Origin of the sequence: Rhizobium sp. BT04 (genome assembly GCF_030053135.1) — a bacterium.
GTDB lineage: Bacteria > Pseudomonadota > Alphaproteobacteria > Rhizobiales > Rhizobiaceae > Rhizobium > Rhizobium binxianense.
Window position 1 is genome coordinate 402,040 of sequence record NZ_CP125653.1, and the last position, 113,199, is coordinate 515,238.

Genomic DNA, 113,199 nt, shown 5'->3' on the forward strand with positions numbered 1-113,199 from the left:
CCGTTTCCGGCAGAATCTCGGCGAGATCAAGCGCCTGCAGCCGTTCGGCGCGCACCGTCTGTTCGGTCTCGCCGCCGGCGACGAAGGGGATGAGGATCGCCCGGCATTCGCTGCGCAGGAGATCGCCGACCGTGTTGTAGCCGGCCTGCGAGATCGAGACCTTGGCAGCGCGCAGCAGCGAGGGAAAATCCTTGCGGAAGCGCACCAGCGTCACATTTGGGGGGGCGTCTTGCGACAGGGCGGTAAAATCCGCCTCCGGCAGGTTCGGGCCCGATATCAGCAGCCAGCTGAGATCGGCGGCCAGCAGCGCTGCCGCCTCTTTCGCCGCGCCGATCAGCGCGGCGCCGACGGCACCGCCGCCCGCCGATGCGATGACGTCGAAGGTCTCGGCCGGTTCCGGCGCCGGCGGCGCTGCGACGAGGCCGGTGTAACGCACCCTGTCTGAGATTTCTGCTGTCAGCGGGAAGGTGTCTTCAAGCCTGACGAAGCCGGGATCGCCGTGGACGAGCACCGCATCGAAATGCTCCTTGACCAGCGCGGCGGTTTCCGCGTCGCGGCCGGCCTTGCGGTTTTCCTGCAGGATGTCGCGCACCGAGCTTAACAGTTTCGGCCGCGGTTCGGTCTTGTCGATCGCCGCAAGCAACGGCAGCAGTTCGAAGCGCATCTGCCGCCGGCCGAAGGGGAAGGCTTCGATGATGACGACATCGGGCCTTACGGCATGAAAGGCGTCGAGCAGCAGATCGCGGCGGGCATGCAGGAAATCCTCGCCCACTGGCCGGCCATCGGCATCGGCGAGGCCGGAGAAACCGGCATTGCTGGCAACGACAGCCGGCAGGGCGACGGTCTTCACACCCTCGCCGGGAAAGCCCGGCACCGGCAGGCCGCCGGTCACGACAGTCACGTCGAAACCGTCCTTGACAAGCGCATTGGCGATGCGGCTGGCGCGGGCGATATGGCCGATGCCGAGCAGGTGCTGGACATAGAAGAAGATACGCGGTGCCGTCATGACGCCTTCTGCCATTCGGCCTCGAACAGGCCGGTGAGCTGTCTGATGCTGGAGTGATAGTCGAAATGTGCGCGCACCTGGCTTTCGGCGGCGTCGCCGAGCCGCTTGCGCAGCGCCGGGTCGCGGATCGCCGTTTCCAGCGCTTGGGCAAGCCGCACCGGCTCCTCCGGCGGCACGACGAGACCGTTTTCACCGTCCTTCAACAGCTCCGGCACGCCGGATACTTCGGTCGAGAGGCAGACGAGCCGCTGGCTCGAGGCTTCCACAAGCACGTTCGGCAACCCATCTCGGTCGCCGTTGGCGGCGATGCGGCAGGCCAGCGCGAAGAGGTCGGCGCGGCGGTAATGATCGAGCACATCCTCCTGCGCCAAGGCGCCCTTCCAGACGATGCGGTCGGAGATGCCGAGTTCGGTGGCCAGGACTTTCAGTTTCGCAAGCTCCTCGCCGCCGCCGATATGGTCCATCCGCCAGTGGAGGTCGGCGGGCAGCAGGGCGAGTGCCCGCAGCAGCACGTCATAGCCCTTCTTCTCGACGGCGCGGCCGACGCTGAGGATGAAGGCCGGGTCATCGGGGTCGTTGCCGGTGCGGTCCGAGCGCTCGCCGGAGAAATGGCCGAAGCGGGCGAGATCGAGACCGTGATAACTCAGATGCACCGCGTCCTTGCGCGAGGTCAGCGTCCGCATGTGCTCGTAGCCGGTCCTGGTGCAGGTAACCGCCCAGCGGGCGCTGCCGAGCTTCTCGTGCAGATCCCAGTCGGGCGATGTCCAGATGTCCTTGGCATGTGCCGAACAGGTCCAGGGCGTGCCGGTGAGGATGCTCGCATATTCCGTCACCGAGGCCGGCGTGTGGATGAAATGGGCATGCAGCCATTGCCCGCCATCCGGCCATTCGCGCCCCAGCACCAGCGCCTGGCCGAGACGGCGGAAGCGGTTGCGCGAGAGGTCGCGCTTGAGGTCGGCGAGGAAGCGTTTGATCAGCGCCTTGAAGCCGGGTTTGGAGAAACCGGCAACCAGGCCTTTCAGCACGCGGATCGGCTCCTCGTGCAGATATTCCGGCAGGTAGACGACGCGCGCCCTGATCTCGTCATGCACGGGATGGCGCTTCTTGTCGGTCGGTCGGCGCATCGAAATCAGCGTGAGGTCGAAGCCGGCCTTCTCGAGACCGAGCAGTTCCTGAGCAATGAAGGTCTCCGAAAGGCGGGGATAGCCTTTCAGCACGACGAGGATCTTGCGGCGTGGCGGCAAGGCTGTGCCCTATTCCGCGCCGACGAGGGAGAGGTGGCTGCCGCGGCCGTCGATCCATCGGCCGACGGTCTGCGAAATGTGGTCCAGCCCTTCGAGATGCATATTGCTGCCGCTCTTCGACGGCGGCAGGCGGGAGGGCAGGCGCTTCAGCGCCTCGGCCATAACAGTCGGATCGGCCGATTGGTCCGGCAGCAGCATATCGACAAGGCCGAGCGCGCTTGCCCGCTGGGCGCGCAGCAGTTGTTCCTCGCGCGGCTTGACGCGCGGCACGATGAGCGCCGGCTTGTCGAAAGAGAGGATTTCGCAATAGGTGTTGTAGCCGCCCATGGCGACGACGCCGGTGGCGCCGTCGATCAGCTCTTCCATGTGGTTGTCGAACTCGATCACCTCGATATAGGGAATGGCGTCGCCCTTCTGCACCAGCTTGGCGCGCTCGGCGGCCGGCATATAGGGCCCGAGCACGACGAGCGCCTTCTGCGTCAGCGTCGGATCGGCCTCGTAGGCATTCATCACGTCGTGGACGAGATCGGAGCCGTCGCCGCCGCCGCCTGTCGTGACCAGCAGGTAATTATCCTTGCGGGCGTTGATCGAGGTCTTGCCCTTGGAGACGCTGCGCTGCAGGAAGCCGACGAAATCCATCTTCCGGCGCAGGCTGGCCGGCACGTCGAGACCGATAAGCGGGTCGTAGAAGTCAGGCGGACCATAGACCCAGACGCTGTCGTAATATTGGTCGATCTTCTGCATGATGCCGTTCTTTTTCCACTCGGCCTCGAGCAGATGCGGCGCGTCCATGATCTCGCGCAGGCCGAGCACCAGCACGGTGCCGCGGGCCTTGAGATAAGCCAGCGTATCCTCGACCTCGCCCTTCAGTCCCATCGGCTCCTTGTCGACGATGAAAATATCGGGCTGGAAGGTCTCGGCCGTGTGGCGGATGCTCGATTCGCGCATCTTCAGCGTCTCGTGCAGGTCGATGTGGCTGGCGAGCGACGTATATTCGCCGTTGCGCAGCTTGATGACGCTCGGGATCTTCACGAAGTCGACGCGGGCGCGGTAGTCGAAGGCGCCGGCGATCGTGGCGCCCGAAATGATCAGGATGTTGAGGCCGCGATAGTCCTCGACCAGCGCATGGGCGATGGCGCGACAGCGGCGCAGGTGGCCGAGACCGAAGGTGTCGTGACTGTACATGAGGATGCGTGCATCTTCGAGACGTCTGGACATGGGTGTTCCTTCTGGGGTGAGCAACATAGTTAGTACCCCCACCGTCCGGAGGCCAAGACGTGGGGGCGGTGCCGCAAGGCGCCGCCGAACTTCCTGCTATTTGTAGGGATCTGCCGCATCACGCAAGCCGTCTCCCAGAAAGTTGAACGCCAAAATGACAAGAACAACAGGAATGATCGGATAGAGCAGCCAAGGATAAAAGGCGATGACGCTGACGCTTTTTGCTTCGGTCAGCAGAATGCCCCAGCTGGTGATCGGCGGGCGAAGGCCGAGGCCGAGGAAGGAGAGCGCGGTCTCGCCGAGGATCATGCCGGGGATCGAAATCGTCGCCGAAGCAATGAGATGCGACATGAAACCCGGCACCAGATGCCGGCCGATGATGCGCGGCGTGCTGGCGCCCATCAGCTGTGCGGCCTGGACGTAATCTTCCTCGCGCAGCGCCAGCAGCTTGGAGCGCACGGCACGTGCCAGCCCCGTCCAGTCGATGATGCCGAGGATGACGGTGATGCCGAAATAAATGACGATCGGGCTCCAGGTCACCGGCATGATGGCGGCGAGCGCCATCCACAGCGGCAGGCTGGGCAGCGATTGCAGCACTTCGATCAGGCGCTGGACGATGAGATCGAAAACACCGCCCCGATAACCGGCAAGGCCGCCGATGACGATGCCGAGCACGAAGCTGATCGAAATGCCGATCAGACCGATCGTTAGCGATATCCGCGCACCATAGAGGATGCGCGAGAGCACGTCGCGGCCGAGCCGGTCGGTGCCGAGCAGGAACATCTGGCCGCCGATCGCCGGGCAGACGAGATGGTAGTTCGAGGCGGCAAAGCCCCAGAATTTATAGGCATCGCCGCGGCAGAAGAAACGGATCGGCTGGACATCGTTCGGCCTGTCGGCATAGACGCGGTGCAGCGTGTCGAGATCGAGCGTCATGCTGCGGCCGTAGACGAACGGACCGACGAAATTGCCCTTGTCGAAGAAATGGATGCTCTGCGGCGGCGCATGGATGAAATCGACGTTGCGTGTGTGCAGGCCGTAGGGCGCCAGGAATTCGACGATCAGGATCATCAGATAGACGGCGGCGAGAAAGATGCCGGAGATCAAGGCCAGCCTGTGCTGCTTGAACTTCCACCACATCAGCTGCTTCTGCGAGGCGAGATGGATGCGCGATTGCGCTGCCGTCATGGTTTCGGTCGCGAGCGGATCGAAAGGAGCGGTGGAGACGTAATGCGGCAGCGGCGCGCCAGGTGCGGGAAGGGGCGACATTATTTGGTGCTCCTGCCTTGCAGACGGATGCGGGGATCGAGGAAGCCGAGCGCGATGTCGGAGATCAGCACGCCGATGACGTTGAGGAAGGCCAGAAACATCAGGAAGGAACCGGCGAGATACATGTCCTGGCTCTGCAGCGCCTTGATAAGCATCGGCCCCGTCGTTTCCAGCGACAGCACGATCGCGACGATCTCGGCGCCTGATATGATCGACGGCAGGATCGAGCCGATATCGGCGACGAAGAAGTTGAGCGCCATGCGCAGCGGATATTTGAGCAGGGCCCGCATCGGATGCAGGCCCTTGGCGCGGGCGGTCGTCACATATTGCTTCTGCATCTCGTCGAGCAGGTTGGCGCGCAGCCGCCGGATCATGCCGGCTGTGCCGGCCGTGCCGACGATGATCACCGGGATCCACAGGTGAGAGAGGATCGACCGCGCCTTCTCCCAGCTCATCGGCGCCGAGATATATTGCTGGTCCATCAGATGGCCGATCGAGATGCCGAACCAGATATTGGCGAAATACATCAGGATCAGCGCCAGCATGAAGTTCGGAATGGCGATGCCCATCAGGCCGAGGAAGGTTAGCCCGTAATCGCTCCAGCTATACTGGTGCGTGGCCGAATAGATGCCGATCGGAAAGGCGATCAGCCAGGTGAGCAGGATGGTCGTGAAGGAGACGAGGATCGTCAGCCACAGGCGCTCGCCAACCACGTCGGAAACCGGCAGCTGGTATTCGAAGGAATAGCCGAAATCGCCGTGCAGCATGCCGCCGACCCAATAGAAATAGCGCACGATCTCCGGCTTGTCGAAGCCGTATTGCTGGCGCATCTCCTCGATTTCCTGGAGGTTGGCGGTTTCGCCCGAGGCGCGCAGCTCGGCGATCTGGCTCTCGAAGAAGTCGCCCGGCGGCAGCTCGATGATGGTGAAAACCAGCGCCGAAATGACGAAGAGCGTCGGCACCATGGCGGCGATGCGCCAGAGAATGTATCTGAGCACGCCTCAGGCCTCCTTGTACCAGAATGCATCCGGCATGTAGATGCCGAGATAGGAGGTGGGATCGAAGCCGTAGAGGGCTTTCTCCGGCAGGTTCTGCAGCTTGGCGGCGCGAAGGATCGGCTGCAGCGTGCTGTTGATCAGGCCGATCGAGAACACCTGCTGCGTATAGAGCGACAGCATCTTGTGCCAGATTACCTGGCGCTCCTCGAATTTCGCCGTCGAGCCCCATTGGCTAAGCAGGTCGACCAGTTCGGCGGCTTCCGGCAGGTCGGGCGCGGTGCCCTCCTGGCCGGCGGAGAGGTAGTGCATGCCCCAGAGCGGCCATTGCAGTTGATCGTCGAGCGTCGGCGCCAGTCCTGCCGGCGACATGTCGGCCGTCGGCACGCCATTATCGAGGCCGTACCAGATCGACATCATGATCGAGCCACTCATGGCGCGGTTGCGGAAGACATCGCGCTGCGAGGTGCGGGTATAGAGCGCAAGGCCGATATTGGCCCAGTGGTCGTGCACCAGCTCCAGCACGTCGGTATCCAGATTGCTCTCGCCGGCGGTTTCGACGGTGATCTCGGCGCGTCGCCCGTCCGGCAGCAGGCGGATTCCGTCACTGCCGCGCTTCACCAAGCCGAGTTCGTCGAGCAGGCGGTTGGCCTCGTCGGCATCGAACTTGACGAAGGCATCGGCATATTCCTGCTTGAACAGGGGGCTGTCGGGCAGGACGGTATCGGCGCTCGGCGTGCCCAAGCCGTAGAAGGCGACCATGTTGATCTCGTGCCGGTCGATCGCCAGTGACAAGGCGCGGCGCAGGCGCACGTCGCGGAAAAGGCCGCGCCACACCTCGTCGGCGCAGTTGAGGTTCGGCAAGAGGGTGATGCGCGAGCCGCGCGCGACCTTCCAGAGATTGACCTTCACCGGAAAGCGCTTCTCGGCCTCCTTCAGGAAGGTATAGTCGTTGAAATCGATGCCGGTCGCCTGCAGGTCGGCCTCGCCGGCACCCGCCTTGGCGGCGATGATCGACGAGGAGGAGACGTTGAGGATGAACCGGTCGAGATAGGGCAGCTGCCTGCCGGCCTCGTCGACGCGGTGGAAGAACGGGTTGCGCTCGAAGACGAACTGTTCGGCCGGCAGCGCCGTCGTGTTGCGCCAGGGATCGAGCGTCGGCAGGTTGGGGTTTTCCGGCCGGTAGGAGCGGGCCATCTTGATGTGCAGATCCTGCCATTTCTTGACGCGGTTGGCCTGCATCATCTGTTCCATCTTCGCCTGGTCGGGCTGGAACTTCTTATGGAACTGCTTGAGATAATGCGCCGGCCCGACGATGACGAGAGGGATGGGTCCGGCCAGCGTCGGCAGGAACATCGGGTTGGGTTTTTCCCAGGTGTAGCGCACCGTGAGCGGATCGAGCATCTCGAAGCGCGGCAGGCTGCCGTGCGGGCGAAGCTCCAGCGCGCCGCCGCCCGGCGTCAGCTTGTCGTTCAGGATGACGTCTTCCCACCAGTAGCGGAAATCGTCGGCCGTGAACGGCTGACCGTCGGACCATTTGTGGCCCTCGCGCAGCGTGAATGTGAAGACCGTGTCGTCCTCGGACTGGAAACCGGCCAGGATGTCCGGCTGGAACTGCAGATGCTTGTCGTAGCCGACCAGGCGGGCATAACCGTAGATCGTCATGAAGCGGATGTCGCGCTGGCTGCCGATGATGGTGCGCACCGTGCCGCCGTAGCTGCCGGGTTCGAGCCCCATCTCCTTCAGGTTGATGATGCGCGGGCGCAGCGGAATGCGCTCGGCCATCGGCGGCAGGCTGCCTGAGGCCAGCCGCTCCTTCAGGAATTCGGGCTCGGCGGCCGGTTCGGCCCGAAGCACCGCCGGCGCGATCGCCGCGCCGACGAGGCCGCCGAGGAAAGTGCGACGCGTCACCATCAGCGCAACTCCTTGGCATCGGCGCCCTTGCGGGCGCGCACCAGATGGCCGTCGCCGAGGTCGGCATAGGCAAGCTCGGAAGCGTCGTCATGTTCGGCGGTGAAAGTCTTGCCCCAGTTCTGCTTGTCGGCGGCGCCGTTTTCCCTGAGCGCCTTGAAATCCAGCGGCCGGTCGAGATCGGGGAAGGGGACGGCGGCGAGCAGCGATTTCGTATAGGGATGCACCGGATCACGCAGGATGATCTCGCGCGGCGCGATCTCGACGATGCGGCCCTTGCACATGACCGCGATGCGGTCGGCCATGTAATCGACGACGGCGAGATTGTGCGAGATGAAGAGGTAGGTAAGCCCCAGCTCCTTCTGCAGGTCCTTCAACAGGTTGAGGATCTGCGCCTGGACGGAGACGTCGAGAGCCGAGACCGGCTCGTCGAGGATGACGAGCTTCGGACCGAGCGCGAGGGCGCGCGCAATACCGATGCGCTGGCGCTGGCCGCCCGAAAAACTGTGCGGATAACGGCTGAGATAACGCTTGTCGAGGCCGATTGCCGCCATCAGCCCTTCGACCTTGCGCTTGCGCTCGTCGCTGTCGCCGCGGTCATGGATCTCTAGAGGTTCACTCAGGATGTTGCGGACCGTCATGCGCGGCGAGAGCGAGGAGACCGGGTCCTGGAACACCATCTGGATCTTCGTCCGCATGTCCTGCAGCTCGGAGCCTTTGACGGAGAGAACGTCGACGACCTCCTTGCCGTCGTTGAACACCACCGCGCCGCTGTCCGGCGTGATGGCGCGCATCAGGATCTTGCTGAGCGTGGTCTTGCCGCAGCCGGACTCCCCGACCAGGCCGAGACATTCGCCGCGCCGGATGTCGAAGCTGACGTCGTCGACGGCGCGCAAGACGGCGGCTTCATGCTTGCCGAGGAAACTGCGCTTGCGCGTCTTGTAGGTCTTCGAGAGATTGGCGACCGAAAGCAGGATGCCCGGCGCTTCCGCCTGGAGGGGTTTCTTCTTGCCGACGAGGGTCTCGAGATTGACCGGCACGTCACGCAGCGCCTTCAGCCGCTCGCCGGGTTTCATGTCGAAATGCGGAACGGCGGCCATCAGGGCCTTGAGATAGGGATGCTGCGGATTGCGGAAGATATCCTCGACCGGCCCAGCTTCCATGATCTCGCCATGATAGATGACGACCACCTCGTCGGCCATGTTGGCGACGATGCCGAGATCGTGGGTGATGAGCAGCATCGCCATGCCGAGCTTGGCCTGCAGATCGCGCAGCAATTCCAGGATCTGTGCCTGGATCGTCACATCGAGCGCCGTCGTCGGCTCGTCGGCGATCAACAGCGCCGGCTTGCAGATCAGCGCCATGGCGATCATCGCGCGCTGGCGCATGCCGCCGGACAGTTCGAACGGATACATGTCGTAAGTGCGGTGTGGATTGGTAAAGCCGACGAGGCCGAGCATCTCCTCGGTCTTTTCGCGGGCTTCCTGCTTGTCGGCTTCGGTATGGATCCGCAAGGCTTCGCTGATCTGGTTGCCGACCGTATGCAGCGGCGACAGCGAGGTCATCGGCTCCTGGAAGATCGTCGCCATGCGCTTGCCGCGCAGATCGCGCATTTCCTCGCTGTCGCGCGGAAAGGACAGGATATCGGTCGTGCTGCCGTCGAGCGGATCGGTGAAAAGGATGCTGCCCGAGGCCTTGGCCGGATTGGGCAGAATGCCCATGATCGACTGGCTGATCACCGATTTTCCCGAGCCGGATTCACCGACGAGAGCGGTGACCTTGCCCGGAAGAATGCGAAGATTGGCTTCCTTTACGACGCGTAGCCGGTCACCGAAAACCGAAAAGGAGACGTCGAGATTTTCAATACGCAACAGATCCGCTGCAGACGCCATACCAATGAAATTCCCCAGTCTTCTATGTTCCCGTTAAGGCACACTATCGTACCGCAAACGGGGTGTCCAGTTGATGACAATCATAGAAAAACCCCCACGTCCCGCCGAAGTTCCCCGGGCGAGACGCGCAGATTATGACAGCGGTTGTAAGCTCTTACTGGATGAATTTCTCCATGCTGGTGCGCTTGACCTGATTCTTGGCGTCGCGATGCAGGAGAATGACCTGCTCGGCTTCGGAAAGTCCGTTCTGCACGGCCTCGCGGAAGCTCTCGTCGACGTTGATCGCCGGCGCGGGCGCGCGCGGCTGCAGCACGGTCACCTTCTGGCGGATGCCACGCAGCTTCTCTTCGCCGAGCGTCGTCCATTCGCCGCCGCAATAGCCGGCGAAGGCCTGGCTGGCGACGACCTCGCGGCCGTATTTCTTGGTCAGGATCTGCAAACGCTGAACCTCGTTGACCGCCGAGCCGAAGGCGGAGAAAGTCAGGCGGTCCTTGAGGCCGACATTGCCGAACATGACGTTGCCGACATGCAGGCCGATGCCGTAGCCGATCCTGGTCAGGCCCTTCTGCTCGCGGTCCCTGTTGAGTTCGGCCACCCGCGCCTGCGCCTGATGGACGGCCGAAAGAGCCGCCTCGCAGGCAATTTTCGATGGGTCCTTGTGACGTCCGCAAGGATAGACGGCGAGGAAGCCGTCGCCGAGGAAACTCAGGATCTCGCCGCCGTTGCGGTTGAAAGGGGCGGCGATCGCGTCGAAGAACTGGTTCAGCGTGTCGATATAGGCCTGCCGGCCTTCCTTTTCGGCATACATGGTGGATTCACGCATGTCGCCCATGACGAGTGCTGCCCGGATCGTCTCACCGTCGCCGCGGCGGATCTGGCCGTTCAACACCCGCTTGCCGGCGTCGCCGCCGAGATAGGTGGTCAGCATGTTGTTGGCGAGCTTGCCGAGCACCGCCATCTTGGCGGCAACCGCCAGATGGTTCTGCATCCTGAGCAGCGCATCGATCATGTCGTCGGAAAAGCCGTTGTGATGGTCGGTCGACCAGGAGCCCATCATGCCCTGCACCGAGCCGTCGCCGAAGGGCTGCACGAAGGCCAGGTAATCGGTGATGCTGTCTTTGCGCAGGTCCTCGAAAATCGGGAATTCGTTCGGCCCTTCCTGCATCAGCCGGCGGCGGATGTGCTGCAGATTGTTGTCGAGCAGGTAATAATAGGGGCTCTGCAGGAAGCGATCCGGCTTCTGCCCGGCCGGCATGCGGAAGCCCTCGATGGTGACGCCGCTGGCGCGCCGCCAGGTGAAGCTCAGCGCATCGTAGAGCGGATGCAGCATCGAGAAGGAAAGATGCACGCGCGCCAGCGGCAGGCCGGCGGCGGTGAGCCTTTCGCAGAAACCGCGCACGATGTTTTCAAGCTCGTCTCCGGCCAGCGAAGAGTTCGTCAGCCATTCAGCGACCCGGTCCAACAGGATGGAGGACACGCTGGATTCGATCGTGCTCATTCTCGGTATGATCCTCATAAAGCACGCCATCCCCAAGAGAAAAAGTCCCTCGGCCGGCACATCGTCATGCGCAGGTCGAAAGGAAATCAGGATGTACGAGCGGTATTATTTGTCAACGATTTGCCGAGAGCCCGGCAGCGGCGCCCCTCATCTCCCCGGCTGGGGGATCGGACGGGAAGTCCTTTCGCGGTTCATTATCAAAAGTCAAAATAGGGATGCTGCAAATGCGAAACAATGGGATGTGGAATTTTTTGTGCGCTCAAGTTGCAGCGAAGGGCACGGCCTGAGTCATTTCCGCCACACCCCGGGTAAGGGGTTTTATCCGGCCAGGAGATCGGCGAGATCAGCCCCTTATCCGCTTGCCGCTAGCCCCTCCCACTTGTGGGGAGGGGTCTTCGCCGCCAACGGGCGATATTGCCACCAGGGAGAAGAGGGCCTCGGGTTTAATTCCACGCGATCATGCATTAGATCAGCTTCCCCTGTTCCGTTTGAAAGATCCCGCCTTGGCCACCTCCACCTTCGACACGCTTTTGCAGAAGATCGAAACCCGCGCGGCGCGCGCCGGCGTCATCGGGCTTGGCTATGTCGGCCTGCCGCTGGCGATTGCGGTGGCGCGCAGCGGTTTTGCGGTTACCGGCTTCGATATCGATCCCGGGAAGATGGTGGCGCTCGATGCCCGCCGCTCCTATATCGATGCCGTCAGCGATGCGGCGCTGGCCGCCGAGATCGATGCGGGTCGCTTCCATTCGACGACCGATTTCGCCGGTCTTGCCGCCTGCGACGTCATCATCATCTGCGTGCCGACGCCGCTCACCAAACATCGCGATCCCGATCTTTCCTTCGTCGAGGCGACGTCGCGCTCGATCGCCGCGCATTTGCGCCCCGGTCAGCTCGTCGTGCTGGAATCGACCACCTATCCCGGCACGACCGATGATATCGTCAAGGTCATCCTCGAAGGCACCGGGTTGAAATCCGGCGCGGATTTCTTCGTCGGCTTCTCGCCGGAGCGCGAGGATCCCGGCAACCAGCATTATCACACAGCCACCATTCCCAAGGTCGTCGCCGGCGACGGCGCCGAGGCGCTGGCGCTGATGAAGAGTTTTTACGGTGCCGCAGTGTCGACCGTCGTGCCGGTCTCCTCGAATGCGACGGCCGAGGCGGTGAAGCTCACCGAAAACATCTTCCGGTCGGTCAATATCGCCTTGGTCAACGAGCTGAAGACCGTCTATGCGGCTATGGGCATCGACGTCTGGGAAGTCATAGATGCGGCCAAGACCAAGCCCTTCGGCTACATGCCCTTCTATCCCGGCCCGGGGCTCGGCGGCCACTGCATCCCGATCGATCCTTTCTACCTCACCTGGAAATCGCGCGAATATGAGCTGCCGACCCGCTTCATCGAGCTGGCCGGCGAGATCAATTCGGCGATGCCGCGTTATGTCGTCGGCAAGCTTGCCGAGGCGCTCGACATCCGCGCCGGCAAGGCGCTGAGCCGCAGCCGCGTGCTGGTGCTCGGGCTCGCTTACAAAAAGAACGTCGCCGATATAAGAGAGAGCCCGTCGCTGCGGCTGATCGAGCTCATCGAGGAGCGTGGTGGACGGGCCGATTACCACGACCCCTTCGTCGCCGAGATCCCGCCGACGCGCGAATACCAAGCGCTGAAGGGTCGCAAGTCGGTGGCGCTGACGCCGGAGGCGGTGGCCGGCTACGATGCCGTGCTGGTCGCGACCGATCATGACAGGGTCGATTATCCGGCATTGGCAAGAAGCGCGGCGCTGATCATCGATACTCGCAACGTCTTCAACCGGCTCGGCCTGTCGGCCAGTCACATCGTCAAGGCCTGATGGAAACGCAACTGCGTATTTGACTTTCAAGGAATCTGTACGTATATCTGTACGCTCGATAGCGGAGAAAGGATGCTCGATGGCACATGTTCGTTTGACCGAATTCCGGCAGAACATCGCAACCTATTTCGATCAGGTCCTGTCTTCGCGGGCTCCTCTGCTCGTGACCCGTCAAGGTTCGGAAGCGATGGTCTTGATCGCCGAAAGCGAGTACGAGAGCATGCAAGAGACATTGCACCTGCTCTCGACGCCTGCCAATTCTGCCCGGTTACGCGAGAGCATCGGGCAGCTTCGTAATGGGCAGACGATAGAGAACGATCCAACTCTCTGACATGAAGTTGCTCTGGACCCCGAATTCTTGGGAAGAATACGAATACTGGCAGAAAACGGACCAGAAGATGGTCGAGAAAATCAACGAGCTGCTCAGGGATACAAAAAGGTCGCCGTTCAAAGGTCTCGGCAAGCCAGAGCCGCTCAAGGGCGATCTCTCCGGTTTTTGGTCACGGCGCATTCTGGGAGAGCATCGGCTCGTGTATTGCGTCACAGGCAAGGGTTCCAACCAGCAGTTGGAAATCATCCAGTGCCGATTTCATTATGAAAAATAGGTATACCGCCGCTCGTCTCTGCGCCTAAAGCACAGACGCTGTCGAAAGCGACTTGCCGGTCATCTGGCTGGCGGCCACCGCATAACCGCCTGATGCGCCATCAATGAAATGCATGTGGTCGCGCGAGACCGGCGTCGGCACGAAGCAGGTCATCAGCGCCGAGGCCTGGCGATGCAGACCGTAGCGGGCAATGCCTCCGGCCTGTGCGCGCTCCAGCAGCGTCTCGATCCGTTTCAGGTGTTCGGCATCGACATCGACCGTCATCTTCAGCCCGTCGTCGAACTTGCGGAAATCGGAATTGCCGGCGACGTCGCGCTTGTAGCGGCGGGCATCGAAGCGGCCGAGCGGAATGCCGAGCTTGTAGCAGAGAACGGTGATGGCGAGCTGCAGGAAGATGATGAGCTTCTGCCGCAGCCGCCTTCCGGCCGGCGCGGTGGCCTTGGCCTCGCGATTGATGCCGCGCATCGAGAAGGCGAATTGCGGGCCGTCGGCCGGTACCGGGTGGCTGCCCCGGTTCTGCTCGGAGGTGATGGCGACGATGCCATTGACGAGATCGCGGAAGTCTTCGCCCGGCCGGCCTTCGCCGGGCACGGCGATGATCGAGACGATCTCGCCGTTCTGAGCCGCAATCGGGCTCCAGCGGCAGGAGAGGCCGGTGAGATCCGGCCGCGTGCCTGGTGAGGCGCGCTCGACGCCGTAATGGCCGAGCTTCATCTGCCGTTCCGCCCAGCTCGTGCCGCCGCCCCAGAACATCGCATAGGTGACATGAGGGCTTGCCGCGTAACGGGCAACGCGCACGTCCAGCCCTTGAGCTCGGGTGTCGGCGACCGGCACGATGGCGATGCGCAGCATCAGGCCGAGATCCTCCTCGACCCAGACCTGCACGGCGGCGAGCGCATCCCGCGCCGCCTTTTCCAGTGAGCCGGGAAGCGCGATCAGCGCGCCGTCGCCGCCGAAGACGAAGGGGTAGTCGCCCTTGCCGACGGCATTCAACACCGCTGAAATGACGCTGGCGCCCGCCATGTTGACGTCCTTGTAACGGCCGGCGCCGATCGCCTGCGTCGAGCCGACGATATCGGCGAGCGCCAGCACCCATCCCACAGGCAGCGGCCGGTAGTTGGCGGCATCGGTCACGCCCTCGAACGCGCTGAAGAGCGGCACTTCGGCAAAGAAATCTTCGTCGGTCACGGTTTCCATCTCCTCAGCTTAGCACAGACCCATGTTGCCACTGCAACGCCAATTCCCATTTACGGCAATCGACTTGGCAAGGTTTCATGTGTTAGCACCCGATCACGATTTTCATCACGGATACGGATTTCGATGAGCCGCCTCGACAGCTTCATTCGCCGGTTGACGGCTCAACGCGACATTCTGAATTCGATCATCGATCTGGTGGGCGAAATCGAAGGCCCGGTGCTGGAATTCGGCCTCGGCAACGGCCGCACCTATGACCATCTGCGCGAGAATTTCCCCGGCCGGCGCATCGTCGCCTTCGACTGGGAGGTCCGTTCCTATTCGGCCTCGACACCAGAGGCAGAAGACATGGTGACCGGCAATATTCGCGAGTCCGGCCAGGCCTTTATCGGCATCGGCGCAGCCCTTGCCCATGCCGATATCGGCACCGGCCATGACGAGATCGACGCGGTGACGCTGACTTGGCTGCCGCAACTGATGGCCGGCGTGCTCGCCCCAAACGGCATCGCCGTCAGCGGCCTGCCGCTGGAGCATCCGGAACTGGTGGCGTTGCCGCTGCCTGACGGGATTAAGGAAGGCCGTTATTTCCTCTATCGCAGGACGTAATACGCCAGAGCATCAGCCCTGGCGTATTCCCGTTCACGCCACCAGACCCTTGGTCAGTTCCAGCGCCTGCCGTTCGAACAGCCGGCGATAGATGCCGTTGTTAAGCCGGATCAGCGCCTGGTGGTCGCCTTCTTCGACAATGTTTCCCTTGTCGAAGACCAGCAGCCGGTCCAGCGCCCTGACCGTCGACAGCCGGTGCGCGATGACAAGCGTGGTGCGGCCGGTCATCAGGCGTTCCATCGCCTGCTGGATCTGAACTTCGCTCTCGCTGTCGAGGCTCGACGTCGCCTCGTCGAGGATCAGCACCGGCGCATCGGCGAGGAACGCCCGGGCAATGGCGACACGCTGCCGCTCGCCGCCCGACAGTTTGACGCCGCGCTCTCCCACCATCGTCTCATAGCCCTTGGGAAGGTCCATGATGAAATCGTGAGCGCTCGCCTGTTTCGCCGCCTGCTCGATCTCGCGGCGCGAGGCGTTCGGCCTGCCATAGGCGATGTTCTCCGCCAGCGTGCGGTGGAACAGGATGGGCTCCTGCTGCACGATGGCGATCTGGCCGCGCAGGCTTGATTGCCTGACCCCCGCAATATCCTGCCCGTCGATGCGAATCGAGCCCGACGTCACGTCGTGGAGGCGCTGGATGAGCTTGACGAAAGTCGTCTTGCCCGAGCCCGAATGCCCCACCAGCCCCACGCGCTCGCCCGGCTTGATGGTGACGGAGAAGTCCTCATAAAGCGGGGTGGGATGCGCGCCATATTGGAAGGTGACGCGATCGAAGACGATCTCGCCCTCATCAATCCTGATCGGCGTGGCGTTCGGCCTGTCCTCGATGCCGAGCGGCATCTTGTCGAGCAGCACCAGTTCTTCCATGTCGTTGACGGCCCGCTGCAGATTGCGGATGTCCTGGCCGACATTGCGCAGATAGCCCTGCAGAACGAAGAACATGGCCAGCACGAAGGTGATGTCGCCAGCCGTCGCCAGACCCTGCCGCCACATGACCAGGCCCGTTCCCAGAATGCCGGCCTGCATGGAAACCATCATGAAGCCCTGGATCGTGCCGCTCGCTGTGCCGCGCTTCCATGTCCGTCGCGTGCGGCTGTCCCATTTGGCCAGCACGTGGCGCAAGCGTGCCTCTTCGCGGTTTTCGGCGCCGAAGGCTTTGACCACCGCATTGCAGCTGATGGCATCCGCCAGCGCACCGCCGAGCTTGGTGTCCCAGGCATTGGCAAGCCGTGCCGCCGGCGACACGAAACCCATGGAAAGCGCCACGGTCACGCCGATATAGATCAGCGACCCCAGCGCCACGATCAGGCCCATGACCGGCCAGTAGCTGCCGAGCACGATACTGGCGCCGACCAGCATGACGATGGAGGGCAAAAGGGCGACCAGCAGCAGGTCGTTCAGCGAGTCCAGCGCCCACATGCCGCGGGTGATCTTGCGCACCGTCGAACCGGCAAAGCTGTTGGCGTGCCAGTCGGTCGAGAACCGCTGCACCTTGTGGAAGCCGTTATTGACCACATCCGCCATGGTGCGCAGCGTCAGCCGGATAATGCCGTTGAAGATGAACCAGCGCAGCGCGACGCTGGTCATGCCCAGAGCCACGACGACGACAAAGGCACTGAGCGCATCATCAGCCGCATTGCCGCCGGCGATGGCATCGACGATCCGGCCTGAGAACACCGGCACCATGACTTCGGCGAGCGTGCTTGATATCACCAGCACGACGATCAGGCCCACCAAACCAGGCCGGTGGCGCCAATGTTGAAAAACAAAGCCGAGCACGTTGCGATAGGCATCGGCGCGGAAATCGAGCTTCTTGCGAGTCATTTTAACCAGCCCGGCCCGTCTTTCGGCAACCGGTCCTCAAAATCGAGAGTTAGACGGCACAGCCCGAGCGGGAGACGAAATGATCCCGTCGGATTAATCCGGGCTATGAAGGAAGAGAAAACCGCATGTGGCGCCCCGCGTCGGGCCGCGAATGGCAATGACCTAGCGTCGGGACATGCCACATGGGAAGGTTTCGATGAATGCTGGTGTCATGCAACGCCTCCCTTGTTCGATCTATAGCGGTGAGTGTTTTCTACCGAACCAATTCGCTGTTGCCAAGCGGATATTTGCAACCTGACGGAAAGTGATGCGGAAACGACACACCTTGTGCGGTTGCGGGTCAATGGTTCAGCGGACTTGCTTGCCTCGCCGCCAGCGGCCATTCTTTGCTCTCACCATATCTTCCAGTCAGATACCGGCCCGATGACTCCCGCCTCGATGGGGCGCGGCCTGAAAAGTCACAACAAGCGTTGCTTTTAAAGTGAGCCCAAACGACTGACTTATTGCAATTTCTACGTTTGAATTGTAGCTGTTTTCATTCGAAATAATTATCGCGGCAAGACGGCGTGAGACATGATCCCGCCCGCAGCAAGCAGACATGGGGCATTTCAAATGGGGTTTACTGAAGCTGTTCGGGCGGATCCACTGCGTCCGGAGATAAGAGCAGAGGTCTTTGCCTAGAGCATGACCATCCGCAATGTCGGCCTGCTGGCGGCTCTGTTGCTCGCCGCCTCGGCTCAGTTTCCGCCCGCGCAGGCGCAGGACAGCGACAGTCAGCAGGTTGGGGGCGGCGATCATCAAAGGAGCGCCGCCGGAGCCGAATATGCCGCGCAGTGCCAGCAGAATGGAGTGCGTTGCACGCTCGTCTATGGCGACGCCTCTGCAAAAGACGAACCGGTATCGAATACGACAACATCGTCACCACAACGCCAGCCGTTGATCATGCCACGGGAGCCGGTCGTCAGCGGTCCTCTGGCGGTTGCCGCCGTGCTTGTCGGTCTCGTCGGGGTCATCGGCTTGTGGATCCGCTTCGGAAATGGCGGCGTCTTGCTCTCATCTGCTCCGCGCGACGTGAAGCGGCAGGGAGAGGCGCCGGAAAGCTGGCGCACGTCGGCAGCCGAGGCTGAGGAAAAGCCGAACGACTTCCTGCAGCGCATTGCCGCCATGGCGGATCGCCGGCAGGCGCTGGTCCTGCTGCTCAGGCACTGCCTGCTGCACGCGGCCGATATCACGGGAACGCGGCTTTTCCGTTCGGATACGGAGCGTGCGGTTTTCGCCCGCCTGCCGCGAGATATGCCCGAGCGCGAACGCCTGGAAAATTTTCTGACGGCGGTGGAGCTCGTTCACTATGGCGGCCGCACGCTTGCGGAAAGCCATTTCGGCGTCCTTCTGACGACCGCGCGCGGCTTGTTGTCATCAGGCAGAGTGGCCCCCAATGCGTAACTCGGGACCTCTTCTGTTTCTGGGGCTGTTGCTGGCGCTGGCGGCGGCGGCAATCTTTGTGCTGTCGCGCGGCAGCGATTTCGACCGCTCGCCCCTCGGCAACAAGGGATTGGAATTGTGGCTGCAGGCCAAGGGTATCCCTGTCGTTCGATCCGATCCTCATATCGCCCGCGCGCGTTCGGAAATCTCGCTGCGCATTATTCCTTTGTCGATCCGCCAAGGCGAGGCTGCCGCATCTCAGGCAAACGAGGATGCGGATGACGCAGGCCCGGAAAACCCGGTCCGGGAATCGAATCGCTATGCGCTGCCGACGCTGATCATTTTACCGAAATGGCGCGGCAGCGTGTCAACGGAGGGGGTTGCCGACAAATCGGCACTGGTCGATTTCGCCGATATCGGCGGCGAACTCGACAAGATCGGCTATTCCGATTTTGGCTTTGCCCGCAGCAAGACGGGCTTTGAAGCGGCGCAGCCGCAGCTGAAAACGGGCCAGCCGATCGAGATCGCCCTCTATCAGGCACAAACCTTCGAGCGGTCGAGCCTGCCGAGCGGCTGCCGGGAGCTCGCCGGCACGCCGCTGGGGGCGCTGCTCCTGCGTTGCACAGACGCCCCCAACGTCTACCTGCTGTCGGATCCGGACCTGATGAACAATCATGGCCTGGCTCTCGCCGACAACGCCTCCTTTGCCGTGTCGCTCGTTACGCTGTTGCGCAGAGTGGGCGAAACGCGGCCGGTCTATCTGGATACAGCAGGCCTGCCTCTGGATAGGAAGAAACCGGTCGACGAGGGCCGCTCCTATGAGCGCTCAGCCAGCGATCTCAAGCGGTTTTTCGTCTATCCGCTGTCCCTCATCTGGGGAACGCTGCTCGTCGTTGCAGCTGTTTGTTTCTGGCGCGGCGCCTATCGTTTCGGGCCGGCTTTGCCCGAGGCATCCGCAAACACCGAGCTGTCGAAGACCGCCGCGATCGAAGCGATGGCGCGTCTGCTCCGCCTGTCGGGCAATGATGGCCGGATGACCGGACAGTTCGTGCTGCATCTGCTTGCGGACAAGGCGCAGCAGCTCTTCGGCCCCGGAGCCGGAAACGAGGCCGGCATAGCGCGGCTGTTTCAACGCCTGGCGCGCCGCGATCCGGCGGCGGCGAAGGCATTGCATTCGTCGGCGCAGGCGCTCATCGATCGTGGACATCTGATGACGCGGGCGAGCCTGCACCGCAATCTCGAGACATTCAGAAAATCGCTGGAGCAGGATGATTTCAGGCCGGTCGGCCTGAAATCTGAATCCTCTTCCAAATCAAAGAATTAGAGCATGATGCCGAAGAGCGCCTACGCTTTTCGGCATCATGCTCCAGGGAGCATTGACCTTGGATCTAGGTGAATTTCGCGATCTTATCGCCGCGGTTCGTGGCGAAATCGGCAAAGCGGTGCAGGGGCAGGATGCGATCATCGATCTCGTCCTGATCTCGATCTTTGCCGGTGGGCACTGCCTGGTCGAAGGGCCGCCCGGCACGGCCAAAACGCTGCTTGCCCGGTCGGTCTCCGCCGCCATGGCGCTGCAATATCGGCGCATCCAGTTCACGCCCGACCTGATGCCCGGCGATGTCCTGGGCGTCAATCTCTTCAATTTCCAGACGAACCAGTTCCACCTGACCAAAGGCCCGGTCTTTACCGACATTCTGCTCGCCGATGAGATCAATCGCGCGCCGCCGAAGACGCAATCGGCCCTGCTGCAGGCGATGAACGAGCGGATGGTCACGCTTGACGGAACCGATTATTCCCTGGGGCCGGATTTCTTCGTGCTTGCCACGCAGAACCCGATCGAACAGCAGGGCACCTATCCCTTGCCCGAAGCCCAGCTCGATCGTTTCCTGTTCAAGCTCATCGTCGATTTTCCCGATCGCGATACGGAGATTGCCATCCTCTCCAAACACGCGAGCCAGGCGCTGAAATCGGACCTGCGCAATGCCGGCATTCGCCCGCTTGTCACCAGTGCCGCACTCGCCGAGGGCCGCGCGCTGATCGATGCGATCCATCTCGACAACACGATCCTGACCTATGTCGTCGACCTGGTGCGCGCCACGCGCTCGGATCCCGACATTCTCTATGGCGCATCGACGCGCGCGGCTGACGCGCTTGCCGCGGCCGTGCGGGTGCGTGCCGCCTTCGAGGGCCGGGATTACGGCTTGCCCGATGATGTCCAGGCCTTGCTGGTGCCGGCATTGCGCCATCGCATCATTCTTTCGCCCTCGGCGGAAATCGATGGGCGCACGCCTGACGAGGTGCTGCGCAACATCAAGAACCGCGTGGATGCGCCCCGTTAAATGCGGCCATCGCCCACTCTGATCGCGCTCGTTCTGCTATTCGCCGCGGTGACGGTGTTCACCAGCGTGTGGTGGCGCGACATGAGTTCTCTCTTGCTCCTCATGTGGCTTGCGCTCGCAGCCCTCACGGTCGCCGATCTGGTTCTCTCCAACCTGTCGGGCAGGATGACGATCGATGTCGATCTGCCGCCGCAAGGCTTTGTCGGCCACACCGCCGAATTCACCGTCGGCATCCGGCCGCAGCAGAAAGCGCTGCCTGGGAAAATCGAAATCCGGCTCGATCTCGCCTCCGAACTGGTCGTCTCAGAAACCAGATGGATCGCCCCTGCATCGGGCGCTGGAGAAGGGGAGGTCAAGGCCACTCTCGACCTTCGTCTGACCCGGCGCGGACGATACGCGGTCAACGCGCTGTGGCTGAAGTGGCCATCGCGATTAAAGCTGCTCGAGATGATCGCCCGCATGCCGGTCGGCAAAGAGATCGCCGTCCAGCCGGACATATCGCCGGTGCTGTCCGGGGCGATCAAGACCCAGATCCTGCCGCTGGAAGCCGGCCAGAAGGATTTGCGGCTGCGCGGCGAGGGATCGGAGTTCCATCAGCTGCGGGAGTTTGCAAGTGGCATGGATCCGCGCAGCATCGATTGGAAGCGGTCGGCGCGTATGCGCAGTCTCGTCGTGCGTGAGATGCGGGCCGAACGGAATCACCAGATCATCCTCTGCGTCGATTCCGGGCGGCTGATGGCCGAGCAGCTTGCCGGCTTCACCAAGCTCGATCGCGCCATCAATGCCGCGCTTGCCATGTGCTGGGGCGCAGGGCTCGCCGGCGATCTCGTCGGCTTCTACAGTTTCGACAGCCGTCCGCGTCTCTTCGTGCCGGCCTTGCCCGGGCGCGCAGCCTTTCCGCGGCTGCAGACGGTCTGCGCCGGGCTGCGCTACGAAACCCAGGAGACCAACCATACGCTGGGACTGACGCATCTGTCCGGGCGCCTGAAGCGACGGTCGCTGATTGTGATATTCTCCGATTTCGTCGACACCATCACGGCGGAGCTGATGATCGAGAACATACAGGTGCTCGCCCGGCATCACTTCGTCGTCTATGTCGCCTTGCGTGATCCGATGCTGGCCAAGCTCATCGAGCCCGAGGAAATGACGCTCGATGCCGTCGCCCGCTCGGTCGCGGCGCGCCAGATTCTGCAGGAGCGGCGCGCCGTCATGGAAAAGCTGACGCGTCTCGGCGTACTCTGCCTCGACAGCACGCCGGAGGCGCTGACCTCGGATCTCATTGCGCGCTACATCGAAATCAAATCCCGTGAGATGATATGATGGATATCGGTATCGACGGCAGGATGGATAGTGGCGGGGCGGTCAATGCCGGCGCTGTTCAGAACGATACGCTTCGCTCGGCCCGCTTCCGGCTGGAGCGCGAGGCACACTGGCGTCAACTGGACGAACTGGTGACGCGTGCCGAGAAGGGCGGTACCGCCGCGCTCGGTTATGACGAGGTCCGCAATCTCGCCAGCGGCTACAGGCAGGCGATGAACTCGTTGAGCGTGGCGCGCGACATCTCTCTCGATCGTGCGCTGATCGCCTATCTGGAAAGCCTCTGCGCCCGGGCCTATCTCGTCGTCTACGCCCCGCAGGAAAGCCTGGGCGGCCTGATCAGCCGGTTGCTTTCGCAGGGCATCCCGCAGGCCGTGCGCCGCTCGGCCCTGCCTTTGTTCATCGGTTTCCTGGCGCTCATTCTCGGGGCGGTCGCCGGTTACAGGCTCTACCAAAACGATCCGAGCTGGTTCTACACCTTGGTGCCGCCGGAGATGGCCGACCAGCGCACGCCCGATGCCTCGACCGATTACCTCCGCTCGACCATTTATGGCGATGAAGGCCATGACAGCGATCGGCTGGCTGCATTTTCCGCCTATCTGTTTTCCCACAACACGACCATCGTCATCCTGATCTTCACGCTCGGTGTTTTCGTGTCGGTGCCGAGCTTCATTCTGACCTTTTACAACGGTCTGATCCTCGGCGCGTTTTTCGCGATGTTTTCTCGCAAAGGGCTGGGTTACGACGTCTTCGCCTGGCTTTCGATCCACGGCGTCACCGAGCTTGCGGCCATCGCCATTGCCTGCGCGGGTGGGGCGAGACTCGGACTTGCCGTTCTCCTTCCCGGTGCCAGAACGCGCAAGAAAGCCTTGCGCCATCAGGCGCATGATGCCGTCAAGCTCGCGATCCTCGCGGGGCTGATGCTTGTCGCGGCAGCTTTCATCGAAGGCTTCCTGCGCCAGCTGATCCAGGATCCGACCTGGCGCATCGTTATCGGTTGGGGGATGGGCGTCTTCTGGGTGGGCTGGCTGCTGCTGGGAGGCCGTCAAAGCAAAGCTTCGCGCGAGGCTGTGCGATGAACCAGTCGGTGACGGACGGCAAGCGCGTCGAGCAGTTCATCCCGCCGGAAGGCGTCCCGATCACCTTCGCCATTGCCGCGATCGGAACCCGTTTCGGCGCGCAATTCCTCGATATCCTCTTCACCTCGATCATCATGTTCGTCTGTGCCATGGCCATCCTCTTCACAGGCGTGCTGCCTATGACCGCCGAGGCGATGCTCATGGTGCTGCTCGGTTTTCTGGTGCAGATCCCCTATTACATCCTCTCCGAACTCATCTGGAACGGTCGCACGCTCGGAAAAAGAATAACCGGCATCCGCGTCATCAACATGGACGGACGGCGGCTGACGCCGCACCAGGTGACCGCACGCAACCTGATGAAACAGGTGGAGATCTTCGCCCCCATGGGGCTTCTGGCTTCGGTCGGCACCCAGTCGGCCTGGGAAAACGGTTTGACGTGCGCCTGGCTTCTGGCGGTGGTCATCGTTCCCCTGGCCAACCGGCGCCGGCAACGGCTTGGCGACATCATTGCCGGCACCCTTGTCGTCGACAATCCGCGCTCGGTACTGCTCTCCGACCTCGCTTTGTCTGCGCCTGCCGCCGCATCGTCGCAAGCGGAATTCGAATTCTTGGCCGAACACCTCGATGTCTACGGCAAATATGAGCTGCAGACGCTGGAGGACGTGCTGCGCGACGCGACGAAGACCTCCAACCACAAAGAGATCGAACAGATCGTGCGCACCATTACCCGGAGAATCCGGTACGAAGACACCGTGAAGCCCGGCCGGGAGCTGCTTTTCCTCAACGAGTTCTATCGCGCCCAGCGCGAGCATCTGGAGAGTTTGAAGCTGTTCGGGACGCTGCGCGAGAATAAGTATCACGAGCATACCCGGACGCCGTGAAGAAGCTTGTTTGAGGTGGGGTGAGCAGGCATTACCGGCTGTCTTGCGCTCGGAATTTATATTGGAGGGATGATGTAATGAAGCTACGCATTTTAGGCGCTTTCGTGCTTGTTCTTGCTGCTGCGGGTCACGCTCGGGCAGACGATCGTATAGGCCCAACAGCAATCTTTTTTCATGATGTGACGAAATCGACATGCGGTTTCAAGATGACGCCAGAGTCGGCTTTAAAAGCTGCAACTACTCTTGGAATGTCGAATCTTATCAGCGATCCATTGCTTTCGGCGGTGTTTGCAATTTGCGAAGAGGTAAAAAAAGGAAACAAAAGCAAAACCATTGAGATCCGGGTCCCCGACAACCACAAAGTGCTGCGGAAAGTCATCGTTGAAAGAGCCAAGTGGTGGCAAGCATGATGAGGGCAGCAGGGCTTAACAGAGATGACAAGCTCGCAATAATCGCCGGATAACCAACCAAGCGACGGCTACCTTAGCAACCGCTCTCCCCAATCAACTCCCATATATCGACCTTCTCGGCGCGCCCCTTGACCTGCACCAGGCCCATCGGCCGAAACCCAAACCGATCTCCCACCGCGTCGTGAACGGCCGCGCTCACCAGGATCGACGTCCCAAACTCCTTGTTCAGCCCTTCCAGCCGTGAGGCGACGTTGATCGTGTCGCCCATAGCGGTGTATTGCTGCCGCGAAATCGCGCCGAAGCTGCCGACGACTGCGGGGCCGGTGTGCAAGCCGAATCGCGTGATGAGCGCGGGACGGCCGTTCCTGTTGTTTTCTTCGTTCAACTCGTCGATCGCCGCCTTCATGGCCAGTGCGCATCGACAGCCGTGTTCGGCATGCCTGGCATCCGGGACAGGGGCGTTCCACATGACGAAAATGGAGTCGCCGAGATATTGGACGACTGTCCCGCCATGGCGCTCGGCGATGGTGTTCAACAGCTCGAAATAGGCCGACAGCGTATCGACCACCTCCTCGGGCGAATTGAGTTCGGATATGGTCGTGAAGTCTCTGATATCGGTAAACAGCGCGGTCACATCCTGCCGCTTCGCCTTGACGACCGCTCGCCCTTCCGGGCTGACGATACGCCGCACCACTTCACGCGGAACATAGAGGGCAAACTGGCCGATGGCGTGACGGCTTGCCGAGAGCGCGCTCGCCAGCGTGTTGATCTCCGTGATCCACGAATGCGACAAAGCTTTCTCGCCGACATCGAGATCGCCGATCCTGTGCGCCTCGTCGGCGAGCCGATAGAGAGAGCGGCTGACCATGCGCGAAAGCACCACCGATGCACCGACACCCGCGATCAAGAGGATGCCGGCAATCAGGAGATTGCGCACGAGCAGCCGGTTGGCCTCGGCCACGAGGTCCTCCAGCGGCACGACGATTGCGGCCGTGCTTCCCTGGAAGAGGCCGGACACGCTGACAGGGGCCATCTGCACCAGATAGCTTGCGCCATCGAGATCGAACCGTGCAGCGCCACCGCTTGCGAAGGCGCGATCCCGCCGCAGCCTGGCCACGGTTTCAAGGCTCGGGTCGAAAGCGTTTGCCGTCGCGGCGAATGCGCCTGAAGTTCTCGCCCATAACCCGATGATCCTGCTCATGATCTGAGCGTCGGAATGGGCGACGAGATTGCCGCCTTCATCGATAATGTAGGCGCGGGCATGCGGCGAAATCCCCTGCGCATCCAGCAGGCGGCCGATCGTCTGCAGATGAATGTTGATGCCGACGACCACCTGGCGATGCCCCTTCATCGGAGCTGCAATGGTCAGCGTGGGAACATTGAGTGTTCCGGTCACATAGGGTCCGACGGAGACCGGAACCCCATCCTGAACGACGGATTGATACCAGGGGCGTTGCCGCGGATCGAAAGACGCATATTCGATGTCCCGCTCGCCGATCGGTCTTGCCTGGCTGTCGAGAAAGCGAAGCGTGGATATGACGTCGGCGGTTTGTCTCTCCGCGATCATCCTGATCGCGGAAGCCGCGCCACCGGGCGCGGAGAGGGTCTGGCGAACATCCTCTCTCGCGAGATTTATGACTTGCAGATACGAACCGTCGGGATATCCGGTGTAGATACTTGTCGCCTCGGGGACGTTTCGCAGAACTTCCAGAAAGAATTCCTGTTTTGCCTCGATATCCTGAGGCGGCGCAGAAACGAGCTGCGGCATGGTCGATGCCAGCGCGACCGCCTCTGTGCCTCCCTGCAGCGTATTGCGGTATCCCTCGATCAGCCGCAGGCTCATCTCGCGCATCTGCTGCATGCCGGCATTCACTGCGGCATCGCTTCCCTGCCTGAATGCCATCCAGATGATCGGCATCGACGTGCAGAGCAGCGAGGCTACGACCAGGACGCCGAGATGCACTCTGAGCGGTTTAGACCAGCGCACGAGATTTCCCTCGAAATGCGGACCGCCTCAGCGCACCTATCGTCCCAAGGCTCGTCTAACCGTGGATGAAGCGCGTCCCCATGACGGCAGCTAACCGCTTTTTTCGGGCTTGCACAAGATCCGGCCTTCGCTCTCGCCGGCGGCGCAATAAGCCGAACCTTCTCTTACAGTCCGTTCTGCTCCGGCTCCGCTGCCTTGATAGTGAAAGGTGTACCGTGCGGCAGCACGATGCCAACGACGATCAGTTTTATCCTGCCTCATTTCCGCAAATGCCTGATGGTATTTTCCCGAAGCAAATCTAAGGCAAAAACAGCACGTTATACTGCTCAAACTCCCCCGGCAGGTCGCGGACTTTCATCTCCACCTCGCGGTCTTCGAACAGCACGAGGCAATCCTCGTAAAATCCCGACAGCATCGATATGAAGGCTTTCGTGCCCTCCGGCCCGTAGAAGAGCGGGGTGAACTCCATATGGAGCGGCACGCGGCGGGCAAGCAGTGGCTGCATCGAGCGGCAGGCGACCGGCTCGTAGCCTTCGATATCCATCCAGACCAGGCCGATCGAGGCGGGATCGACCGAGAGGCCGGCGAGGATCTCGGAGACCGGCTTCACCGGCACGCTGATCTTTTTGTCGGTCGGGCTCTGGCGGATGGCGCTGCTCTTGCCGTGATTGTTGAGGTTGAGGAAAAAGTCGATCTCGCCTTCGCTCTCGCCGGCGGCGCAATTGATGAGCCGAACCTTCTCCTCCAGCCGGTTCTGGCGGATGTTGAGGGCAAGCAGTGGGAAATTGCGCGGATCGGGCTCGATGCTGACGATCTGGGCGTACGTATCGCTCAACGCGAAATAGACGGTCTGGGTGCCGATATTGCCGCCGATCTCGAGCAGCGTCGCATCCTTTCTGAGCAGGCCGCGCTCGCGCAGGATGACGATCAGCCGGTCGACGGCCTCGCGCTCGAAATGACCCTTCCGGAAGACCTTGCGGCCGATATAGTCCGAAGGCGAGAAGGTCATCAGATGGTCGCCGGCGTCGACCGTCATCGAGACGACGCGCGGGCCGATATTCTCGATCAGCAGCCGGCGGCCGAAGCGGGTGTCGAAGAAACGCGAAGCGGCTCTGTTGCGCGCCTTGCGCAGGCGGCGGCTCCAGTATTTGGCGGTCAGCCAGGGCTTGCCGGGCATCAGTCTTTTCCTTCGAGCGGTTCTGCCGCTTTCTCTCTCGGAATGACGTAGACTTTCAAGGGCAGGGCCCGGCCGCGCACGCTGATTTCACGGCTTTCGATGCCGGAGAGATCGGCGCCGGAGAGGTTCGCCACCGGTTCGGAGATGACGATCGCCGCCTCGAACTCCTTGGCGGCACTTTCCAGCCGGCTCGCGACGTTGACGGTATCGCCGATCGCCGTCATGCTGCGCACCCGCCCATAGCCCATCGTGCCGACGACGGCGGGGCCGGTGTGAATGCCGATCGCGATGCGCAGCGGCAGCGCCAGCTCGTCGGCCAGTTCGGCGGCGAGTTTCTCGATCTCGGCAACGATCGCCGCAGCGGCCGTGAGCGCCTCGCGGCAGGCTTGCTCCGGCGCGGTGTTGAGGCCGAAGAGCGCCATGGCGCCGTCGCCGACGAACTTGTCGAGCCGCCCGCCCGCCTGTTCCACAGCCTTGCCGATGATGGCGAAATAGCGGTTCAGCAGGAAGACGACGTCGAAGGGCAGGCGGGTTTCCGTCAGCGTGGTGAAATGGCGGATATCCACGAAGAGCACAGCGATCTCGCGCTCGCGGCCGGGGCTGGTCTCCTGGCTGTTGGCCGGAAGGGCCGCTTCGAGCGCCGGCACGAGCAGCGGCGCGACCGCGACATCGCGGTTGGGGCGAAGCTGGCAGGCAAGCCGGACATCCGGACCGGCATCGATGCGCTTTAGCGTTGTCTGTTCCATCTTGTCGGGGTGCGGCAGGCTTTCGTAATCGCCAAGGATCTGCACCCGGCAGGTGGAGCACTGGCCCTTGCCGCCGCAGACGGCGTAATGCGGCAGGCCGCCGAGCCGGCTTGCCTCCAGCACCGAGAAGCCGCGCGGCACGCGGATCACCTCGCCGCCCGGATAATGCACGGCGACCTGGTCGAGCCGCTCCTTCAGCTTGCGCCGGGCGCGGGCGACGACGACGATCAGCAGCGAGGCCGAGAAGGCGCCGTAGAGCCCGGCGCGGATCATGGCGACCTGACGGTGAACCTCCGGATTGGAGATGTAATGGGTGTTGACGCCCTCCTTGTAGGCGCTGATCGTCATGGCCTGCTGGTAGGAGGGGTCGGCGAGCGTGCGGCCCATTTCGACGAAACCGAGCAGCGAAAGCACCGGTACCAGGATCGCCAGCGCCAGCAGCAGGGGCGCAAAGTCAGGGTACCAGGAGCGGTAGCGCAGCCAGAAATGAATGCCGATGCAGCCGTGGATCCAGACGGCGACAACAGCGAAGCCCTGCCGCAGGCCGTTCGTCGGGTTCCTGATCCAGAGCATACTGACGACCGCCTCGTAGTCATCGATATAGCCGTAGAGCTCGTGGGCGATGCGCGTGCCGATGACATGATCGAGGAGCAGCAGCGGAATCATCAAGCCGAGCACGATCTGCGCCATTTCGCCCTTCGGCATGACGAGGCTGCGTCTGACATAGATGGCGCGCAGCACCAGTGCGATATGGATCAGAACCGACGCATAGAAGACGGTCGTCCCCACAGAATTGCGCCAGATCGCCAGAAAGAGGCGGGCGGCTTTATCGGCGGCGGAGACTGAAATCAGGCCGATCGCATGGTTCGACAAATGCATCAGAACGAAGATGAAAATGACGAGGCCGGAACCAAGCCTTGCCCTTCTGATCGAGCGCTCCGAAAATATCCCTGTGGCCGAGACCGTCGTCATTCATTCCCGTTCTTGTCGATGCAACCGCAGGCCCATAGAGATTGAGAAAGAGGCGGAATTGCTTCCATCGCGATCACATTCCATATGCTTATGCGCAAGTTTTAGGGAAATGGACAATAGCGGAGTTTCGCCAACGGGCATGCCGAGTGGAAACAGTGTGTCCTTACGTGAGGGTTGTGAATGCGGGTGGCTTTCTACGCGCCGATGAAATCGCCGAACCATCCGGTGCCGTCAGGTGACCGGTTGATGGCGCGGCTGTTGATCCGGGCGCTGGAGCTTGCCGGGCATGAGGTCGATATCGTTTCCGAATTCCGCGCCTATGCCGCGACGCCGGAGGCGGCGGCCGAACTCGAACCCGCCATCCGCGCCGAACTGCAGCGGTTGCGGGAGAAATGGACGTCCGGGCCGCGACCCGAACTCTGGTTCTGCTACCATCCCTATTACAAATCGCCCGACCCTTTCGGGCCGGTGATATCAGCCGAATTCGCCATTCCCTATGTGACGGCCGAAGCCTCATATGCGGCAAAGCGCGACAGGACCGGCTGGGCGGCTCAACAGAAGCGCGTCGGCGAAGCGATCATGCAGGCGGCGGTCAATATCAGCTTCACCGATCGTGACCGGGCAGGTCTTTCCGCCGCCTTTCCACAGGCGCGGCTTGCCGGCCTGAAACCCTTCATCGACACGACGCTGTTCGAGGGGCTGTCGCCGACGCCGGATCCGCGCCGGCTGATGACGGTGGCGATGATGCGGGCCGGCGACAAGATGCAAAGCTATGCGATGCTAGCGAAAGCATTGCGGCTGATCGAAGACCGGCCGTGGACCCTTGCCGTCATCGGCGATGGCCCGATGCGCCATGAGGTGCAGGCGCTGTTTGCCGGTTTCCCCACGGGCCGCATCGAATGGCTGGGCGAGCGGGATGGGGCTGAGATCGCCGGCTTGCTCGGCGGCGGCGGCCTCTATGTCTGGCCGGGCTGCGGCGAAGCTTACGGCCTTGCCTATCTGGAGGCCCAGGCCGCCGGCCTGCCTGTCGTGGCGCAGGCAACGGCGGGCGTGCCCGCGGTGGTCGAGGCCGAGGTGACCGGCCTGCTGACGCCCGATGGCGATGTTGCCGCCTATGCCGGGGCCGTGGCGGCCTTGCTTGACGACCGAGCGCGGCGAGAGGCGATGGGGCAGGCAGCGCGGCGCTTCGTGCTCGACGAGCGCTCGCTGCCGATGGCAGCTGCGCGGCTGGACGGAATTTTGCGGGACTATGCGGCAACAGGAGCGATGCGATGACCGATGGGACGAGCTGGGAGCCGCTGCACCGCGAGCTCGACCGCTGGCAGGCCGCCGGCCGCGCGGCGCGGTTCTGGCTGCGCGACGACGATGCCATCGAGCCGACGCCTGATCTGGAGACGCTGCTGGCGCTGGCGGGTGAAAGCCAGGTTCCGCTGATGCTCGCCGTCATTCCCGGCCTGACCGGCGAGGCTTTGGCGGCGCGGCTCGCGGAGGACGCAGGCGTCACCGTCGCCGTGCACGGCTGGTCGCATACGAACCATGCGGGGCCGGAACGGAAGAAGCAGGAACTCGGCGGCGAGCGGCCGGCCGACGTCGTGCTCGGCGAGCTGCGGGAAGGCTTCCAGCGGCTTGAGCGGCTGTATCCGGCCCGCTTCCAGCCGGTGCTGGTGCCGCCGTGGAACCGCATCGACGCGGCCCTCATCCCGGCGCTGCCGGGCCTCGGATTTGCGGCACTTTCGGTCTATGGGCGGGCAAAGGGCGGCCCGATGCCGCTGCTCAACACCCATGTCGACATCATCGACTGGCACGGCACGCGCGGCGGACGCAGCGAGGCCGAGCTGGTGGCCGAACTGGTGGCGGAACTCAGCGACCGCTTTGCCGGCAGCGAGGAGCCCATCGGCATACTCACCCACCATCTGGTGCATGACACGGCCGCATGGGATTTCCTGTCGGGCCTGTTTGCGGTGACGGCTCGGCATCCTGCCGTCCGCTGGTCGCCGGCGACGGCACTGCTGCAAGCTTAGGCGGCCGCGGATCACCTTCGGTCTTCCTCATACTGCTCGGCGCCCTCCACCGGCCGCAGCCACGGTTCGCGGCGCTTGATCCAGAGTTCGTAGCGCGGCACCAGCGGCGTCGGGGCCTCGGACAGGATGCCGAGTTTGATTTCCGCCTCTTCATCGTCGACGGAAAACAGCCGCGAACCACAGCCGGTGCAGAAATGCCGGCCTTGGAACTCGCCGGTTTGCCCAGAATGTTCAAATTGGCCGGCGGACCAGATCCCGTAAAAGGTAAAGGCCGAACCGCTTTCCTTCCTGCAGTCGGTGCAATGGCAGATTCCAACGCGCAAAGCTTCGCCTCGAACGGAAATCTGCACCTGCCCGCAAAGACACTTTCCGGAAAGCACGGTCATGGCTGATACCTGTTTCGTTGATTTTGCGCTGCCGAGGAAACGGCCTGGCCGAGCATCCGTTCCGCAGCAGCCGCTAGATCACCACGATCTGGTTGTCGCGGGCGGCAAAAGATTCGGGGAAGGCGGCCTGCGCCTGCGCTTCCATCTCGGCCAGCTGTTCGTCGGTGCGGGAGGGTGCGTGGTGGAACAGGGCGAAGCGTTTGGCGCCGGCCATCTTTGCCAGCTCGGTGCCGTGCTGCCAGGTCGAATGGCCGAAGCCCTTGAAACGCTGCATCTCGTCTTCATTGTAGGTGCAGTCGTAGACGACGAGATCGGCGCCCTGCATCATTTCCAGCGAGACCGGATCGTGGCTGCCCGGAATATGCTCGATGTCGTAGATCAGAGCGACCGAACGGCCCTGCCACTCGATGCGGTAGCCGATGGCGCCGCCTGGATGGTTCAGCATGAAGGTCTTGATCGTGATGCCCTGATAGGGCGTCAGCGCCTGACCGGGATGGAAATCGCGGAAATTCATCGTCGCCTGGCAGATGTCGGTCTTGACGGGAAACCAGGGCGGGCTGATGAACTGCTCGACCATTTCCCGCGTGCTCATCTTGCCGTCGAGATGGCCCGACCAGATGTTGACGTTGATCGAGGGATAATAGATCGCCTTGAAGAACGGCAGGCCGATGATGTGGTCGTAGTGGCAGTGGCTGAAGAACAGGTCGACATCGCTGACGCCGTCGGCGAGCAATGATAAGCCCGCCTCGCGCAGGCCGGAGCCCGCGTCGAAGATCATCCGGTGTTTTCCGCAGCGAATTTCGATGCAGGACGTGTTACCGCCGTAGCGGTCGAACTCGGGGCCGGATACGGGAATACTGCCGCGGACGCCCCAAAATTTTACCTGAAACAGTTCTGTCGTCATCTTTCTTCAAACCGGCCTTCCCGCATCGCCATCGTAATCATAGTTTATCCCGATGCGAAGCAGCAGAATTCCACGGGTTTGCCTGTGTCCCCTTTCCTTCTCCTAACCGCTAGCGGAAGAAGGAGTAGATTTTCCTAAGCAATCGGCTTTCGCTTCGGAAAGCAACCCAGTATGGTTGGTTTTCGGTAAACGGGCTGCTGGGATGGGACATTTTCCCGTAACTCATGCCTATTAGATGGTTGCGCGCGATTGAAAAAACAATTGCCGCCGTTCCATGGCCGAATCCCCTTGTGAAGCCGGTGGCAGCAAAGCTCGCTACGACAGCCCGAAAGGCAGCGCACGCGTCGGCGCGGCGTCGGCGGATGTCTCATCCGGCTCCAATACCGGCAGAAATCGGTATCCTATGAGAAAATTATGCTCGTTCCGACAGGAATGTTTCCTTGCTTGGCGTTGCCGAAAAGCGATATATCCGAGGATATAGGAAATATACGAGACTTCTGATGCTGCAGCCTGTTGTGAACGAGACCATTGCCGAGAGCAGCTACAGGCGCATTCGGGCCGACATCATTTTCGGGCGGCTGTCGCCCGGACAAAAATTGAAGCTGGACAGCCTGAAGGAGTCCTACGAGACCAGCATCAGCACCCTCCGAGAGGTGCTGAACCGGCTCTCCTCCGAAGGGCTTGTCGTTGCCGAGGGGCAAAAAGGCTTCGAGGTTTCTCCGGTGTCGGTGTCCGACCTCAAGGAGACGGCGGCGATGAGACTGCTGCTCGAGACCCATGCCTTGGAGCAGTCATTCGCCTATGGAGACGTCGAATGGGAGGCGCCGCTGGTCTCGGCCCATTATAAATTGGCGCGGATGGAGCAGGTCATGGCGACCGGCGATACCAGCCGGGCTGAGGACTGGAAGCGCTACGACTGGGAGTTCCACCAGGCCTTGATATCCGCCTGCGGCTCGAAACTGCTGATGGAAACGCACTCGGCGATCTTCGACAGATATCTCAGATATCAGATGGTTGCCTTGTCCTACCGCGGCGACGTCGCCGCCAACGAACACCAACAGCTTTTGGACGCGGCGCTGCGACGTGATGCCGAGACGGCCAAACGGGTGCTCGCCTTGCATATTCAAGGCGGGGTCGAGCATGCCTTGGCGCGCGGGACTTTGAAGTAGCACCACAGAGAATGCATCTCGGCAAACCAGGGAACGCCATGCTCAAACAAGTCCATGACCCGGCTGAAACAGTCAGCGACGTCGTTTTCCGGCAGATCCGCGAGGACATTATTTCCGGGATTTTGCCGCCGGGGGCCAAGATCAAGCTGGAGCAGGCCAAGGAGCGCTACTCGATCGGCATTTCGTCGCTGCGCGAAATTCTGAGCCGGCTGACCACGGAGAACCTCGTCGTCGCCGAAGGGCAGCGTGGTTTCGAAGTCAGCCCGGCTTCGCGGCGGGAGCTGCTGGAGCTTGCCGACCTGAGGATCGTTCTCGAAACGCATGCGATCGGCCTTGCCTTCGCGGCGGGAAATCTCGAATGGGAAGGGCGCATCGTCGCTGCCCATCACCGGCTGGCTGCCGCCGAGCGCAAGCTGCTGGCGGGCGACGTCTCGCGCACAGTCGACTGGGTCCGCTACGATTGGGAGTTCCATCAGGCGATCGTCTCGGCCTGCAATTCGGCGACGCTGATGGCGACGCTGTCCTCCGTCTTCGACCGCTTTCTGCGGTATCACATGCTGGCCGAAAGCTTTCGCGGCAAGCCTGTCGTCGACGACCACAGGCTTTTGTTCGAGCTGTCCATTCGCCGTGACGTCGCGGGCGCGACCGAGGTGGTCAGAAGGCACGTTCAAAGCGGCGTCGAACATGTCCTCAAAAGCGGCCGAATTCTTTAGAAACAGAGTTCAATAGCCGTCCTTGGGAATGCCTTCCGGACGCATCTGCCTTTTCAGCGCGGCGATCCGGAAAATCGCATTCGGCGCGCCATATCCGCGATAGCCGCGCCGCTCGACGATCTCGAAAAAGAACCCCTCTCCATATGTGCCGCTGTAGAGCTGGAAATATTCGCCATGCTCGTCGCGGTCATAGAGGATGTTCTCCGCTTTCAGCCGCTCGGCCAGGACGGGATCGAGCCCGAAGCGTGCTTCGACGTCGTCGTAGTAGTTCGGCGAGATGTGCAGGGGCCTGAAACCGCAGGCCCGAAGTTTTTCAGAGGTTGCAAAGATGTCATCGGTTGAAAATGCCAGGTGCTGGATACCGGCCCCGAACTTCTCGGCAATGAAATGTCCGGCCAGGGTGCGGCGATTTTCGGCGCCGTTCATGGTGATGCGCAGCGCCCCCGACCGATTCTCGACGACTTGACTGCGCACCACCCCGGCTGGATCGATGATGTCGACCATCGGCGTCTTATGCGTCTCGAAGATCGACGTGTAGAACAGAAGCCAGGTGAGCATTTCATCGTAGCCCACCGTCTGGGCGACATGATCGACGCGCAGAAGACCGGCGGACGCCGTGTCGGTCTGGTCGGCGACCGGCCGGAAGTCGATTTCGGAAAAGCGGCCCAAGGCGCTCTTGTCGTCGATGAGATAGACGATGCCGCCACCCACACCCCGAATCGCCGGCAGCTCAAGCTCACCCTCCGCGACAGGCTGGACGAAGGGCTCGGCATCCAGGGTAAGGGCGCGTGCATATGCTTTTGCCGCATCGTCGACGACGAGTGCCATGGCATAGGCAAACGTGCCGTGAACGGCATAGGCGGCGTTGGCGAACCCTGCCTGATCGACATTGACGAGGATCCGGATCTCGCCCTGCTCGAACAGAGAGACTTTCTTCGTGCGGTGGACGGCGGTCTGTTTGAATCCGAGGGTGCGCAGCAATGCCACCAGCTCGACTTCATCCTGTTCGTCGGTGGCAAACTCGACGAAGCCGACACCTTCGACGGCGGCTCGTTCCGGCATCGCCGCCCCAGCCATGCTCTCGGTGCCGAGATGGCGCCGCACCTGATCGCCGAGATAGATCAGCGAACGGTGGCCATCGGCGGCGATCGCACGCGACAAACCGCCTCGAAACTGGTCGTTGAAAATCTCCAGGGAGAAATACCCGTCGTAACCTGTGGCCGCGACGGCTTCGGTGAACGCCGTGACGGGAAGGTCGCCTTCGCCCGGCATGTTCCGGAAGTGGCGGCTCCAATAGAGCAGGTCCATGTCGATATCAGGCGCATCGGCAAGCTGGACGATGAAGATCTTCTCTTTGGGAATCGAGCGGATGGAATTGACGTCGATCTTGCGTGACAAAGTGTGGAAGCTGTCGAGGATAAGGCCGACATTCGGATGATCGGCGCGCCGCACGATCTCCCAGGCGTCGCGGTGGTCGCTGATATGGCGACCCCAGGCGAGCGCCTCGTAGCCGACGCGCAGTCCACGCCGGGCGGCACGCTCGCCGAGTTCCCGGAAATCTGCCGCTGCCCGATCGATACCGCCGATGGCTGCCGGCGAGACATTGGAGCAGACGAGCACCAGATCCGTTCCAAGCTGCTGCATCACGTCGAACTTTCGTTCGGCGCGATCAAAGGTGCGGCTTCGCAGCGGCTCCGGCATGCCCTCGAAATCACGAAATGGCTGAAACAGGGTGATCTCCAGACCATGGTCGCGGACGAGTTTTCCGACATCGGCCGGGCTTCCGTCAAACGCCAGGAAATCATTTTCGAAGATCTCGACGCCGTCGAAGCCGGCTCGGGCGATCGCCTCGAGCTTTTCCGGGAGTTCGCCGCTGATCGTCACAGTCGCAATCGAGGTCTTCATATCAAAGCCCTTTCGGTATCCACACCGCAAACCACGGGAACATCGTCTCACTTATTATTACAAATGTCGTGAGAAATTAAAATAGCTCGGCGTATCATAAATTCTCAGATGATTTTGAAAAACTATGTTGATTTGGCCGACCTTCTCTGGCAATCATGTCTCCACAGTCAAAGGTGAGGTGGCTGTCCGGTCCATCGACCGTCAAAGGAGGAGGAATTCCATGTTCAAATCTATGCTAACGCGCCGCAATGCGATGCTCGGAGCCGCAGCCCTGGTGGCTGCCGTCACTTTGGCGCAACCGGCCGCCGCCGTGACGCCTGATGAAATCAAGGCTCGCGGCAAAATCATCGTCGGAATTCAGGGTGACAATCCGCCTTGGGGCTTTGTGACCAGCGGCGGCAAGCAGGACGGCCTCGACGCCGACATCGCAACGCTGTTCGCCAAAGAATTGGGTGTTTCCGTCGAATTCGTACCGCTTGAAGTCAACAACCGCATTCCGGCACTCACGGCCGGCCGCGTCGACGTTCTCTTCGCGACGATGGCCATGCTGCCGGATCGCGCCAAGGCCGTGCAGTTCAGCAAGCCCTATGTTGCCAATGCCATCGTTCTGATCGGCCCCAAATCGGCTGAGATCAAGACGAATGCCGATATGGCCAAGTTCACGGTCGGCGTCGCCAAAGGTGCCGCTCAGGACACGCAGGTCACCAAGAACGCGCCGGCGAACACCACCATCCGGCGTTATGACGGCGACGCCGCCAGCGTCCAGGCTCTCGTTTCCGGCCAGGTCGATACGCTAGGCGGCAACATCTTCTATATGGACCGGGTCGAGAAGGCGCGTCCGGGCGAATTCGAAAACAAGCTCGAATTCCAGAAGCTCTACAACGGTGCCTGCACGCGTCTCGGCGAGAAGGAAATCAATGCGGCGCTGAATAGCTTCATCGACAAGATCAAGGCAAATGGCGAGCTCAAGAAAGTCTACGACAAGTGGATGAAGGTCCCGGTGCCGGAATTCCCGGAAACGCTGGAAGGCATTCCCTTCGCGGCGCACTGACATCGTTTCTTCCGTCATCCTCGGGACAGCCCGAGGATGACGTCGGGAGGGGCGTGAGCGTCTCGCCGAACAAGACGGGCATGCCGATGCCCGTCAACGCAATCGCTATGCTTAAGGCTACGCCCGTTTGAGGTGCGCGACATGACCAGAACCATCTTTGTGCTCAACGGACCGAACCTCAACCTGCTCGGTGAGCGCGAGCCCGCCATCTACGGCTCGGCGACGCTGGCCGATATCAGGGACAATTGCCTCGCAAAGGCGGAGAGCCTTGGCTTTGCCATCGACTTCCGCCAGACCAATTTCGAGGGCGAGCTGGTGGAAAGTGTGCATCAGGCCCGCAAAGCGGCCTGCGGCATCATCATCAATCCGGCCGGCTATACCTTCACCTCGATCGCTCTTCTCGATGCGCTGAAAACCTTCGATCCGCCGAAGATCGAGCTGCATATTTCCAACGTGCATGCCCGCGAGGAGATCTATCACAAATCCCTCGTCTCGCGCGTCGCCACCGCCATCATGATCGGCTTCGGCCCCCGCGGTTATGAACTCGCCATAGAAGCAATGGCCGGCATGGTGGGAGCAGCGAAGGCATGAACTACAAGTTGGATTTCACCCCGGTCATAGATGGGCTGCCGAGCCTCCTGCTCGGCTGTCTCGGGACATTCTTACTTGCCATTTGCGGGATGCTGCTGGCGATCGTCATCGGAATTGGCGGGGTTGCCCTGCGTGACTCCGCATTCAAGCCGGCGCGCTGGCTGGTCATCGCCTTTGTCGAGTTGATCCGCAACACGCCGTTTCTCGTCCAGATCTTCTTCATCTACTTCGCGCTTCCGCTCACCGGCATCAGGCTCGATCCAACGCCGACGGCGATCATCGCGCTCGGCATCAATGGCGGCGCCTACGCCATCGAGATCATTCGCGGCGGCGTCCAGTCGATCCCGAAGGGGCAGATGGAAGCGGGCCTCGCCCTTGGCCTGCACAAGGCGCAGGTCTTCCGGCTGATCATCCTCAAGCCGGCATTGCGGGCGATCTATCCGTCTCTGACCAGCCAGTTCGTGCTGTTGACGCTGACCACCAGCATTGCATCGGCGATCTCGGCCTATGAGCTGACCTCGGTTTCCCAGCGGATCGAATCGGAGAGCTTCCGCAGTTTCGAGGTCTACTTCACGGTCACGGTTTTTTATTTCGTGATTTCCTGGCTGATGATGCGCCTGTTTGCGCTGTTTTCGGCCCGCTACTTCAAATATCCGGTCAAGTAGGAGGAATTCCATGGGTCACGATGAGTTCGTTTTCCTCCTGATCGGCCTGAAATGGACGGTGGTCCTGTCCGCCGTCGGCTTTGTCTGCGGCTGTATTGCCGGTCTCGGCGTCGCTCTTGCCCGCGTCTCCGGCAATCCGCTGCTGGAACGCGTGACATCAGGCTACATCGCCGTCTTCCAGGGAACGCCGCTTCTGATGCAGCTTTTCGTCGTCTATTACGGCCTCGCTTTGGTGGGCTTGATGCTCGATGCCTGGGTGGCCGTCGCCATCGGACTGACGCTGCATGCCAGCGCCTATCTCGGCGAAATCTGGCGCGGATCGATCGAAGCGGTCCCGCGCGGCCAGACGGAAGCAGCAAAGGCGTTGAGCCTCCGTTACATCTCCCGCATGAAGGACGTCATCCTGCCGCAGGCGCTGCGCATCTCGCTGCCGGCCACGGTCGGTTTCCTCGTGCAATTGATCAAAGGCACCTCGCTGGCGTCGATCGTCGGCTTCACCGAGCTGACGCGGGCCGGCAACATCATCTCCAATCAGATCTTCCAGCCGCTGACGGTCTTCGGCATCGTCGGCATTCTGTATTTCCTGATGTGCTGCCCGCTGACGATTCTCGGTGCGCGCCTCGAGCGAAAGTTCGCCGCCTCTGCGCGCTGATCCGCATCCCTTGTTCTTCGATGCGGCCTTGGCCGCCAATCCTGGAGTTCCACCGATGACCAGTCCCATTTCTGCCCGAGCCGGAGACCCCATGATCACCATGGCGCAGGTGGAAAAGTGGTACGGCTCGTTTCAAGCCCTTCACGACATCAACATGACGGTTCGCAGCGGCGAAAGGATCGTCCTATGTGGCCCTTCCGGCAGCGGCAAGTCGACGCTCATTCGCTGTATCAACCATCTCGAGACTTATCAGAAAGGGGAAATCCGGGTCGGCGGCATCGTTCTGAGCGACCAGGCCAAGACCATCGATGCGATCCGCCGCGAGGTCGGCATGGTCTTCCAGCAGTTCAATCTGTTTCCGCATCTGACCGTGCTGCAGAACTGCATGTTGGCGCCGATGAAGGCGATCGGCGTCGGCAGGGCGGAAGCCGAGGAACGCGCCCGCGGGCTGCTCGAGCGGGTCAAGATCCAGGAGCAGGCCGACAAATACCCGGTCCAACTTTCCGGCGGCCAGCAGCAGCGCGTCGCCATTGCCCGGGCGCTCTGCATGCGGCCGAAAGTGATGCTGTTCGACGAACCGACGTCGGCGCTCGACCCGGAGATGGTCAAGGAGGTGCTGGATACGATGATCGCGCTGGCCGATGAGGGCATGACGATGATCTGCGTCACCCACGAAATGGGCTTTGCCCGCCAAGTCGCCGACCGGGTGATCTTCATGGCCAGCGGCGCGATCGTCGAAGAAGCCCCGCCTGCCGAATTCTTCACCAACCCACGGCACGAGCGAACCCGAAAATTTCTCGGAGAAATCCTGCGGAAGTAAGCCGTTTCAACGCCGATCAACCATCAAATCTCGCCCATTATCGGAGCCGATCATGAAGCCGCTGGAAATTGCAGTCATGGGAGCCGGCCTGATCGGCAGACGCGATGCCACGCCTCTCGTCAGCGGGCGAGAGGGTCTCGCCACCCTCAGGGTCGTCGAAGCGATGAAGAGATCTGCAAGTGCGGGGAAGATGATCCACCTCTCTGAAAGTCTAGCCACATGATCACCGGGACGACCAAACTCATCGCCCATCTCGGCTATCCCACCGAGTCCTTCAAGGCGCCTCTGATCTACAATCCGTATTTCGAAGAGACCGGGATTGACGCGGTCGTCGTGCCGATGGGCTGCAGGCCGGAGGATTATCCCGCCTTCTTGAAGCTTTGTTTCCGGCTCTCCAATATTCACGGCGCGCTGATCACGATGCCGCACAAGATTTCGACGATGGCGCTGCTCGACCAAGCATCGACCAACGCCAAAGTCGCGGGTTCGTGCAATGCGGTGCGTCTCGGTTCGGACGGCAGGCTGATCGGCGATATGTTCGACGGCGAGGGCTTCGTTCGCGGCGTTCTGCGCAAGGGCAAGAAGGTCGAAGGCGCTCACGCGCTCGTCGTTGGTGCCGGCGGTGTCGGCTCGGCGATCGCCGCGTCGCTGGCGCAGGCTGGTGTAGCCCATCTGGCGATCTTCGACGCCAATGCGACGACCGCGACCGCGCTGCTCGACCGGCTGAAGACATATTATCCGCAGCTGAAGGTCACGATCGGCTCTGTCGATCCGGCCGGTTTCGACATTGTCGTCAACGCCACACCGCTTGGCATGCGGCGGAACGATCCTCTGCCCATCGACGTCGAGCGCATTTCCCCATCGACCTTTGTCGGCGAAGTCGTGATGAGCAGGGAGATCACCCCTTTTCTCGAAGCCGTGCGGGCTCGGGGCTGCGCCTTTCAAGTCGGCACGGATATGTTGTTCGAACAAATCCCGGCCTATCTCGAATTCTTCGAATTCCCGACAACGACGGCCGACAATTTGCGTGCAATCGCCAAGCTCGGGTAATGCTCGTATCGCCCGAAGTAAAAGCGCCCGGAGCGGATCTGAAAGATTGCGACGCTTCAGGCGGCTCCGAGCCGCCTGATATTCGCTGTCAATTCCTTCGCCAGCCGCAGGCTGGCGGCGGTTGCCATCGTCATCTGCGGCAGCAGCAGCCATTCGAGCGTCCAGGCCGCACCGGAGCGTTCCTGTTCATGGACGAGGGATTGGTGGATGCCCGACAGAACAGTGGCGTTGAAGCGGGCAAGCGAGATGAGGGCCTCGGCGGCAACCGGGTTCTGCTTGTGGGCCATCGCCGACGAGGTGCCGCCGCCTGAGATTTCGATCTCGTCGCCGGCCTGAGCGAGCAGGGCGATGTCCTGGCCGATCTTGCCGAGGCTGCCGGAGATCGAAGCGAACAGGCCGGCGATATCGGCGATGGGCAGACGGTTGCTCTGCCATTGAGCTGTGTCGGTGAGGCCGAGTTCCCTAGCGAGCGAGGCGCGGATTGCGGGGCCTTGCGTGCCGAGCTTGTCCAGCGTGCCGGCCGCCCCACCGAACTGGACGGGAAAACTCTGTTCGGTCAGGCGGTCGCGATAGGTCGCAAGCGGCGCGCGCCACGCGTCGAGACGGTCGCCGACGCTGATCGGGATCGCCGCCTGCATGCGGGTATGGCCCATCAGCCGGTTTTGGCCGAACTGGCGGTCGAGCCCATCGAGAACTGCGGCAATAGCGGAAAGCCGGCCGGCAAACAGGAAGGTGATGGCCCTCAGGCGGATCATCAGGCTGGTGTCGATCACATCCTGGCTGGTGGCGCCGAGATGCAGGCTCTTGGCCGCGTCCTCGCCGACTGCAATGCGCAGCTGCCTGATGAGGTCGGGAACGACGACGCCATCCCTTGCCGTTGCCGATCGAAGAGCCGACTCATCGGGGGAGAAGGCGGTGCAGGTGTCGGCGATGTGCCTTGCGGCGTCCCCCGGGACGAGGTCATGCGCCGCTTCGGCCTTTGCGAGTGCCGCCTCGAAGGAGAGCATGGCGCGGATATCGGCCCCGGCGGAGAAGTAGGGCGCGATTTCATCATCGCCGAGCAGGCCGGAGAGGAAGGGATGGTCGAAGGGCGAAGCGGTCATGGGTTTCTCGTCCGGAGTGCATGGAAACAAAGAGATAGAGCATTTCCGCAATTCACGAAAAATCAAAATCCTCTTGGAGCGGCTGCTTATCCGGCTGTCGTACCCCAGGGGTCGAGCCGCCGGTCTCGACCCGTCCTTCGGAACCCTCGAGGGCAGGGTGAGCGGGCTGCTTGCGCCGAGTTATCCGAACGTAGCCCGCGCACTCTCAAATATCCAGAAACACCGTCTCCTTGGGGCCTTGCAGATGAATGTCGAAATGGCAGGTCGCGCCGTCGCGGGTGGCGACCATCGTTGCGACGCGTTCGCGATGTTCGATGCGCGACAGCAGCGGGTCGCTAGCGTTGGCCTCCGTCTCCTCCGGGAAATACATGCGCGTATGCAGGCCGATATTGATGCCGCGGGCGACGATCCAGACGGTGATGTGCGGGGCTTGTCTGTGGCCGTCCTTGAAGGGAACGCGGCCGGGCTTGATGGTCTCGAAGCTGTAGACGCCGTCCTCGGCGCGGGTCGGGCAGCGGCCCCAGCCGGTAAAGTTCGGGTCGGCGGCGCCGCGCATTTCCGACGGGCTGTTGTAGAGGCCGGCGCTGTCGGCCTGCCAGATCTCGATAACGGCATCGCGCACCAATGCGCCGGCGCCGTCGAAGATCCGGCCGGTGACGGTGATGCGTTCGCCGAGCGTCTTGTCATTGACCATCTCGATGCCGAGATCGGTGCCGTAGACGCCCGCTATGTCGCAGAAATTCGGCGTCAGGCCGATGTGGACATAGGGGCCCGCCGTCTGCGACGGGGTTTCCTTGAGATAGCCGAGCTGCTGCATGGTCAGTTGCCCTCCAGCCTGTTTTCGAACATCGTTGAGCGGCGGCCGCGCAGCACGATATCGAATTTATAGGCGCGTGAATCCATCGGAATGGTATTGCCCCAGTCGAGCGGCGCGATCAGTTGCTCGATCGCCGCCTTATCGGGGATGGTGCCGACGATCGGACATTTCCAAATCATCGGATCGCCCTCGAAATACATCTGGGTGATCAGGCGCTGGGCAAAGCCGTGGCCGAAGATCGAGAAATGGATATGGGCAGGGCGCCAGTCGTTGACGCCGTTCGGCCAAGGGTAGGCGCCGGGGCGGACGGTGCGGAAATGGTAACGGCCTTCCTCGTCGGTGATGGCGCGGCCGCAGCCGCCGAAATTCGGGTCGATCGCCGCGAGATAGGTTTCCTTCTTGTGGCGGTAGCGGCCGCCGGCATTGGCCTGCCAGAATTCGACCAGGGCGCCGGCTACCGGCTTGGCGCGCTCGTCGAGCACGCGGCCGTGGACGATGATGCGCTCGCCGATGGCGCTTTCGCCGGGCTGCGCGTAGTTCAGGATCAGGTCGTTATCGAGCTCGCCGATCATCGAATGGCCGAAGACCGGGCCTGTCGTTTCTGAGATCGTGCCGTCGAGCGACAGCAGCGCGCGCTGCGGCGCGCGCAGCACGGAGGTCTTGTAGCCAGGGGTCAGCGCCGGCGCATGCCAGGCACGGTCGCGGCCGAAGAAGGCGCCGGTCTCGGGCTTTTGGTTGGGTCGTTCGGACATGTCTCTCCCTCAGGCCGCCTTTTCGGCGTCCATTTGTGCAAAGGCCTGCTTGGCAATCTTGATCGCATGATTGGCGGCGGGAACGCCGGCATAGATCGCCACATGCAGCAGCGCCTCGCAAATATCCTCGCGGCTTGCCCCGGTATTGGCGGTGGCGCGCACATGCATGGCGACCTCGTCGTCCTGGCCGAGAGCCGCGAGCAGGGCAATGGTGACGATCGAGCGCTCGCGCTTCGTCAGCGCCGGGCGCGACCAGACATGACCCCAGGCGGCTTCGGTGATCAGCTCCTGGAAGGGGCGGTCGAACTCGGTCGTTGCTATTGCGGCGCGGTCGACATGGGCGTCGCCGAGCACGGCGCGGCGGGTCGCCATGCCCTGCCGATAGCGCTCGGAGGCGGCGGTCTCATTCATGGGCTGTTTTCTCCAGGCGGAAAGGATGTGAGGAAGGCGCGGATGATCGCCGTCAACGCCTCCGGCTGCTCGACGCAGGGGATGTGGGCGCAATCGGGGATGACTTCGTAACGGGCGCCAGGGATAAGCCGCGCCGTGGAGAGCACGAGATCGGGCGGCGTCGAGCCGTCCTGGTCGCCGACGATGCAGATCGTCGGCACTGCGATCGTCTTTGCCAGCTCGGTGAAATCGGCGTCGCGGATCGCGGCACAGGCGGCGATATAACCCTCGACGGGCTGGCGCGTCAGCATGTTGCAATAGCCGGAATAGGCGGTGTTTTCGGGCCTGCGGAAGGCCGGCGTGAACCAGCGCTCCATGATGGCGTCGACGATGCTGCCGATACCATCTTTCTCGACGGCGGCGATGCGGGCGTTCCAGCTCTCCGCCGTGCCGATCTTGTGGGCGGTGTCGCAAAGGATCAGCGCGCTGACCAGATCCGGCCGCCGCTGATAAAGCGACTGGGCGATCAGGCCGCCGACGGAGAGGCCTGAGATGACGGCATTCTTAACCGACAAGAGATCGAGCAGGCCGGCGAGATCCGTCGCATGGTCCTCGATCGATGAGGGGAGCTGGCCGACATCGGACAGGCCGTGGCCGCGCTTGTCGTAAAGCACGATGGCGAAGTCGCCGGCAAGCCGCACCACGACATCGCGCCAGATGCGGAAATCCGTTCCGAGCGAATTGGTAAAGACGATCACCGGCCTGTCGGCAGGCGCACCGATAACCTGATAATGGATCGTCACGTCGTTTATCTGGGCGAATTGCACGTCACTCTCCTCCTGAATGGCGAAATTGAATGGTTGATCCGGTTAAGTAAAATGATATTTTTAGGCTTTTCGATAACCTCGGAGTTATGCGAACGATGATCGACAGCCGCGTCAAGTTTCGTCATCTGCAGACCTTTGTCGAGGTGGCGCGGCAGAAGAGCGTCATGAAGGCGGCCGAATTGCTGCATGTCAGCCAGCCGGCGGTGACGAAGACGATCCGCGAGCTGGAACAGGCGCTGGGTGTTGCCGTCTTCGAACGCGACGGCCGCGGCATCAAGATCACCCGCTACGGCGAGGTCTTCCTGCGCCATGCCGGAGCGGCGCTGACGGCGCTGCGCCAGGGTCTCGATTCCGTCTCGCAGGAGCAGTTTTCCGATGCGCCGCCGATCCGGATCGGCGCGCTGCCGACGGTGTCGTCGCGGATCATGTCGCGAGCGATGGAACTCTTCCTCAAGGAGCGGACCTGGAGCCGGGTGAAGATCGTCACCGGCGAGAATGCCGTGCTCCTGGAGCAACTTCGTGTCGGCGATCTGGACCTCGTCGTCGGCCGCCTGGCAGGCGCCGAAAAGATGGCGGGCTTTTCCTTCGAACATCTCTATTCCGAGCAGGTGGTGTTTGCCGTGCGCGCCGGCCATCCGCTGCTCGACGGCCGGCGATCGCTGTTTTCAGGTTTCGGCGACTACACGGTGCTGATGCCAACCCGGGGTTCGATCATCCGGCCGGTGGTTGAAAATTTCCTCATCGCCAACGGCGTCGCGAGCCTGCCGAACCAGATCGAGACGGTGTCGGATTCTTTCGGCCGCGCCTTCCTCAGGGCAAGCGATGCGATCTGGATTATTTCCAACGGCGTGGTGGCCGACGATGTCGCCGACGGGCGGCTGGCGCTGCTGCCGGTCGATACCGGCGAAACCAGGGGGCCGGTCGGGTTGACGATGCGCGCTGATGCCGTGCCGTCGGTGCCGCAATCGATCCTGATGCAGACGATCCGCGAGGCGGCAGCGGAGCTTTCCTGACCGGCTCTTTAAATTCGCTTGATGATTGCCCAGATTTGGACTATGTCTAGTTCAAGACAGGACGCTGTTATGCAGCACGCACGACACAGGGATCGGGAAGACCAGGGGCCACAGCGGCTGGACATGGAGCGCTTTGCCCCGGCAAACCGCAAGAGGCTCAGCGCACCGGCCTTGCGGACCTTCCTGGCGATCGCCGATCTTTGGGGGCTGACGGAAGAACAGCGGCTGCTGATACTCGGCTATCCCTCCAGGTCGACCTACCACAATTGGGCCAAGCAGGCGCGCGAGCACGGTGCTTTCACCCTTGATGTCGATACGCTGACCCGGATCTCGGCCGTGCTCGGCATCCATCAGGCACTCGGCGTGCTTTTTGCCGATGAACGCGCCGGCGTCACCTGGCTGCGCATGCCGCATCAGGCGCCGGTTTTCGGCGGACATCCGCCGCTTGACGTGGTGACGAACGGAACCCAGGACGGGTTGATGACCGTCCGCCGGTTTCTCGATGGCGCCCGAGGCGGCGTCTACATGCAGCCGAACAGGCTCGATGAAGCCTTCGCGCCTTACGAAGATGCGGACATCGTCGTCCGGTGAGCGACCGTTATGCCCAAGCGCCGCGTCCGTCCTGCCGGCTCATCCCGTCACAATTTCCGCCGATCGGGCTTTTCGACACGGTGGCGAGGGCGGCCGATCTCGAAGCCGTAATGGAGCTCGTCGGCTGGACCAATGACCGTCTCGTCGCCGACCGCATCCAACGGCTTCCCAGGGATGAATGGGTTTACGGCATGCCGAACGCCAGCATTGTCATGGCGGCTTTCCTGCATGTCGCCCCCGGCGGCATGCGCTTCAACGGCCCCGATCTCGGCGCCTGGTATGCCGCCGACAATCTGAAGACAGCCGCCGCCGAGGTCGGCCACCACCTCCGGCGCGAGACTTTGGCGCGCGGGGTGGCGACGATGGCACGGACCTATCGAAGCTATTCGGCCACGCTGATCGGCGATTACCTCGACATTCGCGGCGAACAGACGCTGCGGCCCGATGTCTATGACGGCACCAGCTATGCGGCGTCGCAGGTGCTGGGCGAACAGCTGCGCTCGAGCGGCGGTGCCGGCATCCTCTATGACAGTGTCCGGCTGCGAGGCGGCGTCAACATCGCCGCGCACCGGCCGAAGAACATTCGCGACGTGGTGCAGGCCGATCACTTCGAAATTACCGTTTTCGCCACCGACCGGCGCATCGATGTCAGGAAGCTTGCGGCCTGATGGCGACAGTCGCGAGGTGATGCCTAAACCTGCAGCCGCTCGGCCCACGCCTTTGCCGTCTTCGCCATCGTGGCGAGGTGATCGGCGGCGGAGAAGCCGGAGATCGTCTTGCGCGGCTTGAGGTCGTGGTCGCCGTCCTCCAGCCAGAGGATCTCGATCCGGTCGGAGAGATCATAACCCGGCACCTCGTCCCGCGTGCCGAATTCGTCGCGGGTACCCTGGCAGATCAGCGCCGATGTCGCGAGCCCGGTGAGATGGGCGGTGCGGAGTTTCTTCGGCTCGCCGGGGGGATGAAAGGGATAGCCGAGGCAGAGCAGGCCGGCGACCTTCCCCTGACGATGGAGATCGTCGGCGATCATGCTGGCGACCCGGCCGCCCATCGACTTGCCGCCGATGATCAGCGGGCCGCTGGCGCCGAGTTCTGCAATCGCCGCCTCGTATTCGGGATTGAGCGTTTCGGCGCGCGGCGGCGGCTTGCGACCCTCCGCCGTGCGCCGCGCCGCCATGTAGGCGAATTCAAAGCGTGCGACACGGAAACCGACGCCGGCGAGCGCCTCAGCCGCTGATGTCATCGATGCCGAGTCCATCGGCGCGCCGGCGCCATGCGCAAGAAGGAGGGTGAAGCGTGCATCATGGGGGCCTTGAAGCAGAAACCTGTCAGACATCGGCAATCCTCCATCCCGTCATCGGAACCATGTCGGCGCCCGTGACTTTTCCTCGAAAGGAGACGGACAATGTCGACGAATGATGAAAACGTAAAGCCCGAACAGCGCCGCCCCAAAGATGTCGGAACCGTTCCGGAAAAGCCGGAGCCGGCTGACGCAGAATCCATGGCGACGCCGGCCGTGCAGCCTGAAGGCGTCAAGGACAAAAGTGAGCGGCCGGTGGTCAATCCCGTGACCGGCGTAGCCTTTTAGCGGCTGATGTGGAGAACCGCCCTTGAAACCGCCTCACAAAAGGTACATATACCGGCCCTGCCTGAAAAATGGATGCGCGCGGTATCGACGTCGTCGAACTGTTCGCTGTCCGACAGGATAAGGGCGCTCCCCGCAAGGGTCGAGCGCCCTTTTTGCTTTTCGGACATCGGGTGGACCACGACCTCGGGTTCGTGTTGGGGGCGATAGCTGGCAATTCCCTCCATAGTCTATATAGCACTTCGGAATCCCGAAATTGGCTGCATCGTTGGAATCATTGCATATTTCCCTGCGGCGACGGTGCTGAAAAGGCGGCGAATTTCGGAATCCCGAAGCGGGGGAATTTCGGGATTCCGAAGTGGGATTTTTTCTCGCCGCTGCCGTGCCTGCAGCAAGAATGGCGTCCGGTTCCAATGAGAGCGAAGATCATCCCATCTCCCGCGTGCTCACCGTCAGAAAATCGATGAAGGTGCGGACCTTGGCCGAGAGATATTTGCGGCTCGGATATACGGCGTAAAGTGTGCTGTTGAAGCCGAGCAGAATGGCCGGAAGTACGATCTCCAGCCGGCCGGCTTCGATATCCTGCTCGGCCATCCATTTTGGCAGGAAGGCGAGGCCCATCCCCCGCAGGGCCGCCAGATGCATAATTGTCTCATTGTCGCTCAGCATCACGGTGCGGAAGGTGATCTTGTGTGGTCCGTCCGGACCTTCCAGCGACATGCTTTCCCCGAAGTTGACGCCGGAGTAGCGAAGCAGTGCGTGGCCGTTGAGTTCGGCGACGTTCTGCGGGCGCCCGGTTCGCTCGAGATAGTCAGGCGAACCCATGAGACGGAACTGGACATTCGTCAGCGGGCGGGCGACGAGGCCCGGATCGAGCCGGTCTTCCGACGTTGCCCGCAGCGCAAGATCGAAACCTTCGTCAACCAGATTCACCAGCCGGCCGCTGAGATCCAAGTCCAGGCAGACGTCGGGGTAGCGCCGGTTATAGGCTGCCAGCATGTCGGTAAAACAGCCGGTTGCCGCCCAAACCGGCGCACTCAATTTCAAGGTACCACGGGGAGCCACCGTGACATTGCCGATGGCGTCTTCCACCTCGTCCAGCCGTTCGAGCATCTCCCTGGTCTGGTTGAAATAAAGCCGCCCCGTCTCCGTCAGGCTGACATGGCGGCTGGTTCGGTTGAGCAGCCGTGTCCCCAGCCGGTTCTCGAGCCGCATCACATGCTTGCTCGCCATGGCCGGCGAAACGCCAAGGCGGTCGGCGGCAGAGGTGAAGCTTTTCAGTTCGGCGACGGTGCAGAACACCCGCAGGCTCGTCAACGTGTCCATCGATCATCAACATCCAGGAAACAGTTCTTCAATATCCGCCACATTGATCAATGATGGAGAAAAATCAAAGTCTTCCGCAACAACACCCATCGAAGCCCGCCGACGCTCGCGGCAATGATGCGAAAGGACGATTGCTGTGACAGACTCTCGACTCCCGACCTATTTCATCAGCCATGGCGGTGGCCCCTGGCCCTACATGACCGGCGAATTCCGCCGCAACTTCGACGTGCTCGAACAGTCGCTGGTCGACATGCGCGCCGAACTCGGCGGCGCGCCGAAGGCGATCCTCGTCGTCTCGGGTCACTGGGAAGAGGAGGGTTTTGCCATATCGTCGGGCGTCAAGCCCGGCATGGTCTACGACTATCATGGCTTTCCGGAACACCTCTATCACATCACCTACAATGCCCCGGGTTCGCCTGATCTGGCAAACCGCGTGCAGCAGCTGCTTCGCACGGGCGGCATCGAAGCGGCGCTTGATCCGACGCGCGGTTATGATCACGGCACGTTCAGCATCATGAAGCCGCTCTATCCGGAAGAGAACATTCCTGTCGTGCAGCTTTCGCTGGATGCGGGTTACGATCCGGCGCTGCACATCAGGGTCGGCCGGGCGCTGGCGCCCTTGCGTGACGAGGGCGTGCTGATCATCGGCAGCGGTCTCAGTTATCACAACCTTTCGGCCATGCGCGGCACGGGCGGATACGAGCCGTCCCGCCGCTTCGACGCCTGGCTTCAGGAAACGCTGGTCCACGCGCCCTCCGACAAGCGCACCGAGCGGCTGATCGAGTGGCAGCAGGCGCCGGCTGCCCGGGCGGCGCATCCGCGCGAAGACCACCTCATTCCGCTGATGGTGGTGGTCGGCGCCGCCGAGAACGAAGCCGGTGCCACCACCTATCACCAGAAGGACTTCGCCGGCGGGGTTACCGCATCGAGCTTCCGTTTCGGCCGCGTCCCCTCAACCCCTCAATCACATGGAGACGCGCAATGACCAGCGAAACCTTCAAGCCGATCGTCTACCTCAAGGAAAACTGCCCCTTCTGTCTCAAGGTTCGCCTCTTTCTTCTGGAATCGGGGCTGGCCTCGGACGTGGAAAGCCGCGACTTCACTCCTGGAACCGAGCAGGAGGAGAAGATCCGGGCGGAGCTTTCGCCGCATCTCGACAAGGTGAGCTTTCCCTCGGCGCAGCTCGAGCCCGGCCGCTACATTGCTGAATCCGATGATATCGTTGCATTTTTCGCGGCGAAGGCCGGCCGCGATCCGGCAGGCATGACGGTTTACCGGAACTATGTCGATGGTGTCTTCGCCATGTCGATGAAGCTCTGGAAAGAAAACCAGGAACTCAAGAAGGCGGCCTCCGCCGCCTGATCTCCCATCAACCTCTTTGGAGAAACTCGATGATCAATACCGGCAAATGGACGCCGTACGTCCTTGCACTTCTGCGCATCATAACGGCCTTACTCTTCCTCGAACACGCGACCATGAAGTTTCTGCAGTTTCCGGGTCCGATTCAAGGGGTACCCTATCCGCTGCCCGCCATCCTGCTGGTAGCAGGAGCGATCGAAGTGATCACCTCAGCTCTGATGCTCGTCGGATTTCAAACGCGCATCGCGGCATTCATCGCTTCGGGCGAAATGGCTGCCGCCTATTTCATGGGCCACACGCCGTATGGTTTCTGGCCCTCGCTGAACATGGGCGAGCCCGCCATCCTGTTCTGCTTCATCTTCCTCTACATCGCCTTTGCCGGCGGCGGAGCCTGGACGCTCGACAATGCGCGGCGTTCCGCCACGGCCTGAGACGGCACCATCCGGAAATCGCCCATGCCTGGCTGTCGAGCGGCAGCCGGGCACAGGCACAAACGAGACGAAAATTCTGGAGACCTGCAATGCAAGCGGCACTTCTCAAATCCTACGGTGATGTCGATCAGTTCGAAATCGCGGATCTTCCGGCACCGAAGCCCGGACCGGGCGAAGTCCTGATCAACATCGCGGCATCCGCCGTCAATCCTTTCGATCTCATCCTCCGCCAGGGCTTCATGGCCCAGTATATTCCGCTTCCGCTGCCGGCAGTGCTCGGCGGTGACGCCGCCGGCACCATCTCGGCACTCGGCGAAGGCGTGACCGGTTTTGCGGTCGGCGACCGGGTTGTCGCCGATTTTGCCGCAAACGGCAAAGGCGCCCATGCAGAGTATGGTGTCGTTCCCGCCACATCGATCGCAAGGCTGCCCGCTGCCCTCAGCTTCGAGCAGGGCGCCTCGCTGGTCAAGGCAGGTCTGGCCGGCCGGCAGACCGTCGAAGCGCTCGGCGTCAAGGCTGGCGACCGGGTTCTCGTTTCCGGCGGTCTCGGCACGGTCGGACGGTCCGCCATCCAATACCTCAAGCAGGTCGGCGCAAAGCCGGTTGCCGGGGTCCGGCCCGAGCGGCTGAACGAAGGCCGGGAGCTGGCGGGCGAGGCGCTCGACATCACGGTTCCCGCCGCAAGCCCGAGCTTCGACTATGCGATCAGCACGGCCGGGCCGGTTGCCGGCAACCTCATCACTCACGTCCGCGACGGTGGCACGGTTGCAAGCATCGTTCCGGTGCCGGACGGCGCCAATGCCGGAAGCCGGATTATCATCCGCGAACTCTACCATCGCACCGACGCGACCATGCTCGACGCCGTTCTGGCATCCGCCGCCAGCGGTGAATTGGTAATCCCGATTTCACACACCTTCACGCTGGAGCAGATCGGCCTTGCCCAGAGCGCGGTTGCGGCAGGTGCTCCGGGGAAGGTCGTTCTCAAACACTGAGAGACAAAGACGCGGCCAGGCGTCACACGGACGACAGCACCGGCATGAGGTTCTTCATGCCGGTGCTGCCGTCCGCTTATGCAGTTTTCTGTTCCGTTGCTCCCCAAAGGCGGATTTTGCGTACCGCCGCTGTCGATTTTTGCATCCTCCGATCGTCATGCCAACGATGTGCTAGAATTCCCTTTGCGGCTTCGGCACGTTCTTGGCGCGTCAGAGACGCGCGGCAATAGAAGGAGGATATGTCATGGATAACAGGCATCTGGTCCCCGCCGCCGTGCTGGCGGCAAAGAATGGCGTAAAATTTCCCAATGAGAGCAAGGAATATCGCATCGCTCGCGATGCGCTGCTCGCCGAAGAGATCGAATTGCGCCGCCATATCGAGCGGGTGGCGAAACAGCGCCGGGCGCTGCCGCCGGGCGGGGAGGTGACTAAGGACTATCGCTTCGAAGGCGCCGGCGGGCCGATATCGCTGACCGAGCTCTTCGCCGACAAGGATACGCTGATCGTCTACAGCTATATGTTCGGCCCGGAACGCGAGCGACCGTGCCCGATGTGCACCTCGCTGCTGTCGGCCTGGGATGGCGAGGTGCCCGACATCCAGCAGCGCGCCGCCCTTGCCGTCGTCGCGCTGTCGCCGATCGGCAGGCTGCTCGCCTTCAAGAAGGAGCGCGGCTGGCACCACCTGCCGCTCTATTCCGACACGACAGGCGATTACAGCCGCGACTACCACGCCATCGGCAGAGGCGGCGGCGATGACGCCGCCTATAATGTCTTCACGCGCCGCGACGGCACCATCCGCCATTTCTGGAGTCAGGAAATGGGCGATGTGACCTCCGATCCCGGCGAGGATCCGCGCGGCGCCCCCGACCTGATGCCGCTCTGGACCGTGATCGACACGACGCCGGAAGGCCGGGCGCCGGACTGGTATCCGAAGCTGTCTTATTGAAGCTGCCCTATCAAGCCGGCCGCTCCGTCAGCCGGTGGAGCGGTTTCTCGACGCCTCGACCCATTCGATATTGGCGACCGCGGCCTCCGGCAGCGGCGGCGGATCGATGTCGTAGACATAGCCGCTCAGCATGTCGGCGGCGCGTTCCGCCGCCTTGATCTTTGCCTCGGTTTCCGCGACCGCCTTGGAAATCGCTTCGATGCGGGCGCGGAACATGTGGGCGAGCACATCGCGGCCGGACTGTTTTTCGAGCCGCTCCAGATGCAGGCCGATGCGCGAGGCGTGGCGCTCCAGCTCGCTCTTGCTGAACCGCGCCTTGCGCAGTTCTTCGGAGAGACTGTCCTGCATGACGGCGACGGGATCGAAACTTCCGGGCGCGCGCTCGTCGAGCACCGCGTCGGTGACGAGCTTCTCGATCAGCACGAGCGCCTGCAACTCGGCGGCATCGGCGAATTCGACATCGTAGCCGGTATCGTCGAACACCTTGCGCCGGACCGGATCGAGAAGCAGCGCATAGGCTTTCTGAAGATTGTCGAAGGCTTGCGAATCGCCGCCCGAATCGGGATGGGCAACCTTCGCCAGGCGCCGATAGGCGGCCTTCAGCTGGGCCTCGTCCGCATCGCGTTCAACGCCGAGAATATCGTAGGGATCCGTCACGCCTGCTCCATTGCTACCCGGCACGTCCGGACAGTCTAGGTCTTCTTCTGCATCAGCAAGGCAAAGTTTAGACCGAAAGCAGGAATGACGTCCATGGCCGGAATTCGCAATCGTCGCTGCGAAAGCCTAAGCTATCTTTTGATTGTTGAATTTTTTCAAGAAGTTGCGCGAAGATCAGGGTGTGGTGATCGAGACGAGATAACATCTGGCTTCGCCGTCGATCTCAACTGCGGTTCCTGCTGCATCCGTCATCAGCAACGCATCGCCGGCCGATAGCGCGCCGCTTTCGTCGTCCTTCCGGAACGACAATGCGCCGCGGTGGCAAAGCAGCAGGCAGGTCGACGACGCCAGCGGCACGGACTTGCCGCCATCGATGTCGATGCGGATCAGCGTGTGGGCGAGGCCGTCACGCCGCGTCATGACGTTGAGATCGGTGATCGCGCCGTCCTGGAGCCTGGCGGCGACCGGGATATCAGCCGGGAAGGCGAGGGGATCGCCTGCCGTCGTCAGCAGCACCGGCGCGCTGCCTTCGATATCGAGCACCATGCCGTTGCCGTCGAGGATCGCCAGCGTCCGGTCGATGCCCGGAAAGATCGAAAACGCCCCGTCGGTTGCAACGGTCGCCATGCTGACGCGCCAGTCGAAACCGGCAAGGCCGGCATCCTCCGGCGAAACGGCGATTTCCACCGTTTCGCCGCCGCCGTTTTTCCACGGCATGCGCTTGTGATCACCGGCGCGCAGGATCCTCACCGGGTTCAGTTCCCGAGAATGCCGGGCAGGCGCAGGCCCTTTTCCCGGGCGCAGTCCAGCGCGATGTCATAGCCGGCATCGGCGTGGCGCATGACGCCGGTCGCGGGGTCGTTCCACAGCACCCGTTCGAGCCGCTTTGCCGCATCATCCGTGCCATCGGCGCAGATGACGACGCCGGAGTGCTGGGAGAAGCCCATGCCGACACCGCCGCCATGATGCAGCGACACCCAGGTGGCGCCCGAGGCGGTGTTGAGCAGGGCATTCAGGAGCGGCCAGTCGGAGACGGCATCGGAGCCGTCCTTCATCGCTTCGGTTTCGCGGTTCGGCGAGGCGACGGAGCCCGAGTCGAGATGGTCGCGGCCGATGACGATCGGCGCGGAAAGCTCGCCGTTCCTGACCATTTCATTGAAGGCCAGAGCGAGGCGGTGACGGTCGCCGAGGCCGACCCAGCAGATGCGCGCCGGCAGGCCCTGGAAGGCGATCCGCTCCCTGGCCATGTCGAGCCAGTTGTGCAGGTGGGTATTCCCAGGCGTCAGCTCCCGCACCTTGGCATCGGTCTTGTAGATATCCTCCGGGTCGCCGGAAAGGGCGGCCCAGCGGAAGGGGCCGATGCCGCGGCAAAACAGCGGGCGGATATAGGCCGGCACGAAGCCCGGGAAAGCAAAGGCGTTTTCCAGGCCTTCTTCCTTGGCGACCTGGCGGATGTTGTTGCCGTAGTCGAGTGTCGGAATGCCGGCATTCCAGAAGGCGATCATCGCTTCGACATGTTCGCGCATCGAGGCACGCGCCGCTTTTTCCACAGCCTTCGGATCGCTTTCCCGCTTGGCCTTCCACTCGGCCATTGTCCAGCCCTTCGGCAGGTAGCCGTTGATCGGGTCATGCGCCGAGGTCTGGTCGGTGACCATGTCGGGGCGGATGCCACGGCGGACCATTTCCGGCAGGATTTCGGCGGCATTGCCGAGCAGGCCGACGGATTTCGCTTCGCCAGCCTTGGTCCAGCGGTCGATCATCGCAAGCGCTTCGTCGAGCGTCTCGGCCTTGGCGTCGAGATAGCGGGTGCGCAGGCGGAAATCGATCGAGTCGGGATTGCATTCGACGGCGAGGCAGCAGGCGCCGGCCATGACGGCGGCGAGCGGCTGGGCGCCGCCCATGCCGCCGAGGCCGCCGGTCAGGATCCATTTGCCCTTGAGATTGCCGCCATAATGCTGGCGGCCGGCCTCGACGAAGGTTTCGTAGGTGCCCTGAACGATGCCCTGCGTGCCGATATAGATCCACGAGCCGGCCGTCATCTGGCCGTACATGGCAAGGCCCTTCTTATCCAGCTCGTTGAAATGATCCCAGGTCGCCCAGTGCGGCACGAGGTTGGAATTGGCGATCAGCACCCGCGGCGCATCCTTGTGGGTGCGGAAAACGCCGACCGGCTTGCCGGATTGGACGAGCAGCGTTTCCTCTTCCGTCAGTGTCTTCAGCGTCGCGACGATGCGGTCGAAATCCTCCCAGGTGCGGGCGGCGCGGCCGATGCCGCCGTAAACGACGAGCTCGTTCGGATTTTCGGCGACGTCGGGATCGAGATTGTTCATCAGCATGCGTAGCGGCGCTTCGGTCATCCAGCTCTTGGCATTGAGTTCATTGCCGCGGGGCGCGCGGATTTCCCGGATGTTATGGCGCGGATTGTTCATGGCAGTTCCCCTGTTCTCAGGTTTCAATCTTCAGCGTTTCAGGCCCGGTGCGATCTGCTCGATGCGCACCAGAATGTCTTTGAGATGGACGCGAAGCCTGTCCGCCTTGGTGGCGTCATAGGCGAAGGGCGGTGCCTCGGTCTGCAGATGGGTCGATTGTGCAAGCTCCATCTGGATCGCGTGCACGCCAGTGTCGGGCCGACCATAGTGGCGTGTCGTCCAGCCGCCCTTGAAGCGGCCGTTGAGCACGCTGTCGTACCCTTCGGCGGCTTCGACGACGGTCAGCGTCGCCTGCGCGATGGCGCTGTCGCAGGTCTTGCCCATATCGGTGCCGATATTGAAATCCGGCAGCTTGCCCTCGAACAGGAAAGGAATATGCGAGCGGATCGAGTGGCAATCGTAAAGGATTGCGACGCCATGGATTGCTCTGACGCGCTCGATCTCGGCGGCAAGGGCGGCATGATAGGGCGCATGAAAATCCCGCAGCCGCGCCGCTATATCGGCCTCGCCGGGCGCCTGCCCATCCTTCCAGATCGCCTTGCCGTCGAAGTCTGTTTCGGGAACGAGGCCGGTGGTGTTCTGCCCGGGATAGAGGCTCACTCCCGCCGGATCGCGGTTGGCGTCGATCACGTAGCGATGGAAGGTGGCGCGCACCGTCGTGACGCTGTCAAGCAAGCCGTCATAGAGGTGGTGGATGTGCCAGTCGGTATCGGCGAGGATCCTGCCATTGTCGTTGAGGCGGTCGGCGATCTCGAACGGCACCTCGGTGCCGGTGTGGGGGAAGCCGAGGATGACGGGGGAGGTGCCCTGACGGATTTCGTATGGTGTGGTCATTAAAACCCCTCCCCAGCCCCTCCCCACAGGGGGGAGGGGTTAAGCTGTGGCACCGTCTCGCAAAACAACAAGCCGGCCGCATATGCCGCGCTTAAGAGTGAATGCGGCGAGGGCCGCACGTTAAGCCCCTCCCCCTTGTGGGGAGGGGTTGGGGAGGGGACTTTCTTCATCGCGATCATTTCAACCCTCCAATACCGGCAATATGCCAGTCGAAACCGAACCGTTCAGCACGCCCGTTGCCACCAGCTGGGCGGCTGCCTCAAGGTCCTTTGCCATGTAGCGGTCGATGTCGAGGCTCGGCACCTTGCTGCGGATCGTCGTGATCGCCTTCAAAAGCTCGGGGCTCGTCGAGAGCGGCGCGCGCAGTTCCACGCCTTGGGCGGCGGTCAGCGCCTCGATGCCGATGATGGCGAACAGGTTCTCGGTCATGGCAAGCAGGCGGCGGGCGCCGTGGCAGGCCATGGAGACATGGTCTTCCTGGTTGGCCGAGGTCGGCGTTGAATCGACCGAGGCCGGGTGCGACATCTGCTTGTTCTCCGACATCAGCGCCGCCGAGGTGACCTCGGCGATCATCAGGCCGGAGTTCAAGCCCGGCTTCTTGGCGAGGAAGGCCGGCAGGCCGTAGGAGAGGGTGGGATCGACCAGCAGCGCGATGCGGCGCTGCGAAATCGCGCCGATCTCGCAGACGGCAAGCGCGATCTGGTCGGCGGCGAAGGCGACGGGTTCGGCGTGGAAGTTGCCGCCTGAGACAACGGAATTGTCCGACAGCACCAGCGGATTGTCGGTGACCGCATTGGCTTCGATCTCCAGCGTGCGGGCGACCGAGCGCAGCAGATCGAGGCAGGCGCCGTCGACCTGCGGCTGGCAGCGGATGCAATAGGGATCCTGCACCCGCTCGTCGCCCTCGATATGGCTCTGGCGAATGACGGAATTTTCGAGCAGGCTGCGAAGCGCTGCCGCCGTGTCGATCTGGCCCTTATGGCCGCGCAGCGTGTGAATATCCGGGTGGAAGGGCGCCGAAGAGCCCATGGCCGCATCGGTGGACATGGCGCCGGTGATCAGCGCCGCCTGGGCAGCGCGATGGGCGCGGAACAGGCCGGCCAGCGCCAGCGCCGTCGAGGTCTGGGTGCCGTTGATCAGCGCCAGACCTTCCTTGGCGGCGAGCACGACCGGATTCAGCCCGGCCCGTTCGAGCGCCTCGGCGCCCGAGAGCCGTTCGCCGGCGAAGAAGGCTTCGGCCTCGCCCATCATCACCGCCGCCATATGGGCGAGCGGCGCAAGATCGCCGGAGGCGCCGACCGAGCCCTTTTCCGGGATCAGCGGGATGACGCCTTTTTCCAGCATGCCCTCGATTAGCCGCACCAGTTCCAGCCGCACGCCGGAGGCACCGCGCCCGAGCGAGACCAGCTTCAGCGCCATGATCAGCCGGACGATATTGTCAGGCAGCGGCGCGCCGACGCCGCAGCAATGCGACAGGATGAGATTGCGCTGCAGGGTGGCGACATCGGCGCTGTCGATCTTGATCGAGGCGAGTTTGCCGAAGCCGGTATTGATGCCGTAGACCGGGGCATTGCCGGCGGCGATCTCGGCAATGCGGGCGGCGGCTTTGGCGATCCCGGCATCGAAGGCGGGATCGAGCTTTGCCGGCTCGCCGGTCCAATAGATGATTTCCAGATCCTTGAGCGAGACGGAGCCGGGATGGAGCGTAATGGTCATCGACCGTTCCTTTCGCCCTTGAAGACGCGTGTATGAAGCGGGTTGAAGCCGATGCGGTAGACGAGCTCGGCGAGGCTTTCGATATTCCAGACGGCGAGGTCGGCGGATTTGCCGGGCTCGAGCGTGCCGGTCTTGTCGAGCAGACCGAGTGCGCGGGCGCCCTCGCGGGTGGCGCCGGCAATGCATTCCTCGACCGTGAGGCCGAACAGCGTCGCCGACATGTTCATGGTGAGCAGCATCGAGGTGAGCGGCGATGTGCCGGGGTTGCAGTCGGTGGCGATGGCGATCGGCACGCCTGCCCGCCGCAAGGCTTCGACCGGCGGCTTCTGCTTCTCATGGATGGCGTAGAAGGCGCCGGGCAGCAGCACCGCGACGGTGCCGGAAGCCGCCATTGCCGCAACACCCTCCTCGTCGAGATATTCGAGGTGATCGGCCGAAAGCGCGCCGTAGGATGCAGCGAGCCTGGCGCCGCCGAGATTGGAGAGCTGCTCGGCATGCAGCTTGACCGGCAGGCCAAGCGCCTTTGCCTTGTCGAAGACGCGGGTGATTTCGGCCGTCGAAAAGGCGATGCCCTCGCAGAAGCCGTCGACGGCATCGGCAAGTCCGAGATTATGCATGTCGTCGAGACCGGGCAGGACGACATTATCGAGATAATCGCCGTTGCGGCCCTTATATTCCACCGGCGTCGCATGGGCGCCGAGATAGCTGGTGGCGACGCGCACCTGTCTGACATGGCCGAGCAGGCGGGCGCTCTGCAGCATCTTCACTTCGCCGCTTCGGTTCAGTCCGTAGCCGGATTTGATCTCGATCGTCGTGACACCTTCGGCAAGCAGCGTGTCGAGCCGCGGCAGCGCCTCGGCGACAAGCTCCTCGACCGACAGCGCATTGGTTGCCTTTACCGAGGACACGATGCCGCCGCCGGCGCGGGCGATTTCTTCATAGCTGGCGCCGGCAAGGCGCATCTCGAATTCGCGGGCGCGGTTGCCGCCGTGAACGATATGGGTGTGGCAGTCGACAAGGCCGGGGGTCACCCAGCGCCCTTCGAGATCGACGATCTCGGACCGCTCGATGGCGGATGCCGGCAGGTCGCTTTCGGCGCCGGCAAAGACGATGTGGCCGTTTTCAGTGAGCAGGGCGCCCTTTTCGACAATGCCCAGTCCCGTTTGCGCCGGCGCAAGCGTCGCCAGGCGGGCGTTGCGCCAAAGCACCGGCCTGACGTCGGCGGATGGGGTTTCCTCTGAAAAATTGTTCCCGGTCATCAGCTTTGCGCCTTTCCTTATGTCAAAACATGTATATACATATTCGATAGGTGACAAGAGAAATTTTGCGCGCTTTTCTGGAAAAGAAAGATCGGCGGCGCGACAAGAGGAGAGGCAAGGTCATGACCACACTTCACGCAGACACGGCATTGACCCCGCAGGGCTGGCAGAAGGACGTGCGGCTGACACTCGAGGCCGGGCGTATCGCGCGGATCGAGACCGGCGTTTCCGCCGCGCCGGGCGATGAGCGCCATGCTCTCCTCGTTCCCGCCATGGGCAACCTGCACAGTCATGCCTTCCAGCGGGCGATGGCCGGTCTTGCCGAAGTGCGCGGCCCTGCCAATGACAGCTTCTGGAGCTGGCGCACGGTCATGTACAAATTCGCCCTGGCGATGACGCCGGATCATATCGAGGCGGTCGCCGCCAAGCTCTATGCGGAGATGCTGGAGGCCGGTTTTTCCCGCGTCGGCGAGTTCCACTATCTCCATCATGACAGGGATGGCGGCGCCTATGCCAATATCGCCGAGCTTGCCGAACGCATCGGTGCTGCGAGCGCAGAGACCGGCATCGGCCTGACCTTGCTGCCGGTCTTCTATGCCCATTCCGGCTTCGGCGGTGCTGCGCCGATCGACGGCCAGCGGCGCTTCATCAATTCGCTCGAAAGCTTCGAAAGGCTGATGGAGCGATGCCGGGCAGTGACCGGCCGGCTCGACGGCGCCGAACTCGGGCTGGCGCCGCACAGCCTGCGCGCCGCCACGCCCGAGGAACTGGCAAGACTCGTGCCGATGGCGGGCGGCGGCCCGATCCACATCCATGTCGCCGAACAGGTGAAGGAGGTCGAGGATTGCGTCGCCTGGTCCGGCGCGCGGCCGGTGGAATGGCTGCTCGATCACGCGCCTGTGGATCGGCGCTGGTGCCTGATCCATGCGACCCACATGACCGAGGACGAAACGCGGCGGATGGCAAAGAGCGGCGCAATTGCCGGCCTCTGCCCGATCACCGAAGCCAATCTCGGCGACGGCGCCTTTGCCGCACCGCTCTTCCTCGAAGAAGGCGGGCGTTACGGCATCGGTTCGGATTCCAACGTGTTGATCTCGGTTCCCGAGGAATTGCGCCAGCTCGAATATTCGCAGCGCCTGGCGCTGCGCGCCCGCAATGTCGTCGCAGCCACCGGCGGCTCGACGGCGCTTTCGCTGTTCACCCAAGCGCTTGCCGGCGGCGGTGCCGCGCTGAACGCGCCGGCCGGGCTCGTCGAGGGCTATCACGCCGATCTCGTTTCGCTCGATACCTCAGCCGTTCCCTATCTCTCGGGCGACCAGATCCTCGATCATTGGCTGTTTGCAGGCGGTATTTCCGTCGATTGCGTTTGGGCGCGCGGCCGCAAGCAAGTGGCCGGCGGCCGCCATGTCGGGCGCGATGCCATCGACCGGCGTTTCCTCGCCGCGATGGGCGAATTGCTGGCGGCCTGAAAAAGCACTTTTCCTGTCAAGCTATTCGAATTAGACCGGGGAGACCAATCGGAACGTGGCGATGAACCAAAGCAAGGATCCCACCTTGCATCAACGCATCCTGAGCGAAATCGAGGGCCGTATCGTCTCGGGCGAATGGCCGCCGGGGCACCGTATTCCCTTCGAGGTCGATCTCGCCACGCAGTATGACTGCTCGCGCATGACGGTGAACAAGGTGCTGACCCAGCTCGCCAAGGCCGGCCTCATCGAGCGCCGCAAGAAGTCCGGCAGCTTCGTCACCCAGCCGCAGGCGCAATCGGCCGTTCTCGAAATCCACGACATCAAGACCGAGGTGCAGTCGCTGAACCTGCCCTATTCCTACGCGGTTTCGAAGAAGACGAGCCGCAAGGCCAAGGCGGAAGACAGCCGAAGGCTAGAACTCCCGGTGGCGTCCTCGGTGGTCGAGGTCGTCTGCATCCACAATGCCGGGGCGCGGCCCTTCTGCCTGGAGGAGCGGCTGATCAGCCTCGCCACCGTGCCGGAGGCCGCCGATGTCGATTTCCTGACGATGGCGCCGGGGCCGTGGCTGCTCAACCAGGTGCCGTGGAGCACCGCCGAACATCGGATCCACGCCATCTCAGCCGGTGCCGACGTGGCGGCCGCCCTCGACATCGCGCGCAACGCCGCCTGCCTCGTCGTCGAACGCCGCACCTGGAGCGGCGCCGGTCCGGTGACCCACGTGCGCTTCACCTATCCCGGCGATCGTCACGCGCTCGTGGCGCGGTTCACGCCGGCATCGCAATAGTCGCCATGTTCCATATACAACATAGCTGGTGTTTTCACTCTTCGAACATCTTGCCGCTGCGGGCTTCGAGCCGGTAGCGATAGCCGGGATAGACCAGGCGAGCGGTGGAGACCACCTGTTTTGCCGACCATGTCCGCCGGCGGATCGTCAGGCACGGTTCGCTCTTCAGGATGGTGAGCAGCTTGCATTCCCAGGCTTGCGGCATCGCCGCCTCGACGACGTGCTCGGAGCCGCTGAGTGGGGCGGCCGCCGTCAGATAGGCGTTCGGCGTCAAGGTGGTGAAATCCTGGTCGAGATATTCAGGGGCGGCCTCCGGATGGACGAAACGGTCCTCGATCTGCACCGGAACGCCGTTTTCGCTGTGCACGATCAGCGAGTGAAAGACCGCCGCGCCGATATCAAGTTCCAGTGCGTCGGCAATCTCGGGAGAGGCCGTTTCCTGGGCGAGAACGATGACGGAAGCCTCATGGACATGGCCGCGTTCGGCGATTTCCTCGGCGATGTTGCGCACCTCGAACAGCGCCGAATAACCCTTGCGCTCGGCGACGAAGGAGCCGACGCCCTGGATGCGCACGAGTTCGCCTTCGTTGGCAAGTTCGCGCAGCGCCCGATTGGCGGTCATCTTGCTGACGCCGAGTTCGACCACCAGCTCGTTTTCCGACGGCACGCGGTATTTCGGCGGCCACTCGCCGCTGTGGATGCGGTCGAGGATCACCTGCTTGACGCCGGCATAAAGCGGCGTGCTATCATTTTCCGCCAGCTCGCGCTTCATTTCCCCGGAACGCTTCATTGCCTATTCCTTTTGCACGAATGGAATTCGCCGCATAAACCGACTTTCCTCTTGCATATCATAAAATATTTCATATGGTACCATATACAACCTCCCAATCGGTCCTTGCCGCAAAAACAGGACAGGAAAGGGCAAGCCGGCGCAGATCGGCCCGGGTGCCGCAAGGTCTGTTTCCATCTCAGAGGAGAATTCATCAATGAAATTCAGTGCAATCCTGTTTTGCGGCGTCGCCGCTCTTTCCGCTTTTGCAGCGCCCGCCTTCGCCAAGGACTGGACGAAGGCGACCATCACGCTCGAAGGCGCCTATGCGCCCTGGAACCTCACCAATGCCGACGGCACGCTCGGCGGCTTCGAACCGGAGCTCGCCAAGGTGCTCTGCGAACGTGCCAAGATCGAGTGCACGCTGGTTGCCTCCGACTGGGACGGCATGATCCCGGCGCTCAACGCCGGCAAGTTCGACGTCATCATGGATGCGCTGTCGATCACCGAGGAGCGCAAGCAGGTGATCGGCTTCACCATTCCCTATGCCGCCACCCCTGCCGCCTTCGCCACCGCCAAGGACAGCCCACTGGCAAAGGCCGCCGGCACCGGCGCCACGATCAAGATGACGCCCGGCCAGACCGGCGTGAAGGAGATCGACGCGCTGAAGGCCGCCTTCAAGGGCAAGACGATCGGCATCCAGGCGGCGACCGTCTATGCCAAGTTCGTCTATGACAATTTCGGCGACATTGCCGAGATCCGCGAATACAAGACCGGCGCCGACCGCGACCTCGACCTGCAGAACGGCCGCATCGACCTCGGCTTCGACGATGCCGTCTATTTCGCCAACGCGTTCAAGGCCGCCAACGACACGCTTGATTTCACCGGTCCGGAGATCGTCGGCTCGATCTGGGGCGAGGGCGAAGGCCTCGGCATCCGCCAGGCCGATACGGACCTGCGCGACAAGTTCAACGAGGCGATCAAATCAGCCCTTGCCGACGGCACGGTCAAGAACCTCTCGATGAAGTGGTTCAAGGTCGACGTCAGCCCGCAGCAATAGAGGTTTCGGCCTTTCGGCCGTAAACCCCTGTCTCCGGCTTTATTGCTGGAGACAGCATGCTATTGTCACCCAAAACACTGCCACGGACGGGGAACGGACGATATGGCAAGCTTGGAACTGCTCGGCTTCGGCTCGACCGGATGGGGCGCGCTGCTCATTGCTGCCGCCTTGATGACGCTCGCCGTCACGGCGACGGCGCTGGCCATCGGCGCGGTGCTCGGCGCGATTGTCGCGGCGGCGAAACTCTCCGGCAATCTTGCCCTCGTCACGCTCGGCAACGTCTATACGACGGTGTTTCGCGGCGTGCCCGAACTGCTGATCATCTATCTCATCTATTTCGGCGGCTCCTCGGCCGTCACCTCGATCGGCAAGGCGATGGGCTACGAGGGGTTCCTCGGCATGCCTTCCTTTGCCGCCGGCGCGCTTGCCGTCGGCATCATCTCCGGCTCCTATCAGGCGGAAGTGTTCCGCGGTGCCTTCCTCGCCATCTCCAAGGGTGAGCTCGAAGCGGCCTCGGCGATCGGCATGAATCGCGCCATGCGCTTTCGCCGCATCATCATGCCGCAGGTGCTGCGGCTGGCCATTCCCGGCCTCGGCAATGTCTGGCAGCTCAGCCTCAAGGATTCGGCGCTGATCTCCGTCACCGGCCTTGCCGAACTGATGCGCACCAGCCAGGTCGCGGCGGGCTCGACGCGGCAATATTTCCTGTTCTTCATCGCCGGCGGCTGCCTCTATCTGATCCTGACCAGCCTTTCCGACCGCATCTTCAACGGTGCGGAACGCCGGGCCAACCGCAGCATGCCGGCATCGGCCATGGGCCAGGCGTAGGGAGGCGATGATGGATTTCACCTTTCTTGCTTCGACCATGGTGACCCTGCTCAAGGCGGTGCCGACGACGCTGATCCTGTTTTCGCTGTCGATCTTCTTCGGTGGCCTGCTGGCGCTCGTCATCGTCTCGATGCGGGTGAGCGGCAACCCGGTGCTTTCGGGTTTCGCCAAAGGTTATATCTTCGTCTTCCGCGGCTCGCCGCTGTTGATCCAGATGTTCCTGGTATTTTACGGCCTCGGTCAGTTCGGCGTCATCCGCTATTCCTTCCTCTGGCCGTTCCTGCGCGAGCCGATGGTCTGCGCCGTGCTGTCGCTGGCGCTCTGCACGGCCGGCTACACGGCGGAGATTTTCCGCGGCGGCATCCGTGCCGTCTCGCCGAAGGAAATCGAAGCGGCGCGCTCGATCGGCATGTCCGGTTTCCTGCTGGTGCGCCGCATCCTGGCGCCGATCGCCTTCCGCCACGCGCTGCCGGCCTATTCCACCGAGATCGTGCTGATGATGAAATCGACGGCGCTCGCAAGCCTCGTCACCGTCTGGGAGGTCACCGGTGTCGCCCAGCGGCTGATCTCGCAGACCTACCGCACGATGGAAGTCTTCCTCTGTGCGGCGATCATCTATCTCGTCCTGAATTTCATCATCCTGCAGGGCATGGCTCTGCTCGAATATTCGCTCTCCCGACACCGCCGTGCAGCCCCGCACGCCCTGAAGGCTTGAGGCGAAACCTGAATCGATTGGAGCAATCATGCCAGGCGTTACCCGACTTTCGGTCCGCAATATCCGCAAGAGCTTCGGCACGCATGAGGTGCTGCGCGGCATTTCCCTCGATGCGGAAGACGGCGATGTGATCTCGCTGCTCGGCGCCTCCGGCTCCGGCAAATCGACCTTCCTGCGCTGCATCAACATGCTCGAAACCGCCAGCGACGGCGAGATCTGGGTCGACGGCGAGCATATTCAAATGGTTCACAAGAACGGCAAGGCAAAGCCGGCCAGCCAGAAGCAGGTGGACCATATCCGCTCGGAACTCGGCATGGTGTTCCAGTCCTTCAACCTCTGGTCCCACATGACGATCCTGCAGAACGTCATCGAAGGTCCCATTCATGTGCTGAAGCGGCCGCGCGCCGATTGCATCGCCGAGGCCGAGGCGCTGCTCGAAAAGGTCGGCATCGCGGACAAGCGCCACGCCTATCCCGCCCATCTCTCCGGCGGCCAGCAGCAGCGCGCCGCGATCGCCCGCGCGCTGGCGATGAAACCGAAGGTCATGCTCTTCGACGAGCCGACCTCGGCGCTCGATCCGGAGCTTGTCGGCGAAGTGCTGCGCGTCATGCGCGCGCTGGCCGAGGAAGGCATGACCATGCTCGTCGTCACCCATGAGATGAGCTTTGCCCGCAACGTCTCCAACCGCGTCGTCTTCATGCGCGAGGGTCTGATCGAAAGCAGCGGCAAGCCGGACGAGATGTTCACCGGCGGCGCCACACCCGCTTTCCGCCAGTTCATCGGCCATTTCGGAAGCGGTCAATGACGATCACCATCGATAAAGTGCTGACCTGGCGCGACGTCGCGCGCGTCGGGGCAGGGGAAGCGCTTGCGCTGTCGCCGGCCGCCTGGGCGCGGATCGAGCTGGCAAGCCGCATCGTCGCCAGCATCGTCGAGACCGGCGTGCGCGCCTATGGCGTCAATACCGGCGTCGGGGCGCTCGCCGATACGGTGGTCGATCGCGCCTCGCAGAGCCTGTTGTCGCGCAGCATCGTGCTCAGCCATGCCTGTGGCGTCGGGCCATTGCTTGATGCCCGCGAGGTGCGCGCCATCATCGCCGCCCAGATTGCCAATTTCGCTCACGGCCATTCCGGCGTGCGGCGCGGGATCGTCGAGCATCTCGCAGCCATGCTGGAGCATGATTGCATTCCCGACGTCCCGTCCAAGGGCTCGGCCGGTTACCTCACCCACAATGCCCATACGGCGCTCGTTCTGATCGGTGAAGGCAGCGCCACGCTCGGCGGCGAACGCATGAGCGGCCGCGAAGCACTTGCCGCGATCGGCCTCACACCGTTGGTGCTCGGCGCCAAGGAGGGCCTCAGTCTTGTCAACGGCACGGCCTGCGCCACCGGCCTGACCGCCGTGGCACTTTCCCGCGCCGAACGGCTGCTCGACTGGGCCGATACGATCGCGGCACTGACCCTGGAAGCGGCAGGCTGCCAGATCGCCGCCTTCGACGCGGCGGTGCTGGCGCTGCGCCCGTCTGCCGGAATCGAGAAGGTCGGAGCGACGCTGCGCGCCCGCCTTCGGGACAGCGGCTTAGTCGCCGCTGCCTTCGGCCGGCGCACGCAGGATGCGCTGAGCCTTCGTTCGGTGCCGCATGCCCATGGCGCGGCGCGCGACGTTTTCGACAATTCCGCCCGCCTCGTCGATCAGGAGCTTGCCTCGGTGACGGACAATCCGGCTGTCTCAGGCACGCCGGAACAGCCGATCGTCTCCTCCGAAGCGCATGCGGTCGCCCCGGCGCTCGGGCAGGCGGCCGATAGTCTGGCGATTGCGCTGGCGCAGATCGGCGCGATCAGCGAGCGGCGCATGGACCGGCTGGTCAATCCGCTGGTAAGCGGCCTGCCGCCGTTTCTGGCAAGCGACGCCGGCAGCCATTCCGGCTTCATGATCGCCCAATATACCGCAGCCGCGCTCAGCAACGAGAACCGCCGCCTTGCCGCACCCGCGGCCATGGATGGCGGCCTGACCTCCGGCCTGCAGGAGGATTTCCTCGCGCATCCCACAGCTGCCGCCGGCAAGCTGCTCGCCGTCATCGACAATGCCGAATACATCCTGGCGATCGAGCTGATGGCGGCGGCCCAGGCGCATGATTTCCTGGCGGCGACGGCGCCGCGGGCGGCAGGTACGGATCTTGTCTATCAGGCGGTGCGGGAGCGTGTCGCCCATTATGGCGACGAGCGGCCGCTCAATGGCGATATCGAGGCCGTGCGCAGCCTGATCCGCGAGAGCGCGCCGCCATCGATGGGGTGAATCAGGCACCCCGTCAGAACGGCTTGCCGGTTTCGGAATCCTGCTTCGGCTTTCCGCCTGCTTCCAGGCGTTTGAGGCATTGCCGATAAGTCGGATAGAGCTGGTCCACCCGCGAGAGCGGCAGCGTCCAGTCGCCTTCGTCGCCGGCAAAGGTCAGCTGCACATCAGGCGTTCCTGAAAAGGAATTCTTGATGATCTTCTTCAGTCCGCCGCTTCCCTTGCTCGCCGGTGGCCAGAGGCGAAGCGTGGTCTTGTCGAAGAATTCGGCGGCGACCACTTTCGTCACATTGCGATCGGTCAGTGTCACCTCGGTCGTGGTGCCGGCCGGAATGTCCCAGCTGTTCTTTGCCACCAGCCAGAAGGTCTCGGTGGCGCTCTGGCGGAATTCCACGGTCTTGCCGATTTCGCTGTTCCACAGCAGCCGGCAATAGGGCGGGCTCTCGCTCGCAAAGCCTACCGACCATTGTCTTGCGTCGCCCATCCATTCGGTCTCGCCAAGGGCTGCGACCGGCTGCAGGACGGCTGCCATCAGAACCATCGCGGTCAGAATTTTCATCGCCGAACCATCTCCAGGACAATCGGCTCCAGCCATAACAAAAGAAGGTTGAGCTTTTGCTACCGAGCATTTGGATTAGGCGGCGATCAGGCTCGAGAACGCCCTCGAATGCCCAAGGTCTTGAATTTGCGGCTCACCTTGCCGATCTGGCGAGGATAGACATGGTGTGAAGGAGTTCGACGGCAGGCATGAACGAGGTTCAACGACGCGGATTTTTGGCGAGGCTCACCGCATATGAGCCGCTGACGCTGATCATGGTGGCATCGATCGCCGGCGGGCTCTTTCTGCTGCAGCGCCTGACGAGCGAGGTGCTCGAGGGTGAGACATTCCGCTTCGACGAAGCGATACTGCTGGCGCTGCGGCGGCCGGGCGAACTTGCCGTGCCGATCGGTCCTGGCTGGCTGACGCACGCCGTCGGGGATATCACCAGCCTCGGCGGTATCACCGTTCTCTCGCTGATGACGGTTCTCGTCACCGTCTATCTTCTGCTCGACCGACGCTGGCCGATCGCGATCTTCGTCTTTTCCTCGGTACTAACCGGATGGCTGGCGAGCACTTTGCTCAAGATCCTCATTGCCCGGCCGCGTCCCGATATCGTGCCGCATCTTGCCGAGGTCAGCGATCTCAGCTTTCCCTCCGGACATGCGATGGTCTCGGCGGTGACCTATCTGACGCTCGGCGCACTGCTGGCCCGGACCCAGCGTTACCGCTCGACGCGGATCTTCGTCATGGCCGCCGGTGTCTTTCTGGCTGTCATCATCGGTTTGAGCCGGATCTATCTCGGTGTCCATTATCCGACGGATGTCCTCGCCGGGTGGTGCGCCGGGGCGCTGTGGGCGCTCGGTTGCTGGTTGGTCTCGAAACGCTGCGTCCCAAGCCGCGGCCCCGACGCTGCCGCCGAAACCGAAAACGGCGACGGCAAATAGAGCGAAGCCTACTGCGGCACCTGGAACAGGTGACGGATTCGCGTCACCAGCGAGTTCATCGAGCCGCCGTTCAGCGTGGCGCCTTCGCTCGCGAAGGAGTGCTGGCCGGTTTCGATGCGGCGCGAGAGGGTGGCGGCAAGCTCTTCGGCGATGCCGGGCCGGTCGTGCAGCAGTGGCGTCAGGCTTGCCTGGGCAATCTCGTAGACGACGACGAAGGTCAGCGCCCGCAGGCTGGCGGCCTCGCCGACGCCGATCAGCAGCCCGCTTTCGCCGAAATAATCGCCCGGCGCCAACCGGCCGAGTTCGATTTCCTTGTGGCCCTCCCGCCGTGTGGCGACGAGGGCACCGCTGCGCACGATCATCAGCGATGCGACCGTATCGCCCTGTTCGATGAGAATGGAATCCTTCTTGTAGGTCCGCCGGGTCATGGAGGCTGCGAGCGTTTCCTTCTCGTCCTCGGTCAGCGAGAAAAACAGCGGGATGGCGTCGAGAAGCTTGAGCGGCGTCGGCCGGTGCGGCTTCGCCATCTCCTCCGACTGCAGTTGATCGGGCGGTGGGCCGGCGGCATCGATCGGCCGCGCCAAAGTGAGGCCGGCCGCCTTGATATGGCGGTAGATGAGATCAAAGATCTCATTCTTAGCCAGCCCCGCCTGGCCGATATCCCTGACGCGGAAGGAGAGTTCCAGTTCCACTGCATCCGATGTCAGCGATTTGATCTGCACGCCGGGTTTCGGTTCGGTCAGGATCGAACCGCTGCTCAACAGCACGGTGCGCATGACCTCGATGATCGCCGATGGCCCGATCGTCGGCACGACCCGGACCGTCAGCGTCGCCCCATGGCTGCGGTCGGGACTGCTGAGATTGGTCAGCCCGACCTTGGCGAGAAAGCTGTTGGGCAGCACCACCAGATCGTTCGAGCCGTTCAGGAGATGGGTCGAACGCCAGTTGGTTTCGACGACACGGCCTTCGATACCGTCATTCAGCACGATCCAGTCGCCGATCGAATAGGGCCGGCCGAGATTGAGCGCGATGCCGGAAAAGACGTCGCTCAGGGTGCTTTGCATCGCAAGGCCGAGGATGATGGCAAAGACGCCCGAGGTGGCGATCAGCGTGCCGACCGGAAAGCTGAAGACATAGGCGACCACCGAGAGGATCGCGCCAAGATAGATCAGGCCGATGACCAGGTCCTGAACGAGGCGGCCCTCTCGCGGCTGGCGCTCGAAGATCAGGAAGACGCGGACGAAGGCGATCAGCGCCCAGGCGGCATTGATCCACCAGACCACCTTGGCAAGGGCGATGAAGACACGTTCGAAGGTCGAAGCCGGCGCCGGCCCGACTTCATAGGGCACGATGTCGTGATAGAGCAGCAGAACGGTCAGCGCCGCGAAGAAGAACACCTGGCCTGCAAGCTTCCAGCTTGGGAAGGGTCGAAGCGCTATACGCGTGACGACCGCGCCGACCACGGCCAATGTCCCGGCCTGAACGACAGGATCGGCAAGCACTCCGGACCATGTGGGATTATCAAGCATCGACTGTCCATTTGGCTGAGCGCGATGCCGAAAAGTGTGAGCGTTTTTCGATCAACATCGTGCCTCACTCTTGAATTCTAATGATGGCTCCGCCGCATCCTGACTTCCAATCCGACCGCGAGGCAACCGTAAAATAGTGCCAGCGCCCAGAGCGTCAGAAATGGAGCGCGGACGTCGCTCAGCGGTGCCCCGAGCTGCGATACCGAGACGATTCCGTTGATGGCGGCGCTGCTGGGAACCAGGAGCGCCAGATATTGCAGCGCCTTCGGCATGGCCTCGGTCGGCCAGGAAAAGCCAGCGAGAAACAGGAAGGGGATGCCGATCGCCGCGAACACCAGCTGGACGGTGAGGGGGCTGCGGAACAATGCCGCGACGACCATACCGAGCGCGCTGACGGAAAGCACGAAGGGCAGCGAGACGGCGAAGATGATGAGCGGTCCCCCGAGCCTAGGAATGTCGTAGAGATAAGGCAGCGCGATCAGATAGAAGGGCAGCACCACCGCCTCCAGGATGAGGTAGGCGAGCAGCTTGCCGAGCACGGTTGCGAGCGCGCCGGCCGAAGAACCAGCGCGCCCGTCGTCTCGCAGCGTTCCGAGCAGGCCGACGCCGATCAGCAGCATCTGCTGCAGGAGGAGAACGAAGGCGGCGGGCAGGAGATAAGTGGCGTAGCCGCCCTGAGGGTTGAAGAGCGGCACCGTCGTCAGCGGCATCGGGTCGGAGGCCGCGGCGGCGACGGCGGGATCGACATGCATGGCGACCAGTCTTGCGGTCTCGACCTCGGCGCCGAAAGTCTTGGCGACGGCCGAGACGCCGCCGGAGATGCGCGAATAGATCAGAAAATAGCTGGCATCGGCATAGAGCGCCACCGGCGACTGCCGTCCGTGCAGCAGGTCGCGCTCGAAATATTTCGGGATGACGAGGATGCCGTAGAGCTGGCGGCCGAAGACCGCGCGCTCGGCGCTTGGCTCGTCGGGCAGTTCGACGCCGATGGACACATCGGCCGAGGCTTCGACGCGGCGGGCGAACTGCCGGCTGCTGTCGGTGCCGTCGAGATCGACGAGGGCGATCGGCACGTCGCGCAGGGCCTCGCCCCGGTAGGGCTGGGGATAGAGGGCCGCATAGATGCAGGCCGCCAGAATGAGCACGGAGAATGCCGGCCGCAGCGACAGGATGCGCTGCAATTCGATGCGGCAGGTCGCCAGCACACCGTTCATCGGCCGGCCTCCGGCAATGCCGACGCCTCGCGCCTGTTCCTCGATCGCATCGTCTCCAGCCGGAGCACGGTGACGGATGCAAGCAGAACGACGAGGAAGAGCAGCACCAGGATCGGTTTCCACGACAGATCGAGCGGCGTGCCGCGGATCGTCTGGTCGATTCTTGCCATCAGATACCATGTGCCGGGGATCATCTGGCCATAATAGTAGGCGAAGTCGTTCATGCCGATCCTCGGGAAACCGATGCCCATGAAGCCGAAGGCGGGCGCGGCGAGCAGCGAGCCGATGCTGATGGCGCTCGCCATCGGCCGCAGCAACAGCGCCAGCAGCACGCCGATGAACTGGCTTGCCAGGATGAACAGGGTGCCGGCCATCAGCAGCAGCCAGCGATCGCCGCGCAGCGGCATGTCGAGAAGGTCGAAGAGGACCAGATCGGCGATGCCGAGCACGGCGAGAAAGATCAGCGTATAGGGGAGGATCTTGCCCGCCAGGGCGGGCCACAACCCGCCGCCGAGCCGCCGGAGGATGCGCAGCCGGTGGCGGCTCTCGACGTCGAGGCCGAGCGAATAGGCCATCGTCGTGATGATCACCACCTGCAGCACGCTGGGCATCAGGGCGGCAAGCAGGAAATGGGCATAGTTGAGGGTGGGGTTGAAGAGCGGGTTTACCTGCACCGGAACGGGAGCGAGAGCGGCCTGTGCCGCGTCGACCGGCTCTCCCTGGGCCGTGCGCAATGACAATCTGATGCCCGCCGCCACGGTCGGGACGGCGGCGTTGACGCCACGCAGCACCAGATTGCCGGTCGTCATCGTCTGGCTGTTGTAGAAGAACACCACCTCCGGCCGGCGGCCGGACAACACGTCGCGCTCGAGATTGCGCGGCAGCATGAGCAGGCCGTGAACCTCGCCGGAGAGGATGAGCTGCCGGCCTTCGGCGAGGTCGCTGACGGCAAGGGCGACCGCCGTATCTTGGCTGGCATCGACCATGCGGATGATCCGGCGCGACAGATCGGTGCCGTCCTGATCGAGCACGGCGATCGGCAGGCGAGTTGCCAGACCTGCGCTGAAAACCGCGGCCAGAAGGCCCATCAGCAGCAGCGGCAGGACCGTCGTCAGGAACAGCAGGAACGGCCGGCGGCGAAACCAGTGGAACTCCCGTGCGAAGACGAGCAGGAAACCCGGGTGCACCCGCCCGCGCGGCGTCATGTCAACGCTCCGACCAGGCGGCGATGACGCTCATGCCGGGCCGCAGGCCATCCACGGATTTTATCGGAACGGCGCGCACCTCGAACGTCCTGAGATCGAAATCACCGGTCGCCCGCGTCGCCCGCCATGTCGCGTACTGGCCCTGCGCATTGATCATGGTCACCTTGACCGCGGTCTTGTCGGGGCCGATTGCCGGCACGACGACATCGAAATCGTCCCCGACCTTCAGGCCTCTCAGCAGATCCTCGCGCAGGTTGAACGTGAACCAGGGATTCTGGAGATCGATAATCGAAAACAGCGGCGCGCCGGCACTGAAATTCTCGCCGAGTTCGGCAACCCTCGTCGTGACCTGCCCGGAGATCGGCGCGTGGATCGTCAGTTCGGAAACGTTGACCTGCTGCTGGTTGAGCGAGGCGCGCGTCTGTTCGACCTGCGCGGCGGCAAGCGCCTTCTCTTCCTTGCTGGAGCCGGCGACAACAAGCCGCACATTGGCCTCGGCGGATTCGCGCTTGCGGATCGCCGCTTCAAGATTGCGGGCCGCCTGCTCCGCCTGAGCCTGGGTCGACGCGCCGGTGGTGATCAGCCTTGTCTGACGCGCAGACTCTTCCTGGTAGAGGGTCACATCCGCCGCAGCCGCAGCCAGTTCGGCATTGGCGGCATCGATCGTCTCCGGCCGCGTGCTGTTGACGCGGGCAAGATCGGCTTGCGAAACGGAAAGGGCGGCTTCCGTCATATGAAGTGCCGCCGTCAGCTCAGGGCTTTCGAGCACGGCGATGACAGCCCCGGCCTCGACATTATCGCCGACATCGACATTCAGCTTGGCAATGCGGCCGGAGACACGTGGGCTGATATCGACCCGATTGGCGGAGACCTCGCCTTGGACGATCAGCGGCGGCGGGCGTGTTGCAAACCAGAGCAGAATGCCGAGTGCTGCCAGAACCGCCAAGGCGATCACCGGCCGAAGAATTCTGGAAGCTGTCATGATCCACTTTTCCCTTGCCGAATGACGTAGCCTGGATGCATGTGGAAGACTGGTAGGCCAGCATTGCCGGTCGCCGGAGAGATGTCAAATGACTGTTTCTATGTGACAACCGGTCCGCTCGGCGAGAGTCTCGCAACCTTACCCGCGGGAGAGTGTGGGCCTCCCCCGTGCGTCCCTGTCTTGTTCGAAACGGCGGGCGACGTGCACGCTCCGCATATAACGGAGTGGTTCTAACTCCGAGATTTCTCGTTGTTTTCAGCCAAGCGGCTCAACCTCATGTTTGTGGCGCCCCCGTGCTTGAGGCGCCACAAGTGCTTGAGTGCTTATGTGCTTAGCTGCGCGGCTTCAGATTTTCCGGGTCATAGATCGGCTTGTAGCCGACGCCGACAACCTCAACCGGATAAGTCTCGGCGAAATACTCGACGTTCAGCTTACGTCCGACCTGGCAATGTGACCAGGGCAAATAGGCCAAGGCAATATTCTTTCCGACCGTCGGGCCGTAGGCGATCGAGGTTGTGTAGGAGCGACGGCCCAGCGCGTCGACCAGAACCTCTCCCGTGGCAGGGTCGACAACCGGCAGGTTGCCGACGGGATAACGCTTGACGCCCAACTTGTCGGTATTTTCGGTCATCACAAGCGTGCAGAGCATGGCCGGCTGGTGCTCGCGCGCCTTGTATTCCAGATGCTTCGCCTTGCCGCGGAAATCGGCTTCCTTGACCTTCGGACGGGCGAGATCGGCTTCGATCAAGTTGTACTGGGTCAGGAGGTCGGCGTTCTGCAGGCGCAGGCTCTTTTCCATGCGGCGCGAGTTTGCATAGGTTTCCACGCCGAAGGCCATCACGCCGGTCGAACGCAGCGCATCCCAGACGGCGAGGCCGTCTTCGTATTTCATGTGCAGTTCCCAGCCCTGCTCGCCGACATAGGAGATGCGGAAGGCGGTGACGGGCTTGCCGGCGATTTCGATCGGCTTGATCGCCGTAAAGGCGAAGTTTTCCGGATCGAGCCCGGCCGGATCGGCCACGGCCTTCTTCAGCGTGTCGCGTGCGTTCGGACCCCAGATGCCGATCGTCACGAATTTTTCCGAGACGTCGGTGATGGTCACGTCAAGGCCACGGTCTTGGGCGACGCGCTTCATATAGTGCAGGTCGCGCGGGCCGGCATCGGCGCCGTTGACCAGACGGCAGCGGTCGGCCATGCGGAAGACGGTGAAGTCGGCGCGCACCATGCCTTCGTCGTCGAGGAAGTGGGTGTAAACGCCCTTGCCGATGTTTGCGTCGCCGCCGACCTTGGCGGCGCACAGCCATTCCATCAGCTCGACATGGTCAGGTCCTTCGATATCGACCATGTGGAAGTGGCTGAGATTGACGATGCCGCAATCCTCGCTCATCGCCAGATGCTCGGCATTCGACACGCGCCAGAAATGGCGGCTGTCCCATTCGTTCTCACGCAGCGGAACGCGGTCGGCGTATTTCTCCAGAAGGTGCTCGTTGGCGGCGTAGCCGTGTGCACGCTCCCAGCCGCCAAGCTCCATGAAGTAGCCGCCAAGCTCCTTCTCGCGCTCGTAGAAGGGTGAACGCTTGGCGTTGCGGCCGGATGCGTAGGGTTCGCGGGTGTGGACAGCCGGGAAATAGATCTTCTGGGCGGCTTCGTAGCAGCGCCCCTCGATGAACTCTTCCGTCAATTGATGCGGATAGAAGCGGGCATAATCGATGCTGTTGTGATCGATTTCTGTCCGGCCATCGGTCATCCAGTCGGCAATCAGCTTGCCGTAGCCTGGGCCGTCCTTGACCCAGATGGCGACGCAATACCAGAGACCGCGCACCTTCTGGCTCTCGCCGCAGGATGCGCCGCCGCCGGCGGAAACCTGCAGCAGGCCGTTGAACGAGTGACCCTCGTTATAGCCGAGTTCGCCGAGGATCGGCGTCAGTTCCATGGCGCGCTCGAGCGGCTCGATGATCTGTTCCATCTCGAGATCGCGCTGCGAAGGCGAAAGCCGTGCTTCGTGTTTTTCGAGAAGATCGCGCGGATGGCACATGCGCGGATTGGCGGCTTCGTAATAGCCCCACTCGATCTGGCCGCCCTCGGTCGTCGCCGGGTCGCCGGTATCGCGCATATAGGCGGAGTTGCCCTGGTCGCGCAGCAGCGGGAAGCCGATTTCTTTGCCGGTGCCTTCAAACTCGTTATAGGGACCGAAGAAGGTGAGCGGGTGGTCGACCGGCATGACCGGCAGGTCTTCGCCGACCATCTCGGCGATCAGGCGCCCCCAGAGACCGGCACAGACGATGACGTGGTCGGCCATGATAGTGCCGCGATGGGTGACGACGCCCTTGATGCGGCCGCCTTCGACGATCAGCGACTTTGCCGGCGTGTTGCCGAACACCTTGAGCTTGCCTGCCTTTTCGGCGGCATCGACCAGCTTGCCGGCAACGGTCTGCGAGCGCGGGATGACGAGGCCGGCATCCGGATCGTAAAGGCCGCCCATCACCTGATCTTCCTCGATCAGCGGGAATTTCTCCTTGATCTCGGACGGGCTGACATAATGGGCGCGCGTGCCGAAAGCCCGTGCCGAGGACAGCTTGCGCTTGATTTCCTCCATCCAGCTATCGTCGCCGGTGCGCGCCACTTCGAGGCCGCCGATCCGGGCGTAATGGCCCATCTTCTCGTAGAAATCGATCGAATATTGCGTGGTCCAGACGGAGAGATAGTCGTGGCTCGTGGTGTAACAGAAGTCCGAGGCATGGGCTGTCGAGCCGATATCGGTCGGTATGCCCGACTTATCGATGCCGACGATATCGTCCCATCCGCGCTCGACGAGATGATGCGCGATGGAGGCGCCGACGATACCGCCGAGGCCGATGATGACGACCTTTGCCTTTTCCGGAAATGCTGCCACGTGCTGTTCCTTCTACTTATCGGACGAACTAAAATTTATTTACAGCGCCGCGCGTCTGAAAAGACGCGCAAAAGGACGCTGTAACACCTTGAATTACTGCATAATTTTCTCCTTAAATCGATTCCGATTTAAGGAATTATGCAGTCGCCGCCCTCGACTTGCGACGAGGGCATTATGCATCAGGCTCATGATCGCCATTGGTCCTACGCCGCCTAGGACCGGCGTGATTGCGCCAGCCGGGGTCGAGGCTGGAGAATTCCAGGAACATGCCAGCGCCCCGGGATTACGGCGCAGAAATCGCCTTCAGCCGGTCGATGTCCACGAGCACGATGTCTTCCGAAACAGGCTCGCGATTGTGCAGCCGGAACCATTCCACGGCTTCGCGCACGCGGTCTCCATGCGGCGCCGGATAGGCGCCCAGTCCGAGAACCCATTCCCGCACGGTCTCGCGCTCCATCCGCCCGGCCCGGTATCGATCGCAGACGGTTTTCGCCGATGCCACAAGGTCATTGATGCTTTTCACGGGATATCCCTCAATGCACGGATGGCTCGTCATCTTCGAGAAACGACCGAATGCCGTCCCGGGCGACGACGGCCAGGAATTCGTCGAAAGCCTCCCGGTCGGTCGCAAAAGGCTCGTCCCAGCGGATCAGATCCTCTGCCTGCGTGACCACCTCCATCGTCCAGTCTTCATTGCTGCCCGATGTGCGGAAGATGTCGACGAGCACCGTGATCCCGTCATCGGTGAACTCTCCGGCCAATTCGGAATGTTCGAGCTTTTCTTTCTTTGCCATTATTCAGCCACCGGCACCGGGCGGTGCGTCGTTTTCGAGATATTCTTCATATTGAACCGTCTCTGTCTCATTCGTATCGATCGAGGGATGTGCACGTTTTGCCAGGCGAACGCCCGCACCGCCGCCGTTTTCCGGGATGAAAATAACCCCGCCGCCTTCCAGGGCGTGCTTCATATCCTGAAGGGTTCGCTCATAGGGAGAGCGCTTGCCGGCCTCGAAATTGGCAATCGTCGCTTTGGCGACTTTTGAGGCCGATGAAAGGTCGTCCTGAGACCAGGCCAACAGGGCACGCGCAGCGCGGCATTGGGCGGAAGATAGGCTCAAAACAATAACCTTGCATCAAAAGTGTAGCGCTTCTTCCAGTGGATGATATGAAAAATGTAATCTCGATACAAGCGATGATGATGAGAGCAAGCGCATGGATTGGGAGCGCGACTGGCCAGTTCGGACTCTGCTGGTATCTTAAACGCCGCTCCTACATTCCTTCGACCTTCAACACTTCACGCTCATCTGGTGAAACGGCAAGGTTGATTGACTGAATATTATTAAAGTCTAATTTAACGCCTCCTTTATCACGCACCCGGGAGGTAACAATGCGTGAGCCAGATATGCAGAAACTCGATGCGCTCGTCGGTCGTCTTGTTGGGGATGTCGGCGCCGCCATGTCAGGGGCCCTGGTCGTGCTGGGCGACCAGGTCGGATTGTTCAAGGCGATGGCCGACGGAACGCCTTTGACCGTTGAGCAGCTTGCCGCGAAAACGGGGGTGAAGGAGCGCTACCTCAGGGAATGGCTGAGCGCCCAGGCGGCCGCGGATTATGTCGCTTACGATGAAAAAACCGATCGTTTCAGCCTGACGGCGGAACAGGCGATGGTGTTTGCCGAGGAAAACAGCCCGGCCTTCTTCGTCGGCGCCTTCGAGGTCGTGCAATCCATGTGGATGGACGAGCCGAAGATCGCCGATGCCTTCCGCACCGGCAAGGGGCTCGGCTGGCATGAGCACAGCACCTGCCTTTTCCGCGGCACCGAGCGGTTCTTCCGCCCCGGCTACAACAGCCATCTCGTCAACGAATGGATTCCCGCCCTTGCCGGGATGGACGAAAAGCTCAAGGCCGGCGCCAGTGTCGCCGATGTCGGCTGCGGTCACGGCGCCTCGACCATCCTGATGGCGCAGGCCTATCCCGCCTCGCATTTTACCGGCTTCGATTATCACGGCCCGTCGATCGAAAGAGCCAAGGCCGCCGCCAAGGAGGCCGGCGTCGCCGACCGGGTGACGTTCGAGCAGGGCAAGGCGGCGGAATTTCCCGGGCGCGGCTATGATATGGTCGCCATGTTCGACTGCCTGCACGACATGGGCGATCCGGTCGGCGCCGGCCGGCATGTCAAGGAAACGCTCGCCCCGAACGGCACGTGGCTGATCGTCGAGCCCTTCGCCCATGACCATTTGAAGGACAATCTCAATCCTGTCGGCCGCGTCTATTACGGCGCTTCGACGATGATCTGCACGCCGGCATCGCTCTCCCAGGAAGTCGGGCTCGGTCTCGGCGCCCAGGCGGGGGAAATGAAGCTTCGCAAGGTGGCGCTCGACGCCGGCTTCAAACATTTCCGCCGCGCCACCGAAACCCCGTTCAACATGGTGTTCGAGGTTCGGGCCTGAAGAAAGCCGGGGAGCCTGCTATTTCAGCTTGCCGATGCTGGCATACATGCCGGTCGTGCGGAATTCGGTGGGGTTTGTGCCGTAGACGCGGCGGAAGACCTTGGAGAAATAGTTGGCGTCCTCGAAGCCGCACATAATGGCGACTTCCTTGACCGGCAGGAAGTCGGCCTTGGTCAGCAGCTTGACGGCGCGCTGCAGGCGCTGCTGCAGCACGAATTCGGCCGGCGGCACCCCCTCGCTCTCGGCGAAGCTGCGCGAGAAATGCGCGCGGCTGAGGCCGACGATGCCGGCGAGCTCGCTGACCGGCAGCGGCTTTTCGAGATTGGCATTGATATGGTCGATCACCAGCTGCATCGGGCTGAGCTCGGCGGCAAAGGCCGGCGAGCCGAAGACGTCGTCGTAGAGCGCCATCGCCGCCTCATAGGCAACCGCCGAGGCCGCACCGGGCGACGTCGCGCCCTTGACGAGGCGCAGGCTGCAATCGGCCAGATGATCGATGGTCGAGCGCTGCAGCTTCAGCACCGGCCCGGCGGTCGACAGCACCAGCTGGTGGATGCGCAGCGTTTCCTCGCCATTCATCGAGATCCAGAAATATTCCCAGCGCTCGCCCTTCTCCAGCCAGTAGCGGTGATTGTGCGGGACGAGCACCAGCAGCGTGTCACCGCCCTGAAGGCGATAATTGCGGTTCTGGTAGCGCAGCCGGCCCGAGCCGCTGATCGTGTGCTGCAGCACCGTGAAGGGCGTCTGGCCGCGCCTTCGGCCGTCCCAGTCATAGGTTTCGTTCTCGCGCACTTCATAGCCGGTGCTGGTCGGCATGGCATGCAGCCGCTGGCGGCCGCGGGGCAGCGAAACCGTCCTCATCGACTGTCCGTTGGCGATTAAATCCTGCAGCACAAAATTACCCCTGAAAGCATAATCCTTCTCTGGTCGGTCCGCCGATTTCGGGCATAATCCCGCTCGACAACAAAGACGAGACGACGGTCGATAGAGCGGCCGGGAGGAAAACAGGCAGTTTTACGGCTTTTTAACCCCATGCGCCGGCATGGGGCCTGATCCTCCATAAACCGTCTTGTTCTCTAGCATTCCATTGGGTCGAGGTGAAGATCATGAGTTTCAAAATCGCTATCATCGGTGCGGGCAGCGTCGGCTTCACCAAGAAGCTGTTCACCGACATCTTGTGCGTTCCGGAGTTTCGCGACATCGAATTCGCGCTGACCGATCTCAGCGAACACAATCTCGAAATGATCAAGGCGATACTCGATCGCATCGTCGAGGCGAACGGGCTGCCGACCAAGGTGACGGCGACGACCGATCGGCGCCAGGCGCTGACAGGCGCCCGTTACATCATCAGCTGTGTCCGGGTCGGCGGGCTTGAAGCCTATGCTGACGATATCAGAATTCCGCTGAAATACGGCATCGACCAGTGTGTCGGCGATACGATCTGCGCCGGCGGCATCCTCTACGGCCAGCGCAACATCCCGGTCATCCTCGACTTCTGCAAGGATATCAGGGAGGTCGCCGAGCCCGGCGCCAAGTTCCTCAACTATGCCAACCCGATGGCGATGAACACCTGGGCGGCGATCGAATATGGCAAGGTCGACACCGTCGGCCTCTGCCATGGCGTCCAGCACGGCGCCGAGCAGATCGCCGAGGTGCTCGGCGCCAAGTCGCTGAGCGAGTTCGACTACATCTGTTCCGGCATCAATCACCAGACCTGGTTCATCGACCTGCGCCTCAACGGCCGCAAGATCGGCAAGGACGAGCTGGTTGCCGCCTTCGAGGCGCATCCGGTCTATTCGCAGCAGGAAAAACTGCGCATCGACGTGCTGAAGCGGTTCGGCGTCTATTCCACCGAAAGCAACGGCCATCTCTCGGAATATCTGCCCTGGTATCGCAAGCGGCCGGAGGAAATTACCCGCTGGATCGACATGTCCGACTGGATCCACGGCGAGACCGGCGGCTATCTCCGGCACTCGACGGAAACGCGTAACTGGTTCGAGACCGAATTTCCGCAATTCCTGGAATCCGCGGCCAAGCCGATCGATCCGGCCAAGCGCTCGAACGAGCATGCCAGCCACATTCTCGAGGCGCTGGAGACGAACCGGGTCTATCGCGGCCATTTCAACGTCAAGAACAACGGCATCATCACCAACCTGCCGTTCGATGCGATCATCGAATCGCCGGGTTTCGTCGACCGCTTCGGCATCAACATGGTCTCCGGCGTCACCCTGCCGGAAGCCTGTGCGGCCACCTGCATCGCCTCGATCAACGTCCAGCGCATGTCGGTGCATGCCGCCATTTCAGGCGACATCGACCTTCTGAAGCTCGCCGTGCTGCACGATCCGCTGGTCGGCGCCGTCTCGACGCCGGAGGAGGTCTGGCAGATGGTCGACGAGATGGTCGTTGCCCAGGCCCGCTGGCTGCCGCAATATGCCGATGCCGTGCCGGCCGCCAAGGAGCGGCTGTCGAAATCGAAGGTGCAGACCCGCGACTGGGCGGGGGCTGCGCGCCGCACCGTCCGTTCGATCGAGGAGCTGCGCGCCGAAAAGGCGGCTCTGAAACAGGCCGTCTGAATCTAGTGAAGGATGGGTGGTCATGGGTTTCCGGGAGGGAAATCCATGACATCATGCCCGGCTTTCACATCGTGCGAGGAAAAGGAGCCCGTGTGATCCGCGCTCCGGAACAGAGGGAGAAACGATGATGAATTTCCGCAAAACAGGCATTCTGGCCGGCCTGGCGCTTGGCGTCTCGGTGCTGGCGCTGAATGCCTATGCTTCCGAGGCAACCGTTCCGCCGGCGCCGGCGGAATTCCCGGCCGAAGGCAAGATCAAATATGTGGCGCGCGACTCCATCCTGGAGTTCAAGGCGCTGCCCGAATATCACGAGCCCGACTGGGTCACCAAGAATTTCGTTGCCACCGGCAAGCTGCCGCCGGTCAAGGACCGGCTGCCGAAGGAGCCGCTGGTCTTCAAAACAAGCAATATGCCCGACGGCATCGGTGTCTACGGCGATACGATGCGCCACGTCATCGGCGGCCGGCCGGAAGGCTGGAACTACGGCGCCGGCCAGACCCAGGGCTGGGGCGGCATCGATATCGGCCTCTCCGAATGCCTGACGCGCACCGCGCCGCTGTTCCAGGTGGAAGCCAAGGATACCGAGCCGCTGCCGAACCTCGCCAAGAGCTGGGATTGGTCCGCCGACGGCCATAAGCTGACCATGCACCTGGTCGAAGGCGCCAAATGGTCGGACGGTGCGCCGTTCAATGCCGACGACATCATGTTCTACTGGGACGATGAAGTCGTCGATCCGAATGTCTCGCCGCTCGGCGGCGGCGCCTCGCCGGAAGCTTTCGGCGTCGGCACGACGCTGAAGAAGATCGACGATTATACCGTCGAGTGGACCTTCAAGGAGGCCTTCCCGAAGCAATATCTCTACACGATGTCCTACCCGAACTTCTGCCCGGGTCCGTCGCATATCCTGAAGCCGCAGCACCCGAAATATTCGAAGAACACCTACGACCAGTTCAAGAACGCCTTCCCGCCCGCCTTCATGAACATGCCTGTCATGGGCGCCTGGGTGCCGGTGGAATATCGTTCCGACGACATCATCGTCATGCGCCGCAATCCTTATTACTGGAAGGTCGATGAGAAGGGCGATCAGCTGCCTTATCTCAACGAGCTGCACTACAAGCTCTCGACCTGGGCCGACCGTGACGTTCAGGCGGTGGCGGGATCGGCCGACATCTCCAACCTCGAGCAGCCGGAAAACTTCGTCGCCTCGCTGAAGCGCGCCGCCGAAAAGACCGCGCCCGCCCGTCTTGCCTTCGGTCCGCGCCTGATCGGCTATAATCTGCGCATGAACTTCTCCGCCAATGGCTGGGGCAACCCGGACGAGCGCGGCCAGGCGATCCGCGAGCTGAACCGCAACGAGGACTTCCGCAAGGCCGTCACCATGGCGCTCGACCGCAAGGCGATCGGCGACTCGCTGGTCAAGGGACCGTTCACCGCGATCTATCCGGGCGGGCTGTCCTCCGGCACCAGCTTCTACGACCGCAACTCCACCGTCTACTATCCCTTCGATCTCAAGGGCGCCAAGGCGGAGCTTGCCAAGGCCGGCCTCAAGGATACGGATGGCGACGGCATCGTGAACTTCCCGGCCGGCACGGCCGGCGGCAAGAATGTCGAAATCGTTCTGCTCGTCAACAACGACTATACGACCGACAAGAGCCTCGGCGAAGGTGTCGTCGGCCAGATGGAAAAGCTCGGGCTGAAGGTTATCATCAACGGGCTCGACGGGGCGAAGCGTGACGAAGCGCATTATTCCGGTCGCTTCGACTGGCTGATCCAGCGCAACACGACGGAACTGTCGTCGGTGGTGCAGAATACCGAGCAGCTCGCTCCGGTCGGTCCGCGCACCAGCTGGAACCATCGTGCCGGCAAGGACGACAAGCTCGATCTGATGCCGTTCGAACAGGAGCTTGTCGACGTCGTCAACAAGTTCACCACCAGCCAGAGCAATGACGATCGCGTCAATCTGATGAAACAGTATCAGAAGATCTCGACCGAGCACGTCAACACCGTCGGTCTGACCGAATATCCGGGCGCGCTGATCATCAACAAGCGCTTCTCCAACGTGCCGCAGGGGACGCCGATCTTCATGTTCAACTGGGCTGAAGACTCGATCATCCGCGAACGCCTGTGGGTGGCCGCCGACAAGCAGGGCAAATATGAGCTGTTCCCCGAACAGCTGCCCGGCAAGCCCGGCGATAAGGGCCCGATCAACTGATGCCTGTCATCAGGACAAAGAGCCAAAGCGCGTCGCAGGTGATGCGATGCGCGGGGGTTCCCTCCCAGCTGACGTGAGACTCAGGCCGCGCGTGGCGCGCGGCCTGATATGACCAACAAGCCGGCCGCGCCGACAAGGAGCGACTGGCGGCAAAGCGAAGCGAACCGTTCGATGTTGCGATTCCTGCTCGTGCGCATAGCCTCCGCGATCCCCGTTCTCTTCATCCTGAGCGTGGTGACTTTCGCGATCATCCAGGCGCCGCCCGGCGATTATGCCGATTATATAAGATCCCAGCTGATCAACCAGGGTGGCGCTTCCTACGCCCAGGCCGAAGCCCAGGCGCAGGCCTACCGGGTCGAACACGGCCTCGACAAGCCGCTGGTCGTCCAATACGTCAACTGGATCGGCGGCATCGTCACGCGCGGGGATTTCGGCTACAGCATGTTCTACAACAAGCCGGTGGCCGACGTCGTCGCCGAGCGGCTGCCGCGCACGCTGCTCTTGGCGCTCGTCTGTCACATCTTCGCCTCGGTGCTCGGCATCGGCTTCGGCATCTGGGCGGCGACCCGCCAATACAGCTGGATCGACAGCCTGCTTTCGGGAATTTCCTTCCTCGGCATGACGGTGCCGCGCTTCCTGATGGCGCTGATCATCGTCTATCTCCTGGTCTTCCAATTCAACGTTTCCGAGATCGGCAGCTTCTTCTCGCCGCAATATGGCGGGGCGCCCTGGTCCTGGGCGAAATTCGCCGATCTCGTCCAGCATGTCTGGCCTGTCGTGGCGATCGCCACCTTCGGCGGGCTCGCCTACAATATGCGCGTCATGCGCGGCAATCTGCTCGATACTTTGAATGCCCAATATGTCGAAACGGCCAAGGCCAAGGGCCTGTCCGGCGCCGCGGTGGTGATGCGCCATGCGGTGCCCAATGCCCTGCATCCGCTTGTGATGTATCAGGGGGTCGTGCTGCCCTACATGCTGACCGGCGAGATCGAAACCGCCATCATCTTCGCCCTGCCGACCGTCGGCCCGGCGATCGTCGGCTCGATGGCGGTCGGCGACGTCTATGTCACCGCCACCTTCATGATGGTGCTGTCGGCAACACTGATCGTCGGCAATATCATCGCCGATATGTTGCTGGCTTTGCTCGATCCGCGCGTCCGCCAGTTCGGAGGAGCCTGACATGCTGGCTTTCGATTCTTCCGACACACCGCCGACAACCGAACCCGCGATCAAGAAGCCTTCGCACGGCGGCGAGAGCTATCTGGCGCTCGTCTGGCGCCGGCTGCGGCGCTCCTGGACCGGCATGGCCGGGCTGGTGCTGGTCGGGCTGCTGCTGTTCATGGCGATCTTTGCCGATTTCTTCGCGCCGATGGACCCGAAGGCGACCGATGTCGGTTTCGCACCGCCGCAGGTGATGAGCTTCCACGACAAGGACGGCAATTTCGTCTTCCAGCCGCGCGTCTATGCGCTCTCCGATTCCGAAGAGCTCGACCCGGTCACCTTCCAGCCGATCGTCGGCGTCGATTACGACAATCCGCGGCTGCTCGGTTTTTTCGTCAAAGGCGCTGAATACAACCTTCTCGGCCTGATCCCGGCCAGCCGGCATTTCTTCGGCTCGACCGACGGCCAGCCGGTGCATTTCCTCGGCACCGACAAGTTCGGCCGCGACGTGCTGTCGCGCGCCATCATCGGCTCGCGCATTTCGCTGATGATCGCGCTGACCGTGGTCACCATCGTCACCGTCATCGGCACCACCGTCGGCATGGTCTCCGGTTATTTCGGCGGCACCTTCGATGTCTGGCTGCAGCGCTTCGTTGAACTGGTGCTCGCCTTCCCGCAGCTGCCGCTCTATCTGGCGCTGACCTCGCTGATCCCGGTGACGGCGCCGACCAATGTCTTCCTTGCCTTCGTCATCGCCGTGATGTCGGCGCTCGGCTGGGCGCAGATGTCGCGCGAGGTGCGCGGCAAGACCTTGGCACTCGCCCGCATCGATTACGTCCGGGCGGCGATGGCCGTCGGCGCCACCGACACCCGCATCATCCTGCAGCATATCTTCCCGAACGTGATGAGCCACGTCATCGTCGCGGTGACGCTCGCCATACCAAGCGTCGTGCTCTTGGAATCCTTCCTCGGTTTCCTCGGTTTTGCCGTCAAGCCGCCGCTGATTTCCTGGGGGCTGATGCTGCAGGATACGGCGACCTATTCGGTAATCGGCTCCTATCCGTGGATTCTCTCCCCCGTCGGCTTCGTGCTCGTCACCGTCTTCGCCTTCAATGCGCTCGGCGACGGACTGCGCGACGCAGTCGATCCTTATTGAGGTGATTGATATGGCTCTCGCACTGGTCAATTCCTTCGCCCCGCCCGTCCGCCACGATCATGACGGCCGTTCGGACACGCCGGTGATCGACGCCCGCAATGTGGCGGTCAATTTCAAGGTCGAGAACGGCATGGTCGAGGCCGTCAAGGACGTCTCCTTCCAGCTCTATCGCGGCGAGACCATCGCCATCGTCGGCGAATCCGGCTCGGGTAAATCGGTGACGGCGCGAACGGTGATGGGGCTCCTGTCGAAGCGCGCCGTCGTCTCCGACAAATCGACCGTTTCCTATGACGGCAGCAACATCCTGAAATTTTCCGAGCGGGCGCGTCGCAAGCTGCGCGGCGACCGCATCTCGATGATCTTCCAGGAGCCGATGAGCTCGTTGAACCCGATCTATACGATCGGCAGCCAGATCGTCGAGGCGATCCGCGTCCATCGCCGGATCAGCAAGCGGGATGCGCAAAAGCGGGCGCTCGAACTGCTCGAACATGTGCAGATCCCCGATCCGGCCGCGCGGCTCATGCAATATCCGCATCAGCTGTCCGGCGGCCAGCGCCAGCGGGTGATGATCGCCATGGCGCTCGCCAACGATCCCGACGTCTTGATCGCCGACGAGCCGACGACGGCGCTCGATGTCACCGTGCAGGCGCAGATTCTCAACCTGATCCGCAACCTGCAGAAGGAATTGGGGATGGCCGTCATCCTCATCACCCACGACCTGACGGTGGTGCGGCAGTTCTCGGATTACGTCTATGTGATGCAGCATGGCGAGGTGCGCGAGCACAATGTCACCGAGGCGCTGTTTGCCAATCCGCAGCATGCCTATACCAGGCATCTGCTCGGCTCCGAACCGCGTGGGCAAGCCAATCCGCTGCCGGAGGGATCGGATGTCATCCTTGACGCCAAGGGTGTGCGCGTCGCCTTCATGATGCGCCACGGCACTTTTCTGAAGCCGGCGATGCGCGAGCTTGTCGCCGTCGACAGCCTCGACCTGACGCTCCGCCGTCACGAGACGCTTGGGCTCGTCGGCGAATCCGGCTCCGGCAAGACCACCTTCGGCCAGGCGATCCTGCGGCTCAACACGCCGGAGGCCGGGGAGATCCATTTCGACCGCCAGCCGATCCACAATCTTTCCAGGGCGGAGATGCGGCCCTTGCGCGCCCGCATGCAGGTGGTGTTCCAGGATCCGTTCTCATCGCTCAACCCGCGCATGACGATCGGCCAGATCATCGAGGAGGGGCTGGTCGTCAACAAGCTTGGGGCGACCCGCGGCGAACGGCAGGACCGGGTGAGCGAGGCGCTCATCGCCGCCGGCATGCCCGGCAATATCCTGTCGCGTTTCCCGCATGAATTTTCCGGCGGCCAGCGCCAGCGCATCGCCATTGCCCGCGCCATCGCGCTGGAACCGGAATTCATCCTGCTCGACGAGCCGACATCCGCACTCGACCTTTCCGTCCAGGCGCAGATCATCGAACTCTTGCGCAAGCTGCAGGACGAGCGCGGCTTAAGTTACCTCTTCATCTCCCACGACCTCAAGGTGGTGCGGGCGCTTTGCCATCGCGTCATCGTCATGCAGCATGGCAAGATCGTCGAAGAGGGGCCCGTCCACGAAGTTCTCACCCATCCCAAGACCGCCTACACCGAACGGCTCGTCAAGGCCGCTTTCGAGGTAGCATGATTATCGAATGCCGGAGGCACTAATGGCAGGAAATCCCAAAATCACGTTCATCGGAGCAGGCTCCACCGTCTTCATGAAGAACATCATCGGCGACGTGCTGCAGCGTCCGGCGCTGTCGGGCGCAACGATCGCCCTGATGGATCTCAATCCGCAGCGGCTGGAAGAAAGCGCCATCGTCGTCAACAAGCTGATCTCGACGCTCGGCGTCAAGGCCAAGGCCGAGACCTATTCCGACCAGCGCAAGGCGCTTTCCGGCGCCGATTTCGTCGTCGTCGCCTTCCAGATCGGCGGCTACGAGCCCTGCACGGTTACCGATTTCGAAGTGCCGAAGAAATACGGGCTGCGCCAGACGATCGCCGATACGCTCGGTGTCGGCGGCATCATGCGCGGGCTTCGCACCGTGCCGCATCTCTGGAAGGTCTGCGAGGACATGCTCGCCGTCTGCCCCGAGGCGATCATGCTGCAATATGTCAACCCGATGGCGATCAACACCTGGGCGATATCGGAGAAATACCCTGCGATTCGTCAGGTCGGCCTCTGCCATTCGGTGCAGGGCACGGCGATGGAACTCGCCCATGACCTCGACATTCCCTACGAGGAAATCCGCTATCGCGCCGCCGGTATCAACCACATGGCCTTTTACCTCAAATTCGAGCATCGCCAGGCCGACGGATCCTACCGGAACCTCTATCCCGATCTCCTGCGCGGCTACCGCGAGGGCAGGGCGCCGAAGCCCGGCTGGAACCCGCGCTGCCCGAACAAGGTGCGCTATGAGATGCTGACCCGGCTCGGCTATTTCGTCACCGAGAGCTCGGAGCATTTCGCCGAATACACGCCCTATTTCATCAAGGAGGGCCGCGACGACCTGATCGAGAAATTCGGCATTCCGCTCGATGAATATCCGAAGCGCTGCATCGAGCAGATCGAGCGCTGGAAGGGCCAGGCCGAGGCCTATCGCAGCGCCGACAAGATCGAGGTCGAGCCGTCGAAGGAATATGCCTCCTCGATCATCAACTCGGTCTGGACCGGCGAACCCTCGGTGATCTACGGCAATGTCCGCAACAATGGCTGCATCACCTCGCTGCCGGAAAATTGCGCCGCCGAAGTGCCCTGCCTGGTCGATGCTTCCGGCATCCAGCCGACCTTCATCGGCGCCCTGCCGCCGCAGCTGACCGCGCTGATGCGCACCAATATCAACGTCCAGGAACTGACGGTGCAGGCGCTGATGACGGAAAATCGCGAGCACATCTACCACGCCGCGATGATGGACCCGCACACGGCGGCCGAACTCGACCTCGACCAGATCTGGTCGCTGGTCGACGACCTGCTCGCCACCCACGGCGACTGGCTGCCCGAATGGGCGCGCACATCTAGGAAAGTTCAGGCTGCCTGACCCTCTCTCCCGGGTCGGGCGTCAAAGAGCCCCGCGGTGGCAACACACCGCGGGGCTTTTGCGTGAGAGGTGGGGCGTTTTGCGATTAAGGGGTTACTCGTTTGTCGGCCTTCTGTTTCAGTCCAGACCACACTTTCCCGAACGTCATGAACCCGAAGTGCAAGCAGCATATGACCATCCCCGTATAGACGAGCCTGGGAGGATCAAAGATGTAGATAAGTCCCCATCCCGTCACAACGAATGCGATATAAAGGTACAACGGCGTGAAGGCCGAACCGCTCGGCGCTGCTGCTCTTTTTCCGACGGTAAGTTGCTGCGCCGGCTGCGGCATATTTCTTGAAAGCGGATCGGCCCCCATCATTTCTGCTGGAATTAGTCCGGAACCTGTACCGAGCCCGGCAAAGAGCATTCGGAGCTCTTCCGATTTATCGGGATCTTCTTCATCTGAGATGCGGACTGCGCGATGTCCGAACGGCGGCACTAACGCCTCAGGTAAAGTCCAGGGAAGATCAGAAGCCTTATGGGCGCGCGCAAACTCTCGCAGATCCTCGGCTTCTTCAACTGTCCACCTACACACCTCTTCGCCTTCTTGCAGCTCCTGCCCGCCATAGAAAATCTCTGACCGGCTGTAAAAACCTGCATTGACGCGGTCTACCAGCCGTTGGATCGTCAAGTTCTCCTCCTTGAAGAAGATGGGATCTTCGAGACGCTCCAAAGGTTCTGCTCGCCAGAAATAGCTTGCGGCAGTTGCCAGATCGCAGTCCGGCTGCGTCAGTATCCACTCGAACACATCTTCAGCGAAGTCGAAGTTCAGATCTTCTGCAATGGCATGGCGAGCATCCGGGGACCGACCGGTCAACCAATCGATCATGGCCCGTTGTTATTGTCAAATTTGTCGGCCATCGCTCTGCCCGTGGGATTGATCGATCGCCTACTAACTCGACGATTGTTTGGGCGCGAGTCCCTAGATCCCGGAGCCGTCGAGCTGCTGGGCGTCGTCGCCTTCCCAGGGGGAGGGCATCGAAGTGCGATTGGCCGAGGGCATCGGCATCCAGCACTTCAACTCCGGCTCGGCATATTCGATGATGTGCCCAGGCGAGGAATCCGAGGCGCGCCAGCCTTCCCCGCCGAACTGATCGCCATGCGACCAATAGGCAAGGTCAACTTCCGCCGGCCCCTGTTCGGACGCGCGGATCGTCACCAGGATCCGGCTGCCGTCTTTCGGAGCGCTTGCCATGTGGCGCCAGCTGTCCGGCTCATCCATCGTCTTTCCTCCTGCCTCGCTGCAGACGAGTGTCGCCTCGCCATCGGAAGCGGTCAATTGAAACTTTTGACGATCGACCCGGTGGTTGACGCAGTCATAAGGTAGCCACAGCTGTCTTCGAAATCGACAATTTCAAGCACATCACGATCGCCTCGGCCACCACGCCGGCGATCTCGTGCTGCGCGACTTTGCCCATCGCATCCATCAGAATGTCCGCCGCAACGATTGTTTCGGCCGTGTCGGCCGCTTGCGGCGTTAAAGCACTCTTCAAGTTCAAGATCGGACACTAACCCCCGTCATTCTACGACATCGGCCTTGCGTAGCCCCTCTACGACGAGCTCGAAATCGGCGGGGTTCTTGAAGGGCAAGACTTTGCGGCGGTATTCCAATGAGTAGCCGGGATTGACGCGCAGCACCTCTTGCCACATCGCGCGAGCCTCTTCGAAACGGCCGAGGTGTCCGTAACAGGCAGCCAGAAGCGCGCGCGAGACATCGGTGACGGGATTGCGGCTCACGCGCTGCAGCAACAGTTCGACGGCCTCGTCGTACCTTCGCAGTTGAAACAGGGCCAGGGCCTGAAAATGGAGAACGACATCCGGAAAATACGGGTTCAGGACCCTCGCCCGATCGAAATAGGCGAGTGCCTCCTCGGATCTGCCTGAATAGATCAGCGCCTCGCCGAGGCTGACCTGCCCTTCGGCGAAGTTCGGATTGAGGACGATCGCACGCTCGGCCTCGCTGATGGCTCTGTCGTGCTGTCGCGCGTAAAGCTTGACCACACTCAGTGCCCAATGTGCAACGGGATCGCTCTCATCCCGCGCTACCGCCAGCGTCGCAGCCTCTTCGGCTTGCTCGATAGAGCGCTGTGGCGAGGCGCTCCACCGGTTCAGGTAGTCGAGGCCGTGGGTAAGGGCGAGGAAGGCGTGCGCCGAGGCGAAGTTCGGGTCCAGCTCGACGGCATGTTGCAGAAGGTCGCGGGCGTCGCTGTTCGTTTGCTTCGTCAGCCGGTGCCACAGCTCCCGGCCGCGCAAGAAGCAGTCATAGGCCTCGGGGTGCCGGGTCTGCCCCGGCGCCAGTCTTTTCCGATCGCCCTCGGTCAGGTTGACCGCCAGCGCGTCGACGATCTGCTGCGTGACATCGTCCTGAACCGCGAATATGTCGGTGAGCTCGCGATCGAACCGCTCCGCCCATAGATGCCCGCCGGTGGTCGCGTCGATGAGCTGCGCGGTGATGCGTACCCTGTTGCCCGATTTGCGTACGCTGCCCTCAAGTACATGCCGCACGCCGAGCTTGGTGCCCACCTCCTGCACCTGGACGTTCTTGCCCTTGAAAGTGAACGACGAATTGCGAGCGATGACGAAGAGCTGTGACAGCTTCGACAGCGCCGTAATGATGTCTTCCGAGATGCCGTCGGCGAAGTAGTCCTGTTCGGCGTCACCGCTCATGTTGGCGAAGGGCAGGACGGCGATCGACAGCTTCGGCGACACTGCCGTCGCCGGTTGGCCCATCGCCAATTGGTTCTTCGCCGTTTGCGCGGTCGCGGCTGTCTTGCTCCCGGCGCTGCCGACCTGCAGTGAATAGACCCGGATTGGCTCGGCGATGTTCTTGAGCTGCGTGTTGCCGAGATCGCTGACCGAGAGGTCGAGCCGCGCCTTGACTTGGCGATAGGCATCCTCGGACAGGCAGATCGCGCCCGCCGCGGCGACGCCTTCCAATCGCGAGGCGATGTTGACGCCGTCGCCCATCAGATCGCCGTCGCTTTCCTCGACGACATCGCCCAGATGGATGCCGATCCGGAACTCGATGCGACGGTCCTGCGGCACGCCGTCGTTGCGCTCCACCATACCGTTCTGCACCTCGATGGCGCAGCGCACGGCGTCCACCACGCTGCGGAACTCGACCAGCGCACCATCGCCGGTTCGCTTCACCACCCGGCCATGGTGCACGGCAATTGTCGGATCGATGAGATCGCTACGCAGTGCCCGCAACCGCGCCAGGATACGGTCCTCGTCGGCACCGGCAAGGCGGCTGTACCCGACCACGTCCGCGGCCAGGATTGCAGCCAGCTTTCGGATCTCGCTCATGGCGCCGTCTCCTCACCTCCACGATAGCAGGGAGACAAAGGGCAAGGAAGAAACTTTTAGCCGCTGGTGAGAGCGATCTCGGTTGCGATCGAGTTGGACGCAGTTGGTGGCGACAGCAGCGCATGAGACTGTTCTTCACCAATGGTTGCTGATCAATTCTCTTCGAATACAGAATGCAGACGCCGTATCTGAACCGACCTCGACGTGTTACGCATCGAACATGGGATTCGGGGTTTTCATTCACCGCTCAGATTCGATTTACGACGACAGCCCGGCAGAACAATATCAGTTCCCGAGCCAATATCTCGGTCGCGTGCAGGCCTGCCTCGGAGACTGGATCATTTACTACGAGCCGCGCAAGGTTGCGGCGACGCGCGGCTATTTTTCCGTCGCCAAAGTAGCCCAAGTCATTCAAGATCCGAAGGCGCCGAATATGTATCTGGCACTCATCGAGCCGGGCAGCTATCTTGATTTCATCAATGCCGTTCCGTTCAGCGGGCCAGACGGTGTCATTGAGCGCGGCGTGCTGAATGAGGAGGGGCGGATTTCCGGCAGGGCACAGGCCGCAGTGCGCCCAATATCTGCGGCGGATTTCAATCGCATCGTGTCGCTTGGCCTGGACGAGCATGAGCCTGAACTGCCTCGGTTGGGTGAGCCGGCAGTGACGCTCGCTGCCGACGGTTTTGAAGACAGACCACAGGCGCCGTTCATATTTGAGCAGGAGCGCGACCGGGTTACACTGCTCTCGTCGCGGATCGTTCGCGATCGGCTGTTTCGCCGGCTCGTTCTACACGCTTATGACAAGCGGTGCGCAATTACTGGTCTGAAGCTCATAAATGGTGGCGGACGCGCGGAAGTTGACGCTGCGCATATCCGCCCCGTGGAGGCAAATGGGCCCGACATTCTCACCAACGGCATTGCTCTGTCTGGCACTGCACACTGGATGTTCGACCGCGGGCTGATAAGCCTCTCGGATGATCTCGACATTCTAATCTCGCGGCAGGCAAATGACCCGGAGAGCATCCGAGGACTGATCAACAAATCTGGAAGGGCGATCGTGCCGTCCCGGCCGTTCGAGCGGCCCCATCCTCATTTTCTGCAGTGGCATCGCCAAAATTGTTTCAAGCAGTAGCGGTGCTTGCCGATGGCAAGACCGTTGTGCGCGAGCATCGGGTTTGGTTGAGTGACGAGAAGAGGGTTTCATTCAAGAGCGCGACTTCAACTTACCTTACTTTTCCGAAGATTACGAAAGAACCGATCCGCGTTTGCTGGCGAAGCCGTCATTCGATGCGAGGCAGATCACTCCACCTTATCCTCAAGAGAGGTTTAGCCGTTTTAGGAAGCTTCGAGCGATCAATCATCCGGGATGAGACTTCAAAGTCCGCATTGATCTTCACGACGAGCAACTTGCTGAAATTGCCTGACACCTTTACGAAAACCTCGTCCTTGGATTTGAACGGCGTGATGGTTTTGATCTCAACATGATCGTTGCCAAGCCGACCATCGGCGCCTTGCGCGTAATTCTTGTTCAGCCTTATTCCGTAGGTAATGGCGCCGAAGAGTTCTCCTATGTCTCCGTACACACTGAGATGACGACCTGTCTCAAGGTGGTAGCTTTCTGCTAGTGACAAGAGCTCCTCAAAATACGGAATCAAAGATCTGATCGCATTGGGATATTTCGCTCGCCACTCCTGGTATTGGAGTTGTTCTTCCACGTCGGACCAGGAAACCCACTCACCATCGTCGTAGAAGGCTTGGTTCAAAATATCAGCATCCATTTCACACCTCTTGAAAGTCCGGTCGTCGCGACGCGGCCCTTGCGATCTTATGGTCGACCCACGCAGAAAGGCCGTTCCAGAGTTCTTGGTCCAGGCCGACGTGACGAGCGATCGCCATGATCTGCTGATAAGAGATCGGCGTGATCGCCGCTTGACCACAAAGACTGGGGGCCATCAGACCTCGCTTCGCCTTCCGCGCCGTCGGAAAACTTGCATGATCGGCAAAGACTATGAGGGCCGCCGTTTGAAGGTTGCGGTGCTTGCCTATCGCTGCCGCCATCACGGCGTTGCGCATCCACTGATAGGCGTCTCCCGCAAAGGGGCAGGGCGTGTGGTCGTCTCCCGGGCTAAGTGCGAACACCTGAGGGATGTATTCCCAGTACCGAATGCCCTTGCCCGCAAGAGCGCACCGCGAGCGCACGCCGTTACGCGGGTTGATTTGGTCAGCGTAGTGTCCGTTGCATTGCCGCTTACCCGAGCGAGACACAGCCGTTTGGCTACATTTCCCTCCCGGTTCCGTAAACTTGCACTCGATAACGAACGCTGCCTTTGAGCCAACGGCAAGGACATCAACTTGTGTAGGCCTTGGTTCCCTCAGAAGCCGATCGGTATCCGTCCACTCGAGTGCTATCGACCATGGACCGTCCGGCGCCACTCCCATACTCTCAGCAATGGCGTCGAAGACGCGGTCGCGATCTCTGCTCATCTTGAGCGTGCCGAACACGTCGATTGCGATGGCTTGAGAGGAATGCGCCTTGTGAGCCTGAATTCGGTTGGTCCGGTCACAATGCCATGGGAATACCTCCCAGTCCTCGATCGCTTCATGGCTCGCCGGAAACAGATTTTCGCGAACAGCCTCGAAATCGGCAATCATCTGGGGGCCACCTCAATTCGATCAAGCCAAGGAATTCGTTTCCTCAATTGAAAGCGGCTCGGCCGTGCAGACATTCGTGACGAGGGCACGTTAGATGGCACTGGGCTTGTCCACTAATTTCTCGACCAATCGCCTGAGTTCTGACGGAGTCGTTTGGCCAGCCACTACCTCGTGGTAGCCGATCCCGGCGCGTCGCAGCGCCTCTTTCTTTACCGCGTCGCGTGCGGCTGCGGCGCCTTGATGATGCGCTCCGCCCTGGTATTCGATGACGTGTCGCGGTCGGCAATTGCTGTCTACGAGCAGTAGGTCGACACGCTTGGAGTTGATGCACCTGTAGGCGGCCGCATCGGTGCTTTGAAGGATTTCGCCCAACGAGACCTGCGCCATCACCTGCCAAGAAGAATTGCAGCCGATCACCATGCTGTCGAGTTCGCGAAACACTCGGGCTTCGCTCTTATTCAGCAACGACTGAATGGTGAATTGCGAATTCATGACGATACGCAGTTGATCTGCGGCATCGATTGGTCTCATCGGCTCCGCCGTTGGCATCGGAAGCCAAGGCCCCGGTTTAACGCGCTCGTTGCGGCGCTTTTCCTCCCGGCGCGACCTGTTTCTCTCCCGCCACGCCTGCTTTCTCGTCGTGGCCAGGAGCTGCTCGACGGCCATGCCGATGATGAGACCGACAAACAGGGCGGCGATCAGCAGTTCTGGCTTATCGAAATCTGCAATCGTTAGACCGCTCGAAGCGCCTAGTGCGGCAGCCCCGATAATCAGTCCAGGTGCTGCAAATAGCACCGACCTTTGGCGATCGTGCATGCCCCTCTCCAGATTTCCCGCTAAGATAGTAGAACGCGTGGAGCAGGTGCGAAAGTCATTCAAAAGAAGTAGGCCCCTCAGGGACAGAGGCAGCATTCGCTCTATCCTCCCCACTCACCCCACCGCACTAAAATCCGCTGCCAGCACCGCATCCTTCAGCGCCCTTGAATACTCATGCTGCGGATCATCCAACACCGCCCGCGCTCCACCCCGCTCGACGATCTCGCCTTTGCGCATGATGATGATGTTGTCGCTGACGTAATAGGCCGTCGCGAGGTCGTGGGTGATGTAGATGATCGAAAGACCGAGTTCGTTTTTCAACCGGCCGAAGAGGTTGACGATGGCCATGCGCAGCGAGGCGTCGACCATGGAGACCGGTTCGTCGGCGACCAGCAGGCGGGGTTGCGGGATCAGCGCGCGGGCGATGGCGACGCGCTGCAGCTGGCCGCCGGAGAGTTCGTGGGGGAAGCGGCCTTTCACCTCTTCGAGGGTAAGGCCGACATGCACCAGGGCGGCGTCGGCCATCTTCTCGGCCTGCTGGCGGTCCGGCCGTTTTCCGCTAGCGGAGAAATTACGGGCGGTTTCGAAGAGGTAGCGGTCGACCCGCTTCAGCGGGTTGAAGGCTTCGAAGGGATTCTGCAGAACCGGCTGGACCTCCTTCATGAAGGCCTTGCGTTCGGCTCTGCTATGGATGGCGACGGTTTTGCCGGCGAATTGCAACTCGCCTTCGGTCGGCTCGGTCTGGCCGAGGATCATCGCCGCGACCGTCGATTTGCCCGAGCCGGATTCGCCGACGATCGAGAGGATTTCCGGCTCCTCGCCGAGTTCGAAGCTGACATCCCTGACCGCGGTGATCAGGCGCCGGCCGAGCATGCCGCCCTGGCGGTAGACCTTGGTGACGTGCGAGAGGCGAAGCAGAGCACTCAAACCGGATCTCCCGTAACCGCAAAACAGGCCACGCGCCGCTCGGGCGCGACGGTGACGAGCGGCGGAACCTTTTGTGAGCAAATCTCCATGCGCTTCGGACAGCGCGGGTGAAAGCGGCAGCCTTCCGGCGGCATAGCGAGGTTCGGCGGGCGCCCCTCCAGCGAGGGCCGGGTCGTGGGATCGCCGATCTTCGGCAGGCTGCCGACCAGGTGCTGGGTATAGGGGTGGAGCGGCAGGCTGAAGAGTTTTGCGGTCGGCGCCTCCTCGACGAGACGGCCGGCATAGACGATGCCGATGCGGTCGGAGACCGTCGCGTGCACCCCCATATCATGGGTGACGAACAGGAAGGACGAGCCCATCTCGCGCTGGATGTCGCGGATCATCGACAGCACGTCGCGCTGCACGATCACGTCGAGCGCGGTGGTCGGTTCGTCGGCGATGATGAACTCCGGCGTCAGGATGGTGGCAAGCGCAATGGTCATGCGCTGGCGCATGCCGCCTGACAGTTCGTGCGGATAGGCGTCGAGCAGATGCGGGTCGAGCTTCAGCCTTTGCAGGTGAGCGGCGACCTTTTCGAAAAAGACCTGTTTGCTCACCGTCATGTGGCGAAAGGCGAAATCGGTGAAGGAATGGCGGATCCGGCGCACCGGATTGAGCACATTCATCGAGCCCTGCATGATATAGGAGAGATGCTTCCAGCGCAGCGCCATGCGCTCATCCGGCTTCATCGCGTAGATATCCTGGGTGCCGCCGCCGAAATGGAATTTGACGGTGCCCGACACGACCCGGAGCGGCGGCCGGATGGCGCCGGCGATGGTCTTGATCAGCGTCGTCTTGCCGCTGCTCGATTCACCGGCAACGCCGTAGACCTCGCCGCGGCCGATGGTCAGGCTGATATCGTCGACGGCTCGCACCTCGCGATCGACGCCGTAGAGGAAGGCGCGGTAATAGGCTTTCAGATTCTGGATTTCGACCAAATTCTCCATACTAACTTCCCATCCGGTTGAGCCGGCTGCGCGGATCATTGTATTCGTTCATCGACATCGACAGCAGGAAGAGCGCCAGGAAGAGAATGACGATCACGGCGACGGGGGCGGCCACCCACCACCATATGCCCGAGATCAGCGCCGAGTGCGCATTGGCCCAGTAGATCATCATGCCCATGGTCGGCGTCTCGATGTCGGTGAACCCCAGCACCGACAGGGTGATCTCCATGCCGATCGACCAGATCATGTTGTTCATCGTCGTGGCAAAGACGATCGGCAGCACATAGGGCAGGTGCTCCTCGACGAGGATCTTGCGCATGCTCATGCCGGAATAGACGCTCTGGGTGGTGAAGGATCTTGTCTTCAGGCTGATCGCCACCGAACGGATGAGGCGTGCGTCATAGGACCAGCCGAGCGCGGCCATGATGACGATCAGCGCCGTCCAGGTCATGCTGTCCTTCAGCACAAAGTAAAACAGGATCAGCAGCGGAAATTGCGGGATGACCATGACGCTGTCGTTGATCGCCATCAGCACCCGGTCGACCGCGCCGCCGGCGTAACCGGCGACCAGGCCGACGACCAGCGAGATGATGCGTGAAATGAAGGCGACGCCGATGCCGAAAAACAGGGTGTTGCGCAGCGCGGTCGTCAGCTGCCAGAAAACGTCCTGGCCGCGCGAGGTCGTGCCCAGCCAATAGTCGCCGTCGGGCGGCATGTCGGGCGGCAGCAGATAGATGTCTGTCGCGCCGTAGGGCGAGAAATACGACAAGATGACGAAGCCGACGATGACGGCAAAGAGCAGCAGGCCGCAGAGGAATTCCATATTCTGGCGGGCGAGGTCGCGGATGATGGTAAACATGGCCTATTCCACCTTGATGCGCGGATCGATCAGCGGGCTCAGAATGTCGATGATGAAGACGGCGGCGGCGACGCCGACGATCGACAGGGCACTGAGGCCGAGCACCAGGCTGTAGTCGCCGGCATGCACCGCTTCGATCAGCAGGTTGCCGATGCCGGGATAGCCGAAGACGATTTCGGTGATGACCGTGCCGTTGAAGATCGCGCCGAGCGACATGGCAAGCCCGGTGAACTGCGGCACCATGGCATTGCGGGCGATATAGGAGCGCAGGATCTTTCGCTTCGGCACGCCGCCAAGCTCGGCGAAGACGACGTAATCGTCGGTGATGATGTTGGACACCAGCGCCTGCATGCCGATCAGCCAGCTGCCGGCGCCGACCAGGATCAGCGACAGGGCCGGCAGGATGGAGTGTTTGAGGATATCGAAGACCAGGGCAAAGGAGAGGTCGAGATTGGCGTTCATCTCGTAGCCGCCATTGATCGGCAGCACCGGCCAGAGATAGCCGAAGACGATCAGCAGCACGAAGGCGAGGATATAATAGGGAATGGGCAGCAGGGCGATGAAGACGAGGCTGACGGCCTTCAACACCATGTCCTTGCGGTAATAACCGGCGAGCGCGCCGATCGCGTTGCCGAGCACGAAGGTGATCAGCGTCGACACCGTCATCAGCCCGATCGTCCAGGGCAGCGACCGCAGGATGATGGTGGAGACGGGTGTGGGAAAAGCCGAGAGCGAGGGGCCGAGATCGCCGGTCGCCAGCCGCAGCCAGAAATGCAGGTACTGCTGCCAGATCGAGCCTTCCATTCCGTAGAGTTCGCGCAGCGACTGGCGCATCAGTTCGATCGCATTGGGGTCGGACTGACCCATCTGGGTGATGGCGCCTATGCTTTCTTCGACCGGGTCGATCGGGGTCAGGTGGGTGACGAAGAAGGTGATCGTGACACCGAGAAAGACGACAAGCAGAAACTGACCGAACCGCTTCAGCACAAAGATCAGATAGGACGTCATAGGGCAGTGGTTCCTCTCTGGTTCCCTTCATCAAGTGGAAAGGATCGACGGACATGCCACATGCCCGTCGATTAAGGGGCCGGCGCGCAACACTCGCGCCGGCGTTGGGAGGATTATTTCGGTTGTGCCGGCTTCAGCTTGACCATCATCAGCCTGGAGTTGGCCCAATTCGGCACCGGATCGGTATAGGGATCCGATATCGTCGGATAGCCGGTCCAATAGGTCGTATCCATCGAGGTGAAGACGTTATAGGACATCAGCGGGATCGTCGGCATTTCCTTGGCCACCAGCTTCAGATAATCCTTGCCGAGCTCGACGCCCTTGGGATCGTCGGCGCTGATGCCGCGAATGCTTTCGATGATCTTGTCGAGCTCCGGATTGCTCCAGCGCTGCCAGTTGCGCGGCGGCTGGTTGTCACCCTTCTTCGCCACGAACTGCGAGTGCCAGCTGTCGAGGAAGAAAGACAGGTCGGGATCGCCGCCCCAGGTCTCGACGCTCCAGGCGATCGCCACCTGGAAATCGCCGGGCTGCAGCGCCACCTGCCACAGTTTCGCGGCAGGTACGGCTTTGGCGTCGATGCCGAAGGCCGCCCATTGCTGCGCAATCAGGGTTCCGGCGCGGGTGAAGACCGAGCGCGTGTCGCCTTCCACCGTCATCCGGATCTTGAAGGGCTGTCCATCAGGGGTCAGCCATTTGCCGCCGGATTTCTTGAAGCCTGCCTTCTCAAGCAGTTCGCCGGCCGCCTTCGGATCCGGTTTCCACCAGCCATAGCCGAAGGCACCGCTGATCGCCGCCGGGTCGGTCGGGATCTGGTCCTTGAACTTCGGCTGCTTGCGCAGGATATCGGCGATCTGCTGGCCGATCGTCGGATCGTACGGCTTGATCTTCTGTTTGCCGGTATCGATCTCGAAATCCTTCAGCCAATCCTGCATCGGCGCCTGATAGTCTTTCATCGTGGCCGCCGTCGGCGGCACGCCGAGCGCCGAGAGCGTCGCCGCCCCGCGGTAGCTCGCCATGTCGACGGCCTTGATGTCGATCAACAGGGCAAGCGCCCAGCGCACATCGGCATTGTCGAATGGCGGATTCTGATTGTTGAAGATGACCGCGGGCAGCGTCGGATCCGGATGGGCAAAGGGGAAGCCCGGGAACCAGGTCTCGATGGTCTTGGATTTCTCCTTGAGGGTGAACATGCCCTCCGGCGTATTGTCGTGAATGATATCGAGATTGTGCTCGAGCTGGGCGATGGTGCGTTTATCCGGCGGGCCGGGATCGGTATAGGTCACATATTTCGGGGCCGGCTCGCCGAAACGGGCAAGCGAGGTCCGCTGCCAGTCGTCGCGCTTCTCCCAGGTATACCATTTGCCCTGCGGATCGTAGGACTTCAGCTTATAGGCGCCGAGCGAGACGGGATTGGCGAAATCATAACGAAGCGGATCTTCGACTTTCTCGAACACGTGCTTCGGCATGATCCAGGCGCCGTTCCAGCGCACGGTGAAGATGGCGTGGAAGCGCGAATTCGGCTTCTTCAGCTTGAACACCACGGTCTGGGGGTCGGTCGCCTCGACGCTTGCCACCTGCACCGAGAAGGCAGCACTCCAGATCATGCCGGGGTGATCCATCTGCGTCTTGACGGTATAGACCACGTCATCGGCCGTGAATTCGACGCCGTCGCTCCAGAAGAGCCCCTTGCGCAGTTTCACGGTCATCTCGGTGAAGTCGGCATTATATTGCGGCTTGTCGGCGGCCAGCGAATTATCCCAGGTGGCGCCGCCAAGCCCTTGTTCGGGGTCGATATACCAGAGCGTATCCATGGTCAGCTGCTGCAGGCCGGTGGAGACACCGCCGCCGCCATTGACCCAGATGTTGAACCAGCCGGGATTCTTGATCGTCCCTTCCGGATTTTCGACGATGAGCGTCTCCTTGCGCGGCAAGGAGGTGTAGTCATCGGCTTTGGCCGCCGCCGTCAGGCCGAGTGCGGCCAGCGCGACGCCAAATGCGAGCCTCTTCCACTGTTGCATGAACTCCTCCCTAGAAAGCGACGATACGGCGGCCGCTGGGGCACGCATGGGCATGTCGCGGTTGTCGGTTCGCAGACGCATCAGGGCTTTAGGCCCGAGGCTTCGGTGAACCATCCCTCCGGCTCGCCTGCCTCCTCGCAGTCGAGCCGAATTGCTTGAGCCGGACTATCCGGCGGCGGCTGTCACACCGACAGCCGGATGACGTTGTAGGACAGCGGTTTCAGCGCCGCCCGCACCCGTCCGTCCTCGATCTTGGCAGTCTCGACATTGACGGGAGCGACCGTCTTCGGCTGCCGAGCCGTATTGACGGCTTCGAGATCGCCATGGGTCATCTCCACCTGCTCGATCAGGCGGGCGCCGGCAAAGCCTTCCAGCCGGACATCGAGATCGAGCGCCGTATCGGGATGGCGGTTGACGGCAAAGAAGGTCAGCGACCTGCCGTCTTCGGAATGAACCGCCGAGACGTCGAGATAGGGAACGTCGTTCTCCTCGTCGCTGTCATAGGTCGGACCGTCGACGACCAACTGCAGCGCCGTTCCGCGGCCATATCGGGAGGCGTAGTAGAAGGGATAATAGATCGTCTGGCGCCAGGCCGCACCGCCGTCTTCGGTCATGATAGGGGCGATGACGTTGACGAGTTGGGCGATGCAGGCGATGCGCACCCGGTCGGAGCGGCGGATGAAGGTGTTCAGGATGCCGCCGACCTGCAGCACGTCCTCGAAATTATAGACGTCTTCCAAGAGATGCGGTGCATCCGGCCACTCGTCGCGCGCCAGGATCTCCTTGTCCTGCTGGTTGGAATGATACCAGACGTTCCATTCGTCGAAGGAAATGCCGATCGTCTTCTTCGAGCGTTTCTTCGCCTTGATATAGTCGATCACGCCGCCGATCGTGGTGATGTAGCGGTCGAGCTTGGTGGCGCGGGCGAGATAGTTGAGGGTGTTTTTCTCGCGGTTGGCAAAATACATATGCAGCGAGATATGGTCGGCGCTGTCATAGCACTGCTCGAGCACCTGGGCTTCCCAATCGGGATAGGTCTTCATATCGGAATTGGACGAGCCGCAGACCACGAGTTCGAGCGACTTGTCGAAGCCGCGCATGGCTTTGGCCGTCTCATCCGCCAGCCGGCCATATTCATAGGCCGATTTGTGGCCGACCTGCCAGGGGCCGTCCATCTCGTTGCCGAGGCACCACAATTTGACATCGTGCGGATTGGACCAGCCGTGCTTGCGGCGCAGATCCGACCAATAGGTGCCGCCGGGATGATTGCAATATTCGAGGAAATTGCGGGCGGCGTCGAGGCCGCGCGATCCCAGATTGACGGCGAGCATCGGCTTGGTATTGGCCTTCTTGCACCAGTCGACGAATTCGTTGACGCCGATCTGGTTGGCCTCGCGGGTGCGCCAGGCGAGATCGAGGCGCACCGGGCGCTCGGAACGCGGGCCGACGCCGTCTTCCCAATTATAGGCCGAGACGAAATTGCCGCCGGGATAACGGCAGTAGGGCGTATCGAGTTCGCGCACCAGATCGAGCACGTCGCGGCGAAAGCCGTCCTCGTCGGCTGTCGGATGTCCGGGCTCATAGATGCCGCCGTAGATCGCTCTGCCGAGATGCTCGAGAAACGAGCTGTAGAGCCTGGCGTCAATGGTCGCGATGCGGAAATCGCGGTGGGCAACGACATTCGTCTTCAACGGATCCTCCCGTTTATGTATCAGAATTTTTGTTTTCTTGCCCTTAACTTGATATCAGGAATGTCGTGCTGTCAACCAAGTCGCATCTTTAATCATACTAATGCGATTTTCAGAAAAATCGTTTTATTACAGTAGTTTGATATATTTCAGATGATGCTGATGTGAAAAAGAAGTGCAATATTGAAATCAGGATTTCCGATATCGTTTGCTCAGACATGCAGCCGCATGATGATGTCGCGGCCATGATTTCCGAAACCGCGGCCAAAAATATTGACGCCGCCGGTATGGCCGGCATTTTCGCCGATGCCGACCCTGAGCCGGATGGAGGAATGCTGGGCAAGGGCGAGATCGCTGAGCGTGACATTCGAGGCGGCGATGCCGTCGATGAAGGTGCCGCGCGTCGAGATCCGCCAGGTCTTCATCGTCCCGTATTGCGAGCCTTCGAGCTTCCACCAGGCCGGCGTGAAGGCGCCGCGCTTGTCGCCGTAATCGCCCGGCGACGTCCAGGTGCCGATCGCCATGCCGTTGACCCAGAGCGTGATGTCGGAGGGCCAGTCCGGATTGGTGCCGGGCACCTCGGACGACAGCTCCAGCGAAAATTCGATGGCGCGGATATCCTTGTTCAACACCTTGGCATTGTTGGGGAATTTATATTCGACATAGCCCCTGCCGAACCACACCAGCCCGGCCTGCATGCGCTGCGGATCGAGGAAATAGTCGGGCACATCGAGTGGGCCGATGACACTTTCGGTGGAGCAGAGACCGCAGGGCGCATGCACATCGCAGCTGGTGTAAAGCCCGACCGGCATCTCGACTTCGATAATATTGTTCGCCCTCTGGGCGGCACTTTCCTCGAAGCTGATCAGGATTTCGCTGTAGATCGCCGAGCAGATCTTCTGGTTTCCCTTGCGCGCCTTGGCCAGCTGCGAGTCGACCAGCCGGGCGTCTTCCAGGATCTGGATGCCGGTGGCGACGGTGGATTGGGGGAGGGAAAGGGCCCGCGCGATATCATTGATATTCATCGGCCCCTTGGCGCAGAGCAGCTTGAGAATCTCGATCCGCGCCGGTGCCGAAAGCGCCCGTATTGCCTCGCTATTCTCGCCGGCGGCGATCGTCAAAAACGAACGTTCCATCATTCCCCCATATGACCCGATGAAATGATGTATATCGGAAATAATGATACATCAAGGGAGGAGCGCTTGCCGTTTGATGATTGCCGTCGAAATTGACCGCGATCAGGGCGCTTGCGAGAGTGGAGAAGGCCTAGAGACGGTCAGCGGCTTGCGCGGGGCCGCCCGCACGGTCTCATTGGTCGCGGTTCCAGCCTTTGCTTTCAGCGGTCTTGGCGACGAGGGATGCATAATCCCGGCCGATCTCGTCGAGCTTTTTCACCAATTCGCCGTCCGCTCCGCCGAGCAGGCTTTGATAGTCCTCGCCTTGTTTCGACTTCTCCCAATCATTGCCGATGAAGCGTGCGGTTGCCTTGCCGGAGGAAGACACTTCCGGTTTCGGATCGGCAAACGATGCGGCGGTGCGTTTCAGGCCCTCCTGGAAGGCCGCGTCATCAAGGCCGCTGTACGGCTTTCCTTCGGAATTCGTTACATTGAGGAAGATCTGCTCATCTCCGAAGGCGGTGTAACCGCCGCCCAGGCCTTTTTTCGTTGCGTCCGCCGCCTCGAAGAATTTCTGCGCGACGGTGGCGTTGAGGCTGTCTTGGGGAAAGCGGACGACGACAAAGCCGGTTTTGCCTGTCGTATCGTCAAGGCGGGAGGCAAGGACGCTATATTGACGGAAGACGTAGCCGAGCGAACCGGCAAGCCGATCAGCCGTGGCGTCATCGAGATCTCCCTCGGTCTGAAGCGACGCATTGGTTTTGAGCAGATACCCGCCGGGTGTTACCTCTGTCTCCAAGGCCTCGGGGTCGAGGCCATTGGCTGTGATGATCTTCGGCACGATCTCTTTGAGCACTTCGGCGGAAAATGTCGCTCGATCGTCATAGCTGGCCTCAGCAAGCCGCGGCAGATGGAAGCCTGCGGAAGGGGTTGCCTCGTAGGACAGAAGCACCTTTTCGGCTGCCAGCGCCGTATGCTGGAATGCAAATGGAATGGTAACAGCGAGAACGGCTGCCCTCACCATGGTTCGCAATGCCGGGGTTGCCTGGGCGAAAAATCTGTTTTGCATGCAATATGGTCCTGGTTGAACGTGACAGCGTCTTTGTTGTCGATCCCGCCGACCTGACGGCTGAGAGATGGAGCTTGTGGCTGTTTGCCTGTGGGCGCATGCCTGATTGGGTGGCCGCCTGCAGCGTCAATGTGCGGAGGGATTGAGGGGCGGCGGCCTCGGCCTGCCCTTCAATAGCGATGCCGGTAGTGGCGTGACGAAATTTCGCTGCAGAGGTCGGCGCATCGCGATTGGAGTTCCCGATCCGTGCCGTCCTCGAAATGGTCGTCCAGCAGCAGGGCGCGATACTCTCGGGCAAGCAACCGCGTTTCGAGATCGTCGCGCAGCGCCGAGAGCCGGAAGAATTGGCGTAGTCTGCCCATGATGTCTCTCCGATCAGGCCGCGCGACGAACGCCGGGCTGTGGCGCCGACATCAGTGTGTGGATTGCCCTGAGCACGTCCGACGGCGAGGCAAAGTGCTGGCCGTCGAGGTCATGCACATGAAACTTCACGGCGATGAATTTCAGCGAGTCCTTGTCGGGAACGACGATACCGACGGGAACGCCGGCGTATTCGATCACCTGTTTGACCATTGCAACCATCCGATAAATCGGCCCTTTGGCGAAGCGCATTCGGGCAGGGGCACAGATATAGTCTATCGATTTAATAGATTATATCTGTGGGCGATGGGGATGACCATTCCGATCGATACCAAATGAATCCCGTAATCGGAGAAAATAATTCTAATATACACGTAGGACGGCGCATCGCTGCGTCGATGCCTTCTTCCCAAGGGATCCGCAAGGTTGCGCTCGGCGTCTTCGTCATCGCGCAGCCGGAATTCGTTGCGAAACCTCTGGCTAAGAGCCCGACCTTCCCGTCTTGCCTTCGCGCTTTTCGAGATGATGGAGAAGCCGCCGCAGAGTGTTCGACAGGGCGGTGATCTCCTCGTCGCCCAGTTCTGCGACAAGTGCATCCTCATGGCGGAGAAGGGCGTCGACGGTCGTCTCGACCAATTCCTTGCCTTGCGGTGTGAGTTCAATCCAGACGGCCCGTTGATCGCCGGCCGTCGAACTTGGCCGGTTGTTATGATCGTCGGTGGTCATGGCGCGAGCGCTGGTACTGCGAACCAACCCGGCAGCCTCTGCTCGCTCGACCCGCTGTGTGATCGCTCCCTTGCTCACGCTGCAACGGGCTGCCAACTCGCTTACCCGAAGCCGATAGGGAGGGCCGGATCGCCGGAGATTTGCCAAAAGATCGCGGATCGCCGGTTCCATGCCCAGTTGGTTCATCGTCCGGCGTCGATCGTCAGAAAGCAGTTTTGCGATGCGCCAGATGCGAGTGATGACACCGATTGACCGGACCGGCAGGTCCGGCCGCGCGACCGCCCATTCTCGTTGAATCAGATCGGTTTCGTCGGGGGCGGCTGCTCTTTGCAGTGCCTCGTTGTGGCTATCATTGTTTGACATATATATTGTTTAGATCTAAACATAACCTGTGTCAAAGATCTTTCCATCCAGGAGCAAGGCCCAAAAATGTCGAGAACCGTTGTCATCACCGGCGGGGCTTCGGGCATCGGACGCGCTTGCGCCATCCATTTTGCTGCCGAAGGCGATCGTGTTTTCATAACCGGGAGACGCGCCGCCTTGCTGGAGGAGGTGGGAATTGCAGTCGGAGCGACAGCCGTCGCCTTCGACGCCTCGGACCCTCTGGCAGTCGCCGAAGCCCTCGACAGATTTCCGGCCAAAGTCGATGTGCTCGTCAATTGCGCGGGCGGCAATACCGATCTGGCGCGCCCGGAGTCACGAGACCCGATGGCGACACCGAGGCCGGCGGATAGGTTAGGCCAAATTGCCGCACGCTGGCGTGCAAACTTCGACGCCAACGTCTTGTCGGCCGTCCTTGTGACGGAGGCGATCGAAGATCGTCTTGCCGAGAACGCGCGCATCGTCACGATCGGATCGATTGCCGGTCGTACCGGCGGAGGAGGGTCTTACGGGGCGGCCAAAGCGGCGATCGAAGCATGGACCAGCGATCTGGCACGTTCACTCGGGCATCGGCACATCACCGCCAATGTTGTCGCGCCAGGGCTTATCGAGAGCACGGAGTTCTTTCACGGCAAACTGACCGACGCGCGCCGCGCGCACCTCGTTGAGGCGACCTTCACCAAACGGGCCGGACGGCCAGACGATGTCGTGGCTACTGTGGCCTTTCTCGCCTCATCGGGAGCCGGACACATCACCGGCCAGGTCATACCGGTCAATGGCGGCGCGCACCTGGCGCGGTAGTGCTGCCGGTTTCGCAAAATTCCTGACTTCTGCTATGCGAAGGGTTCGTTCGGCGAGGTGGAGATACACGGGTTCTCCAATGCGTGAGCTTCAAGAGTTGGCGGCATATCACGAGGCGGGTCATGCCGTGACGGCATGGACCCAGCGGCTTACGATTTACTCCGCTTCGATCGCGGCGGACCCGGAAAACGCCGGATATGTGATCCATCAGGACAGCCTGAGACCGGGCGACCTGAGTTTCAGTCCTCAATCAGCACGGACGCGTCTTGCCGCCGAGCGGAATATCCGGGTGGCGTTGGCCGGGGAGATTGCGCAAAGGCTTTTTGATCCTTCCAGCGTGGACCACAGGCACAGCGCAAATGATCGTCTCGCTGTGAATACTCTGTTGGTCACCCTCCATGGCGCCATGCACCGGAGCCTGATCGATGCTCATCTCCAATTGCTGGAGATTGAGACGAAGCTCATCGTCAGCAAATACTGGTCGGTAATAGAGGCAGTTGCGTCCGAGCTGCTGCGGCAAGAGCGGCTGACGGGCGCACGGCTGCGGCGCGTGATCACCGAAGTCACCTCCCGATGGCGGCTTTCGAGAAGTGATTAGCGGCTAGCGTGAGATTCGACACCATGGCCGAATCTCACGAAAGGCCTCGCCGGCTTTTCGCCGGAGGCGGCAGCTCAGATCTTGACGATAAGCATCACGCCTTGCCCTTGCGGACAACGTCCGCAATCGTCACCTGCTTGGGAATGAGTTTGAGTTTGAAAAAGGTGTCGGCGATGCTCTGCTGTTGCGCGACGACAGTGTCATCCAGGCTTTTGACCCCGTAGGACTGGCGCTCGAGCGCCTTGACGAGCACAGGTTTGGGGATGCCGACCGATGGTGATAGCTCCGCAGCCGCAGCCGCGGTGTCGGACTTGGTCCATTCATCGATCTCGGAAATAGCCCCGATCAAGACATCGATCGCCTCGGCGTGGCCGTCGACCAAGGTCTTGGTGCCGAGATAGAACTGGTGATTGGGAACGATGCCCTCGCCGTTTCTGAGCTCGCGCGCTTCGATCGCCACTTCCGCCGCTGCCTGGAAGGGATCCCAAATGACCCACGCATCGACCGCGCCCTTTTCGAAGGCTGCGCGGCCGTCGGCCGGGGCGAGGAAGGTTGGCTCCACATCCTCATAGGTCAAGCCGGCTTCTTCCAGCGCCTTGACGAGCAGGTAATGCACGTTCGAGCCCTTGTTGAAGGCGACCTTCTTGCCCTTCAGCTCCGCGACTGATTTGATGGGGCTGTCCTTCGGAACAAGGATGGCTTCGCCGCGCGGGGCGGGCGGCTCGTGGGCGATGTAGACGAGCGGCGCGTTCGCGGCCTGGGCGAAGATCGGCGGCGTTTCGCCGGTCGATCCGAAATCGACGGCACCGGCGTTCAGGGCCTCGAGCAACTGGGGACCGCCCGGAAATTCGGTCCATTCAACCGTATAGCCGATGGATTCCAGTTTCTTCTCCAGCGTCCCCTTGCCTTTGAGAAGCACCAGCGTTCCATATTTCTGGTAGCCGATACGCACGACCTTATCAGCCGCGCCGGCCAGTCGAACATGCGTCAAAGGTGTCGCGATGGCGCCTGCCACCACCGCTGTGAAAGCGCGTCTTGTGATCTTCATCATAGCCTCCGGAATGAGATGAGGCTAAATTAAAGCGTCTCTATATTTTTCATAGAATATACGTGCTCCGGCATCCGCTTCTGCGGGATTCGCTTTTTTGTTCTGTTCCGGCAGCGAGCAAAAAGAACCGCACCTGGCAAGAAATCACGCCAGGGCGATGTTTCACGGTGCGACGCGCACGATCAGCTTTCCGAAATTCTTGCCTTCCAGAAGGCCAAGGAAAGCCTCCGGAGCTGTTTCAAGTCCGTCAACGATATCCTCCTTATACTTGAGCCGCCCTTCGGAGATCCACGCTCCGGCCTGGTGATAGAAGTCAGGACGCTGATCGGCAAACTCGCGCTGGATGAAGCCGCGGATGGTGAGACTTTTCCGCAGGATGGCACGCATCACCGCAGGAAGCTGATCCCCTCCGCTCGAGACAGAGGATCCCTCGTTGTAATGCGCGATGAGCCCGCAGACCGGTATGCGCGCGAAGTCGTTCAGCAATGGAAACACCGCGCTCCAGACATGGCCGCCGACATTCTCGAAATAGACATCGATGCCGTTCGGACAAGCGGCGGCGAGTTGTGCCGGAAAATCGCTCGAATGGTGGTCTATGGCGGCATCGAAGCCGAGCTCCTGGTGTACATAGTCACATTTCTCGGATCCGCCTGCGATTCCGACGACACGCGCACCGTTAATCTTTGCCATCTGCCCGACTGCCGAGCCAACCGCGCCGCTCGCTGCCGCAACCACAAGCGTTTCGCCGGCTTTGGGTTTGCCGATGTTGCGAAGCCCGGCATAGGCCGTGAAGCCGGGCATTCCAAGAATGCCGAGTGCCGTCGTGACCGGTGCGGTTTCCGGATCGAGTTTCCGCAAGTCCGTCCCATTTGAAATCGCATAGCTCTGCCAGCCGGAATGCGACAGGACGATATCCCCCGCCTTGAACGCCGTGTTGCGGCTGCGTGCGATGCGCGCAACCGTGCCCCCTTCCATCACGCCGCCGATGTCGACCGGCTTGGCATAGGACTTGGTGTCGTCCATGCGGCCCCGCATGTAGGGATCAAGGGAAAGATAAAGCGTCTGGAGAAGAACCTCGCCCTCGGTGAGCTCCCGGACCGCCTCCCGCTCGAGCCGGAAATTCGCCGCCACCGGCTTCCCGGACGGGCGCGATGCAAGAACGATGCGGGTGGCAACGGGTTGACCGGTCATGGATGCGTTCCTCTTCTGATTCTGATGTACTAGGAATTTGGCCATCAGGGCCGTAGTGGCGCAGATGGCGCGCAGCCCCGGTTTGTCGACCGTGCGTTTGCCGCGGCGCCCTCGGAAATCGCTCATCGAGCTCGATTTTGCGAGCGGCGCCGCCGGCACGGAACCGATGGTTTCCGCAAACGAGACGAAGTCAAGAGCACGTGCCGGCGCATGACGCCATGGGCTATCAGTCGGCGCTTGCTGTGTGGTGACCGGGTTGCCGGTGATCCAACTGCCCGCGCACCTCGTTGCCGCGCTTCAGGAGATTGAGGATCGGGCAGAGTTTTTCCACGGTCGCCTGCAGTCTGGCGATATCGGCGGTACTTGCGGGAGAGACCAGCGTGACGATGTAGCTGATGTCCTGGGGATAGACGGGAATATCTTCATGTCCTTCCGCGCCGGCGCGCGGATCGATCGTGGCGGAGACTTCCGCGTGCAGCGATTCCAGCGGTACGCCCTGGTCGGATGCATGGATCAAAAAGGTGTGGGTCAGGCAGCTCGAAAGCGCGCCGAGAAGCAGTTCCGGGGACGACGGACCCAGATTGTAACCGGCGAAATCGGGCGGGCTGTCGGAAATGACCTGAAAATCCCGAATTCGGATGCGCCGCACGCCGCTGCGGCCCTCGGCGCTCGCACTGGCTTTCAAGGTGACCGCGCTGAGTTCGCCCGTTTTGACGCGCGCCCGCCGATCGAGGAGCGCTTCGCGCTTTTGCCGGAGGTATTCATTCAAAGTTGTCATTGCTGCTGGTATTCCTTGTTGTCGAACCGGTGCCGGGATAGCCGAAGCGGATGGCCGTTCGGCTATCCCGCGCTCAGGCGGCCTTTGCTTTCGGCTTGGCGGCCTTGACGTGGGTGACGCTGCGGCGGCCGTCGACACTGACGGGGACGTCGCCGTCAACGGTGGCGCGGCGCACGACGCGGTGCTGGTCGCCGTAGTCGTTGACGGCGTAGTGCTGGGTCGCGCGGTTATCCCAGATCACGACATCCCCGGCTCTCCAGCGCCAGCGCACGGTATTTTCCGGGGCGGTGACGTAGGACTGGAACACTTCATAGAGTTTGGCGGAGTCGCTCTTCGACAAGCCGACCAGGCGCTGAACGAAATTGCCGAGCAGCAGCGATCTCTCGCCGGTTTCGGGATGGACACGCACGACCGGATGTTCGGTCTCGTAGATGGTCGAGGTGAAAACCTCCTCGAAATGCTTCTTCTCTTCAGCGGTGGCGCGAGGGCGCACGGCTGCGTAGTCATAGGCATTGCTGTGAATGGCCCATAAATTGTCCGCCAGCAATTTGAGCGACGCCGGCAGGCTTTCATATGCGGCATGGGTGTTGGACCAGATC

At 61.9% G+C, this 113,199-nt stretch carries 110 protein-coding genes and 2 pseudogenes (2 of these 112 cut by a window edge); 50 read left to right on the top strand and 62 right to left on the bottom strand.

From position 1 onward, the window contains the following. The 8 genes from QMO82_RS33045 to QMO82_RS33080 all read right to left on the bottom strand — a co-directional run. Nucleotides 1–1,006 carry the 5' portion of a glycosyltransferase family protein gene (locus tag QMO82_RS33045; RefSeq protein WP_183608874.1) on the bottom strand. 140 nt of this gene lie to the left of the window's left edge, so 1,006 of the gene's 1,146 nt are visible here — the first part of the coding sequence; it begins with the start codon at nt 1,004–1,006; its stop codon lies beyond the left edge, outside the window. After that, complete coding sequence (locus QMO82_RS33050) at nt 1,003–2,250, bottom strand: glycosyltransferase (RefSeq protein WP_183608875.1); 1,248 nt, start codon at nt 2,248–2,250, stop codon at nt 1,003–1,005. The genes QMO82_RS33045 and QMO82_RS33050 overlap by 4 nt, the downstream gene beginning before the upstream one ends. Nucleotides 2,251–2,259: 9 nt before the next feature. Continuing rightward, nucleotides 2,260–3,468 (bottom strand): glycosyltransferase family protein, encoded by a 1,209-nt coding sequence (locus tag QMO82_RS33055; protein WP_097616524.1) that lies wholly within the window; start codon nt 3,466–3,468, stop codon nt 2,260–2,262. Nucleotides 3,469–3,564: 96 nt separating this feature from the next. After that, complete coding sequence (locus QMO82_RS33060; RefSeq protein ID WP_183608876.1) at nt 3,565–4,737, bottom strand: ABC transporter permease; 1,173 nt, start codon at nt 4,735–4,737, stop codon at nt 3,565–3,567. Continuing rightward, nucleotides 4,737–5,735: an ABC transporter permease gene (locus QMO82_RS33065; RefSeq protein WP_183608877.1), complete on the bottom strand. Its 999-nt coding sequence runs from the start codon at nt 5,733–5,735 to the stop codon at nt 4,737–4,739. Before QMO82_RS33065 ends, QMO82_RS33060 begins: the two co-directional genes overlap by 1 nt. Before the next feature lie 3 nt (nt 5,736–5,738). Continuing rightward, nucleotides 5,739–7,646: an ABC transporter substrate-binding protein gene (locus QMO82_RS33070; protein ID WP_183608878.1), complete on the bottom strand. Its 1,908-nt coding sequence runs from the start codon at nt 7,644–7,646 to the stop codon at nt 5,739–5,741. Continuing rightward, nucleotides 7,646–9,535, bottom strand: a complete 1,890-nt coding sequence (locus tag QMO82_RS33075) for an ABC transporter ATP-binding protein (protein WP_183608879.1) — start codon at nt 9,533–9,535, stop codon at nt 7,646–7,648. The genes QMO82_RS33070 and QMO82_RS33075 overlap by 1 nt, the downstream gene beginning before the upstream one ends. Nucleotides 9,536–9,689: 154 nt before the next feature. Next, nucleotides 9,690–11,033 carry an adenylate/guanylate cyclase domain-containing protein gene (locus QMO82_RS33080; protein ID WP_183608880.1) on the bottom strand — a complete coding sequence of 448 codons (1,344 nt, stop codon included), beginning with the start codon at nt 11,031–11,033 and terminating at the stop codon, nt 9,690–9,692. A 503-nt stretch (nt 11,034–11,536) separates the two neighbouring features. On the opposite strand from QMO82_RS33080, the gene QMO82_RS33085 reads away from it, so the two are divergent. From QMO82_RS33085 to QMO82_RS33095, 3 genes are all read left to right on the top strand, one after another. Beyond that, entirely contained in the window at nt 11,537–12,874 is a 1,338-nt protein-coding gene (locus QMO82_RS33085; RefSeq protein ID WP_183608881.1) for a nucleotide sugar dehydrogenase, read from the top strand. A 79-nt stretch (nt 12,875–12,953) separates the two neighbouring features. Next, complete coding sequence (locus QMO82_RS33090; protein ID WP_097616518.1) at nt 12,954–13,205, top strand: type II toxin-antitoxin system Phd/YefM family antitoxin; 252 nt, start codon at nt 12,954–12,956, stop codon at nt 13,203–13,205. A gap of 1 nt (nt 13,206) precedes the next feature. After that, nucleotides 13,207–13,479, top strand: a complete 273-nt coding sequence (locus QMO82_RS33095; RefSeq protein WP_097616517.1) for a Txe/YoeB family addiction module toxin — start codon at nt 13,207–13,209, stop codon at nt 13,477–13,479. A gap of 24 nt (nt 13,480–13,503) precedes the next feature. Here QMO82_RS33095 and QMO82_RS33100 read toward each other — a convergent pair whose 3' ends face one another. After that, a complete protein-coding gene (locus QMO82_RS33100) occupies nt 13,504–14,676 on the bottom strand; it encodes a DUF3095 domain-containing protein (RefSeq protein WP_183608882.1) in 1,173 nt (390 codons plus the stop codon). Nucleotides 14,677–14,799: 123 nt separating this feature from the next. On the opposite strand from QMO82_RS33100, the gene QMO82_RS33105 reads away from it, so the two are divergent. Continuing rightward, nucleotides 14,800–15,279: a class I SAM-dependent methyltransferase gene (locus tag QMO82_RS33105; protein WP_183608883.1), complete on the top strand. Its 480-nt coding sequence runs from the start codon at nt 14,800–14,802 to the stop codon at nt 15,277–15,279. A gap of 33 nt (nt 15,280–15,312) precedes the next feature. On the opposite strand, the gene QMO82_RS33110 is transcribed toward QMO82_RS33105, so the two are convergent. Next, entirely contained in the window at nt 15,313–17,103 is a 1,791-nt protein-coding gene (locus QMO82_RS33110) for an ABC transporter ATP-binding protein (protein ID WP_183608884.1), read from the bottom strand. A gap of 684 nt (nt 17,104–17,787) precedes the next feature. On the opposite strand from QMO82_RS33110, the gene QMO82_RS33115 reads away from it, so the two are divergent. The 7 genes from QMO82_RS33115 (at nt 17,788) to QMO82_RS33145 (ending at nt 24,551) form a co-directional block, all read left to right on the top strand. Continuing rightward, nucleotides 17,788–18,546: a hypothetical protein gene (locus QMO82_RS33115; protein ID WP_183608885.1), complete on the top strand. Its 759-nt coding sequence runs from the start codon at nt 17,788–17,790 to the stop codon at nt 18,544–18,546. Then, nucleotides 18,539–19,849, top strand: coding sequence for a hypothetical protein (locus QMO82_RS33120; RefSeq protein ID WP_183608886.1), 1,311 nt, complete (start codon nt 18,539–18,541; stop codon nt 19,847–19,849). Before QMO82_RS33115 ends, QMO82_RS33120 begins: the two co-directional genes overlap by 8 nt. Nucleotides 19,850–19,907: 58 nt before the next feature. Beyond that, the gene (locus QMO82_RS33125; RefSeq protein WP_183608887.1) at nt 19,908–20,864 is read left to right on the top strand and encodes a MoxR family ATPase; all 957 of its coding nucleotides are present in this window, start codon (nt 19,908–19,910) and stop codon (nt 20,862–20,864) included. After that, complete coding sequence (locus tag QMO82_RS33130; RefSeq protein WP_183608888.1) at nt 20,865–22,184, top strand: DUF58 domain-containing protein; 1,320 nt, start codon at nt 20,865–20,867, stop codon at nt 22,182–22,184. Beyond that, nucleotides 22,184–23,260, top strand: coding sequence for a stage II sporulation protein M (locus QMO82_RS33135; protein WP_183609063.1), 1,077 nt, complete (start codon nt 22,184–22,186; stop codon nt 23,258–23,260). The genes QMO82_RS33130 and QMO82_RS33135 overlap by 1 nt, the downstream gene beginning before the upstream one ends. Next, on the top strand, nt 23,257–24,141 hold the full coding sequence (locus QMO82_RS33140; RefSeq protein WP_183608889.1) for an RDD family protein: 885 nt from the start codon (nt 23,257–23,259) through the stop codon (nt 24,139–24,141). The genes QMO82_RS33135 and QMO82_RS33140 overlap by 4 nt, the downstream gene beginning before the upstream one ends. Before the next feature lie 77 nt (nt 24,142–24,218). After that, complete coding sequence (locus QMO82_RS33145) at nt 24,219–24,551, top strand: hypothetical protein (RefSeq protein WP_183608890.1); 333 nt, start codon at nt 24,219–24,221, stop codon at nt 24,549–24,551. A gap of 73 nt (nt 24,552–24,624) precedes the next feature. Here QMO82_RS33145 and QMO82_RS33150 read toward each other — a convergent pair whose 3' ends face one another. The 3 genes from QMO82_RS33150 to QMO82_RS33160 form a co-directional block, all read right to left on the bottom strand. Then, a complete protein-coding gene (locus QMO82_RS33150) occupies nt 24,625–26,538 on the bottom strand; it encodes an adenylate/guanylate cyclase domain-containing protein (RefSeq protein WP_183608891.1) in 1,914 nt (637 codons plus the stop codon). A 298-nt stretch (nt 26,539–26,836) separates the two neighbouring features. Further along, complete coding sequence (locus QMO82_RS33155) at nt 26,837–27,715, bottom strand: FkbM family methyltransferase (protein WP_183608892.1); 879 nt, start codon at nt 27,713–27,715, stop codon at nt 26,837–26,839. Further along, nucleotides 27,715–29,433, bottom strand: coding sequence for an adenylate/guanylate cyclase domain-containing protein (locus QMO82_RS33160; RefSeq protein WP_183608893.1), 1,719 nt, complete (start codon nt 29,431–29,433; stop codon nt 27,715–27,717). The genes QMO82_RS33155 and QMO82_RS33160 overlap by 1 nt, the downstream gene beginning before the upstream one ends. Before the next feature lie 180 nt (nt 29,434–29,613). Between QMO82_RS33160 and QMO82_RS33165 the strand changes: the two genes are divergently transcribed. Both QMO82_RS33165 and QMO82_RS33170 read left to right on the top strand, forming a co-directional pair. After that, nucleotides 29,614–30,708, top strand: coding sequence for a glycosyltransferase family 4 protein (locus QMO82_RS33165; RefSeq protein WP_183610955.1), 1,095 nt, complete (start codon nt 29,614–29,616; stop codon nt 30,706–30,708). Further along, nucleotides 30,705–31,454, top strand: coding sequence for a polysaccharide deacetylase family protein (locus QMO82_RS33170; RefSeq protein WP_183610956.1), 750 nt, complete (start codon nt 30,705–30,707; stop codon nt 31,452–31,454). The genes QMO82_RS33165 and QMO82_RS33170 overlap by 4 nt, the downstream gene beginning before the upstream one ends. An 11-nt stretch (nt 31,455–31,465) precedes the next feature. Here the strand turns inward: QMO82_RS33170 and QMO82_RS33175 are convergent, their stop codons facing one another. Both QMO82_RS33175 and QMO82_RS33180 read right to left on the bottom strand, forming a co-directional pair. Beyond that, nucleotides 31,466–31,840 carry a GFA family protein gene (locus QMO82_RS33175; protein ID WP_183608894.1) on the bottom strand — a complete coding sequence of 125 codons (375 nt, stop codon included), beginning with the start codon at nt 31,838–31,840 and terminating at the stop codon, nt 31,466–31,468. A gap of 73 nt (nt 31,841–31,913) precedes the next feature. Further along, nucleotides 31,914–32,744, bottom strand: a complete 831-nt coding sequence (locus QMO82_RS33180; protein WP_183608895.1) for an MBL fold metallo-hydrolase — start codon at nt 32,742–32,744, stop codon at nt 31,914–31,916. 500 nt (nt 32,745–33,244) lie between these two features. On the opposite strand from QMO82_RS33180, the gene QMO82_RS33185 reads away from it, so the two are divergent. Both QMO82_RS33185 and QMO82_RS33190 read left to right on the top strand, forming a co-directional pair. Next, complete coding sequence (locus QMO82_RS33185) at nt 33,245–33,913, top strand: GntR family transcriptional regulator (protein WP_183608896.1); 669 nt, start codon at nt 33,245–33,247, stop codon at nt 33,911–33,913. A gap of 38 nt (nt 33,914–33,951) precedes the next feature. Next, nucleotides 33,952–34,626, top strand: coding sequence for a GntR family transcriptional regulator (locus QMO82_RS33190; protein ID WP_183608897.1), 675 nt, complete (start codon nt 33,952–33,954; stop codon nt 34,624–34,626). Between the two features lie 9 nt (nt 34,627–34,635). On the opposite strand, the gene QMO82_RS33195 is transcribed toward QMO82_RS33190, so the two are convergent. After that, nucleotides 34,636–36,531: a bifunctional sugar phosphate isomerase/epimerase/4-hydroxyphenylpyruvate dioxygenase family protein gene (locus QMO82_RS33195; protein WP_183608898.1), complete on the bottom strand. Its 1,896-nt coding sequence runs from the start codon at nt 36,529–36,531 to the stop codon at nt 34,636–34,638. Between the two features lie 220 nt (nt 36,532–36,751). On the opposite strand from QMO82_RS33195, the gene QMO82_RS33200 reads away from it, so the two are divergent. The 7 genes and pseudogenes from QMO82_RS33200 to QMO82_RS33230 all read left to right on the top strand — a co-directional run bounded on the left by QMO82_RS33200 (nt 36,752) and on the right by QMO82_RS33230 (nt 41,360). Beyond that, nucleotides 36,752–37,582 carry a transporter substrate-binding domain-containing protein gene (locus QMO82_RS33200; protein WP_097616498.1) on the top strand — a complete coding sequence of 277 codons (831 nt, stop codon included), beginning with the start codon at nt 36,752–36,754 and terminating at the stop codon, nt 37,580–37,582. Between the two features lie 141 nt (nt 37,583–37,723). Continuing rightward, on the top strand, nt 37,724–38,173 hold the full coding sequence (locus tag QMO82_RS33205) for a type II 3-dehydroquinate dehydratase (protein ID WP_183608899.1): 450 nt from the start codon (nt 37,724–37,726) through the stop codon (nt 38,171–38,173). Next, a complete protein-coding gene (locus QMO82_RS33210) occupies nt 38,170–38,838 on the top strand; it encodes an amino acid ABC transporter permease (RefSeq protein WP_097616496.1) in 669 nt (222 codons plus the stop codon). The genes QMO82_RS33205 and QMO82_RS33210 overlap by 4 nt, the downstream gene beginning before the upstream one ends. Nucleotides 38,839–38,848: 10 nt before the next feature. Beyond that, nucleotides 38,849–39,490, top strand: a complete 642-nt coding sequence (locus QMO82_RS33215; protein WP_183608900.1) for an amino acid ABC transporter permease — start codon at nt 38,849–38,851, stop codon at nt 39,488–39,490. A 55-nt stretch (nt 39,491–39,545) separates the two neighbouring features. Next, entirely contained in the window at nt 39,546–40,310 is a 765-nt protein-coding gene (locus tag QMO82_RS33220; RefSeq protein ID WP_272784226.1) for an amino acid ABC transporter ATP-binding protein, read from the top strand. Between the two features lie 91 nt (nt 40,311–40,401). After that, nucleotides 40,402–40,533: pseudogene (locus QMO82_RS33225) on the top strand (gfo/Idh/MocA family oxidoreductase); the annotation flags it as partial. Further along, nucleotides 40,530–41,360, top strand: a complete 831-nt coding sequence (locus tag QMO82_RS33230; protein WP_183608902.1) for a shikimate dehydrogenase — start codon at nt 40,530–40,532, stop codon at nt 41,358–41,360. The pseudogene QMO82_RS33225 and the gene QMO82_RS33230, both read left to right, overlap by 4 nt. A gap of 56 nt (nt 41,361–41,416) precedes the next feature. On the opposite strand, the gene QMO82_RS33235 is transcribed toward QMO82_RS33230, so the two are convergent. The 5 genes from QMO82_RS33235 to pcaD form a co-directional block, all read right to left on the bottom strand. After that, entirely contained in the window at nt 41,417–42,463 is a 1,047-nt protein-coding gene (locus QMO82_RS33235) for a 3-carboxy-cis,cis-muconate cycloisomerase (RefSeq protein WP_183608903.1), read from the bottom strand. A gap of 205 nt (nt 42,464–42,668) precedes the next feature. Continuing rightward, entirely contained in the window at nt 42,669–43,280 is a 612-nt protein-coding gene (gene pcaG / locus QMO82_RS33240; protein ID WP_183608904.1) for a protocatechuate 3,4-dioxygenase subunit alpha, read from the bottom strand. A 2-nt stretch (nt 43,281–43,282) separates the two neighbouring features. After that, nucleotides 43,283–44,032 carry a protocatechuate 3,4-dioxygenase subunit beta gene (pcaH, locus tag QMO82_RS33245; RefSeq protein WP_097616489.1) on the bottom strand — a complete coding sequence of 250 codons (750 nt, stop codon included), beginning with the start codon at nt 44,030–44,032 and terminating at the stop codon, nt 43,283–43,285. 9 nt (nt 44,033–44,041) lie between these two features. Further along, nucleotides 44,042–44,443, bottom strand: a complete 402-nt coding sequence (pcaC, locus tag QMO82_RS33250) for a 4-carboxymuconolactone decarboxylase (RefSeq protein ID WP_183608905.1) — start codon at nt 44,441–44,443, stop codon at nt 44,042–44,044. Then, nucleotides 44,440–45,249: a 3-oxoadipate enol-lactonase gene (pcaD, locus tag QMO82_RS33255; RefSeq protein ID WP_183608906.1), complete on the bottom strand. Its 810-nt coding sequence runs from the start codon at nt 45,247–45,249 to the stop codon at nt 44,440–44,442. Before pcaD ends, pcaC begins: the two co-directional genes overlap by 4 nt. Nucleotides 45,250–45,344: 95 nt before the next feature. On the opposite strand from pcaD, the gene pcaQ reads away from it, so the two are divergent. The 3 genes from pcaQ to QMO82_RS33270 all read left to right on the top strand — a co-directional run bounded on the left by pcaQ (nt 45,345) and on the right by QMO82_RS33270 (nt 47,521). Then, nucleotides 45,345–46,262: a pca operon transcription factor PcaQ gene (gene pcaQ, locus QMO82_RS33260; RefSeq protein ID WP_183608907.1), complete on the top strand. Its 918-nt coding sequence runs from the start codon at nt 45,345–45,347 to the stop codon at nt 46,260–46,262. A 69-nt stretch (nt 46,263–46,331) separates the two neighbouring features. Then, the gene (locus QMO82_RS33265; RefSeq protein WP_183608908.1) at nt 46,332–46,853 is read left to right on the top strand and encodes an MbcA/ParS/Xre antitoxin family protein; all 522 of its coding nucleotides are present in this window, start codon (nt 46,332–46,334) and stop codon (nt 46,851–46,853) included. Next, on the top strand, nt 46,850–47,521 hold the full coding sequence (locus tag QMO82_RS33270) for an RES family NAD+ phosphorylase (RefSeq protein ID WP_183608909.1): 672 nt from the start codon (nt 46,850–46,852) through the stop codon (nt 47,519–47,521). The genes QMO82_RS33265 and QMO82_RS33270 overlap by 4 nt, the downstream gene beginning before the upstream one ends. A gap of 23 nt (nt 47,522–47,544) precedes the next feature. Here the strand turns inward: QMO82_RS33270 and QMO82_RS33275 are convergent, their stop codons facing one another. Continuing rightward, nucleotides 47,545–48,186 carry an alpha/beta family hydrolase gene (locus QMO82_RS33275; RefSeq protein ID WP_183608910.1) on the bottom strand — a complete coding sequence of 214 codons (642 nt, stop codon included), beginning with the start codon at nt 48,184–48,186 and terminating at the stop codon, nt 47,545–47,547. A gap of 69 nt (nt 48,187–48,255) precedes the next feature. Here QMO82_RS33275 and QMO82_RS33280 point away from each other — a divergent pair, with 69 nt between their 5' ends. Beyond that, nucleotides 48,256–48,438, top strand: a complete 183-nt coding sequence (locus QMO82_RS33280) for a hypothetical protein (protein ID WP_097616482.1) — start codon at nt 48,256–48,258, stop codon at nt 48,436–48,438. Nucleotides 48,439–48,861: 423 nt separating this feature from the next. Here QMO82_RS33280 and QMO82_RS33285 read toward each other — a convergent pair whose 3' ends face one another. Next, on the bottom strand, nt 48,862–49,761 hold the full coding sequence (locus QMO82_RS33285) for a LysR family transcriptional regulator (protein ID WP_183608911.1): 900 nt from the start codon (nt 49,759–49,761) through the stop codon (nt 48,862–48,864). A gap of 136 nt (nt 49,762–49,897) precedes the next feature. Here QMO82_RS33285 and QMO82_RS33290 point away from each other — a divergent pair, with 136 nt between their 5' ends. The 5 genes from QMO82_RS33290 to QMO82_RS33310 all read left to right on the top strand — a co-directional run bounded on the left by QMO82_RS33290 (nt 49,898) and on the right by QMO82_RS33310 (nt 53,489). Further along, nucleotides 49,898–50,746, top strand: coding sequence for a class III extradiol ring-cleavage dioxygenase (locus QMO82_RS33290; protein ID WP_097616480.1), 849 nt, complete (start codon nt 49,898–49,900; stop codon nt 50,744–50,746). Continuing rightward, entirely contained in the window at nt 50,743–51,123 is a 381-nt protein-coding gene (locus QMO82_RS33295; RefSeq protein ID WP_097616479.1) for a glutathione S-transferase N-terminal domain-containing protein, read from the top strand. The genes QMO82_RS33290 and QMO82_RS33295 overlap by 4 nt, the downstream gene beginning before the upstream one ends. Before the next feature lie 29 nt (nt 51,124–51,152). Next, nucleotides 51,153–51,551 (top strand): DoxX family protein, encoded by a 399-nt coding sequence (locus QMO82_RS33300; protein ID WP_097616478.1) that lies wholly within the window; start codon nt 51,153–51,155, stop codon nt 51,549–51,551. Nucleotides 51,552–51,640: 89 nt separating this feature from the next. Then, nucleotides 51,641–52,543 (top strand): NADP-dependent oxidoreductase, encoded by a 903-nt coding sequence (locus QMO82_RS33305; RefSeq protein WP_183608912.1) that lies wholly within the window; start codon nt 51,641–51,643, stop codon nt 52,541–52,543. 244 nt (nt 52,544–52,787) lie between these two features. Next, nucleotides 52,788–53,489 carry a DUF899 family protein gene (locus QMO82_RS33310; protein WP_183608913.1) on the top strand — a complete coding sequence of 234 codons (702 nt, stop codon included), beginning with the start codon at nt 52,788–52,790 and terminating at the stop codon, nt 53,487–53,489. 27 nt (nt 53,490–53,516) lie between these two features. On the opposite strand, the gene QMO82_RS33315 is transcribed toward QMO82_RS33310, so the two are convergent. The 6 genes from QMO82_RS33315 to hutI all read right to left on the bottom strand — a co-directional run bounded on the left by QMO82_RS33315 (nt 53,517) and on the right by hutI (nt 60,384). After that, nucleotides 53,517–54,146 carry a J domain-containing protein gene (locus QMO82_RS33315; protein ID WP_183608914.1) on the bottom strand — a complete coding sequence of 210 codons (630 nt, stop codon included), beginning with the start codon at nt 54,144–54,146 and terminating at the stop codon, nt 53,517–53,519. Between the two features lie 174 nt (nt 54,147–54,320). After that, nucleotides 54,321–54,896: a HutD family protein gene (locus tag QMO82_RS33320; protein ID WP_183608915.1), complete on the bottom strand. Its 576-nt coding sequence runs from the start codon at nt 54,894–54,896 to the stop codon at nt 54,321–54,323. Nucleotides 54,897–54,901: 5 nt separating this feature from the next. After that, nucleotides 54,902–56,575 (bottom strand): urocanate hydratase, encoded by a 1,674-nt coding sequence (hutU, locus tag QMO82_RS33325; RefSeq protein WP_183608916.1) that lies wholly within the window; start codon nt 56,573–56,575, stop codon nt 54,902–54,904. 30 nt (nt 56,576–56,605) lie between these two features. Further along, nucleotides 56,606–57,409: an N-formylglutamate deformylase gene (hutG, locus tag QMO82_RS33330; RefSeq protein ID WP_183608917.1), complete on the bottom strand. Its 804-nt coding sequence runs from the start codon at nt 57,407–57,409 to the stop codon at nt 56,606–56,608. A 180-nt stretch (nt 57,410–57,589) separates the two neighbouring features. Beyond that, nucleotides 57,590–59,125: a histidine ammonia-lyase gene (gene hutH, locus QMO82_RS33335; RefSeq protein ID WP_183608918.1), complete on the bottom strand. Its 1,536-nt coding sequence runs from the start codon at nt 59,123–59,125 to the stop codon at nt 57,590–57,592. Next, nucleotides 59,122–60,384: an imidazolonepropionase gene (gene hutI, locus QMO82_RS33340; protein ID WP_183608919.1), complete on the bottom strand. Its 1,263-nt coding sequence runs from the start codon at nt 60,382–60,384 to the stop codon at nt 59,122–59,124. The genes hutH (QMO82_RS33335) and hutI overlap by 4 nt, the downstream gene beginning before the upstream one ends. Before the next feature lie 122 nt (nt 60,385–60,506). On the opposite strand from hutI, the gene QMO82_RS33345 reads away from it, so the two are divergent. Continuing rightward, nucleotides 60,507–61,853: a formimidoylglutamate deiminase gene (locus tag QMO82_RS33345; protein ID WP_183608920.1), complete on the top strand. Its 1,347-nt coding sequence runs from the start codon at nt 60,507–60,509 to the stop codon at nt 61,851–61,853. A 61-nt stretch (nt 61,854–61,914) separates the two neighbouring features. After that, on the top strand, nt 61,915–62,637 hold the full coding sequence (hutC, locus tag QMO82_RS33350; protein ID WP_183608921.1) for a histidine utilization repressor: 723 nt from the start codon (nt 61,915–61,917) through the stop codon (nt 62,635–62,637). Between the two features lie 34 nt (nt 62,638–62,671). Here the strand turns inward: hutC (QMO82_RS33350) and hutC (QMO82_RS33355) are convergent, their stop codons facing one another. After that, complete coding sequence (hutC, locus tag QMO82_RS33355; protein WP_183608922.1) at nt 62,672–63,427, bottom strand: histidine utilization repressor; 756 nt, start codon at nt 63,425–63,427, stop codon at nt 62,672–62,674. A 196-nt stretch (nt 63,428–63,623) separates the two neighbouring features. Between hutC (QMO82_RS33355) and QMO82_RS33360 the strand changes: the two genes are divergently transcribed. From QMO82_RS33360 to hutH (QMO82_RS33380), 5 genes are all read left to right on the top strand, one after another. Next, a complete protein-coding gene (locus QMO82_RS33360; RefSeq protein WP_097616466.1) occupies nt 63,624–64,466 on the top strand; it encodes a transporter substrate-binding domain-containing protein in 843 nt (280 codons plus the stop codon). A gap of 102 nt (nt 64,467–64,568) precedes the next feature. Next, entirely contained in the window at nt 64,569–65,294 is a 726-nt protein-coding gene (locus QMO82_RS33365; protein ID WP_183608923.1) for an ABC transporter permease, read from the top strand. A gap of 10 nt (nt 65,295–65,304) precedes the next feature. Then, entirely contained in the window at nt 65,305–66,009 is a 705-nt protein-coding gene (locus tag QMO82_RS33370) for an ABC transporter permease (protein WP_183608924.1), read from the top strand. A gap of 28 nt (nt 66,010–66,037) precedes the next feature. Next, complete coding sequence (locus tag QMO82_RS33375; RefSeq protein WP_183608925.1) at nt 66,038–66,814, top strand: ABC transporter ATP-binding protein; 777 nt, start codon at nt 66,038–66,040, stop codon at nt 66,812–66,814. Next, nucleotides 66,811–68,304 (top strand): histidine ammonia-lyase, encoded by a 1,494-nt coding sequence (gene hutH, locus QMO82_RS33380; protein ID WP_183608926.1) that lies wholly within the window; start codon nt 66,811–66,813, stop codon nt 68,302–68,304. The genes QMO82_RS33375 and hutH (QMO82_RS33380) overlap by 4 nt, the downstream gene beginning before the upstream one ends. Nucleotides 68,305–68,317: 13 nt before the next feature. On the opposite strand, the gene QMO82_RS33385 is transcribed toward hutH (QMO82_RS33380), so the two are convergent. Next, nucleotides 68,318–68,860, bottom strand: a complete 543-nt coding sequence (locus QMO82_RS33385) for a hypothetical protein (RefSeq protein ID WP_183608927.1) — start codon at nt 68,858–68,860, stop codon at nt 68,318–68,320. 188 nt (nt 68,861–69,048) lie between these two features. Here QMO82_RS33385 and QMO82_RS33390 point away from each other — a divergent pair, with 188 nt between their 5' ends. Then, nucleotides 69,049–69,786, top strand: coding sequence for a phosphatase PAP2 family protein (locus QMO82_RS33390; RefSeq protein ID WP_183608928.1), 738 nt, complete (start codon nt 69,049–69,051; stop codon nt 69,784–69,786). A gap of 8 nt (nt 69,787–69,794) precedes the next feature. Here the strand turns inward: QMO82_RS33390 and QMO82_RS33395 are convergent, their stop codons facing one another. The 9 genes from QMO82_RS33395 to QMO82_RS33430 form a co-directional block, all read right to left on the bottom strand. Beyond that, nucleotides 69,795–71,315, bottom strand: coding sequence for a mechanosensitive ion channel family protein (locus QMO82_RS33395; RefSeq protein ID WP_183608929.1), 1,521 nt, complete (start codon nt 71,313–71,315; stop codon nt 69,795–69,797). 77 nt (nt 71,316–71,392) lie between these two features. Further along, a complete protein-coding gene (locus QMO82_RS33400; RefSeq protein WP_183608930.1) occupies nt 71,393–72,529 on the bottom strand; it encodes an ABC transporter permease in 1,137 nt (378 codons plus the stop codon). Next, nucleotides 72,526–73,734, bottom strand: a complete 1,209-nt coding sequence (locus tag QMO82_RS33405) for an ABC transporter permease (protein WP_183608931.1) — start codon at nt 73,732–73,734, stop codon at nt 72,526–72,528. Before QMO82_RS33405 ends, QMO82_RS33400 begins: the two co-directional genes overlap by 4 nt. 1 nt (nt 73,735) lies before the next feature. After that, nucleotides 73,736–74,716 (bottom strand): HlyD family secretion protein, encoded by a 981-nt coding sequence (locus QMO82_RS33410; protein ID WP_183608932.1) that lies wholly within the window; start codon nt 74,714–74,716, stop codon nt 73,736–73,738. A 331-nt stretch (nt 74,717–75,047) separates the two neighbouring features. Next, complete coding sequence (locus QMO82_RS33415; protein WP_183608933.1) at nt 75,048–77,609, bottom strand: FAD-dependent oxidoreductase; 2,562 nt, start codon at nt 77,607–77,609, stop codon at nt 75,048–75,050. Between the two features lie 93 nt (nt 77,610–77,702). Further along, on the bottom strand, nt 77,703–77,903 hold the full coding sequence (locus tag QMO82_RS33860; RefSeq protein WP_183609065.1) for a hypothetical protein: 201 nt from the start codon (nt 77,901–77,903) through the stop codon (nt 77,703–77,705). Then, on the bottom strand, nt 77,893–78,132 hold the full coding sequence (locus QMO82_RS33420; RefSeq protein WP_183608934.1) for a hypothetical protein: 240 nt from the start codon (nt 78,130–78,132) through the stop codon (nt 77,893–77,895). The genes QMO82_RS33860 and QMO82_RS33420 overlap by 11 nt, the downstream gene beginning before the upstream one ends. Nucleotides 78,133–78,142: 10 nt before the next feature. Then, nucleotides 78,143–78,403, bottom strand: a complete 261-nt coding sequence (locus QMO82_RS33425) for a hypothetical protein (protein WP_183608935.1) — start codon at nt 78,401–78,403, stop codon at nt 78,143–78,145. A gap of 3 nt (nt 78,404–78,406) precedes the next feature. Continuing rightward, on the bottom strand, nt 78,407–78,727 hold the full coding sequence (locus QMO82_RS33430) for a helix-turn-helix domain-containing protein (RefSeq protein ID WP_183608936.1): 321 nt from the start codon (nt 78,725–78,727) through the stop codon (nt 78,407–78,409). A 269-nt stretch (nt 78,728–78,996) separates the two neighbouring features. Here QMO82_RS33430 and QMO82_RS33435 point away from each other — a divergent pair, with 269 nt between their 5' ends. Then, a complete protein-coding gene (locus tag QMO82_RS33435) occupies nt 78,997–80,058 on the top strand; it encodes a class I SAM-dependent methyltransferase (RefSeq protein ID WP_183608937.1) in 1,062 nt (353 codons plus the stop codon). A gap of 18 nt (nt 80,059–80,076) precedes the next feature. Here QMO82_RS33435 and QMO82_RS33440 read toward each other — a convergent pair whose 3' ends face one another. Beyond that, complete coding sequence (locus tag QMO82_RS33440; protein ID WP_183609066.1) at nt 80,077–80,919, bottom strand: AraC family transcriptional regulator; 843 nt, start codon at nt 80,917–80,919, stop codon at nt 80,077–80,079. A 245-nt stretch (nt 80,920–81,164) separates the two neighbouring features. Here QMO82_RS33440 and QMO82_RS33445 point away from each other — a divergent pair, with 245 nt between their 5' ends. The 6 genes from QMO82_RS33445 to QMO82_RS33470 all read left to right on the top strand — a co-directional run bounded on the left by QMO82_RS33445 (nt 81,165) and on the right by QMO82_RS33470 (nt 90,231). Beyond that, nucleotides 81,165–82,631, top strand: coding sequence for an alpha-glucosidase/alpha-galactosidase (locus tag QMO82_RS33445; RefSeq protein ID WP_183608938.1), 1,467 nt, complete (start codon nt 81,165–81,167; stop codon nt 82,629–82,631). Between the two features lie 124 nt (nt 82,632–82,755). Then, nucleotides 82,756–84,843 (top strand): ABC transporter substrate-binding protein, encoded by a 2,088-nt coding sequence (locus tag QMO82_RS33450; RefSeq protein WP_183608939.1) that lies wholly within the window; start codon nt 82,756–82,758, stop codon nt 84,841–84,843. Between the two features lie 171 nt (nt 84,844–85,014). Then, entirely contained in the window at nt 85,015–86,022 is a 1,008-nt protein-coding gene (locus QMO82_RS33455) for an ABC transporter permease (RefSeq protein WP_183609067.1), read from the top strand. Nucleotide 86,023: 1 nt separating this feature from the next. Continuing rightward, nucleotides 86,024–87,160, top strand: a complete 1,137-nt coding sequence (locus QMO82_RS33460; RefSeq protein WP_183608940.1) for an ABC transporter permease — start codon at nt 86,024–86,026, stop codon at nt 87,158–87,160. Between the two features lie 10 nt (nt 87,161–87,170). Next, entirely contained in the window at nt 87,171–88,838 is a 1,668-nt protein-coding gene (locus QMO82_RS33465; RefSeq protein WP_183608941.1) for an ABC transporter ATP-binding protein, read from the top strand. A gap of 22 nt (nt 88,839–88,860) precedes the next feature. Continuing rightward, the gene (locus QMO82_RS33470; RefSeq protein WP_183608942.1) at nt 88,861–90,231 is read left to right on the top strand and encodes an alpha-glucosidase/alpha-galactosidase; all 1,371 of its coding nucleotides are present in this window, start codon (nt 88,861–88,863) and stop codon (nt 90,229–90,231) included. A gap of 85 nt (nt 90,232–90,316) precedes the next feature. On the opposite strand, the gene QMO82_RS33475 is transcribed toward QMO82_RS33470, so the two are convergent. Then, nucleotides 90,317–91,102 carry a DUF4274 domain-containing protein gene (locus tag QMO82_RS33475; RefSeq protein WP_183608943.1) on the bottom strand — a complete coding sequence of 262 codons (786 nt, stop codon included), beginning with the start codon at nt 91,100–91,102 and terminating at the stop codon, nt 90,317–90,319. A gap of 93 nt (nt 91,103–91,195) precedes the next feature. Further along, nucleotides 91,196–91,495: a hypothetical protein gene (locus tag QMO82_RS33480; protein WP_183609068.1), complete on the bottom strand. Its 300-nt coding sequence runs from the start codon at nt 91,493–91,495 to the stop codon at nt 91,196–91,198. Nucleotides 91,496–91,605: 110 nt separating this feature from the next. Here QMO82_RS33480 and QMO82_RS33485 point away from each other — a divergent pair. Further along, nucleotides 91,606–91,739 (top strand): annotated as a pseudogene (locus QMO82_RS33485) (diguanylate cyclase); the annotation flags it as partial. A 52-nt stretch (nt 91,740–91,791) separates the two neighbouring features. Here QMO82_RS33485 and QMO82_RS33490 read toward each other — a convergent pair. Further along, the gene (locus tag QMO82_RS33490; RefSeq protein ID WP_097616447.1) at nt 91,792–93,579 is read right to left on the bottom strand and encodes an adenylate/guanylate cyclase domain-containing protein; all 1,788 of its coding nucleotides are present in this window, start codon (nt 93,577–93,579) and stop codon (nt 91,792–91,794) included. 220 nt (nt 93,580–93,799) lie between these two features. Between QMO82_RS33490 and QMO82_RS33495 the strand changes: the two genes are divergently transcribed. Further along, nucleotides 93,800–94,711, top strand: coding sequence for an HNH endonuclease (locus QMO82_RS33495; protein WP_097616446.1), 912 nt, complete (start codon nt 93,800–93,802; stop codon nt 94,709–94,711). A gap of 148 nt (nt 94,712–94,859) precedes the next feature. Here QMO82_RS33495 and QMO82_RS33500 read toward each other — a convergent pair whose 3' ends face one another. The 14 genes from QMO82_RS33500 to QMO82_RS33565 form a co-directional block, all read right to left on the bottom strand. Continuing rightward, nucleotides 94,860–95,357, bottom strand: coding sequence for a hypothetical protein (locus QMO82_RS33500; protein ID WP_097616445.1), 498 nt, complete (start codon nt 95,355–95,357; stop codon nt 94,860–94,862). Between the two features lies 1 nt (nt 95,358). Further along, on the bottom strand, nt 95,359–96,231 hold the full coding sequence (locus QMO82_RS33505) for a hypothetical protein (RefSeq protein WP_183608944.1): 873 nt from the start codon (nt 96,229–96,231) through the stop codon (nt 95,359–95,361). A gap of 90 nt (nt 96,232–96,321) precedes the next feature. Continuing rightward, on the bottom strand, nt 96,322–97,047 hold the full coding sequence (locus tag QMO82_RS33510) for a DUF2726 domain-containing protein (RefSeq protein WP_183608945.1): 726 nt from the start codon (nt 97,045–97,047) through the stop codon (nt 96,322–96,324). Nucleotides 97,048–97,161: 114 nt separating this feature from the next. Further along, nucleotides 97,162–97,974, bottom strand: a complete 813-nt coding sequence (locus QMO82_RS33515; RefSeq protein ID WP_183608946.1) for an ABC transporter ATP-binding protein — start codon at nt 97,972–97,974, stop codon at nt 97,162–97,164. Next, nucleotides 97,971–98,960 carry an ABC transporter ATP-binding protein gene (locus tag QMO82_RS33520; protein ID WP_183608947.1) on the bottom strand — a complete coding sequence of 330 codons (990 nt, stop codon included), beginning with the start codon at nt 98,958–98,960 and terminating at the stop codon, nt 97,971–97,973. Before QMO82_RS33520 ends, QMO82_RS33515 begins: the two co-directional genes overlap by 4 nt. Nucleotide 98,961: 1 nt before the next feature. After that, complete coding sequence (locus QMO82_RS33525; protein WP_183608948.1) at nt 98,962–99,819, bottom strand: ABC transporter permease; 858 nt, start codon at nt 99,817–99,819, stop codon at nt 98,962–98,964. 3 nt (nt 99,820–99,822) lie between these two features. Next, the gene (locus tag QMO82_RS33530) at nt 99,823–100,827 is read right to left on the bottom strand and encodes an ABC transporter permease (protein ID WP_183608949.1); all 1,005 of its coding nucleotides are present in this window, start codon (nt 100,825–100,827) and stop codon (nt 99,823–99,825) included. Between the two features lie 113 nt (nt 100,828–100,940). Continuing rightward, nucleotides 100,941–102,845 (bottom strand): ABC transporter substrate-binding protein, encoded by a 1,905-nt coding sequence (locus QMO82_RS33535; protein ID WP_183608950.1) that lies wholly within the window; start codon nt 102,843–102,845, stop codon nt 100,941–100,943. 182 nt (nt 102,846–103,027) lie between these two features. Next, nucleotides 103,028–104,536, bottom strand: a complete 1,509-nt coding sequence (locus QMO82_RS33540; protein WP_183608951.1) for an alpha-N-arabinofuranosidase — start codon at nt 104,534–104,536, stop codon at nt 103,028–103,030. A 209-nt stretch (nt 104,537–104,745) separates the two neighbouring features. After that, the gene (locus tag QMO82_RS33545; RefSeq protein ID WP_179874030.1) at nt 104,746–105,672 is read right to left on the bottom strand and encodes a transcriptional regulator; all 927 of its coding nucleotides are present in this window, start codon (nt 105,670–105,672) and stop codon (nt 104,746–104,748) included. 169 nt (nt 105,673–105,841) lie between these two features. Next, nucleotides 105,842–106,558, bottom strand: coding sequence for a hypothetical protein (locus QMO82_RS33550; protein ID WP_183609069.1), 717 nt, complete (start codon nt 106,556–106,558; stop codon nt 105,842–105,844). Nucleotides 106,559–106,887: 329 nt separating this feature from the next. Further along, complete coding sequence (locus tag QMO82_RS33555) at nt 106,888–107,079, bottom strand: hypothetical protein (RefSeq protein ID WP_183608952.1); 192 nt, start codon at nt 107,077–107,079, stop codon at nt 106,888–106,890. 13 nt (nt 107,080–107,092) lie between these two features. After that, nucleotides 107,093–107,290 (bottom strand): hypothetical protein, encoded by a 198-nt coding sequence (locus tag QMO82_RS33560; RefSeq protein ID WP_183608953.1) that lies wholly within the window; start codon nt 107,288–107,290, stop codon nt 107,093–107,095. 267 nt (nt 107,291–107,557) lie between these two features. After that, entirely contained in the window at nt 107,558–107,974 is a 417-nt protein-coding gene (locus tag QMO82_RS33565) for a MarR family winged helix-turn-helix transcriptional regulator (RefSeq protein WP_246807258.1), read from the bottom strand. Nucleotides 107,975–108,232: 258 nt separating this feature from the next. Between QMO82_RS33565 and QMO82_RS33570 the strand changes: the two genes are divergently transcribed. Together QMO82_RS33570 and QMO82_RS33575 are read left to right on the top strand one after the other, a co-directional pair. Further along, on the top strand, nt 108,233–108,985 hold the full coding sequence (locus QMO82_RS33570; protein ID WP_183608955.1) for an SDR family NAD(P)-dependent oxidoreductase: 753 nt from the start codon (nt 108,233–108,235) through the stop codon (nt 108,983–108,985). Nucleotides 108,986–109,064: 79 nt separating this feature from the next. Beyond that, a complete protein-coding gene (locus tag QMO82_RS33575; protein WP_246718345.1) occupies nt 109,065–109,583 on the top strand; it encodes a hypothetical protein in 519 nt (172 codons plus the stop codon). 94 nt (nt 109,584–109,677) lie between these two features. Here QMO82_RS33575 and QMO82_RS33580 read toward each other — a convergent pair whose 3' ends face one another. The 4 genes from QMO82_RS33580 to QMO82_RS33595 all read right to left on the bottom strand — a co-directional run. Next, nucleotides 109,678–110,631 (bottom strand): sulfonate ABC transporter substrate-binding protein, encoded by a 954-nt coding sequence (locus tag QMO82_RS33580; RefSeq protein WP_183608956.1) that lies wholly within the window; start codon nt 110,629–110,631, stop codon nt 109,678–109,680. A gap of 162 nt (nt 110,632–110,793) precedes the next feature. Next, complete coding sequence (locus QMO82_RS33585) at nt 110,794–111,822, bottom strand: NADP-dependent oxidoreductase (RefSeq protein ID WP_183608957.1); 1,029 nt, start codon at nt 111,820–111,822, stop codon at nt 110,794–110,796. Nucleotides 111,823–112,048: 226 nt separating this feature from the next. Next, a complete protein-coding gene (locus QMO82_RS33590; RefSeq protein ID WP_183608958.1) occupies nt 112,049–112,600 on the bottom strand; it encodes an OsmC family protein in 552 nt (183 codons plus the stop codon). A gap of 73 nt (nt 112,601–112,673) precedes the next feature. Continuing rightward, a protein-coding gene (locus tag QMO82_RS33595; protein WP_183608959.1) for a TauD/TfdA family dioxygenase crosses the window boundary here: on the bottom strand, nt 112,674–113,199 show its 3' portion. It continues 404 nt past the right edge of the window; the window shows 526 of its 930 coding nt (coding positions 405–930); its start codon lies off the right edge, out of view; its stop codon occupies nt 112,674–112,676.

Excerpts from the sequence above, each read along its gene's own strand:
- QMO82_RS33280 (WP_097616482.1), top strand. The coding sequence starts at position 48,256 with ATGTCGACGAATGATGAAAACGTAAAGCCCGAACAGCGCCGCCCCAAA.
- QMO82_RS33500 (WP_097616445.1), bottom strand. The coding sequence starts at position 95,357 with ATGGATGCTGATATTTTGAACCAAGCCTTCTACGACGATGGTGAGTGG.
- QMO82_RS33440 (WP_183609066.1), bottom strand. The coding sequence starts at position 80,919 with ATGAGGACGGTTTCGCTGCCCCGCGGCCGCCAGCGGCTGCATGCCATG.
- QMO82_RS33195 (WP_183608898.1), bottom strand. The coding sequence starts at position 36,531 with ATGAAGACCTCGATTGCGACTGTGACGATCAGCGGCGAACTCCCGGAA.
- QMO82_RS33145 (WP_183608890.1), top strand. The coding sequence starts at position 24,219 with ATGAAGCTACGCATTTTAGGCGCTTTCGTGCTTGTTCTTGCTGCTGCG.
- QMO82_RS33460 (WP_183608940.1), top strand. The coding sequence starts at position 86,024 with ATGCTGGCTTTCGATTCTTCCGACACACCGCCGACAACCGAACCCGCG.
- hutC (WP_183608922.1), bottom strand. The coding sequence starts at position 63,427 with ATGAAGCGTTCCGGGGAAATGAAGCGCGAGCTGGCGGAAAATGATAGC.
- QMO82_RS33110 (WP_183608884.1), bottom strand. The coding sequence starts at position 17,103 with ATGACTCGCAAGAAGCTCGATTTCCGCGCCGATGCCTATCGCAACGTG.
- QMO82_RS33455 (WP_183609067.1), top strand. The coding sequence starts at position 85,015 with ATGTTGCGATTCCTGCTCGTGCGCATAGCCTCCGCGATCCCCGTTCTC.
- QMO82_RS33090 (WP_097616518.1), top strand. The coding sequence starts at position 12,954 with ATGGCACATGTTCGTTTGACCGAATTCCGGCAGAACATCGCAACCTAT.
- pcaC (WP_183608905.1), bottom strand. The coding sequence starts at position 44,443 with ATGAATGAGACCGCCGCCTCCGAGCGCTATCGGCAGGGCATGGCGACC.
- QMO82_RS33070 (WP_183608878.1), bottom strand. The coding sequence starts at position 7,646 with ATGGTGACGCGTCGCACTTTCCTCGGCGGCCTCGTCGGCGCGGCGATC.
- hutH (WP_183608918.1), bottom strand. The coding sequence starts at position 59,125 with ATGACCATTACGCTCCATCCCGGCTCCGTCTCGCTCAAGGATCTGGAA.
- QMO82_RS33425 (WP_183608935.1), bottom strand. The coding sequence starts at position 78,403 with ATGGCAAAGAAAGAAAAGCTCGAACATTCCGAATTGGCCGGAGAGTTC.
- hutH (WP_183608926.1), top strand. The coding sequence starts at position 66,811 with ATGACGATCACCATCGATAAAGTGCTGACCTGGCGCGACGTCGCGCGC.
- QMO82_RS33385 (WP_183608927.1), bottom strand. The coding sequence starts at position 68,860 with ATGAAAATTCTGACCGCGATGGTTCTGATGGCAGCCGTCCTGCAGCCG.
- QMO82_RS33265 (WP_183608908.1), top strand. The coding sequence starts at position 46,332 with ATGCAGCACGCACGACACAGGGATCGGGAAGACCAGGGGCCACAGCGG.
- QMO82_RS33475 (WP_183608943.1), bottom strand. The coding sequence starts at position 91,102 with ATGATCGATTGGTTGACCGGTCGGTCCCCGGATGCTCGCCATGCCATT.
- QMO82_RS33480 (WP_183609068.1), bottom strand. The coding sequence starts at position 91,495 with ATGGATGAGCCGGACAGCTGGCGCCACATGGCAAGCGCTCCGAAAGAC.
- QMO82_RS33400 (WP_183608930.1), bottom strand. The coding sequence starts at position 72,529 with ATGAACGGTGTGCTGGCGACCTGCCGCATCGAATTGCAGCGCATCCTG.
- QMO82_RS33545 (WP_179874030.1), bottom strand. The coding sequence starts at position 105,672 with ATGATGGAACGTTCGTTTTTGACGATCGCCGCCGGCGAGAATAGCGAG.
- QMO82_RS33105 (WP_183608883.1), top strand. The coding sequence starts at position 14,800 with ATGAGCCGCCTCGACAGCTTCATTCGCCGGTTGACGGCTCAACGCGAC.
- QMO82_RS33560 (WP_183608953.1), bottom strand. The coding sequence starts at position 107,290 with ATGGTCAAACAGGTGATCGAATACGCCGGCGTTCCCGTCGGTATCGTC.
- QMO82_RS33405 (WP_183608931.1), bottom strand. The coding sequence starts at position 73,734 with ATGACGCCGCGCGGGCGGGTGCACCCGGGTTTCCTGCTCGTCTTCGCA.
- QMO82_RS33510 (WP_183608945.1), bottom strand. The coding sequence starts at position 97,047 with ATGCACGATCGCCAAAGGTCGGTGCTATTTGCAGCACCTGGACTGATT.
- QMO82_RS33585 (WP_183608957.1), bottom strand. The coding sequence starts at position 111,822 with ATGACCGGTCAACCCGTTGCCACCCGCATCGTTCTTGCATCGCGCCCG.
- QMO82_RS33580 (WP_183608956.1), bottom strand. The coding sequence starts at position 110,631 with ATGAAGATCACAAGACGCGCTTTCACAGCGGTGGTGGCAGGCGCCATC.
- QMO82_RS33300 (WP_097616478.1), top strand. The coding sequence starts at position 51,153 with ATGATCAATACCGGCAAATGGACGCCGTACGTCCTTGCACTTCTGCGC.
- QMO82_RS33130 (WP_183608888.1), top strand. The coding sequence starts at position 20,865 with ATGCGGCCATCGCCCACTCTGATCGCGCTCGTTCTGCTATTCGCCGCG.
- QMO82_RS33170 (WP_183610956.1), top strand. The coding sequence starts at position 30,705 with ATGACCGATGGGACGAGCTGGGAGCCGCTGCACCGCGAGCTCGACCGC.
- QMO82_RS33160 (WP_183608893.1), bottom strand. The coding sequence starts at position 29,433 with ATGACGACGGTCTCGGCCACAGGGATATTTTCGGAGCGCTCGATCAGA.
- QMO82_RS33395 (WP_183608929.1), bottom strand. The coding sequence starts at position 71,315 with ATGCTTGATAATCCCACATGGTCCGGAGTGCTTGCCGATCCTGTCGTT.
- QMO82_RS33190 (WP_183608897.1), top strand. The coding sequence starts at position 33,952 with ATGCTCAAACAAGTCCATGACCCGGCTGAAACAGTCAGCGACGTCGTT.
- hutG (WP_183608917.1), bottom strand. The coding sequence starts at position 57,409 with ATGACCACACCATACGAAATCCGTCAGGGCACCTCCCCCGTCATCCTC.
- QMO82_RS33155 (WP_183608892.1), bottom strand. The coding sequence starts at position 27,715 with ATGCCCGGCAAGCCCTGGCTGACCGCCAAATACTGGAGCCGCCGCCTG.
- QMO82_RS33055 (WP_097616524.1), bottom strand. The coding sequence starts at position 3,468 with ATGTCCAGACGTCTCGAAGATGCACGCATCCTCATGTACAGTCACGAC.
- QMO82_RS33575 (WP_246718345.1), top strand. The coding sequence starts at position 109,065 with ATGCGTGAGCTTCAAGAGTTGGCGGCATATCACGAGGCGGGTCATGCC.
- QMO82_RS33450 (WP_183608939.1), top strand. The coding sequence starts at position 82,756 with ATGATGAATTTCCGCAAAACAGGCATTCTGGCCGGCCTGGCGCTTGGC.
- pcaH (WP_097616489.1), bottom strand. The coding sequence starts at position 44,032 with ATGTCCGAACGACCCAACCAAAAGCCCGAGACCGGCGCCTTCTTCGGC.
- QMO82_RS33365 (WP_183608923.1), top strand. The coding sequence starts at position 64,569 with ATGGCAAGCTTGGAACTGCTCGGCTTCGGCTCGACCGGATGGGGCGCG.
- QMO82_RS33590 (WP_183608958.1), bottom strand. The coding sequence starts at position 112,600 with ATGACAACTTTGAATGAATACCTCCGGCAAAAGCGCGAAGCGCTCCTC.
- QMO82_RS33235 (WP_183608903.1), bottom strand. The coding sequence starts at position 42,463 with ATGACCGCTTCGCCCTTCGACCATCCCTTCCTCTCCGGCCTGCTCGGC.
- QMO82_RS33275 (WP_183608910.1), bottom strand. The coding sequence starts at position 48,186 with ATGTCTGACAGGTTTCTGCTTCAAGGCCCCCATGATGCACGCTTCACC.
- hutU (WP_183608916.1), bottom strand. The coding sequence starts at position 56,575 with ATGAACAATCCGCGCCATAACATCCGGGAAATCCGCGCGCCCCGCGGC.
- QMO82_RS33310 (WP_183608913.1), top strand. The coding sequence starts at position 52,788 with ATGGATAACAGGCATCTGGTCCCCGCCGCCGTGCTGGCGGCAAAGAAT.
- QMO82_RS33535 (WP_183608950.1), bottom strand. The coding sequence starts at position 102,845 with ATGCAACAGTGGAAGAGGCTCGCATTTGGCGTCGCGCTGGCCGCACTC.
- QMO82_RS33180 (WP_183608895.1), bottom strand. The coding sequence starts at position 32,744 with ATGACGACAGAACTGTTTCAGGTAAAATTTTGGGGCGTCCGCGGCAGT.
- hutI (WP_183608919.1), bottom strand. The coding sequence starts at position 60,384 with ATGACCGGGAACAATTTTTCAGAGGAAACCCCATCCGCCGACGTCAGG.
- QMO82_RS33060 (WP_183608876.1), bottom strand. The coding sequence starts at position 4,737 with ATGTCGCCCCTTCCCGCACCTGGCGCGCCGCTGCCGCATTACGTCTCC.
- QMO82_RS33165 (WP_183610955.1), top strand. The coding sequence starts at position 29,614 with ATGCGGGTGGCTTTCTACGCGCCGATGAAATCGCCGAACCATCCGGTG.
- QMO82_RS33185 (WP_183608896.1), top strand. The coding sequence starts at position 33,245 with ATGCTGCAGCCTGTTGTGAACGAGACCATTGCCGAGAGCAGCTACAGG.
- QMO82_RS33200 (WP_097616498.1), top strand. The coding sequence starts at position 36,752 with ATGTTCAAATCTATGCTAACGCGCCGCAATGCGATGCTCGGAGCCGCA.
- QMO82_RS33345 (WP_183608920.1), top strand. The coding sequence starts at position 60,507 with ATGACCACACTTCACGCAGACACGGCATTGACCCCGCAGGGCTGGCAG.
- QMO82_RS33295 (WP_097616479.1), top strand. The coding sequence starts at position 50,743 with ATGACCAGCGAAACCTTCAAGCCGATCGTCTACCTCAAGGAAAACTGC.
- QMO82_RS33490 (WP_097616447.1), bottom strand. The coding sequence starts at position 93,579 with ATGAGCGAGATCCGAAAGCTGGCTGCAATCCTGGCCGCGGACGTGGTC.
- QMO82_RS33505 (WP_183608944.1), bottom strand. The coding sequence starts at position 96,231 with ATGATTGCCGATTTCGAGGCTGTTCGCGAAAATCTGTTTCCGGCGAGC.
- QMO82_RS33230 (WP_183608902.1), top strand. The coding sequence starts at position 40,530 with ATGATCACCGGGACGACCAAACTCATCGCCCATCTCGGCTATCCCACC.
- QMO82_RS33360 (WP_097616466.1), top strand. The coding sequence starts at position 63,624 with ATGAAATTCAGTGCAATCCTGTTTTGCGGCGTCGCCGCTCTTTCCGCT.
- QMO82_RS33565 (WP_246807258.1), bottom strand. The coding sequence starts at position 107,974 with ATGGAACCGGCGATCCGCGATCTTTTGGCAAATCTCCGGCGATCCGGC.
- QMO82_RS33370 (WP_183608924.1), top strand. The coding sequence starts at position 65,305 with ATGGATTTCACCTTTCTTGCTTCGACCATGGTGACCCTGCTCAAGGCG.
- QMO82_RS33080 (WP_183608880.1), bottom strand. The coding sequence starts at position 11,033 with ATGAGCACGATCGAATCCAGCGTGTCCTCCATCCTGTTGGACCGGGTC.
- QMO82_RS33445 (WP_183608938.1), top strand. The coding sequence starts at position 81,165 with ATGAGTTTCAAAATCGCTATCATCGGTGCGGGCAGCGTCGGCTTCACC.
- QMO82_RS33375 (WP_183608925.1), top strand. The coding sequence starts at position 66,038 with ATGCCAGGCGTTACCCGACTTTCGGTCCGCAATATCCGCAAGAGCTTC.
- QMO82_RS33435 (WP_183608937.1), top strand. The coding sequence starts at position 78,997 with ATGCGTGAGCCAGATATGCAGAAACTCGATGCGCTCGTCGGTCGTCTT.
- QMO82_RS33210 (WP_097616496.1), top strand. The coding sequence starts at position 38,170 with ATGAACTACAAGTTGGATTTCACCCCGGTCATAGATGGGCTGCCGAGC.
- QMO82_RS33075 (WP_183608879.1), bottom strand. The coding sequence starts at position 9,535 with ATGGCGTCTGCAGCGGATCTGTTGCGTATTGAAAATCTCGACGTCTCC.
- QMO82_RS33215 (WP_183608900.1), top strand. The coding sequence starts at position 38,849 with ATGGGTCACGATGAGTTCGTTTTCCTCCTGATCGGCCTGAAATGGACG.
- QMO82_RS33410 (WP_183608932.1), bottom strand. The coding sequence starts at position 74,716 with ATGACAGCTTCCAGAATTCTTCGGCCGGTGATCGCCTTGGCGGTTCTG.
- pcaG (WP_183608904.1), bottom strand. The coding sequence starts at position 43,280 with ATGCAGCAGCTCGGCTATCTCAAGGAAACCCCGTCGCAGACGGCGGGC.
- QMO82_RS33115 (WP_183608885.1), top strand. The coding sequence starts at position 17,788 with ATGACCATCCGCAATGTCGGCCTGCTGGCGGCTCTGTTGCTCGCCGCC.
- QMO82_RS33135 (WP_183609063.1), top strand. The coding sequence starts at position 22,184 with ATGGATATCGGTATCGACGGCAGGATGGATAGTGGCGGGGCGGTCAAT.
- QMO82_RS33530 (WP_183608949.1), bottom strand. The coding sequence starts at position 100,827 with ATGACGTCCTATCTGATCTTTGTGCTGAAGCGGTTCGGTCAGTTTCTG.
- QMO82_RS33175 (WP_183608894.1), bottom strand. The coding sequence starts at position 31,840 with ATGACCGTGCTTTCCGGAAAGTGTCTTTGCGGGCAGGTGCAGATTTCC.
- QMO82_RS33095 (WP_097616517.1), top strand. The coding sequence starts at position 13,207 with ATGAAGTTGCTCTGGACCCCGAATTCTTGGGAAGAATACGAATACTGG.
- QMO82_RS33220 (WP_272784226.1), top strand. The coding sequence starts at position 39,546 with ATGACCAGTCCCATTTCTGCCCGAGCCGGAGACCCCATGATCACCATG.
- QMO82_RS33390 (WP_183608928.1), top strand. The coding sequence starts at position 69,049 with ATGAACGAGGTTCAACGACGCGGATTTTTGGCGAGGCTCACCGCATAT.
- QMO82_RS33495 (WP_097616446.1), top strand. The coding sequence starts at position 93,800 with ATGGGATTCGGGGTTTTCATTCACCGCTCAGATTCGATTTACGACGAC.
- QMO82_RS33120 (WP_183608886.1), top strand. The coding sequence starts at position 18,539 with ATGCGTAACTCGGGACCTCTTCTGTTTCTGGGGCTGTTGCTGGCGCTG.
- QMO82_RS33470 (WP_183608942.1), top strand. The coding sequence starts at position 88,861 with ATGGCAGGAAATCCCAAAATCACGTTCATCGGAGCAGGCTCCACCGTC.
- hutC (WP_183608921.1), top strand. The coding sequence starts at position 61,915 with ATGAACCAAAGCAAGGATCCCACCTTGCATCAACGCATCCTGAGCGAA.
- QMO82_RS33555 (WP_183608952.1), bottom strand. The coding sequence starts at position 107,079 with ATGGGCAGACTACGCCAATTCTTCCGGCTCTCGGCGCTGCGCGACGAT.
- QMO82_RS33140 (WP_183608889.1), top strand. The coding sequence starts at position 23,257 with ATGAACCAGTCGGTGACGGACGGCAAGCGCGTCGAGCAGTTCATCCCG.
- QMO82_RS33525 (WP_183608948.1), bottom strand. The coding sequence starts at position 99,819 with ATGTTTACCATCATCCGCGACCTCGCCCGCCAGAATATGGAATTCCTC.
- QMO82_RS33285 (WP_183608911.1), bottom strand. The coding sequence starts at position 49,761 with ATGGACACGTTGACGAGCCTGCGGGTGTTCTGCACCGTCGCCGAACTG.
- QMO82_RS33100 (WP_183608882.1), bottom strand. The coding sequence starts at position 14,676 with ATGGAAACCGTGACCGACGAAGATTTCTTTGCCGAAGTGCCGCTCTTC.
- pcaQ (WP_183608907.1), top strand. The coding sequence starts at position 45,345 with ATGATCGACAGCCGCGTCAAGTTTCGTCATCTGCAGACCTTTGTCGAG.
- QMO82_RS33305 (WP_183608912.1), top strand. The coding sequence starts at position 51,641 with ATGCAAGCGGCACTTCTCAAATCCTACGGTGATGTCGATCAGTTCGAA.
- QMO82_RS33520 (WP_183608947.1), bottom strand. The coding sequence starts at position 98,960 with ATGGAGAATTTGGTCGAAATCCAGAATCTGAAAGCCTATTACCGCGCC.
- QMO82_RS33570 (WP_183608955.1), top strand. The coding sequence starts at position 108,233 with ATGTCGAGAACCGTTGTCATCACCGGCGGGGCTTCGGGCATCGGACGC.
- QMO82_RS33465 (WP_183608941.1), top strand. The coding sequence starts at position 87,171 with ATGGCTCTCGCACTGGTCAATTCCTTCGCCCCGCCCGTCCGCCACGAT.
- QMO82_RS33205 (WP_183608899.1), top strand. The coding sequence starts at position 37,724 with ATGACCAGAACCATCTTTGTGCTCAACGGACCGAACCTCAACCTGCTC.